This is a genomic window from Bacillus mojavensis (assembly GCF_012648005.1).
GTDB classification, from domain to species: domain Bacteria; phylum Bacillota; class Bacilli; order Bacillales; family Bacillaceae; genus Bacillus; species Bacillus mojavensis.
Map to the genome: position 1 here is coordinate 2,662,079 of NZ_CP051464.1, position 113,930 is coordinate 2,776,008.

The following is a 113,930-nucleotide window of genomic DNA, read 5'->3' on the forward strand; positions in this document are numbered from 1 at the left end:
TCTACGGTGATTGACCGTATATAACGTCCAGCCTCCGCCTTACCTCCGCATCACTCAACCCGCTGTAATATTGCGGATAATATAACTTCTCGCGCTTATTCGACGCATAGTCATACGCTGTCTTTAGTAGCCCTACCGCCTCCAACACGTTAGCCAACCGCGCTATCCTATTGCGCCCTATCCCCGTATCCTCAGCGATCTTATCCACCGAAGGGAACGCGCTCATATACCGGTCGTTATCAACCTGCCCGTTCACATGCGCAAGCAAGTACGTATACAGTTGCGCTATTGCTCCGTTACCTTTCTCGTATTCTCTCGCTATTGGCACTAACCGCCGCCATAAGTCGTGTGGTATCGGTGCATTACCGGTTAGTCCGTTTTCTTTCTGCATCGCGTAAGCTTTCCGTTGTAGCGCCTCCCGCGCCAAATGTTCGAATTGGCCTCGCATTGACTATCGACTTCCTTTCGTTAACTAATCGCGCTACTTACTGCGCCTTCGCATTCGCCTTTCTGGCGTCGTATTCGTCAAGCAAAGCGCCAAAGTCGGCGTCTCTTTCGAATACCCACATCCGGTTATTAGTTCGCGGATGCAACTTCGTAAATTTATAGCGGCGCCCATTCGCCTTTAAGAAGTGCATTAGCGTAGTTGAGTAGCAGTAAAATAATCCGTTCACTTAACATACCTCCCGTTTAATTATCTCGTTCCTCTTTGATACTGAGCCTCATTTCCGTATCTGATCGGAGAGTGCTTTCCCAAGAAGGGCTCGCAACCGTTGTTGTTTTGCGGCTTCCGTCCGGAAAGTGGATCGTTATTTTATCGCCAGGTTTAAAGATGTTACTCACTCTGCGCCCTCCTCCGGTTTAATTAAGATCCATACAAAACGAATCGCCATTGTACCGACATTCTCGTATAGGAACCGGAACTTCTCTTCGCTTTCCATTCCGTCCATATCTCGGTTAACTTTCGCGATGAAATCCGTAATACTCCGGCTGCCTTCGAAATAGGGTTGATGTAATAGCGTCTTGAGTGAAGTTGCGGCATCTACAAGACCCATTTCTTCGCCGGCCTTTTCGATACAGTGCATCGCCTCATCTTTGCTAACGCCCTTCGCTATACACGTAAGTCCAACGCATGACCACGCAAGGCCTTCGATCCAGCGATGCCTTTCTTTGCGGAGATAAGACGGCATTTCGGGCCTAATATATTCGTCAACTACACACATGTGCAACGGACGCTGTTTCTTCTCGCTCATTAGCGCGCCCCTTTTCGGAAGCTTTTCGTACGAGATTCTCTTGATAGTGCTTTACCGATTTCCTTACCGTCCAGATAAACCGTAGGCTCCGTGATAGGTACGATCTTCTCTCCTTCGTCCAACCATACGAGTCTCTTTCCGGCTACCTTTTCGCCTTTGTAAGGACCCTTCGCCTGCTCCTCCCGCAATTCAGCCAGCGCCTTAGTCGCCGCCTTTGCTTCGCGCTGAAGCGCTTTGAGGCCGGTTATGGCTTCGGATACCTCTACGTTAACTTTTACGTTGTTGTCTCCGGTCGACTTTGGTTCCGACAGTACAGTGGCGCAATAATGAGAGTTTATTAACGCGTTGATACCGGCAGTGCTTTCGCTTAATCTTCGTCTTCCGTGCAAATTCTCTAAACTAGGCTCCCGCATAATCTTAGAGTTTTTGATATACGTCTCAAACAGCGTACCGGAGTAGGATATTTTCGGCATTAATTCGCTCAATGAATAAAGCGTCGGTTCTACGTTACTTCCCGACTGAGTAATCGAGACTGTTTCGAACCCCTCTTTCTCCAACTCCCGTGCGATAAATCCGGAACTGTAAGGATCATATCCAATCGTTTTAATGTCGTAATTTTTACGGATGTCAACAAACCACTCAACGATCGGCTCCCAACTGACGAAATCTTTTTCGACCGTATCGAGCTGTCCGTCTTCCATATAAGATCTTCGCGCAGGATCTCCTAAACCTTCTAGAATCGCATTGTTTGTCGCCCAAGAACGCGATAATACCTCGATAGTTCCGTCTGACTTAAATAATTCGACTACCGCAACGGTAAAGTCGCCTTGACCGTTATACTCCAGACCTCCGACTGCTTTATCGATTTTCTCTTCGGGAAGTTTCGCAAAATGCTGCTCGGTTAGTTTGATACGCGTTTCCGCCATTCACATCGTCTCCTTTTCGTTTCTTATTCGCTCGCTTTAACGCAAGCACAAAAAGACCTCCGCCGTGATGGCGGAAGCCTCGTTCTGATTGCGTTTGGTAGCCGACTGCTTTATATCTATCCGCAGTCAAGACGGGTATAGCGTCTTTATTATTTTAGCGTCCCTAAGACGAGGGAATGCGGAGCTACCTACCGCAGATATAACATACGAGAGGAGGCGCTGACCGTTCGTCTACACCTAGCGTTTCAAGTGACACGTGTAAAACGTTCTTTACTGCATTATAATCGTGTATTTCCGCAATTCTCGCGATTCTGATACTCGCATCAATACCGGTACATCCGTGGCATGCTAACCGACCAAGCGCCTCGATCATGTCTTCGTCAGACCATGCGCAATTAGACGCTTTTAAATGTGTTAAAGAACGTTGTATCATTCCAAACGTTATAGGATATAGAGTTTCAATCCGCCACATCAGTGCGATAATATCCTCGGTCATATTACGCACCTCCTTTCGAGTTATAGCGTCTCTAGCCGTCGCCCTACCGAATACCCTCCGGCCGGCTTAAAACGGCTGTGGCGCTTTAATTTCGTGGCAGAATCGCTTTCCTAACGTCAATGACTTCGCAAATATACAAATCTAATTCGTCCCACATATCCTCGGACTTCCGTTTATTAAATTCGGCAAGAGCGTCTTCGTAAGTTTCGTAAATTTCCGGGAATGCTTCGAACATACAATCGTTGATCACTGCGTACTTCATTCGCGAACACCTCCGCTTGATATACCGCCGCAATATGTATTAAAAGGACGCCAAGTTGCGGCTAGTGCCCGTTGTTATTCCGTAGGGGTGGCGTCCTTTACCGTACATACTGAAAACCGTAAACCTCGATCGGGTTTCATAACGTAAGACAGCATATTGGACACTTTAACAAGTATTTTTTCAAATAAAAAACCAAATTATTTTCATCCAGTGAAAATCACCGGACAACGTAATTTGGCCTCTCTTTGTATTATTAAATTCTAATCGCGATAAAGGTACTAAGTAATTAATATCTGCGTCCGCTAATGAGCGTTAGCGAATAGTGGCGCTATTATTTAAGTAAGTCTTTATAAGTAAGTATATATAGTAAGTCTTTATACGCAGTGAAAATCACTGGAACGTCCAGTAAAAATCGCTGTATGATCCAGCGAAAATCACCGGACAAATTCGCCTACGACCGCATCGACAGTATTTTCCCCGCCAGGAACAACCCGAAAACCGCCTTCCGCTTTAGCATCGCCAGGTAAAGCCGCCGTGCCAAACTTTCCTCGTGCTGCAGCGCTATCTCCACCGCCTTCACTACGTTCGGATGCTCGACTATACGCTCAATCAACGCCAACTTTTCGCGTATGGTCTTCGCACAGCCCGGCTTGAATTCGTTCTGTATACAGCCGTTCACCGCGATATAACACTTCCGCCGCGCCAAGTCTACCGCTACCTTATCGTCGTACAAACCCCACCGTTTCGCGTACGTTTCTAACGTATTGCCGTTTATGTACGAATCGAATAGCTGCGGGTTGTACTTGCGCATCAAGCTGGCGTCGTTAGCCTGCCGGTAATGATACAGCGGTTTATCGATATAATAAGCCGTCTGACAGTACGTAAACGCGTCCATATTAAACAGCCAATCTTCGCCGAGGTATTTACCGTCAGGAAACGCTAGGTCATGCGTATCTATTAAATTCTTACGGAATAGCTTACATACGCTGCCGTACGAGCCGTTGTACAGAAAATCCGTTAGTATTTCCGCCTTAATCTCATCGCGACCCAGCGGCTTATTTGCTTTTGCGCTATAACTTTTCGTGTATCTTTTCGTTGTGTCTTCGTATTCCCAACGCATATCTGTAAATACAATATCGGCGTTATTTTCGCGCGCAACTTCGTACATGGTTGCGTAAGTTTCCCGATCGACCCAATCGTCGGCGTCAATAAACGCAACGAATTCTCCTCGCGCTTGTTTAAGCGCATTATTGCGTGCCGTGGCCGGTCCCTGATTCGCTTGGTAGATCGGCTTGACACGTTCGTCGATGGCTTCGTAGTATCGTAAAATATTGCGCGTTGTGTCGGTCGATCCATCATCTACGATCAAAACTTCGATATTCTTTAGCGTTTGACCAAGCACGCTATCTATACAATTGCGCAGATATTGTTCGCCATTGTATACCGGTATAATAACGCTCACTTTGACTTTCGGTTTCATTTCGCCCACCCTTTCGGTTCGGGAATTCCCGAACTCATATCGATAGGATAATTATACCAACGCGCTCCCGAATTTCAAGACAAAAAAAGACGCCGATTTATTCAGCGCCCTCTTCCGTTTCTTCTATTTCGAATAACTCGTCGACTTCTACCCCTAGCGCCTTCGCAATTGAAAAAACGTGCCAATCTTCATGACGGCCATTCTTATCGAATCGAGAAATCGATCCTTGCGTTACGCCGGATGCTTCGGCAAGTCTCGCCTGCGTCCATCCTTTTTCTTTCATAACAGCGATTAGTCGCGGCGTTACCTTTAATTTCATTTCGATCACCTCTGCGACTATTATACGATATTACATAAAAATAATCAAATGCGTTGACATGACATATTATATATCGTATATTTAGTTTGACGAAGGGCCCTCGTTAATAAAATCCGAGAGGGGTAACGAAATGATTAACGAAACACAAAAACTGAATAAGGCGATTCTAGAACGAAACGGAGGCGCAGCCCCACCGACCAAAGCAAAGCTGCACCATCCGAATCGAGCGAAGCACTTCCAGTATATCACAGCGTTTATTCTATGCGCAATGCTATCTGCATTCACCACAGTCACCGCGCAAGCCACCGATGTTTACCGCAACTTTGCCGAACTCCAAGCTAACGAACCCGAGACCAACTACAACATTTTCGCGACCGACCGCGCTACGCCCGTTTTGATACTTGCGCCCCATGGCGGCAGTATTGAAGGCGGAACTAGCGAACTTGCCCGCGAACTAAGTAACGACTATTCAACGTATCTTTTCGAATCGCTTAAGACGCCTGGCGGATTCGATCTCCACATCACGAGTACTCACTTTGACGAACCGACCGCGCTGGCTTTAGTCGCACGGCACCAACGCGTTATATCGCTTCACGGCTATAGCGACAGCGCCGAGCACATTATCGTAGGCGGCACCGATCCTATACGCGGCCAGGCGCTAGTTGACCGCTTGAATGCCGCTGGCTTTAGCGCCGAACTCGTAGGCGAAGGACATCGCTTTGCAGGCGCCAGTGCTGCGAACATAGCGAATAAGTGCGTAACCGGCGAAAGTCTGCAGCTGGAACTTAGCACCGGATTGCGGAAAAGCATGTTCGGAACGTTCTCGCTTACTGGACGCGCTGGAACCGAAACCGCGACGTTCTATAAATTTGCCGGGTTGCTGTCGGACTTTATTAACGAAAATTATAACGTTGGAGGTAACGAATAATGATGCGATATGCGTTGGAAGCTGAAAAATACGGGATACGTTGGGATGGAACAGAGGCGGCTGCGACTACGCAAGGAATTAATCGTGCAATTTTCGAAGCCGCTGAGGCCGGTTATTCTGAGGTTTATATACCGAAAGGTAAATATCTTATAGACGCAGTAAATCGTCTTGCTGTTAATCCGGAAGAAGGCGCAGGGATACGTGTTCCTTCCGATATGACCATAATCAGACACCCAAAAGCCGAATTTATCGTAGATCCTAATAACTCTTACGGATATTCTTGTTTCTATCTCGGTGAAGTGGAAAATGTAACTCTAAAAGGCGGGAGAATTAGAGGCGATCGATTCAAACATGACTTTACAGGTCACGGTGATCTCGAGAAAAAGAAAACTCATGAATGGGGTTACGGAATTAACATACACGGAGCAAAGAATATTGTTATCGAAGATATTAATATATCGGGATGTACCGGAGATTGCGTAATGGTGTGCGCTAAAGGAATGCTAAATGTTGCATGGACTGACTATAGACCCTCGAGAAACATAACTATTAGCAATTGTATTCTTGACGGCGCTAGACGTAATAACATCTCCGTCACAGGCGGAGAGGATGTGTTGATAGATAATAACGTGATTACAAACGCTGGAATTGCCGATGGTTGCGGACCATCTTTTGGAATTGATATTGAAGGTTATGGAGAAGGCGACATTGATTACGAAGAGCCACGTAATGTGAAGGTCACTAATAATACTTTCTCAGGTAACGTTAAACAGTCTGTATGCAACTTCAGCGGTTATGAGGTTGTCATTGAGAACAACCACTCTGACAACACTATCTCTTATGGTTATGGAACCGACACCATAATATCTAATAATGTTCTTATTCGCCGCGATAATAAAGAAACAGCGATTTCATCTTTAGGGGTATCATCAGGTTTTACAGGAAACAACGCAGCCATAATCGGGAACTCAATAAAAGGATTTAGTAGTGGCATAGATATTCGAGGTGCTGACGTCGTTGTTATGAGTAATGTAATATCGAATCTTTCAGCCGATGGGGTTGCGTTAGGGACCTTCGAAGCTAGAAACGTATTATTCGCAGGAAATGTCGTTAGTAATTGTCCAGGGAAACACTGTATGGCTAACAAGTCTCTCGATATCACTTTTGAAAACAATAAACTTAACGGTTCCGATATACATTCAATTGAAGCAATTGATTCTTACAATATTATCTCAAGGTCTAATAAAGTGAAAAACAGTAAAAAAGGTATAGTAGTGACTCGATCTTCTGCAGTAATATCAGACAACGATATTGATCTAACGGAGTATTCCGGATCTGTATCGTATGCCATTTCCTTTGATAAAGGAAGTGACGTGGTTATTAAGAACAACCACATACCAGCTCCAACCAACATGGCTATATACGGAGAAAGCGCTGATGGTCGCGAGGTAAGTATTAAAGACAATAATATTTCTAACGCCAAGTGCTTAACGGCTGTTTATTTAGTCGGCGGTAAAAAACCAAAGATATCTAACAATGATATAACATTTAGACGTACAGCTTCCGGCGGGTACGGCATACTAACGAAAGGAACATCCGACGCATTACTCGATGGAAATACAGTATATTCCGTCAATGAGTTTAAGCTTTATAGTCCGATCAACACCTCCGAATCTATTAATTCGCGAGTTATCGGAAATAAAATATCCGGAAACCTTGCGCTGAACAAAACCGACATTGAAACGAATAATATTCCAATTTAATCGTTGACTTACGTTATACGATATCGTATAATAGAATTATAGAAAGGAGGGAAAAACGAATTGAACGCGGAAACGGTACTAATTATAACGGCGATAGTAAACTTCGTCATTGCGCTAACGAATTTGGCAACCGCCTGCGTTAACGCAAAAAACGCTAATCGCAAAAACGACTAGCGCCAGAAACGTTGATACGGGGATAGATGTGAGAGTCCTCCCCGTGTCTCCTATAGTACCGTATCAAAAACGAAAACACAAGGAGGCGAGCGCGTCATGTTAACGGGTTTATCCATCGCAATTACGGCGGCGGCCCTGATCGTTGCAATCGCGGGCCTGGTCGTCGCACTCAAACGGAGGCGATAACGGTATGCAGCAGCTTATGATTCGCAAAATATGGTCGGATACGCCGGCACTTACACCGCAGCAGGAAGCGCAGATCCTCGATCTATACGAGCGCCTCGCCGCCAATTTCGGTCGATGTGGGCGCGCTTACCAAATTGGGATCAATTCGATGTTACAATATTTCGGCTATCGGATCGAAGTCGAAACGGAGGCTATGAACGATGATTGAATACGCTTGTAACGAATGTAATTACGCAAGACTTGACGTAAAAATAGAGCCTGATGCGTGTTGCCCTACGTGTGGAGCGCGCCTGCAGGTCGAGGAGGAAATCGTATGAAACGTTTATTTAAATCAATCGTAATCACCGCGGCTTTGATCGCGAGCACTGCCGCTTTGGCGCCACAAGCAGACGCAACATGGTCGGGCTGGCAGACGGAAAAGTTCGGGCATAAAGCGCGTGTATATACGGACGCGACTACGTACACAAGCAGCGCAAAGACGGTCGATTGGAAAGCCGAAAAGAAAGGCGCGGCCACGCTTTACTATACGGCCGGCGTTTATAAAAAGCGCTCAGGTGGCGGGCTGACCGATACGGGTTTAGTGCATCGCGGAAGCTTTAAGACCGCAACGCCGCTAAAATCGTTTAGCGTGAAGTCGATCCGCAGTAAAACCGGCGCTGGCAGCTACGTTATCCAGGTCGATTGTTATACGGATTCGGGCAAGCGCCATTATATCGGGACTTTTGAGTCAGCGCGATTTAACGTGAAATAAGCGTGTGTGAGCCGTTTTAAGCTGCGGGGTACTTAGCGTACCTGATCGGCGTTAAGGTGGCTCTTTCGCTTTGATTTCGTGGGGAATTTGAGGATAACGCACAGTTTCGTCGGTTTTTCCGCATGCTAACGTGTTATAATTTACCTATACAACGCGAATAGACACGGAGGTTTAGCGAATGGAGGAAAAAGACTACGAAACAAAGGGATACGATACGACGATAACGTACGAATATAAGGAAATGCCGGATGTTCGCGCAGGACGTTGCGATAACTGCGATTATACGCTATTTAAGAGTTCGGTAAAGCACGGGAAGTTTTTGCGTGAATGTAGACGCTGTGGGATGAAAAAGAATATATGAGGAGGCACTATTGATGGGGGATATATGTAAGGCTTGTGGATTTGAGGAGACCGAAAAGGAAAAATTCAGAAGAGTAGTTAATGGCGGAGCTGTCGAACGTCTAGCCAGCCCTGATAGCTTTTTAACCGAAATTGATATGGAATCTTACTTAGGCATGTGCCCTAAGTGCTTTACTGTACGAGTTCTAAATGTTGATTCTAATTAAGACAAAAATAAAGACGCCTTAGCGGGCGTCCTTTTTTCGTTTTATGCTCCTCTAACGATACTCTCTAACGGACTAGCTCCCCGCGGCATTCCCATTCGCCTCACCTCCGATATAGTAAAATTATACCACGCGCGCTTTCCTTTTCGCACCTATATTCGACCATATCGCGTCCTGCTTCCGTTTATTCTCGGCAGCCTCCGGAAACATACGAAAAAACTCGGCTTCATCCTCGATGGGCTTGCGGAAATAATAGACGAGGTTCTTCGCGCCGCCTCCGTTCTCTACCGTTTGGATTAACTGCGCCTGGACTAACGTTTTGACCGCGTTACGATACGTTGAATCGCTCATGGCCAGCGCCCTAGCCGCCTGTTCTTGCGTTGGAAAGGCGTAGCCATAGTCCGCGTTATAAAACTTCAGCAGAAACGCGTATACCAACACGGCGTTACCGTTTAGCTTCGGAAAGTATTGATAATGCGTAAGAATAACGTTAGGTATGCCCGTATAGCCCGCCGTTGCATCAAACGGCAGAGCCTTCGCTTTATCGCTCATATAATCGTCCTCCACTTAAATAATATTCGACTTAAGCCGGCTTACGGCTCTGCCACTCCGTCAGTAAACGATCGAGTTCGGGCGTACGCGCATATTGCCAAAACTTCCGTAAAGTGTTTTCGTTCAAGCCTACGCAGATATATCGTTGGTTATGGTCGCGCAGGAATTCGTATAGATTCGCAGAATAGCAGTAATAATAGCCGTTTTGCATCCGGTCGCACCTCCGTTAATAGATAAATAAAAAGGCGCCTATGCGCCCGTATGCTCTATCCTTTCGCCTGTTGCGATATTGATCGTAAACTGACCGTCCGTGCGTCCGTTAATGAAATCGTTATAGCGCTTGCGACGTTGTTTATTTAGCGACTTGGCGCGAGCATCAACGAAAATAGATTCGTAGGTTGATAGCGACCGGCGCTTTGGTTCGGCACGATTGCGTCCGTTCTGATCGTATTCTTCCGCCAGCTTGCCGGAACGCTCTCCGTTCTTGCGCGTCGTTTCCAGGCGTTCGCTCATGATCGGATATTCCGCCTTCATTTTGTTTTTATTCGTATCGGTGAGCTCTTCGTAAAGTACGAGATCCGCCATGCGGTCTAACGCGATAGAGTCCGGCTCTTTGTCAGTCGCGTCCATATAAGCGTCCGTAAGCGCCGTGATTCGTTCTAAGCGTGCTACCCAATCGGAGATATAAATAGACCGCAAACCAAGACCGGCGTGTTCTTCCGCCTTATACGCAACAATTTCGCCGTCAACCAATACGCGATCGCCTTCTTGCGGCTGGCCGGAAACGCAGCGCCAAGCTAACGGACCGCCCGTCCTATAATCGTGTCTGACTTCGAGCTGCAATTCCGTAATCATTTCGTGTAATAAAGCGTTATCCATTAATTCGTCCCCCTTATCGCGTAGCCTTCGCCGTGGCTCGCCCAGTAGTAATAAACGTCCGTTAAACTATCGACTGCTGCGTTTAAGTGAAATACGACCGCTTGCTGTGTAATGCCCATCCGTTCGCCTGCCTCAGCTTGCGTTAGTTCGCCGAAGTAAACGAGCTCGATTGCCTGGCGCTGGCGGTCCGTTAAATTCGCCAAATCAAGCGCCTTGTGAATATCGATAAGAATCGTAGCCGCGTCGTAATCTCCGCAGTGTTTCCGGCTGACGAACTTCTGATAATCGGCGAGCAACAACTTAACGCCATCCGCGTTATCGAGCGCATAGGCTGCGTCGAATTCGCGTTCCTTTCGGTGTAGATCGACTTTTACTGAACCCATTCGTAATTCCTCCTTCGCACTCTAGTAATCGCGCTGCCTATCGAAATAATTGCGGACGATTTCGTCCTGCCAACCGAAATCAAACGAGCTCACCATACACCCATTCCATTCGATTTCATCACCGGCGCCTAACGTTAGTTCATTCCAGCGATAAGGACCGTCCGAAAAAGAAGCTTCTGCGTCCCTCATGCCGTCACACTGGCCGTTTCCGTGTGAGAAGAAAAACGCTTCGTTTCCTTTGCCAATACCGTGCCAACTCGGTAAATGCGGATAAAGATTTTCGCGCACAAGATTATCGTCAGTTAAATCGTCAACAAGTTCGTCAAGTTGCGTCAGGCGATGGTCTGACGCAACTGTTGACTTTCCTTTCGCATCCCATCCAATATCTGTTACTTGCGCGAAATAAGCAGGCGGCTGACCTTCGAGAAATTTTGCGTTATATTCCGTTATGTCGGTGTCACCACCTCTTCTGAAATTTGAGCGCCATTTCGTAGTTACCGGAGGTATTAACTCCGTTCTAGGCGGTGCTTTCCGCAGTATTAATATCTGCGTAGGAATCGTAGTACCTACGTGTTGGAACGTTTCTCCCGGAAGTAAAATAGTCGCGACCTGCCAGCACGTTTCGTGCATGAACTTTCGAAGTTTAGAAGCATAGTTAGCGAAGGATATACCCAATGGAAGTACAAACGCAATATAACCGCCAGGCTTAACCGCTTTGATAGCGAGTTCGATAAAAGCGACCTCCGACTTGCCTCCATATTCTCCCTTCTTTTTAGTAATTGACCGCCACTCTTCGTCTTCTTGCGGCTCGAACGTAACGTTTACTCCGTATGGCGGGTTGCCGATTACCAGATCGTAGTAGTCTCTGCGAGCATGCACTAGCGCGTTACCTTCGATAATTTCAGCGTCTGGATATAACAGCGATGTTACTTTTGCGCTTGTCTTATCGAGTTCTAGCGCTGTAATTACCGCATCCCCCGGAGCGTGTTCGAGAAATACGCCGGCACCAACAGAAGGCTCTAGAACCTTCGGAGTCTCTGGCAGCCGTGGCTTTAATACGTCCCATACGAATTTTGCAACGTGGGTAGGCGTAAAGAAGGCGCCTCCGCTAAAGGCATTCGGCAAGAGACCGCCTGCTGATGTATAGTTAGCGCGTAGAAATTCGATATCTTCTTCGGTAATTTGGTCACGATCCTTCGCGATGATTTCCATAGATTTAACATTACCTTCCCATCGTTTACGATCGGCTTTTCCTATAATAACCGTCCCCTTTCGTTGACTCCTTCGTTAAATTCGTTTATGATTAACGTAAACGCTTCCGAAAGGAGTTTCGTTTATGGTTCTTACGTGGATATCTAACGACTTTGAGCGCAATCTCAAAGCGTACATAACTATCGAAAAGCAGCGCCGCCTGTTTATCTCGGCAGGAGCGCGTCGTATAATCGGTCTGCCTACGGATGGTCCGTTTTATCTTACGGTCGCATATGACGCGGAAGAAAAGCGCATCGTGGTCGGCAAGCCCGAGTTAGTAAACCAACCGGACGTTAAGCCGTTCAAGTTCGATAAGCGCGGCAACGTATCGGCCATTCCGTTCTTGCGGAAAGTCGGTATTGATTTCGATAGCCTACCGCAGCGCTATTATTTGATCGGCGATGGCGAGGCGTCCAAGCAAGCGTATCTAGCGTATCCTTCGCACACGTACGCATTTCAATTAGACGCCGACGCCAATTGATCCGCAAGCGCCCGTCCGATGTACCACGCAACGCGCGAGGCGATGCCGTTTCCAACAATCCGATATTGCGCCGATAAGGAAATATCGTCTGGCAGGACGTAAGTATCTGGCGCAGATTGGATTCGGAGGCATTCACGGACGGTGAAACGTCGCGGAGCTTCTGTCGGATGTATCGGCTGACCGCTGTTGTGATGCGCTGGAATCGTATTCGACGGTTTATCTAGCGATTGCACGCGATTGGCTTGATCGTATGTGTATTCGCTTTTTGGCGTCCAATACTTTCCGCAGTCTTGACGTTCGGGTTCCGGTAAATCGCCGATAACATCCCGCAATACTCGCGTTTGATAATCGCCTTCTAACGGCTTCGGAAACTCGAAGGTAAACCCGAGGTTTTTTCGTATTCCGACGATGAACACGCGCTCTCGCTTCTGGGCTACTCCGTAATCCCACGCGCTCATAACCCGCCAACTAATCTCGTAACCTATTTCGTTAAATTTCTCGATAAGCGCATCGAATGTAGGGCGATGACGCTTCGTTATCAACCCTTTTACGTTCTCGAATACGAAAGCTTTCGGCTGCTTGCGTTCAATGATTTCGAGGTAACGCCATACTAATTTACCGCGTTCTCCCTCAACGCCGGCGCCTTTGCCTGCGACCGAGAAATCCTGGCACGGAGGGCCGCCGAATATAACGTCTGTATTCGGTAAACTATTGATATCTACGGCGCTTATGTCCGCCTGTTCTACGTCATCACCGAAGTTATGGCGGTAAGCTTTCACGGCGTTCTTATCGAAGTCCAGAGCCTTCAAGATATCGTAGCCTGCCGCTTTGAAGCCGATTGCACCAAGTCCGCCTCCGCAGAATAATTCAAGTACCGTGAGTCCGTTTGCTGGCTGTTGCGGCGTTAAGTTAAAGTCGCCCATATATTCGCTCCTTTCGATCGGTTCAGTCGGTGGTAAAGCTTGGCAGTGTGTCGGGTTCATAGTGGCGCTTATAGTCCCGGCAGGTGTGTTCCATCTTGCCCGTGAGTAAAACGCCGGAGATTTGTACTTTTTTAAATCGTCTTTAATCCGTTTGAGTCTCGGAGGGAGCAAGTTATATTCGACATCCTTCCAGTTCCCTCCGTCAGGCACGTACTTACATACCTCTGCATCTGAATTCGCCAATTTATTAAATACGTGATTCGGAATATTCGTCAACTCAACACCTCCTCCATCAACGCGTCCAGCTTCGCGTATAATTCATCGATCGCGCCATCGTTTGTAATTTCGTAATCAACTTCGAAGTCTTGTAACGCAAGCTCGGTCGGATGCTTCAGCGCTGCCAAATCGAAGTCATCGCCGGCTTTTCTTGCGCGTTCAATCCGTAGTTCCTCCGGCGCCGTGATGCGAATGATCTTAAACCCTTCGGCGCGCAGTCGGGCGTATTCGTTTGGCTGTCGGCAGTCCTCGATCAGTACGCGGTTCTTAAGCATCGGCGCTAGGTCACCACCACAGTCGCAAGTATACCGAGCCAGGTAAGCGTCCACCTTCGTCATGGCAGCGTTAACCCAGACGTCCTCGCCGAAAGCTTCTCGCGCCCACTGGCCGAACTTTTGGTAATACGCGCGTGGCTTCGGTTTTTCGGGTACGGCGGGGAAAGCGCGATGGAAGGCGGTTTTGAGTTCGTCGCCGAATGCGAACGGATGGAAATCGTAATGGAGCGCCAAATATCCGGCGGCTTCCGACTTGCCTGCGCGTAACGGTGCGGTTAGGGCGAGTTTCATGGGCGTTCCTCTCCCGAGAAAAGAACGTATGAATTTCCGCTATCTTTATCAAGGCCGAGCACAGAAACGAAATCGCCGTCACGACCTACGAAGATTTTTAATGTTTTCCCATCGAGCTCGCTGAGTTTGAACGTCCTGAGAACGTTTGTGGACCGCGCCAGTTCCTCGCCGAGCGTCCGGTTGTCTTTGTGCAGCGTGTCGATTTCGTTTTCGAGGCGTTCAACTGTGCGCTTCAGTTTCGCAACTTCTTGCGCTACGTTTCCGATAGCGAAAACCGTATCGACTGGCTGCGGTTCGTCGGCTTCGGCGGATTCGACCGGGACGAGTACGCGGTATTCTTTATGGAAAAGTCCGTAATTAAATTCTTCGACACTTATACCGGATCCATCGAGCCATCTGTCGGTTTCTTTAGTCGTGAATATAGATCCGGTTTCATAAGTTCCGTCATCATCTACAACGATAACCTTCTCGCCCACTTCCGGCTTGCGATCGGTTAATTCGTAGCGCTCGCCGTCAATGTGCACGATGTCGGTCGGTTCGAGTACGTGATATGCTCCGTAAAGGATATACCACGACTCGTCCTCGTACTTACTTTCAAATTCGACTTCAGCATCGTCAATATCAACGCCAACAACCCTTCCGTATTCTTTTTCGGAATAGTGCGGATAGTCTCCGAAAATAGATACGAGCTTCTCCCCAACCTCCGCCTTCCGATCGACCTCTACGTATTCTCGCTTGATGCCGCCAAGTGTTTCGTCAGCCAGTACGTGGATCTTTGCGTTATTTTGCGTCATTTATTCCGCCTCCTTTTCGTCCTTTAATTCGTTTCTTACGCGCATTAAAATCTTGCCGAGTTTATTCTGTCCTCGACCTCTACAAACGCCCCATATAACGTCACCCCATGTGTTCCCTTCGATTAGTTCACACGATCCAGTATCGAGAAGCCGCCTTCTAAGAACCTCGTTTTGACTAAATTTCGCTGACACTATTTCGTACATGTATTGTTCTTTGACGGACTCCCAATCGGAGCGTAGCTTTACGTTACGCCCCTTTCTCTTCGCGTGATTCGGAGGGAGTTCTGCGAATTGTTTCCGTATATCATTAGACAATACTTTCATCGCTTGAAAGGCTGCTTCATTATTTTGATACGTGATACCTTCGTATGTCACCGGTGCTGAATAGAAGTTACTAAGAAAATAAAACTTTCCGCGAAACTCATCTATTTTGTTCATCCGAGCGCCCTCCCGTTAATTTATTACGCGAACCTGCACCGACTGCCGCCCGAACTGCATCGCGTGGGCTTCGTCCGCAACTAATACGTCAATCTTGGCGCCTTTAATGTAACCGCCCGTATCTTGCGCCACCGCTTCAAACATCGTGCCGTCCGCCTGTTTTACTTCAACCGTCGAGCCCAACGCAATCACTGACGGATCGACCGCTATGATGCGCTTGCCGGCGTGGTAGATCGTTCCGGTTACGTCGATGCCCGTTGAGGTAATGCCGCTGCAACCTTCGGGGCAGTCCGCCGTATAAGCCGAAGCCTCGAACGTTTGCCATGCGCTTTGCTTTGTGGTTTTATTTTCGTTAACAATTTCGTTAGTCACTTCCGGTTTAGTACGCTCCTCTTTAGCTTGCGCCTTCAACGCCTTCACTTCGCTCTCTAGCGCCTGGATACGCGCGTCTTTCTTTTCCGCCTCAGCTTCCGCTTTTTGCAGCGCTGCCTCTTCTTCGGTGATTCGTGGCGGGTCTGGCGGTGGCGGCTCCGGAGGCTTGGCGGTCGGGTTCGTAAGTAATTGCGTTGACATCGCTAGATTCGTTAGTATACCGATAAAATCAGTCCTTTCTTATATCGCTACTTTTCCGGTTAATTTAGGGTGCGGCTCGTATCCGATAATCTCAAAATCGTCGAACTTAAAGTCGTCGATATCCGTGACTTTTCTTTTAATACGCAACTCTGGAAGACTTCGCGGCTCTCTCGTCAGTTGCGTTTTTATTTGATCGATATGATTCGTGTATATATGCGCATCACCAATCGTGTGAACAAATTCACCGACTTCTAAATCGGTAACATGCGCGATCATGTGCGTTAGTAGCGAGTAGCTTGCGATATTGAACGGAACACCGAGGAATACGTCGCCGGAGCGTTGGTATAACTGACATGATAGGCGTCCATTTGCTACGTAGAATTGAAATGCGAAATGACAAGGCGGTAGCGCCATTTGGTCGAGTTCGCCGACATTCCATGCGTTAACAATCAAGCGACGGCTGTTGGGATTGTTGCGAATTTGCGAGATTACTTCCGCGATTTGATCGATGCCGTCTTGATGAGGAACGAGCCCTTCATCATGTTCTATCGCTTGCCAGTTCCGCCACTGCTCGCCATAGACTGGACCTAAGTCGCCATTTTCGTCAGCCCATTCGTTCCATATGCGAACGCCGTTATCCGTTAAATATTTCGTATTTGTATCCCCGCTTAGAAACCACAGCAGCTCATGCGCGATTGACGGCCAGTGCAGCTTCTTCGTTGTAAGTAACGGAAAGCCTTCGCGAAGATTAAAGCGCATCTGATAACCGAATGCTGAGAGCGTTCCCGTTCCAGTTCTATCAGACTTCTCGACGCCGTTCTCTAGTATGTGTCGCGCTAAGTCTAAGTATTGTTTATCCGCCATTTATTCTCATCCTCCGTATCCACTATGAGAACTACTTCCGAATAATCCGATTGAAACAATTAAGGCGGTTATAAGCGCCGACATTGTAAGGGGAATAAAAAATACTGCCAAGCCTGTACAGGCATCCGACTCAAGCGTAATAAGCTGTGTGATCAGATATGCGAAAAAGAAAACACATGTCCCGTATATAATCCAAAACCGCATTTATTCGTCCTCCAATCGTTGTAACAATCGTCTGTATTCTCGTTTAATTGCGTTTCTACTCGCCCCAGCAAGCGCCAGTGTATGCAATCCAACTTCACGCTCAAGCTCCGCGTACTGTTCGGCTGAGATTGCGTTCAGATTAACGAATAACCCACGTCTATTTTTCGCAATCCAGCGCAACGTAGTTTTAAACGGCTTATGGTATACGGACATGTGTAACGCGATGAATTCCGGTGTCCTATCGTCAAGTATTCGGAAGGGAAACTGCATAGCCCATCGCGTTTTACCACTTTTGCGAGGGAGTGGCGCCATTATATCCGCTCCTTCCCCATCGGTTCTCTGAAGTATTCCGGATGTGGGCTGCCGACTCCACTACTCCCAAAACCGCCCGCACCACGATCGCTATCGCCGAGCGCATCAACTTCCGTAAACACCGCCTGCTCGACCGGCTTGATTACAGCTTGCGCGATGCGATCGCCTTTGCGGATGATGTACGTATTGTAACGATGTAGTTCTCGGTCAGTACTCGCTATAAGTCTTCCGGAGATATCCTTAACCATCCGCGAAACTGACTCAGGCGCCTGTGCGATATTATCGACAACCACGCCAACCTCGCCCGTATATCCGCAATCTACAGTACCGAGCTGCACCCGCAATTTAGTCTTCAGCGTAATGCCTGATCGCGGTCGGATCTGCATTTCGTAGCCCTCCGGAATCTCGAACGCCAAGCCCGTCGGCACACACGCGGTTGCACCCGGTTCAATAATTACGTCAGCCGCCGCGACTAGATCGAAGCCAGCGTCCGTTGCGTGTGCGTAGGCCGGTATTTGTGCGTCCGGTGTTAAGCGTTTTATATTTACGTTCATTTCGTTTCCTCCTTCGTTAGGTCCTCATTTATAACTGCGTATTAACTTTCCGTTTGGCACAACGCCTTCATATATAACTGCGTATAAAGTTCGGAGAATGGACATCAAAGTTCGTCGAATCCGTTATCTTGGCCTACTTTAGTATACTGGCGGCTTTTTTGTTCGAAGAAATCAGATTTTCCTAAGTCGACTTCTTCATACGCCTTGATCCAACGCATTGGATTTCGTCTAGGGGCTTCAGGGAAAGCTTTGTGTCCGTACCCTAATTGATTGCAACGCACGTTTGCGTAAAACTTAATATAGTTTTCTAGATCATCCATGGAGATTCCATCGATCTTATCCCCAATAACTGAGCGCCCCCACTCAACCTCTAATTCAGCAGCTTTACGAAATGTCTCAACTGCGAAATCCTCCAGTTCCGGCGTGTTATATTCTGGATTCTCGTCTAGCACGGCTTTATAAATCTTAACAAACAAGTCTACGTGGATCTGTTCATCGCGATTAATATAGTTGATCATCGTAGAGGTGCCTACCATCTTTTGATTACGGGCAAGATTGTAAAAGAACGCAAAACCTGAATAGAAGAATAGACCTTCGAGAATGACATCAAAAATAATAGATTTTAGCAGGTTCTCAATAGTTGGTGATTCTGCGAAATCTTTGTACCCTCTAGTCACAAAGTCATTACGCTGCTTTAATGTTTCTTCAGTTCTCCAGTAATCAAATACTTCGTTTTGTACATGTTGAGGAACTACGGATGAGAGAACGTAACTGTAGGAATGGTTGTGGATCACTTCTTGCTGTGCGAGCATAATCATCAGTGCGTTGACTGAGGAATCTGTTAGGTAATCGGCGACTTTACCGGCATAGTCTGATTGAATTGAATCCAGGAGGGCGAGTAAGCCAATTATCTTTAGGAACGCATCCTTTTCAGTATTAGATAAATTTGGATAACTTTTTACATCAGCGCTCATATTGATCTCAAACGGCTGCCAAAAGTTCGCAAGCATTCTTTTATATTTCGGATAAGCCCACGAATATCTAACATCATCCCAATTAAGTACATTAGATGAGCTCCCATTGATAATTCCGGTTGATTTATTTGGTGCTGATGAATCCATTATGCTACGCTTAACTACTTCGCTCATTAAATTACCTCTCTTCTTGTTTTATTTATAATTGCTGATGCATGAGACTGCGATAAACCGAATTCTCTCATCACATCTGTATAGTGCATGTTTTTGTTACGAATCTGACGAACGTCATAATTACTAATTTTCATTTGGTGTTTCCTTAATCCTATTCGGTATGAGTGCAGTAGATTTTCTCTTCCGGTTACCCACTCTAAGTTATCTACACAATTATTCATCTTGTTTCCATCTTTGTGATTGACTTGCAGGGAACCGCAGTTATCTGAAGGTATAAAGTGCATCGCCACTAGGCGATGGACTTTGTATTCTTTCCCGCGCAAACTAGCTCGATCGTATCCTTTCTTATCAGGGCGATGTTTCAGAATCCGGCCGGATTTATTATTTCGAACCCGGCCTTTATTGCTAACACTGTACATAGGATCTTGCTTTATAGTTCGCCATTCTTCTGTCATGAAGCACACCACTCACATTCTTCAATTGCACTGGATGTTGAGCGAACGTAATAGGAGGTTTTCAGTCCCTCACTCCACGCCATCATGTGTAAATCAAGCAGATCCTTCGCTTTAATAGCGTTTGTGACGTACATATTGAACGAGATAGATTGATCTATGTGGCGCTGCCTTGCTGCGTTTTGTCGAATACTCCATTTTTGATCGATTAAGTACGCCGTCTTACGATATACGTTATACGTTCTGTGGCCGATATCAGGCGCTGTGACGGGGATTTTGTAATCTTTCTTCTCCTCGCTATACTCGATGTTAAATATCGGATCTATTGTCGCTGTAGATCCCGCAATAATTGACGTAGATGCGTTGGGTGCAACTGCCATTAGATATCCATTTCGAATCCCATTATCGCGAACAGAAATCGCCAATTCCGTCCATCTTGATTCGTCATAGTCAGGGTATCTTTGCTCGAAGTAAGCACCTGTATGCCAATCCGATCCCTCGAACATCGGGTATGCGCCTTTTTCAATCGCTAAGGACGCGCTCGCTTTAATCGTAAGGAACGCAATTTCTTCGTAAATCTCATCCGCTAATCGTACTGCTTCATCCGTTTCCCACTCGATTCCTTTTAGTGCAAGCAAATGATGCCACCCGAACGTTCCGAGCCCCACTGCGCGATATTTTTTATTAGTTAGCTGCGCTTGCTTTACTTCGATTGTATTTAAATCGATAACGTTATCTAACATACGAACTTGTATCGGTACTAACTTCGTTAAAACATCGTCAATTACAGCACGCGCTAAGTTAATCGACGATAAGTTACAGACTACGAAATCGCCTGGCGTTTTTACTGTTACAATCTTGCCGTCTTCTGTGTACGATTCTTCAACCATTGTTGCCGACATGTTCTGAGCAATCTCCACACATAGGTTAGACGAATAAATCATTCCGACGTGTTTATTCGGATTTTTCCTGTTTACTTCATCGCGATAAAACATATAAGGCGTCCCGGCCTCTAGCTGCGAAATCATAATTCGTTTCATAATATCGATAGCTGCAACCTTCTCTTTAGACAGATCATTATTTCTTACGCACTCGTCGTATTTTTCTCGAAAAGAACCTTCGCCTTTCTTTTCATCATAGAAATCCTCTAACGAATATCCCATTACTTTACGGACCTCATGCGGATCAAACAAATACCAATCACCACGCTTCTGTACCGTCTCCATAAATAGATCCGGAATACATACACCAGTAAACAGATCATGAGTCCGCAAACGCTCATCTCCGTTATTTAGCTTCGCATCTAAAAACGAAAAGATGTCTTTATGCCATACGTCTAAATATACTGCGATCGATCCTTTACGCGTGCCGAGCTGATCGACTGATACCGCAGTATTATTAAGTTGCTTCATCCACGGAATTACTCCGCTAGAAACCCCTTTATGTCCACGAATATCAGAACCTCGCGCTCGAATCTTCCCTAGATAAACACCAATACCTCCACCGCCTTTAGAAAGATTAGCGACATCTGTATTTGAGTCAAAAATACCCTGAAGGGAATCATCTACCGTGTCAATAAAGCAACTAGATAACTGCCCGTACGACTTACCCGCATTTGCTAATGTAGGGGTTGCAACAGTCATATATAAGTTAGACAAAGCCCAATATGATTCACGAACAAGCTCTAACCGAATACTCTTGTCTTCCTCAGACATTAGATGCATCGCGATAATAAGAAAACGTTCTTGGGGTAGCTCAAAGACCTTTCCATTAAGGTCCTTAGCTAAGTACCGATCACTTAACGTTTTAAGTCCGATATAGGTGAACAGTTTATCTTTTTCGGGGTCAATTATTTTCGCCAGGTCTCGAATTTCACCTTTCGTATACCGCTCTAACAACCAAGACGAGTACACTCCCTCGTCGGTAAGTGATGTTAATAAAGAATAGAAATCACCATATTTCCTACTGGCGTCATAAACGCGACTTTTGCTTGCCTGCTTATAGAGGCTACGCAGATGAACGTATGACGCCACGTAGGTCCATTCCGGGCTCGCCATATCAATGTTCTCTAACGCAGTCATAATTAAAAGATTCGTAATTTGATCAGCCTTGTACTCGTCTCTGGCCGTGATTGTTGCGATTACTTTATCCGTATAAGCCCCTACGCTCAGTTTTGGATAATTTCTAGTTGCGGACTGGATAAACGCTAATAATCTAGGCTCATCAAATGGCAGGCTTCTCTTTCCGTCGTTTTTAATAATATCCGTCATCTAACCGACCCCTTCCGTCTCTCAATTTCTTCTTCCAACGCCGCTATATTCGCAAGCCGCCGATCCCTTTCGATCCGTAACTCGATAAGCTGCCGTTCATGCCGATTGATTGCGTAATCATCTTCGGCAAGTCCTTCGCGATGAATCCTTAACATCTGCCGCAGCTGTGCGTCCGTCGCTGATCCCATCATTCGGCTGATCCCTCCGTTTCGCGTTTACGCTTGTGATTTCGGTAAGGTTCGACGATCAGCCAATTGATGAATTTGATGGTTAATGCGCCAAGTATCAATAACGCAACAATCGTTAAAATTACCTTCACTACCACGGCTACAATCGGAAAAATGTTAAGCAGCACCGGGATAACTGCAAGAGATATCGCTACAATACTGCCGAGTAGTAATCCGATAACTGCAAAGACGAAATAGACAACGGTTTTTATAAGTCTCTGCTTAAACATTCGCATCACTCCAAATCGATTTTATATTCGGTTGTGACCGTATTTTCCGGAAGATAAAACTCGTACGACTCTCTTGACGCCTCTTTACCATAGAAGAAACGCGCAAAGGATGATTTAAATTCCATATCGTAAGTCACAACGTAAGGTTTCATGTATTTTCCTTCCTTCATTTTCGAATCCTCAACGGCCGCTTTACTTATGGATTTAAACCCGTTCTTCTCCGTTACGAAGTAAAAGTATTGTTCTTCATCAACTGTACCGGAACCAAGTACGAAACTTCCGCTTGTTTTAGCGTTATCTTTAATTGAGTAAATTTCCGTTTTATGTGGATTAACCGCTTTGGTTTCAGCAAAAAACGAGGGAATTACAGCTATTAGAAACACAATTAAAGCCGCGATTAGCGCTAAGAATGCTCCAAATAGATAATCTATAAACTCCGGATAATACGCATTACAAACAAATATTATAAACACAGTGATTGCAGCAAGACATACTAGAATGTAAAGCCCCATCTATTCGTCCTCCTTCGGTTTATCTATTACGCCTACATGAATCAACCACGCAAGCCCAATCGCAGCCGCATCGCTTTCATCGAAATTAGCGAACTCGCCGGTGTATCCAGTCATGCGCCGCACCGCCGCCTGTAATTCGTCCTTCTCCGCTTTACCTGTCCCGGCAACCAACGACTTAACACGCGTGGCTGAAATACCTAGTTGCGGTTGTTTTGCGTTCGGTGTCTTCCAATACTTATCGAACGTAAGCCCGAATCGCGACGTTGCCCGTTCACACGCGTTCCATGCCGCCAGCACCGGATAGTTCGAGGTCGACGTTTTGCCGGCGAAGTCTTCCCGCACCACATAGTCGAAGCCATCTCGCGGACAGTTTTTATCGAGAAAGACTTTCGCCCATCCTTCGATAACTTCCGCCCGGTGCGCATGTGATCGACTGGAATTCGGCTTAACGTGCGATAACGCTTTGATCGTGGGCTTTCGGTTGCGTGCCTCGATTATCGCGACGCCAGGGCAGGTCATCGACGTATCGAACGCGAGGCACCGGATAGGCTTGGCGCTACTCATCCTCCGCCGCCTTCCACCCTGCGATTAGTCCCAGAACACAAGAAATAGGGAACGATAATGCATCGCCAGCCTCCGGATTCACTAGTGATATCGAAACGTTAATGATAATCGAAAGCAATACCGCAATTAATGTATATAGGATAAATCTTGACATTAAACCGCCTCCCCTTTGCGTACTTTTTCGATAAACTCTAGCGCCCCGGCGTACTGCCGCTTAGTAGATTCGTATACATTAGACCGCCTTACCTGCGAAACCTTATCGCGTATGGCCGCCAGTTCAGCGTCCGTCAGCGATTGTGCAATAGCCGTCTTAAAGCCGTTAAACGTCCAGCCGTTAAGATCCAGCGTCATTGGCTTGCGTTCATCCACCGACGTCTGTATTTCTACGAATCTATCGAGCAACGCGTCAATGTCCGCCTGGCTAATTTCGACGCCGAACGCTCGGATGTCCGGGCTTTTCTCGAACTCGCCTTCCGGATATTCCCACGCTTTTTTCGCCGCGTTTACGTAGAGAATTACGTACAGATCAACGCCGTACATTTCCGCATAGGCAACGCATTGCTTGACGTGTTTCTCGTCCGGCTTCTTCAGCGAATGGAACGACGTACGGGCCGCGCTCGTTTGCTTCGACTTGATTTCGAGGCCGACGCGTAGTAGCTCACCGTCTTCCGTTACATAGCGCATAATACCGTCGCATGTTCCGTATAAATGAAACGTCTTGCCTCCGCGCTCGATCTTATGGCTCCGTTTTGCAAAGTCCTCGAACATTGGCGTTCCGTCTTCGTTGCGTTCGAAACTGAACGGACAGGGCCGGCCGGTTTTCTTTTCGAAGTGTTTTTCCATAAAGAGAATATCGCGCTGGATCATATCGCCGATCGCCGTTCCGATGCGCGTCCAGCGACCTTGATACGGAGGCTTTCGCGTTTCGTCTTTCGGTGATCCGATCGCTTTGTGGTATAACTCGCGCGGACAGGCGTTTGCAGATGACGGTGAAAAATACGGCTTCTTCGGAAATACTTTCGGAGCGTCTGCGTACCATCGGTGTATCTGCGCGTCCAGTGCGTTATCCCACGTTTCCGGAAGCGAGTGCCATTCGTTTAAATATTCGATGAGTTCATCCGCAATCTGCTGCGCGTATGTGGTCGGCTCGGGCGCCGGCGCTAATTGGGCGCGGAGTGAATTTGCGGCTGATCGTGCGTTTGCGTTCGTCAATTAATCGTCCCCTTTCGTTTTAAACCATTCGTCCACCGTAAAGCCTTCGCCCCATCTTCGGCTGATCTCAATATCCGTCTTATTCGGCACATCTAGCCGCAATGTATTCAGCATCACCGCTTCGAAATCCGCTACGTCTTCACGCGTTAAAGTTTCCGGAGCATAAACGGCAACCTCGTCGTGTACCGAGAAGGCCATCGTCCATCCTTTGCGGCGGCATAATTTCTGTAGTTCGATCATCGTTAGCTTCGTCTGTATGGCCGCGCTGCCCTGGATAATCGCGTTTGTTGCCTGGCGCATTGCCCGGAACTGCGTAAATCTATCGCGCGATTTAGCTTCGGGCAGCCTGCGTTTGCGTCCGTGAAGCATTTGAACGTATCCGTAACGCTTCGCAAATTGTTCATTGCCGTCAATCCACGCTTTAACTTTCGGATATTTCTCGTAGAACTGCGCGATAAAGTCTTTCGCTTCCTGCTCCGTAATGCCTAGCTGATCGGCGAGCGTTTTCGGGCCCGTGCCGTACATAACCGCGAGTATGCCCGTTTTCATCATCTTCCGGTATTTAGAACCATCGCCGCATTCTTCGATAGGCAAGCCGAATAATTCGCTGGCAGCCGTTGAATAAAGATCGCGCCCTTCACGGTAAGCATTTACGAGGACTTCTTCGCCAGTAAAATGCGATAGAAATCTCGGTTCCTGCTGCGAGAAGTCACCGGATAAAATAACCTGACCCGGAGGAGCGACGAATAACTTACGCGCAAAGTACGGCTGGTTTTGTAGGTTCGGATTGTTCGAAGAAAAACGACCGGTCACGGTGCCAGTTTGATTGAAATTACCGTGAATGCGTCCGTCTGCCTTTACCTGTTGCGGTAAAGCTTCGATATATGTGCCGAGCAGCTTCGTTTTTTCGCGATAAGATAACAGGAGCTTAATGCCCTCGTGATGTGGCGCCAGTAACTTAAGCGTCTTTACGTCGGTCGATTTCTTGAAACCGTTCGGCAAGTAACGGTCGAGCTTCAGTTCATCGAAGAACTTTTCCGATAGCTGTGCCGGTGAATTGAAGTTGATCTCGCCGAAGTGACTACGCAAGCCCTCTTCAATATCGACCAGTTCCGCTTTCAGTTCGGCGCCCAACGTTTTAGCCTTCTCGATATCCAAGACGAAGCCGGCCGCCTCCATCTCGACCGACACACCGATCGTTGGATTCTCGACTTGTTCGTAGTATTCGAGCAGTCCAATCTTTCGCAAATGTTCGCATTGGAAGTTTCGTAATTTGAGCGTAACGTCACCGTCCTTCGCCGCATAAGCCAGCGCAACATTTAGATCGGCGACTTCGTGAAAGCCAGCCTTACCGAATAACTCATCGTATGTCTGCGAAGGAATGCCGAGATATTTAGTAACGAGATCCTTCAGTCTGTAAGATCCGCCAGTCACGCGCTCATTTTCGTTAAGAATATGCATCGCGAACTGCGTATCCCACGCTAAGCCACGCAATGTAACGCCTTCGTGCGATAACATATGAATATCGAATTTTCCGTTATGCGCGATCTTTTTAACGGAAGCATCTTCGTAAATCGGTTTTAGTTTCTCCATCACGTAATCATGCGGCAGCTGCGGCGCATCTGTAACGTGTTTGGTCGGAATGTAAGCGTGTATGTTCGCCTTGACTGCGCTTATTACATTACCTACGATTCGGTCTTCCCACGTATCAGCGCCAGTCGTCTCTACGTCAAATACGATTTCTTCTTCGTTATCCAGCAACGCCAGGAATTCGTCTAAGCGCGCTTCAGTCGTTATCAGCCAGTAATTATCCGGCGTGTTCTCGACCATCTGCCGTAAGGTTTCTTCGCGCTGGGCTTCCTGTAGCGTCTTCCATAACCGAAGCGCCTCCGCCTTGCTGAACGCTTTAGGGTTGCCGGCCTTATTAACGCAGTCAGCCGGATCGCGCGCCAGATTGCCCGCATCCATGGCCGCCTTGACTTCGGTGAGCCGTTTGCGGTCGGCATCCGATAGCTTCATCGCGAATATCTTGCGCCAGCTTTCCTCGATCGGCTCGGCGGTTTTGGCTTTCGCCTTCCGCTTAACCGTCGCCTGGACCGCGTCCGTTTTCGGCGCAGCCGGCTTCAGCGCGTTCAAGTTTAACCGTAAGCCTTCCATCCGTCGTCCTCCTTTCGCGTTTTACAGATCGACCGCCTCCGTCCATCTCCGTTTATATTCCGCTGCGTTATCCGCATACCACTCCGACCAACACGCCGGACCGCACGCATAGACCTCGAAGAGCGAATCGTAAGTGGCGGATCGCCCTTCGTAGAGGTTAGCGTTGCAATTGGCGCAGACGGCGGCGGCTTTAGCGGTCAAAGCGCGCCTCAACTGGCGTAACTAGCTCTACCTGCTCGGTACTAACATAAATCGGAACTTTACTTCCTCGGCTATCTGTCGCTAAAACACAAGGAGTTCCGTCCATAAGTTCTATAACCTCTCCAATTCCGCTGTTCTGAAACCACTCCGGATCATCGTACGCAACTACATCACCGACCTTATACTCGCCAACCCCGCGTCCAATTTCCGCCCATTTCTTGCGCTCGGCGGTTGCGCGTTTAGCTTCGGCAACTTCTTCGTCAGTGGCGCGTACCAGATGCCTATGTCCGAAGATATCACCTGTTGTTCCGTCAAGCCTTTCGGATTGGAAAGGAAATGTATCCGACCGCTCTGATCCTCTATCGCGAAGGATTATGATTTCACCGTTTTGATGGTGATATTCCTGTACCACCTTCGCATAATCACCGACCTTCAGGCGCTCAGGCTTCGGTTCGGCCTCTACGCTTGCGGCGCCGGCTTTGCGGTAGACTTCGAAATCAAATCCGTAAGTATCAAATTCGTCTTCTTCATCGTCAATAATCTGAGGATCACCGTAAAGGTCTAAGCGAATAATTTCGTAATATTCCTTATCGGTTAGATAGCTCGGAGGGTCATCGAACTTTACGTAATCGCCCGCCTGCGCTTCGCTTTTGCCGATCCGCTTATATTCCGCCTCACCCTTCAACGCAGCCACATCGGATTTTAACAATTCGATTTCGCCTTCCGCCTTTGTTACGCGTTCTTCTACGGACGGATTGGTTGCGGCGGCGATTTTACGGAAGATTTTCAGCCGACACTTATATGACGAGGCTTCGCAAGTGTTTCCGTTCATACCGACAATCTGATCACTAATGCCAGATTTCGTGTAAGTCACAACGAAAAACTCACCGACATTCTGGTCGCCCCACGCTTCCTTAACGAGTACAATGTCACCGATCTGCGCCTCGCCTTCCACGCGCTCGTAAGCCGCACCGTCATACGCAACCTTCGTAATTTCACCGTTCACCATATCGAGTGTCTTAACGCTTACTAAATTCGCCATCATACCGCCTCCGCTTCGTTAACTTTCGCAAATTCTATATCTTCGCGACTAAACGCCAAGTCCATCCGTACCCATCGCTTGCCTTCCTTCGACTGCGGCCCCCAATACTCGGTCAGCTCGCGATTCTCGAACATCCAAACGGCAGGCGCCGGACCCGTGCCGATTTCAACGCCGATAAAGTAATCGACTTCATTCAGCGTATAAGGCGTGCCGTCGTTCTTCCGCGCCTGGACGATCCGCTTGCCGCCGCGCTTTTCCCGTACGATAATCGTCTTCACCTGGAACGTTTTCCACTCCTTGCTATACGGACACTTTGCGCTAATATCGAACGCTTCTTCCGTTTCGGACGTACTGACCGCCTGCCAACCGCTAGCCAGCAGCGCAGCACGAGCGATCAGTTCCGAATACTTGCCGGTATCTTCTGTTTTATGCGCCATATGAGCGCCTCCTTTTCGTTTGGTTAGGTTTGATCGCGATTAAAAGTCGAATGAATCTTCGGCAGGCGCTTCGTTAGATTCCGATCCAGCACCGAGTGACAAACCGATCAAGCTGATATCGAAGCCAGCCGCGACTAGGTTTTCGATCTGCGTTTTTTCGTCCGCTTCGAAAAGCAAGCCGTCGAATAGCGCCGCGTTAAATTCTTTGCCGTCAAATTTGGCGAAGTTCTCGCGTTCCTTTTCGTTAAGATCTTCGTCAAAGTCGATTAGAGGCGTCAGCGCGACCTTAGTATCTTTCGCCTGTCCTGTCGCGTTCGTTTTCGTTAATTCAAACGCAAGCTTGCCGAGTTTCTTTTCATACTTCGTAATTGTTGCGTATACATCCAGCGCTTGGTTGCGCGTTAAATCTACAACGATTTCTTTTCCGGCCGCCAAGTCAACGAATCCCATAGCGAAACGTTCTTTGCCGCGATATTTGCCGGCCTCCTGGCTTTGCGCTTTCTCTTCTTTTTCGTTGCCTGCGTCTTTGGCTGCGAATTGAAGATCGCGGTGATACTTTTCGGCTAAATCCCACGGTGTGTGATCGCTAACTACGAAACCCTTTTCGTTACGCGTAGAAGGATTCTTCGCAACAAACGTATTTACTTTCTTATATACGCCGTAACCAAAATACTGCATGAGATCTTCCGTACCGAGCACGCGCACCTTATAAGAAGAACCTACGCTAAACTTTGCGAAGTCGATCGTATTTAAGTTACCGCCTTCGCTTCCGCCTGCCTGTAATGCTCCTAGTGCCGCTGCGCCTTTTTGAAATTGTGTCATTCGTTTTCCCCCTACGATTTAATATTGAGCGTTAAGCCCTCGCAAAATGCCGGTATCTGCGCCCGAAACGCCGCCAGCGCTTGGCAGTAGCGACGCGACCCGAATTACCTAACGGCCGCCCCGACATTCTCCGAGGGCCTGGCGCCCTTACTGCGGTTTCTTTTCGTCTTCGTCTATTTGCGTCCACATACCGCCGATAATGACCGCGCTGATAATTACGACAATAGGAACGATCCATACTGCGTCAGACATAAGCCGCCACTCCTTCCGCAGCTTTGTATAGGTCGCGCTTGAGATCGAGTGATTCCGTCGGCAGTTCATCCAGGCGCATCTGTAGCGCATTGATTCGCGCTTGGTAAGCCATGCGTTTAGCAACCGATCGGGTCCGTTTATATTCGGCGCGAAAGTAATCAATTTCTTCGTTTAATTCTTCGCGAAGATTTTCGTTAGACTTGAGCGCAGCCTGCACGTTTTCTTTCAAAGTAGCGAACGCCTCCTTAATAAGGTTAGCGCCGAGGTGCTTACGCGCTTTATATACCGTTATTACGTTACTGTCGTTAACTCCGATATGGATAACGATGCCTTTGCCGCCATACATGCGAGCCTCGCGTCCGTTTTCATCGACGTGAATTCCGAGGTACTCGGCGTCTTTCAGATGCTCCGCAACCCATACGTAGGCTGCTCGATGGTTTTTAATCCCAAAGCGCGACTGCAACCGTTTGTGTGCGTGTGCGGTAATGCGGAAGTTCATCCGACGCGCACCGCCTTAATGGCCGGATAGTAATCGGCCGGATCTTCGTCGTGCGGCCAGCCGCCCTGATAAATAATTTCGGTGAGTTTGCGCTCGTCTAGCGCGATTAACGTTTGAATTTCGTTAGAATTGGGTAAATTTGAAGTAGTCATAGTACGTTAGCCTCCGTTTAATTAAGGATAATAGTACTAGGTCGAGGGTTGTGTTCGCATACCGTTCGCTTGATTTCGTTGACAATATGCAATACAATGAGGGCGTAGCGAACGTCCCTCGGACCTAGTTACGTATAGCGTTTTTATACAGCTAGAAAAGCGTTAAGTTCGCCGTGCAAAGAAACGTTGTAGTTTTTCGATAACTTACGAATTTCTCTTGTTACGGTGTAGTGGTGAACACCTAGCTTACGTCCAATTTGCCGGGCGCTAGGTTGTTCTGATGAAAGATGCTCTTTAACGATTGCCGTCGTTAAGGCATCCGAATTCTTTGTCAGGGCCTCGATAAGTTGCCGCTTATCTTGGTCCGTTTTTATTTCCCCATCGATTCGGGAAATCACGTACTCCTCAATACGGATAGCCTCGCCAGATTCGAATGTTGCCGCATTCTCTTCCGCTGTGGTATCGAGTGGAATACGTTTCTTCACGTACGTTCCGTTCCTCTTACGTGTTACATCGATTGCTGCTCGTGTTAAATGGATCTTGAAATGAGCAACTACATCCTGCGTTTTACTTTTATCGAAGGTTTCGGCGGTTCGCCAGATCCTTTCGTTTAACTCGCTGGTAATTTCATCGAAAAGTATCGGACAGCCTCTTCCATATTTCTTTGCGAGGTTTCTTACCAACGACTGAAAACTTTCGAAAACCTTGTTAAAGGCTTTTGAATCCTCGTTAGTTTGAAATTGATCGATTAACACTATTAAGTTTTCGTTATTCACCAATGTTCATTTCCCCTTTCAATATTAACTGCGTATCTACATAGATGATTGGCACAGTTTTTTTATTTTTTTCATAAGTTTTTCTTCTATGTCCATATATTAGCATGATTAGTCTTTGAATTTTCTGAAAGTGAACAAGGTTCGGATTCTCTATAATTGTTCATACGTATATACATTTGTATATGAAAAAAGCCGCCGAATGGCGACTCTTAAGATTAACCTCCTATAATGTTAATTGCTAATTCCTCTGTCTTATTATCTGTTGCGCTATCTAAATACTTAAGCGCTGACCCTCCTGCCAGAATTACTCCTAATACTGAAACAACTAATAAAATTTTCTTCAAATAAAACCTCTCCTTTTGAACTGTTTTTTCGCAGATTCGCAAGAGATTTAATGAAATCCGAATTCTCTCCAGCCTCCATCAAATCCCTTACAACTATAACTGCGAAGTAAAGGTTTGAATTGGCAACGAAATCGTGAAATTTTTTGTACAAATTCTCAACTTTTTTTTCTTTCATACTGCTTAAGTAATCAAGAAGGTCTAAATCACCGATCTTTTTTGCTTTTTCTTCAGCTTCACTGTATGAAATAGTACCTTCCCTATAATCATTGACGGCCTTAATTGACTCATGGGCGTCTTCACCCAGTTTTTCAGATAACAATAACTTTCCCATGTTCAGGTTGTATCTAGCTACAGTTATTATTAAGTCCGATTTCGTTTCTAACGCTTTTTCGCAACTCTTCTCAAGGTAAGTAATACATTTATGCGGGCTATCCATCAGGTAAGACATTCCTAAAACGTAGTAAGCGTCAGACTCAGCTCTTTTATTTATTTGGGCCTCAATTATGATATTAGCATACCGCCGCGATTCTTCCAAATTGTTCAAAAACAAGTTCGTTACCGAGAGCACTTCAGACAAACGAAATAAATAACACTCCTTTAAGAACAACCTTGTTTTGCTGCTTAAGTTTTTGATTTCTACTTCAATCTCAGATGCTTTATCAATAAGATATGAAAATTGACGTTTATGCAGTAATGCTATGCATTTATAAATACCAATAAGGATTTTTAGGGAAGAATCACTAATGGTTTTTAAATCTAAGAGAGCTTGTTCCATCATATTGAATTTTGTTTGACCTGTCATGTACTTATAGATAAACGAATATACTTTTACGTATTGTCCTATTACACCTTTTTCTGATTTATGCTCGTCCAATAAACTCTTTAATAACTCTACATCTCGAGTAACAGCAGCGTATTCGAAAGCGTTTTTTATACAATCATCAGTCTGCAGCTTAAGACTCCAGATTCTCATTCTATTCCTGTAGTTTTCAGGATCAACAAGAAGCGCCAATCTTAGCACATTTCTGAAAGTAAGAAATCTTTGTCCGCTTTTCAAGTAATACAACTGTCTGGTTGATACATTCAAAAAATCAGCAACGTTTTTGTCATCCAAGTCATCTCTGTCCTCAATCTTATTGAACAAGAACTCTCTTACATCTTCCATGTAATTCACCCCGAATTTAATTAATGAATGACTTTTATTCCCCGATTAAGTATAATTGAAGTATAATAAAAATGTTCAGACGTGTAAACATTTTTCTGGGAGGATTTTTAAAAATGGTTGATTTTTCACCTTTATTCAAGACTTTAGAAGAGAAAGAAATGAAATTAAGTGAATTGAGGAAAGTCATTAGTCCTGCGACGCAGGCTAGTATAAAAGAAAACCACAGACAATCTAACCTTAAGATGTATGTAGGTACAATTGAGAAAATATGCCTATTCTTAGAAGTACCTGTTGAAAAAGTCATTAAGATTGTCAAGGAATAAATATTGGTAATTGCTTTGTCTATAAGTTAAAATGTTACGGACACCTTTACGAATGGAGGTGTTTATTACGTTTAAGGTCGGCAAAAGCCGGATACCCGAACTGTGCGAAAATCTCGGATTAGAACACGCTCAACTCGCAGCAAAGGTCGGACTCACCAAGTCGCACATTTCCGATTACATAAGTCTTCGCAATATACCGAGCATCGAGCGCGCCTATAATATTGCTCGTATACTCGGCTGTAGTCCCGAAGATCTGTACGAATGGATCGAGGTATCCGGTAACGAAACGGAGGGTTAAACCTCCGGCCGACCTAAAGTACGGGAATACCCGAACCTAAACGTAATACTGTACGTACACCCTCCGCACGATCATAAACGTTTCTCAACGCCTCTGCACCGCGCGCCACTAGAAGCTCATTAGCGTCTTTCACCTCCGTTATATAACCGTGCGCAAGCCGCACCTTTCCGTTTAAATAACGCTCAATCGCCGCACGTAATTTATCGCCAGCTTTGTCGTTATCTGTAACTACCGTTAAATATTCGATGGGTGACTGCGTAATTATGTCCGCCTTTTTCAAATTAAATGCGCTGCCCCCGGTTCCAATCGCCGGCACCCCTACCGAACGCCACGCCATAGCATCGATTTCCGCCTCGCAGATCACCGCATGCCTTAGCCGCTTGGCATAAACGAGGTCCATTCCGTAAACTAAATCGCGGATAGGCCAGCCGCCTTTTACGTACCAAAAAGCCTTGCCGCGCGTTGACCTATACTTAACGTTAGCAAGCCGCCCGTTCGGTAACCGCCACGGAATCGCTACCGCATTGTCTACGAGCCCTACGCTGGCTTCTCGTTGTACTTCATCCGCTATGCCGCGCCCGGTTAGATAAGCGTTAGGTCCGGCCTGAACGTCCGCCAAAGTAGATTCCGGCAAAGGTTCCGGTTTGGTTGCGGCCTTAAGTTTCGGAAGGCGCAGCGTTAAGCGACCGTTTTCAGACGCAGGCGCATACGAATCCAATAAGTAATCGACGGTTTCGGCTTCGGTTTCAGCGCGTAGGAAAGCGAGTAACTTAACGAACCCACCTCGCGCAAACTCGGCGTCATACGCGCCTGAGTCGCCCCAATAGCCGGCTTTTGCTGACGCTGTGTCTTCGAGATATACGTAAAAGCTCGGCATTCGATCGTAACGGAACGGACTAGCTGCGAGCAACCGATCTTCCGTCCAGGTAGGCCGCGTCCATTCGAATTGCTCGAGCTCGTAACGGATATCCACGTCGACGTGGCGGCCGTTTAGTAATAAAGTCGGCATATAAACGCCTCCTAAAGATGTATTTATGAAACATATTACACGAATGTAACATTATATACAGTCGTAATTTGTCGAAACTATTCAGAATTTTATATGAAATTCTTTCCAATTTAGAATTCGAACTGTGCTGCCGCTGCTTCTCCGGCTTCCGGCTGCTTCACGACGCCAATTTGCGGTAGGTAGATAATCTCCGCAGACTCTCCTTCGCCGCCATCACGCCCTTTATTTAGGCCGATCATGCCGCGCCCTTCCTTTGCGTTCGTATCAACCGCGATCAATAACGCAGCATCTTCGAGCAAGGCTTTCGTTTTCTTGACGCCTTTACGTTGCGGCAATTTAAGTTCGCGCGGACCATCTTCGGAGTCCTTTTCGTCTTCTTCATCCGCCTGGGTAAGCGCAAAGATCGTCGCCTTTGTATGGCCCGCTAAACGGCGTAGCTTTTGCGATGTATTAGCCGCATCTCCGCCCGCCGTCTTAGACGTATTGGCTTCGTAGTCTAAATAATAAAAGGGATCTACGAGCACCACGTCGGCTTTCGTTTCGATGATGTCCGACTTCAGATCACGCAATGTACGTGAGCCAAAGTCTTCGTCATCTACGCCGCGTACCGTTATGTTGCCCGGCAGTATATCGTTAAGCTGCCCGAGGAATTCCATAAAGCCCGCTTCGAACTCTTCATTTAGGTTTCCCTGGCGGACGTCGCGCGAATTAAAGCCGGCTTCCATATTGACGCCATTAAGAGTCGCGGTCGTAACGCCTAGGCTTCCGGAAATTGAAACGTATAGCCGCACTAACACTTCGTACCATCCCATTTCCATCGACCAAATAAGAACGTTCGCGCCCTGCATCGCACAGTTAACGACTTCCTCTAACGCGATGGCCGATTTACCGCGCCCCGACTTTCCGTAAATGACGTAGACGTTGGACGAAACGTAGCCGCCCATAGCCCGATTAATAAAGTCGAACTTGCTGCGCCATATCCGGAAAGACTCTCCAGCCTTGCGGTTTTCGTATTCGGCTTTGAATTTATCGATGTCACGCTTGATGTCCGTCCCAACCGAATTTCGAACGTTTGTTCTCATTTTAAGACTTTCGGCCTGCTTCGTCAACCACTCGAAGAAACTTCCCATATCGCCGCTTTTTTGCGCTGCTTCGAATTTTTCCGCAAGCTGCGGCGCCTTGACTTGCCGGTTAGTTTCCGGATCGATTCGTCCGTTAACAAGCTCGATAAATTCGCGTTCTGCTGCCTGTTCCTTAAGGTTTTTCGCTAAATAGTCGTAGCTGGCCTCGATATTAAAGTCCGGCTGGAAGTCCGGCACTTCATTCGTAACCATTTCGGCAGTCGGCGCCTGACCTCGGTGCTGCTCGGCGTATTGCATGACGTACCGGAAGGCTTTGCGTTCGCCTTGCGTTGGTAGATCGGCCTCGGCGATATTAAAGCGCAATAGAGCGTTCGGATCGTTCGCTTCGATGGCTTTCGATATTAGTAAAGTTCCGTAGTTCATGGGCGGTCCTTCCTTCCCCATCGTATAGTTATTTGTTTAGGTCTCGCGATAAACCAAAAACCATCATGGCTTACGTGATATCCTCGTTCTCGCAATTCTTTTATTAATGATGCCACTTCTTCTCGATATAGGTGTGATACGAAATAGTAACATATCTCGTGCCCACTGTTAGATACGCGATCGATTCTTTTATAAACAGTCTTTAGCGCTTCATCGATAATCCCTTCCCGTGCTTGCTTTGATTGATTTAGGGCTTCCTTCGCGTTCATTAGCCCGCCTCCCGTCTCAATTTCGTCATCACACCGTCAGCCTTCGTTTTATATTCCGCATCCCCAAACGCCTCGAACAGACGCATGTAATCGTTATATTCGTCCAGCAGTCCGTCGATTTGTTTCGCCTCTTCCTTCGCTTTCTTTTTCGCCATATCACTCGCCACCTTTTCGAGTCCTTTTCCTAACTCCGCGACACTTTCTACGCTTGGCAATTTCGGAAAATAGTCCGCAATATTAATCTCAGTGCTCGTCGGTTCCGGATAGTTCGTCATGTCATACGTCATCAAGAAATCTTCCGACGCTGATTTACGGCAGACCGAACGCAGATCGTCGCTATCGGCTTCCAGCCATTCGCCGTTAATCGCGTCGGTCAGGTCATACTCGACGTAATCAAAGGCGCCGTATTCTTCGTGCTGCGTTACTTCGCGCCAGCAATCAACGTAGAAAATCCGATCTTTGTATCCGTCTACTGCGACAATATCTCCGATAGCGAATTTCGGCTTCATCTACGCATCCCCCTTTTCGATTCACCTACGAATTCAATCTCGCGGCACAGGTCGCCAATACGGTCGGCCAGCCGCTTCTCTCCGAACACGGTCGCCAGCGATCCAAGCGCAACGTTACTCGTAAAGATTGTCGGTAGTTGATTTGTTACCCTTGCGTTTATTACGGCGTGTAGATAGCCACGAAATGCAGGCGTGCAGTCTCGTACCCCTATATCGTCTAGGACCGCAAATGGGGTCGTCATTGCTAGCTTCATCTTACGTTGAAATTCCGTCATGCCTTCGTCGTCATTCGCCATCGTCGCCAAGTTAAACTCCGTCTGCCATTCGTTCATATCGAGGAAATACGCCGGACGCTGCAACGGCTCTAAACCCCGTCGCAAGGAACCGCTATAATGAACGCGCAGCCATTCGTTAAGGAGCGCCGCGGCTGTCGTTGTTTTACCGGTGCCTGGCGATTCACTTACGAGGTAAAGCGACTTGATGCGGTCGGCCGGCGCTACTGAACCGGCTTGCTGATCGAATTGGCGTTCGAAGGACTTAACGTAAGCTTCCGCCATAGTCGTTACGCTTTCTTTTATAACGGACGGCTTCCGCTTCTTTATATAAATGGCATCGCGAGCCGGCGAATTCTGAAGCGTCACGAGACGGTACTCACGCGGAAGTCCTGCCGCCGCCAAACGTCCGCCGTTGCCACTGACGCCGTGCATTGCGATAAAATACGGACAGTGTTGTGTACAAGCACCCGAGCCCGCCGCTTTGCATCCGTTAGCAAGTACGCAATTATTTTCGTTAGTCATATTCGCGGACCTCCTTTCGTTAGTTCTCAATAACGTTTATTACGTGAATCTTTTCGTTACGGTCATCTACGAGAAGGTATACGGTATAGCCCGAATCTTTTACGACACGTAGCGTTCCTTCTTCGAAATCAAGGTCGGTAGTTACCTTCGCTGGATCGTAAATCATTCGCCCACCTCTTCGCGTGAGTCGTCGATGATTCTATTCGGATACGCTTCTGCGGTAGTTAGATACGTCTCAGTCGGAATATTTGCGTCTGATTCCATTGATACAACCGTCGCAACTCCTCCGCTCTCTTCGTACTTAATTACGTCCCCCACACGAACCTCAGTCGGCTGTGGCGCGTTCAAGTATTCGTCCGGCACCGCCAAGCCTAGCGCACGTCTTAGCGCGATTGCTGTACCGATATGAACGTTGAAGCAGTCGTCAGGTGCGGCTTTTGCGATTCCTCTAGCGTAGACGTTCCCGGTGCGGACGCCTTTTAATAGCGCAACAACTGTCCGTTTATCGCGATTTGCTACGAATTCCACGTTACAGGTAGCTTTGGTAAATACATCCGTTTCACATCGCACGCCATCACCGTAATTAGACAGCTTCTCAACGTCCGCCTTCGCCTGCTCAACGATTTCATCACGACGGGCTTGGGCGCTTTTCTCCGCGTTCATTTTCGCCAACTTTCGCTGTTGTTGTTTAGCCGATCGAAATCCTTCTTGGAACATGCGCTTTTTAATCGCCTCCATTACCGCCTCACCATGCGCCATTAACTCGTCGTATCCCATTGCGTTCAAATCGATTTTCATATCGTCAGCCTCCTCGTAATTTAATCGCATAAAATAGCCGCTACTTTTGCGAAGTCCTCTTTCCGCACAGAAACTTGATCGTAGCCTTCGCCAATTCGGATCACATCGTCTTCAATTTCGAACGCTATCGTTTTCTGATCCTCGTCATAATACGAATCGTTTATCGTGTTAATTACGACTCTCATATCCACTGCAATCCCTCCTCGTTATTTTCCGTCAAAACCACGTATTATCTACGCCTTCATTTCGCTCGGCTCTTTGCTGTTCGGCTTGGATTTCCGTAAGCACACGCGACAATACACTTTCGCGCATATACGAGAACATGAACGCAAAGTTACAGCCCGGATACTTCAGCGTCGGCTTTTTCTCCGCGAAACATTTATCGATGAACCTTCGTGTAACCTCGGCGCCGTGCTCGTCGATCATCAGCTTTAAGTTCTTCGCCTCCATGCCGCGATTGTTCGTTACGTATGGAATTCCGTAAGTTTCTTTGTGCTTGGCGTTTAGGTAGCCGATAAAATCGCGCGTGTTCCACTTGGCGGCCGGCTTTGATTCATACGTTGTCATTTTCGTCACCCTTTCCGTAAAGGAATCGATAAACTTCATCGTACACTTCGTATTCAGTTCCGTAACGCATCTTGCTAAGTAAATTCTCGACCCGATCGATAATTAACGTTGCCTCTCGTAGTTCTTGTTCAACCTCCGCAATGTGTTCGAGAAGCGCCGGAATGTCTTGGCGAGCGTTTGCGATGAATTCGGCGTCAGCATCTCCTTTTATGTCCGCAATAACTGTGACACCCCCGTTAAAAGCACCTAATACGTAAGTACGATCGTAAGGGTCATCGAGAGTTGCACGCCAGTGGCCTACTGTAGCCTTATCCGAACGCTTTCGGATTTCTTCGAGTTGTTTCTTATTCAACCGATACATACTTACCGCCAACCTTTCGCTTTATTTTCGTAAGCTTACCGCTCTTTACCGCAAATTTATATCGTCCGTGTCCGTGAACCTTAACGAAGTAGTATCCGCTGTTTAAGAAACGCCACGGCCTCGAATCTACACGTCCGTTTATTCTTACGCCGCCCTTTGCGATTAGCTCGGACGCTTCTTTATATGACGTTCCGATCAGCCGGACAACGGCGCGATCCAACCGGAGCATTAAACGTTCACTCCTTCGATTTTGATTCCGAGAAGGTTCAACGTCTCCTCCACCGACTGCCATCCTTGACGAAACTGTGATCCGGATTCCCCTCGTTCTTCGAGACGATCTTCAGCCCGCCGCAAATCGTAGTAATACTCCCGCACCCTTTCCTCCGGTGTCGCTTCGACTTCGTATCCGTTGACCAATGCGGCTGCTAGCGTTAGAAGGTCGAGTTTCGCAAGCTTACCGCCTAAAACGTCATCACAAGCCGCCATAAGAATATAGTTATCGCCTCCTGGAAACGAAGTTCTCATCGCTTCTAATTCCGCCGCCTGTTCCTTCGTGATTGTCGGCTTCATCATTCGTCACCACCTGCGCAATAATTACAAAACGCTACTCCGTTATAATCCGACCAGTCTCTTCCTAATTCGTCGCCACACTCAGCGCATCTGCAGCTCGATATTATTTCCCTCAACCGCTCATTCTCGCCAATCAAATCCGCCACAGCACACCGCAATCGTTTAACTTCTTCGGTCATATTTTCGCCTCCCTAATAGTAAAATCCGCCAGATTGACAGCCACAAACCTCGAAGTTCTCATCTACGATCAATTCAGTTCCTAAGAGTGGATGACCGAATGGGTTATAAACCGCGACAAGAAGATCGCTTCCGTCCTTTAATCGGATGGTATATTCGCGAGTATTCGGGTTTTTCCAGATTGCGAATTCTTCTCCTTTGCGCAACCATACGACCTGCTCCCCGTTTTCAACTCCGTAGTAATCATTCATCGCTTTTACCCAAATCCGGTCAGGACCGCCCGTTCTCTCCGTAATGACTGCGTCTGATTTAGCGCATTCAGTTACGAACTCCTTAACGTTTGCGTGCGCTCTATCCCGTTTGTCTAAGCTTAGGTATTCGATAATAAATCGATGGGATATCGCTGACATCCGCTTAATAAATTCCTCCGCGTCCTTTAAACGCTCATTCTCGCGTTTTAGTGTACGTAATTCACCCGCGATGTCTTCCGCCATTCGTACGTAATCATCAGCCATGTTTTCGCCGCCTCTCCGCCGTTTTATCGTCTACCCTACCGATTGCCCTCGACCGTCAGTAACGCCGCTAATTCGCCGCGAAATTCCCGTATTAATCGTGCTAATTCCGCCAGCGATTGCGCATCCGAAGCCCGCAGCCTCCGGTTCATTACGTCCATTAGCGCACGTTCGACCGTAGAGTGAAACGCTACCTCCCGCCACTTTTCCTGCGGCGTTGGGTCGGCGTCCGGGTTCTCGGCTAGCCGCTTCGCCCAGTTCGGCGCTTTCGTCGGGTCGCTGAAGTAGCGCTCCTTTACGATGATATTGCGTTCGTCTGACGTAATTTTGTAGTCGGGTGATACCGGAATGTTAATCGTCATGGTTATCGTTACTCCTTTCGTTAATTAGTCGCAATACCTTGGCGCGCAAATCGGATGGAGTGCCGGTATATTCCTCGTCGTGATAGTATTGCGTTTCCGGATCTAGCTTTTTTAATCCGTCAAGAATAACGAAGAGTTCATTTTCGCTAAACATATCGCACATCCTTTCGTTTATTATTAAGACCTAGCAATCGTTCGCTTTCGCTCCCTCTTGCAGATATTCTTTATCGCGATAAGATTCTATTAATTAATAAGTATCTGCGCGAAAGGTTTTTAATTGAGCGCTATTATTAGTTTAGTTAAATAAGTCTAGTTAAATGAGTTTAGTTCGTCTTCAAAATGTGAAGTACCTTACTTCAAATCTTGCAGGGGGCTATTATCGTTTTTTGAAGTGCCGCCCGCCACGAACCAATCCGGAGGCTCCCATAGCGTGTATTCATTCGAAGTTTGCCCGTTACCATTTTTGCGTTCTTTGACGTCAATAAGTTCGAGTTCCTTCAGCCTGCGCAATGCTGACCGCACCGTATTCGTTGAGCATCGGCATTTATCCGCGATAGTCTGAACGCTGGGATGCGACTTCTTACTCGTATTGTCTGCGTGGAAACAAAGTACGGCATATACGAGTTTCTGTACCGGCTTATCTAAATACGTTTCGTCTGCGATAACCGACTTCGTAACACGTACGAATCTGTGATCGTGGAAGTCGATCGGACGCTTTACGTTTGTCATGCGTTATCACCTCTCATTTATAACTGCGTATACACTTCCGGAATGGCACATCTTTTTACCGAAATTTCTTCCGTCACTATAAGTTGCGTATACACTTCGGAAAATGACCAAAAAAATAGCCGCTGAACTTAATCAGCGACGTAAAAATTTCCGTATTGGTGAGTATTTATTATGCTGCGCCTTCACGTCAGCGTTACTCATCTGAACGTATTTGCGCGTTGTTTTAATGTCGGCGTGGTCGAGGATTTTCTGTAGCGTAAATATATCGCCGCCATTTAAAAGATAGTTTCTTGCGAAGGTATGCCGGAACATGTGCGGATGCAACTCGTCTAATTTAAGGCGGACTTTCATACGATTCAACCGTTTCCTAAACGCATCCGCAGTGAACGGATCTCCATACGCATTCATAAATACTTGATCGGGCTCGCCGAAGTATTGGCGTACCTCTTCGTACAGCTCTCGGACCATTCTTCCGACTTCTCGCGAAATAGGAATCTCGCGTTCTTTTCGATTCTTTGCGATCTGTGACGGAACCAATACGGACATACTGCGGAAATCAAATTGCGATATGTGTACCGAAACGGCTTCCTCCGGTCTGAGCCCCGTATCTAACATTAAGTACATTAAAACCTTGTCGCGCCATTCCGCAAATTGCCGGTCATCTAACGCATTAAAAATCTTACCGATCTCTTCGTCCGTCAGGCCGCGAACTTCTTTTTGCTGATCATCGCGAACAGGCTTAACGGATTCCATCGCGTTTTTTCCGGTAATACCTTCCGCATACCAAAAACGGCACATCGTCTTTAGCGTTCGCAATCGCATATTAATCGTATTGACGGACAATCCTTCGCGCTCTACTACTTTTCGGTGTTCTGCGCCTTCATACGGACGCCTGTCTTTCCGCAGGTAGTTAATATATGCGCGAATAATTTGCGCTGTTAAAGCGTTAATGTCCTCGATAACTTCCGGGCATTCCTCCGATAAAAATTCGCGCAAATACGAAATGTGCTGCCGGTAATCTTTAATCGTTCGAGGCCGGAGTCCTTCCGCTTCTTTTGCTTGTACGAATATTTCCAACGCCTCTTCTAGCGAATATTTAACATCAATGGGCGTACGTCGGTCTTCCAGAGACCGTTGGACTCCTCGACTAGCCGTCGGACGTCTTTCCGTAATAAATTTTCGTGCCACGTCTATTGCGCCTCCTTAATCGTTCGGTCGGGCGCCATTTGATCCTACGTACATGACAGCGTAAGTCCTACGTACAACGAAAAAACCCGCTATGTCAGCGGATATGTCATCGTTGATTCAACGTAGACAATCCGCAATTCATAACGGGTCATGATGGGTACGTCCCAGGAGAGATTCGAACTCCCGACCGACGGCTTAGAAGGCCGTTGCTCTATCCAGCTGAGCTACTGGGACACGTTTTGTTTTTTTGTTTTCGCTTTAACTATCAGCGACAAGATTTATTATATATGGGTTGCAATGATAAGTCAACGGTTTTTTAGAATTTTTTTCATGAGGAAGAAAATTTTCTTCCTCATGTGATATTTCATAGGGTTACACGGTGTTGCAAATCAATGATTTCATCGCCTGCTTGGTTATAAAAACGCACTGTTGCTGTATCATTTTCTAAAGACAGTATAGCATAGCTTTCTGTGCTGCGCACCCTTGGAAGGCGGATGCTGCCTGGGTTAATCATCAGTTTTCCGCGCAGCATTTCGCTTCCTGCGATGTGTGAATGCCCGAAGCAAATGATTTCCGCTCCAAGCTCCTCTGCACGATAGTATACGTTTAGCAAGGTCTGTTTAATACCATGAAGGTGTCCATGCGTAACCAATATTTTTTTGGAACCGGCCGTCAGCAGGAGCTCGTCCTTAAAATCGCCGATAAAATCACAATTGCCTTTTACAACGGAATAAGGCCCTAACGCCGGATGGCCGGTTTCAAGCTCAGAGTCTCCGCAATGAATCATGAGATCAACATCCGCTTCATGACGTTTCGCGATGGTTTGGAGTTCTTCTTCAAGTCCATGGCTGTCACTGATAATCAGCACGTTCATATATACGCTCCCCCTCATGCCTCCAACAGCTTCGACAGCTTTTTAAGTGCGTCAGCCCTGTGGCTGATTTTATTTTTTTCATCACTTGTCAGCTCTGCCATTGTCTTATCTTTATCTTTGACGATAAAGATCGGGTCATAGCCAAAGCCGTATTCTCCTTTCGGCTCCTCGGCAATATACCCTTCAACATGCCCCTCAACAGTTTTTGTTTCCTCTCCCGGAATACTCACGGCAAGCGCGCAGCGAAAACGGGCCGTACGCTGCTCTTTTTCGATGCCTTTCAGCTCACTCAGCACTTTATCGATATTCGCCTGGTCATCTTTCTGTTCCCCTGCATAGCGTGCTGAATAGACGCCGGGGCGGCCTCCTAAATTATCAACGGACAAACCCGAGTCGTCTGCAATGACCATTTTGTTCACTGCTTTTGCCACCGCTTCCGCTTTTAGAATCGCATTTTCTTCAAACGTATGGCCTGTTTCTTCTATCTCTTCTGTAAATCCGATTTCAGCTAATGATTTTACCTCGTACCCTCTCGGCTCAAGGATTTCTTTAAACTCCTTCACTTTTCCCGGATTGTGAGTCGCAATAATTGCTTCTTTCATGATGATCAAGCCTTTCTGTCATTATTTCAGTTCTGGAAGAGAATCGCCCAGTACTTCTTTTTGCTTGTCAATCAGTTCCTGAATGCCTTTTTCTGCAAGACTGAGAAGGCCATTCAGATCCTCACGTGAAAAGGTTGCCTCTTCCCCTGTTCCCTGAAGCTCCACAAAGCGGCCGCTGCCTGTCATGATGACATTCATATCAACTTCAGCAGCAGAATCTTCTTCATAATTTAAATCTAACAAAATTCCCTGCTCCTTATCAATTCCGACAGAAATCGCTGCCAGGAAATCAGTGAGCGGGTTTGTTTTAATCGTTCCCGCTTTGAGCAGCTTGCCAATTGCGATCGCCATGGCAAGATATGCTCCGGTAATGGAAGCCGTTCTTGTTCCTCCGTCCGCCTGAATGACGTCACAATCAATCCAAATCGTACGTTCACCCAGTTTCTCTAAATCAACGACTGCCCGAAGCGCACGGCCGATCAAACGCTGAATTTCCATCGTTCTGCCGGAAATTTTCCCTTTGGAAGATTCTCTGATCGTTCTTTGATTTGTAGCCCGCGGCAGCATGCTGTACTCAGCTGTAATCCACCCTTTGCCTCCGCCCCGCAAAAACGGTGGTACGCGGTCCTCTACAGATGCGTTGCAGATTACTTTTGTATTTCCCGCTGTTATTAGAACAGACCCTTCCGGATGGCTGATAAAGTCCAAATCAAATGTAATTGGACGCAGCTCATCATGTTGTCTTCCGTCATGTCTCATGTTTTACCTCCGATTGTATGTACATAAACCATTTTTGTCCCGGAATTGAATAAAGAAAGAGGCAGCCGGAACGCTAACCTCTTTCTTTCTAGTATATCAAAAATCCCAATTTAAAAACTACCCGTATTCACTTGAGACGGTCTGGATACCGCTTCTGAAAGTTTTTCGCCTTTTTCGTTCACGAGTTCGGCTTTCCCGTTCACTTTAACGGATACGCTTTTTACATCCGGCTGCTCTGTTAAAGTCAGCACAATGCTGTTAAGCACTTCTGAAGAAATCATTTTCGTCTTTTCATCGGCGCTTCCAAAAATGGATTGATTAAAATCTAGCGTTACACGTCCATCTTTGATTTTCGGCTTACTGACCAGCTTCACATCTTCGCTGAAATCCGTCAACAGGCCGCTCGCCTTGCTCGGGCCCTCAGCCAGTTCATTAATAGCCGCTGTAATGTCGTCTGTTTTGGAATTGTCAATTCGTTTTGTTACCGGCACGTAATATTCACTGTCATCGTTTTCCGCTAAATAATAGACTGTCAGCGGATGTGTAGCTGTGAGATCATTGACGCCGGCAGTTTCCAAATTAATCCCGTCCTTACGGCTTAAATCGTCTGAGATCGGCGTGCCGCCTACAGGCATCTCCTTCAGTTCATGGCCGTTGATTCTCAGCTTCACTTTATCAATTGAACTGAATTGAGTCAGCGTCCACGTCACCGATTGGACGATTTTCTGTTCATCTTCCTTCTTATAGTTTTTAAATTCTTTCGAGAAGTCCGCTATAGCAGTGCCATCTTTTTTGATGTCTACGTTAACAGTTGTGTCAGCCGGCAAAACGGCTCTGAAGCCATTCGGCAGAATCTCTGACACAGGCCCGCCCTGCACAAGGTATTCAAGCGCCTGCTTAGCCGTTCCTTCACTTTTCGGAAGAGGCATCGTTTGCGCAACGACATAACCGTTTTTATCAATGAGATAAAGCTCCCTCATCACTGTAGAAGAGTCCTGATTCGCTTTTTCGGTATCACTTTTTTCATTTTTTGTTTTTTCGGCTGCTGTTGTATTTGAATCGGTCCCCGTTTCATCATTTACGTATGTAACGTCTTGAGGCGGATCGATTTCCTCGGCTGTCTTATCGGATTGAAATAAACCGCACCCGGATAAAAGCAAGGCAGAGGTGAGACAAGTGGCACCAATGACTGCAGGTCCTTTTTTCAGCATACTTTTCCCTCCTAAGGCTGTTTGTACTACTATGTATACGAGCCTCAGCGGGAAATAGACCGATGAATTCCATTAAAAACACAAAAAACCCGCAACACGCCGTTGCGGGGCAAAACTATCTTCTAATTGGTTCTCGCAAAGAGATGCATTCTACGTGACCTACTTCATGGCCAAACCAGTCATCTGCTATTTTCGCAAACTGATCCCGTTCTCCTGTAGTCAGGAATTGATGATTCGGGGTAAACGAAGATTGATTCAGCAGTCCTTTATACGATAGAATCGTACTTACTTCCCGGGCTGTTTCATCGCCTGACGAAATAATATTCACATGCTCTCCCATATATCTTTGAATCGCGTCTTTTAAAATAGGGTAATGGGTGCAGCCTAAAATCAGCGAGTCAATCGATGTATCTTTTAACGGAGATAGTGATGTTTTGACAATCTCGTCTGCTGTTTTGTCCAGAAACTTTCCGCTTTCCACAAACGGCACAAGCAGCGGACAGGCAAGATTTTCAACCTTCAGTTCGGCATTTAATGCCAGAAGGGCTTCTTCATAAGCATTGCTCTTAATGGTATTTTCTGTGCCGATCACACCGATATGCTGATTTCCCGTCACTTTTATCGCTGCCCGCGCACCAGGCTGGATCACCCCGACCACCGGAATATCGACGTCGCGCTGGATGTCTTCCAGTGCAATTGCTGTCGCGGTGTTGCAGGCGATCACCAGCATCTTAATGTGGTGGTTTTTCAACAAATAATTTGTCAGCTCCCACGTGTATTGAAGCACTTCTTCTTCAGGACGCGGCCCGTACGGACACCGTTTCGTATCCCCTACGTATATTATATTTTCTTTTGGTAGCTGTCTCATGATTTCCTTTGCAACGGTTAACCCGCCAACCCCGGAATCAATGACTCCTATTGGTTGTTCCAACAAAATCGCCTCATTTTCTCTTCATTTCTTGCTGCAGTTTCATCAATGATTTTTCGAAGATGGCTATTTCTTCATCTGTAAACGTTTCGAACATATCACGCAGGTATTCCTGCCTTTTTGTAATGACTTCTTGGATAATGCGTTCTCCTTCTGGCAGAAGGTGTATCCTGACGACACGTCTGTCCGCCGGGTCCTTTACCCGCTCGACAAGCTCATTTTTTTGCATACGGTCGATGAGATCCGTCGTCGTGCTGCATGCCAGATACATTTTCCCCGATAGTTCGCCGATTGTCATGTCTCCTAATTCATAAAGCCATTGCAGACCGACAAATTGCGGCGGCGTGATTGCGTATTGGTTTAGGATTTCTCTTCCTTTTTGTTTAATGATCGCGGCAATGTGGCGGAGCGACTTTTCAATGTCCGCAACATGCTCCAAAGGTTTTGATGTCATTTGTCCATCCCTCACTCAAGGATCTCTTACGCACAAAAGCGTTCCGTGTCTATTTTCCTTCTTTTCTATAGAAAATGCAAGACTCGCGGGACGAGAAATAGAGGGACATTAGGCAAATGAAAGCAAATTGAAATCTCGTTTTATATCGTATCATCCTGGTTTAAAATAGGAATTCGGAACTTTTCAGACAAACAGCAATAACCGGCTCCCTCCTGAAAAGAAGGAATACCGGCAAGGATTAAAGCTCTAGCTCACCCATTCTAAGAAGCTCAACAACGGCTTGCGAACGCCCTTTCACACCCAATTTCTGCATGGCATTTGAAATATGGTTTCGAACGGTTTTCTCACTGATAAATAGCTCGCTTGCAATCTCCTTTGTTGTCTTATCTTGAACGAGCAATTCGAACACTTCTCTTTCTCTTTTCGTTAGCAGCGGCTTCGATTGAAATTCTTTCTCCTTCAAGTATTGTAACCCTCCTTGCTAAGGTGAGAGCGAATCTGAAACGAATGGGTTTTGATATAGTCAAGATATCATATGTCAGGAGGGCTCAGGAGGTGACGTTTACAGAAGAATTAGTTTATGGTGTATGGAGAAGCTTTTCTTTCTCCTCATTCGTCCAGCTGACAGCCTTTCCGCTTTCCTTTGACACTTGAACCATGACAACAGCTCCGGTGAAGCAGGGCTCCCCTACGCTATTTTCTCCGAGGTAATGCAAGGTGAGGGATGAACTGCCGACAGCGCTTGTTTTCACATAAATACGCAAGTCTTCATAAGGCATGACTTGGCGCAGATAATCACATTGCTGACTGGCGACGACGGTCATGGTTAGCTTATTTTGTTTCATCATATTCAAATGTTTAAAATAAGATATCCTCGCTTCTTCAAAATAGATGAAAGGGATTACATTATTCATATGTCCAAACATATCTGTCTCAGAAAATCGTACAGAAACTTCATTAAAAAAAGAAAAGGATTCTTTCCATTTTTGAAACGGCATGTCAATGTAAGCAGGAAGCTTCATTTCACTCATCTCCTTATTGTTAAAAAAACCTCTCCCATGCGGAAGAGGTTTTTTCTTCTTATACTCTGTCGCTTCCGAAGAAATTGCGGAATGCTTGTAAGTTTGTATCCCTGTTTAAGGCAGCGATAGAAGTGGTCAGCGGAATGCCTTTCGGGCAGGATTGAACGCAGTTTTGCGAGTTGCCGCAATCTGCAAGGCCCCCTTCATCCATCAGCGCTTCCAGCCGGTCGGATTTGTTCATGGCTCCTGTCGGATGGGCGTTAAACAGACGAACCTGAGACATCGGAGCAGGCCCCATGAATTTCGATTTGCTGTTTACATTCGGGCAGGCTTCCAGGCAGACACCGCACGTCATACATTTTGATAATTCATATGCCCACTGGCGGCGTTTTTCCGGCATTCTCGGTCCCGGTCCTAAATCGTACGTGCCGTCGATCGGTATCCACGCTTTTACTTTTTTCAGCGAATTAAACATTCTGCTGCGGTCAACCTGCAAATCACGCACGACCGGGAATGTTTTCATCGGTTTTAAGCGGATCGGCTGTTCAAGCTGGTCAACAAGCGCCGTACACGACTGGCGGGGCTTTCCGTTTATGACCATTGAACATGCGCCGCATACTTCTTCAAGACAGTTCATATCCCAAGTAACAGGAGTCGTCTTTTCACCTTTTACGTTAACCGGATTCCGGCGGATTTCCATTAGAGCGGAAATAACGTTCAGATTCGGGCGGTATGGAATCTCAAATTCTTCATCGTAAGGCGTGCTGTCGGGTGTATCTTGACGTGTGATAATAAATCGTATGGTCTTTTTCTCACTCATGATTATTTCGCCACCTTCTTCTTCGAGTAATCCCGTTTCCGAGGCGTTATCAGTGATACATCGACATCCTGATACTCAAACTCCGGCGCTTCATACGGGCTTACATGTTTAGCCATTGTTGTTTTGAGCCATTCATCGTCATTACGCTCAGGGAAATCCGGTTTATAATGGGCGCCCCTGCTTTCATTACGGTTGTAAGCACCCAGTGTAATCACCCTGGCAAGCTGAAGCATGTTTGAAAGCTGGCGTGTAAACATAGCTCCCTGGTTGCTCCATTTTGTCGTGTCATTGATGTTAATCTTTTTAAACCGCTCCATTAGCTCCTGAATTTTGTCATCTGTTTTCAACAGCTTGTCGTTATGGCGGACAACCGTCACATTCGCCGTCATCCATTCCCCGAGCTCTCTATGGAGGACGTACGCATTTTCGTTTCCGTCCATATTCATAATCTCAGCCCATTTATCTTCTTCTTTTTTCACATGGGCATCGAATATCGATGAAGACAGATCCTCTGCGGAAGATTCTAAGCCGTTTACATATTTAACAGCATTCGGCCCGGCTACCATTCCTCCGTAAATCGCGGAGAGCAGGGAGTTTGCTCCCAAGCGGTTGCCGCCGTGCATGGAGTAATCACATTCTCCAGCGGCAAACAGTCCCGGAATATTTGTCATTTGATCGTAATCAACCCATAAGCCGCCCATTGAATAATGAACCGCAGGGAAGATTTTCATCGGAAGTTTGCGCGGATCGTCTCCCATAAACTTCTCATAAATTTCAATGATGCCGCCGAGCTTAATGTCAAGCTCTTTTGGATCTTTATGAGACAAATCGAGATATACCATGTTCTCGCCGTTGATGCCGAGTTTCTGATTCACACACACATCAAATATTTCGCGTGTCGCAATATCACGCGGCACCAAGTTTCCATATGCAGGATATTTCTCCTCAAGGAAATACCACGGTTTACCGTCTTTGTATGTCCATACACGTCCGCCTTCACCGCGTGCAGATTCACTCATCAGCCTTAATTTATCATCCCCCGGTATGGCTGTCGGGTGGATCTGAATGAATTCTCCATTTGCATAATACGCTCCCTGCTGATAAACGATCGATGCAGCAGACCCTGTATTAATCATGGAGTTTGTGGATTTACCGAAAATGATTCCCGGTCCGCCCGTCGCCATAATCACAGCGTCTGAACGGAAGGATTCAATTTGCATGTTTGTCAGGTTTTGCGCGACAATTCCGCGGCAGGTTCTGTCATCATCTAATACAGCGCCAAGGAATTCCCAGCCTTCGTATTTTGTGACCAGACCTGCAACCTCGTATCTGCGCACTTGCTCGTCCAGAGCATAAAGCAGCTGCTGGCCAGTCGTCGCCCCTGCATAAGCTGTTCTGTGATGCTGTGTACCCCCAAATCGGCGGAAATCAAGCAGCCCCTCAGGCGTCCGGTTAAACATGACGCCCATCCGGTCTAATAAGTGGATGATTGACGGCGCCGCTTCACACATCGCCTTAACCGGCGGCTGATTGGCAAGAAAGTCTCCCCCGTATACAGTATCGTCAAAATGTTCCCACGGAGAGTCACCTTCCCCTTTTGTGTTGACCGCTCCGTTGATGCCGCCTTGGGCACAAACCGAATGAGAACGTTTCACAGGAACGATGGAAAACAGCTTAACCGCCATTCCTGATTCCGCTGCTTTAATTGTCGCCATGAGGCCGGCAAGACCCCCGCCGACTACGATAATGCTTGATTGACTCATGATAGCCCCTCTCCCTCTAGTAATCTAGTACTCTCTTATACAAATGCAAAAATCGCTTTTAAGCCTACGTAAGACAGTGCAACAAAAATAATCAGCGTAACGTATGTCGAAATTCTTTGAGAACGAGGCGTTACCGTGATGCCCCATGTAACAGCGAAAGACCATAAACCGTTCGAGAAGTGGAAAATGGTGGATAAAACACCTACAATGTAAAAGCCAAGCATAACCGGTGAGCTCAAGATATTCGCCATCATGTCGAAATTAACCTCAGCGCCCATCTGTGCAGCAATGCGTGTTTCCCACACATGCCAGCTCACAAAAATGAGGGTGATGATACCCGTTACACGCTGCAGGATAAAGAGCCAGTTTCGCATATAGCTATATTGGCCTGCGTTATTTTTCGCAGTAAACGCTATGTACACACCATAAACTGCATGATAAATTAAAGGTAAGAAGATAATAAAGATTTCCAGAGCATACCTGAAAGGCAGACTATCCATAAAATGAGCAGCATTATTGAATGCTTCCGCGCCCCTTGCGGCAAACTGGTTGACGACCAAATGCTGAATCAAAAAGATGCCGACCGGTATGACGCCAAGCAAGGAATGCAATCTTCGAAAATAAAACTCTCTGTTCCCAGACATTACTTTACCCCCTGTTTGATAAGTGCGAAATGTGCTAAATCTCTTCCCCCACTTCTTTCAATTGTAAGCACTTTATTAAGATTTATTGACAATTTCATTTTACTCCTACCACAAAAGGGCGTCAAGAAAACGCGTACATAAATTCTAATTTTCCGAATTGATTAGTTGATTCAAAAATTTTATTTTATCAATATATAATTCTTTCTTAATTTTTCATGAGAATTACAGGATCATTCTGTAATCCTCCCCCCTGTTTGGGCTATAATATACGAAGGAGAGAGGGGAGACAGATATGAAGTCTAAATATGAAGCATCAATACATAATCTAAAAGAAATTGAAATGAACGCCTATGCCTATGAACTGATACGAGAGATTGTTCTCCCAGACATGCTTGGCCAAGATTACTCTTCCATGATGTATTGGGCAGGGAAACATCTCGCCCGAAAGTTTCCTCTTGAATCATGGGAGGACTTTCCGGCTTTCTTTGAAGAAGCAGGCTGGGGAACCCTCACAAACGTTAGCGCAAAGAAACAGGAGCTAGAATTCGAGCTTGAAGGACAGATCATTTCCAATCGGCTCAAATATCAGAAAGAACCGTGCTTTCAGCTGGAAGCTGGCTTCATCGCCGAGCAAATTCAATTGATGAATGATCAGATTGCCGAATCATACGAACAAGTAAAAAAGAGAGCCGATAAAGTGGTTCTGACTGTTAAATGGGATATGAAAGACCCTGTTTAATGAAAAAGGCGGTGACTGCATGAGTCCCGCCTTTTTGGTTGTCATGACACAGCTGAAGGGTGTTTCGAGAGTTCAAACGCATCGTGCAGTGCTTCCACCGCTTTTACCATGTCATTTTCGCTCACTACTGTTGAAACTTTGATTTCAGATGTGCTGACCATTTTGATTAATATGTTTTTTTCCGCCAGTACTGCAAACATTTCAGCCGCTACACCGGGATTTGATACCATGCCTGATCCAACAATGGATACTTTCGCCAATTTGCTTTCAGTTTCAATTTTTTCGAATTCAAGCGCGTCTTTGTACTCTTCAAGTACGGCAACAGCCTGGTCCGCGTCTTCTGATTTAACAGAGAAGGAAATACCGGTCTCATGGTCTCCCGCCTGCGTTTGGATAATGATATCCACATTAATGTTTCGTTTTGCAAGAGTTGTAAAAATGGTAGACAAAGTGGTCAGTCCGCTTGTCAGCCCGTAGATGGTTACCCTTGTGATTTGATCTTCGAACGCGATGCCTCTGACGATAAGGTTCTGCTCCATGGATGATTCCTCCTCAATTAATGTTCCCGCTTCTGTTTCTGTACTTGAACGCACTTCTAACGGCACTTGGTAATTTTTCGCGAATTCAACAGCTCTTGGATGAAGAACACCGGCGCCTAAATTGGCAAGCTCCAGCATTTCATCGTAAGAGATGCCGGCAAGCTTTCTCGCTGATTTCACGTAGCGCGGATCGGTTGTAAACACGCCGGGCACGTCGGTATAAATATCACATTTGTCCGCTTTTAACGCGGCAGCCAAAGCCACTGCTGTTGTGTCTGAACCGCCCCTGCCCAAAGTCGTGATTTCACTGTCGTCTGTCATGCCTTGAAATCCTGCCACAACAACTACTTTTCCCTTTTGAAGCTGGCTTTCTAAGGCAGACGTGTTTATATCCGTAATTCTGGCGTTGCCATGGACGTCCTCGGTGCGGATTCCCGCCTGCCATCCTGTATAGGAAACGGCGTCATAGCCTTTTTCCTGCAGCGCCATGGAAAGCAGGGAAATGGTGACCTGCTCGCCTGTTGCCAGCAGCATATCCATTTCACGTTTGCTCGGCTGATCAGTGATGTCTTTTGCAAGGCTGACCAATGCGTCAGTGGATTTCCCCATAGCTGATACGACAACGACGACTTGATGGCCTTTCTGTTTTTCCGCAATGACGCGATTTGCTGCATTTTGAATTTTTTCGACTGAGCCGACGGAAGTACCTCCGAATTTTTGTACAATGAGACCCATGTTAACCACCCTTTACATTTTGGTTCGTGCGGGTGAGGAGAAAGAGCGCTTTGTCCACAATAAAAAAAGCAATGAGAGGAATTGCTCTCATTGCTTATCAATTAATCATCAAGATGATTATGAACAACGAGATAGCCCTCCAAGAAAATGATTTCTTGACAGCCTTACATTTATTCAATGCACGGCCAGCAAATAATACCGATGGGGTTTTATTTGCTTCGGCGACGCTCCCCTTTCAGCCTTTTTCTCAGAATCCATCTTTCTCCAAAGGCTTACTCTTGAAGTTCGCACCTCTATCTTCACCATATTACACGATCTAATTATGAAATTAGTTCACATTTTATCAGAACTTTTTCAAAAGGACAACATTATTTTTGCAATTTGTCATAAAGCAGCTGTGCCGGCGCTTCGGGAACCCCTGCTTTTTTGATGTCCTCAAGGCTTGCTTCCTTCATTTTTTTGACGGAACCGAAATGCTTTAACAGCATTTTCTTTCTTTTTTCTCCGATACCCGGTATGTCGTCCAAAACAGATTGAAATGCGCTTTTCCCGCGGATCTGTCTGTGGAAGCTGATCGCAAACCGGTGCACCTCATCCTGAATGCGCTGAAGCAGGTAAAATTCCTGGCTGTTTCGTTCAAGGTAAACCGCCTCAAGCGGATCACCGATTAATAAATTGGAGGTTCTGTGTTTATCATCCTTTGCCAAGCCGGCAATCGGGATGTCCAGGCCGAGTTCGTTTTCTACGACGTCACGGGCTGCGTTGATCTGGCCTTTCCCTCCGTCTATAATGATCAGATCAGGCAGCGGCAGGTTTTCACGAAGCACTCTCGTATATCTTCGTCTGACAACCTCTCTCATTGAGCCGTAATCATCTGGCCCTGTGACAGTTTTGATTTTGTACTTGCGGTATTCCTTTTTGTATGGTTTGCCATCGATGAACACAATCATCGCCGAAACCGGGTTAGTCCCTTGTATATTCGAGTTATCGAACGCTTCGATTCTGTGCGGGGTATAAATATTTAAGGCGTCTCCGAGTTTCTGCACAGCACCGAATGAACGCTCCTCGTCACGTTCGATTAAAGAGAATTTTTCTTTAAGCGCGATTTTTGCGTTTTTATGTGCCAGCATAAGCAATTCTTTCTTCGCCCCTTTTTTCGGCTGATGGACGTTTGTTTCCAACAGCTGCTCAATCATCGATTGATCAACGCTGTCCGGCACTAAAATTTCCTTTGGCAGAAAATGGTTGTTTTTTGAATAGAACTGCCCGATGAAGGTAAGGAACTCTTCATCTGCTTCCTGATAAAGCGGAAACATGCTGACGTCACGTTCAATAAGCTTTCCTTGCCGTACGAAAAAGACCTGTACGCACATCCAGCCTTTATCATAAGCGTAAGCGAATACGTCACGGTCGACTAAGTCGTTCATGGTCATTTTTTGTTTTTCCATCGTTGAATCGATATGAGCGATTTGGTCACGAAGTTCCTTTGCCCGTTCAAACTCAAGGTTCTCAGCCGCCTCAAGCATTTTCTCTTCTAGCTCTTTTTTGACGTCGTTATAGCCGCCCCTTAAGAAACGGGTTATGCTCTCTACCAGTTCTCTGTTTGTCTCTTCTGAAATGTCCTTTACACACGGAGCGAGACATTGTCCGAGGTGATAATAAAGGCACACTCTGTCCGGGAGCTTGGAGCATTTTCTGAGAGGGTAGAGACGGTCGAGCAGCTTTTTTGTCTCCCTTGCGGCCTGCACATTCGGATACGGTCCGAAATAGCGCCCTTTGTCTTTTTTGACGTTGCGGGTGACAATCAGCCTTGGGTGGCGTTCATGGGTGAGTTTTATAAAAGGATAGGTTTTATCGTCTTTCAGCATGACGTTATATTTCGGATCATGCTTTTTAATCAAGTTCATTTCTAAAATAAGCGCTTCAAGATTGGAGGACGTCACGATATATTCAAAATCCTCAATTTCCGCCACAAGCCTCTGTGTTTTTGCGTCATGAGAGCCGGTAAAGTAGGAGCGCACTCTGTTTTTCAGCACTTTTGCTTTTCCTACGTAGATCACTGTCTGCTGACGGTCCTTCATTAAGTAACACCCTGGCTGATCGGGAAGGAGGGCGAGTTTTTCTTTCAGTTGTTTGTTCATATGTTACCCTTCCTTATATTTAGTCCTTTGCTTCCAGTTTAACACGAACAGGTGTTTTTCTCCATGATTCACGATTGGCGAATAAAAAAAGCGATCCCTCAATTGGAATCGCTCTGGCATGTAAGCAGCCGAAAATTAAAGATGTTTGTTTACAAGCTCTTGAAGCGCTTCTTTCGGTTTGAAGCCGACAGATGTTTCAACAACTTCTCCGTCTTTTAAGACAAGAAGTGTCGGGATGCTCATAACGCCGTATTTGCCGGCTGTTTCTTGGTTCTCATCTACATCGATTTTCACGATTTTTAGTTTGTCGCCCATTTCTTGATCCAATTCTTCAAGAACAGGTGCAATCATTTTACAAGGTCCGCACCAAGGGGCCCAGAAATCAGCCAGTACGACGCCTTCGCTTGTTTCAGCTGAGAAAGATTGATCAGTTGCTTTTACGATAGCCATTATTGAATTCCTCCAATTGTGAAATGATGATTTTTAGTATAGCATCTCCCATTCGTTCACGCTATTTAAATGCTTATAAATTATTTTTTCCTGATCACAATCGGTTTACTCATAGAATGGGGCATTTCGAAATTAAAACACGAATCTGATAATCGCTCCGATCACCACAATTGCGCCGATGATCATTAAAATTGTACGAAGCATAGGACAACATCCCTTCTATAACCGTCATATACTTTACCATGCCCTTTCGGAGCTGTTTCAAAACAAAAAAGAGCGCTGTCCTCTAATGGATCGGCGCTCCTTTTTTTGGTTAAGAATCAGTCCGTAATGTGAGTAAGACAACTGCCATTGGCGGCAGCTTTGCTTTCAATTTGTTTTTATTTACAGAATAACGGCTGAACGATTCAGGTTTTACGTGCTCCGGGTCATCAAACGTGTTATGGGCGTTCATCTTCTCCGCAGTCAGGATAACGCCCGAATGATCCACAGTCTTGTGAAGACCTCTCAGCTCAATCTCCACCTCTGCTTTATTTTGATGATCAATGTTACAGATGCTGACGTTTATATCGCCTTCCGCATTTCTTGATGCCGACACACTGATTTGAGGCAGCGTTTCTCCCTTCCATTCATAGTCAGCGGACGTTGTTTCAGTATCTAAAAGAGAGGCATCCTGATGTACCTTAAACATATCAAACACATGGTATGTCGGCGTTAATAGCATTCGTTCCCCCTCAGTCAGAATCATAGCTTGAAGAACATTTACCGTCTGCGCGATGTTGGTCATTTGCACCCGGCGGCAATGCTGATGGAAAATGTGAAAGTGAGAAGCTGCGACAAGCGCGTCACGAATGGTGTTCTGCTGATATAAAAAGCCTGGGTTCGTGCCTGGCTCAGGATCAAACCATGTGCCCCATTCGTCAATAATCAGTCCGACCCGCTGCTCCGGATCGTACCGGTCCATAATTGTGCCGTGTTTTTGAATCAATTCATCAATGTATTTGGCCTTTTTCATTGTGATGAACCATTCGTCCTCTGTAAATTCTGTGGCCGATCCTTTGCCCTTCCAGAAATCTCCCGGAATCGTGTAGTAGTGAAGACTTAGCCCGTCCATCAGGCCAGCGGCTTTTTTCATGAGCACGTCCGTCCAATTAAAATCATCAACGTTTGCACCGCCGGCAATTTTATAAATTTCATTGCCGCTGTAATTGCGGACATACGTTTGAAAACGGCGGTATAGATCGGCATAGTACTCTGGGTGCATGTTGCCGCCGCAGCCCCAATTTTCATTGCCCACTCCAAAATATTTCAACTTCCAAGGCTCTTCTTTTCCGTTTTGTTTTCTCCAATCTGACATTGGCGTGCCTTCTTTAAAGGTCATATATTCGATCCATTCCGCCATTTCCTGAACTGTTCCGCTCCCTACATTGCCGCAAATGTAAGGTTCGCATTCAAGCAGCTCGCACAGCATCATAAATTCATGTGTCCCGAATTCATTTGATTCAACTGTGCCGCCCCAGTGAGTGTTGAGCATCGTCTTCCGGTCACCCACACCGTTGGCCCAATGATATTCATCCGCAAAGCAGCCGCCCGGCCATCGGAGGACAGGAATACGCAGCTGTTTCAGCGCTTCTAACACATCTTTTCTTATACCGTTTATATGAGGAATGCTTGATTCCGTTCCGACCCAAATCCCTTCATAAATCCCTCTTCCTAAATGCTCAGCAAAATGACCGTATATATTTTTGTTGATCGTTCCTTTTACAATATCCGTTTGAATCACTGCTGTATGTTCAGACATGCTTGATCATTCCTTTCATACAAATATGAAAAGCACCACAGTCAAATATAGGATTTGTGTTTGGACTGAGGAGTCAGCATGAATGTAAGCGCTTTTAAAGTAACCTTATTATATATGTCCGTACATGTCAATGACTTTTTTTATTAATAACGATTTGTACGTATGTATTCAAAAGCCCCGAACTTCTGCAGTCCGGGGCTTCCCTTTATGAGTGAATATTCAGCTGTTTGAATTCTTCCGTCAGTAATGGGACGACTTCAAATAAATCGCCTACGATACCGTAATCAGCTATTTTAAAAATATCGGCTTCTGGATCTTTATTGATGGCGACAATCACCTTGCTGTTGGACATACCCGCCAAATGCTGGATAGCGCCTGAAATTCCGCAGGCGATATACAAATCGGGAGTGACAACTTTTCCGGTCTGTCCGATTTGGAGAGCATAGTCACAATAATCAGCGTCACACGCCCCGCGTGAAGCGCCGACTGCTGCGCCCAGCACCTCGGCAAGCTCCTGCAACGGCTGAAAGCCTTCCTTGCTTTTTACTCCGCGGCCGCCCGCCACAATGATTTTCGCTTCAGAGAGATCAACGCCGTCCGCTGTTTTTTTGACGATCTCTTGTATGACGGTACGGAGATCTGTAAGGGAAACTTCGATGCTTTCCATGCTGCCTACCCGTCTGGTGTCTTTTTCTAACGCTTGAATGTTGTTGGGGCGAATCGTCACAAGCGTCATCGGATCCGTTGAAATGACGCGTTCAAATGCCTTCCCTGAGTAAACCGGTCTTGTAAAAACGACGTTTTCTCCGGTAACGCTTACATCTGTAGCGTCAGAAATCAATCCTGTTTGGAGCCGGGCTGCAAGCTTCGGCGACAGATCCTTCCCCATTGCAGTGTGTCCGCATACGACCGCATCAGGTGTTTCCTTTTCAATAATGGTTCGCATCACTTGGCTGTATCCGTCTGCCGTATATGCCTTAAGCTTTGGGTCCTCAGCTGTGAGAACTTTGTCTGCACCGTAGTGGATAAGCTCCTCTGCATGCTGTGATACGTCTTCTCCTATAAGAACACCGATTACTTCTCCATCATCTGAAATGGTTCTTCCAGCGGAGATTGCTTCAAAGGTGACATTTCGCAGTTCTCCGTCACGCATTTCTCCGAGTACGATCACTTTTTTTCCCATTCTAACATCCCCCTGTTTCTTTGAATGTGCAAGCGCTAAATGACTTTCGCCTCGCTGCGGAGCAATGATACGAGCTCTTTTGCCTGTTCGGCAGGCTCACCCTGCAGAAGCTTCCCGGCTTCTTTTTTCGGCGGCAGAAAACGTTCAATTGTTTTCATTTTTGGTTCAGCATCTTCTTCATCCAAGTCCAGATCATCCAGCTCAAGCTCTTCAAGCGGTTTTTTCTTGGCTTTCATAATTCCCGGAAGCGATGGGTAGCGAGGTTCATTTAAGCCTTGCTGAGCTGTGACAAGCAAAGGGAGAGTCGTTTTGATTTTTTCAACATCCCCTTCAACGTCCCTTTCTGCTTCTACGTCACTTCCATTGATATCGAGTTTAGTAATCGTCGTGATGCACGGAATGTCTAGAAGCTCAGCCAGACGTGGCGCCACTTGTCCTGAGCCTCCATCGATCGCGACATTTCCGCCGAGAATGAGGTCAAACTCCTGATCCTTCATATAGTGGTATAAAACTTGAGAGATGGAATACTGGTCGGGTTCTTCGAGATCATCTTCTATGTTGATTAAAACGGCTTGGTCACATCCCATGGCAAGCGCTGTACGCAGCTCCTTTTCCGCTTCTTCGCCGCCGACAGTAACAACAGTGATGGTGCCGCCGTGTTTTTCCTTCAGCTGAATAGCTTCTTCAATCGCGTACTCATCGTACGGATTAATAATCCATTCAGCCCCGTCATCCTGAATCTTTCCCGCGTCAATGACGATTTTTTCTTCTGTGTCAAACGTCCGTTTCATCAGTACAAATAGATTCATGATCATATCCCCTTTTATTCGCCTTTGAACTGAGGCTTTCTTTTTTCGAGAAATGCCTGAATGCCTTCCTTGGCGTCCTCCGACTCAAACGCTTCTCCAAACCGCTTTGCTTCAAGCTTTAAGCTGCCTTCATAGGAATACACCTTGTTTGTATAGAGAAGCTCAAGCAGAGACGCCATCGTTTGCGGGCTTTTTTCTGCAAATTTGGCGGCAAGCGTTTTCGCTTTTTCAAGCACTTCTGCTTCATCTTTTGCTCCAATTGTCACAAGTCCGAGGTCAAGCGCTTCTTTTCCCGATATCGGTTCTCCTGATCCAATGAGTTCCAATGCTTTTGCTGTACCAATGTATCGCGGGAGCCGCTGTGTTCCGGCAAAACCGGGAATAATGCCGAGGTTAAGCTCCGGCAGCCCCAGCTTGGCATCTTCTGCCGCGATTCTGATATGGCAGGACATTGCAAGTTCCAGCCCGCCGCCGAGGGCAGCTCCGTGAATCGCCGCGATAATTGGTTTTGGAAAGCTCTCAATTCTCTCCATCAGCTGCTGGCCTCGTTCAGCCAGCAGTGAGGAATCCTCACTGTTTCTCAGTGATGTAAATTCTTTGATATCAGCGCCGGCGGAGAAAAACCTTCCCTCGCCGTGAATAACAATGCATCGCACGCCGGCATCTGTTTCACACTGATCTAGACAGGAGGACAGTTCTTCTAATATACGGCTGGAAAGCGCGTTTGCCGGCGGATTGTGAATGGTCATAACTGCAACAAATTGATCAACTGCGAGTGATATTGCATTCATAGGACAGAACTCCTTTACTTATTGTGAATTCCGGATACCAGTAATTCTAAAACACTGTCTGACAAAGCAGCCAGATCATACTTTTGATCATTCATCACCCAGGTCGTCACGGTTTCGTCAATCGTTCCAAAAATCATCTGCCGGGCGAGACGGATATCAAGGCCTTCTTTTAACTCGCCTGATTTTATTCCTTCCGTCAGAATGCTGTCTAAAATATTTAAGTAGCCTTTTAATATTTCATTAATTTTCTGCCGGAGCTCCAAATTGGATTGGCGGAGCTCAAGCTGAGTGACAATAGCGAGGTTATGGTCGCCCGCCAAAAGTGAGAAGTGTTTTGAAATCACGAGCGCCAATTTCTCTTTTGCTGTTGCCTTTTCTTTTATGTCCTCTTCCATCCGCTCAATGAATTGGCCCATTTTTTCTTTAAACAGAGAAATTAAAATGTCTTCTTTATTTTTAAAATAAAGATAGATGGTGCCGTCCGCTACTCCGGCTTGTTTGGCGATTTTAGATACCTGTGACTGGTGGTAGCCGTTTTCCGCAATGACTTCAACTGCTGCATCAATAATCTGCATATACTTTGGCCGTTTTTGCTTCAATTTTCATCGTTCCTTCCTATATAAATGAATGACTATTCATTCATATTTTTATGATAAGAAGGATTTTCCGCTTTGTCAAGTTTATTCATTAATGTTCTCTTTTTCATGGCTCTATTTATTACTTGATATGATGATTTTCGGTTTCTTCTTCAAGTAAACGCCTTCTTAAAATTTTCCCAACCGCTGTTTTCGGGAGCTCTTTTCTGAATTCATAGGCTTTCGGCACTTTATAGGGTGCAAGACGGGCTCTGGCGAAAGCGTCCAGCTCTGCTGCATCGGCTTGTGCGCCTTTCTTTAACACGACAAACGCTTTTACCGTTTCCCCTCTGTACGAATCAGGCACGCCTGCAACGACAATTTCCTGAATCGCTTCATGTTCGTACAGCGCTTCTTCAACTTCACGCGGGTAAATATTGTAGCCGCCTGCGATAATAATGTCCTTCTTCCGGTCGGCTATATAGAAAAATCCATCTTCATCCATATAGCCCATGTCCCCAGTGAAGAGCCATCCGTCCCTTAAGACTGCAGCCGTTTCCTCCGGCTTGTTCCAGTATCCCTTCATGACCTGCGGGCCTTTTACGATGATCTCACCATGCTCATACGGAGCGGCAAAATGGCCAGTCTCCTCAGAGTAAATGGCAGCGTCTGTATTCGGCCAGGGACAGCCGATACTGCCGGGTTTGTTTTTCCCCCAGATAAAATTAGCGTGTGTCACCGGAGAAGCCTCGGATAAACCATATCCCTCCACAAGATTTCCGCCAGTCACCTTTTCAAATTGCTGCTTCACCTCAACAGGGAGAGCGGCTGATCCGCTGAGGCAGCTTTTAATAGATGACAGATCGTATTGCTGTAATTGAGGATGATGCAAGAGGCCAATATAAATCGTCGGCGCGCCTGGGAACAGTGTCGGTTTTTGTTTATCGATAATTTTGAGCGTGTGCAGCGGATCAAACTTGGGAAGCAGGATCATTTCAAATCCTTGTTTAATCGAATAATTCATCACTGCTGTCAGCCCATAGACATGAAAAAATGGGACTATGCCAAGCACTTTTTCATCGCCTTCCTTTACGTTGTACATCCATGCCGCACACATTTCGGTATTGGCTAAAATATTTCTGTGCGTAAGCATGACTCCTTTTGGCGCTCCCGTCGTTCCTCCGGTGTATTGCAGAACAGCGATATCATGCTCGGGATCAATGTCCGGAATTGTGATCAGCTCTGTTTTTTCCCGCTTCATGCTCGAAGCAAAGGTATGAATATTGTCGTTTTCATCAAAGTCAATGTGCACTTTTTGTTTTTGCGTAAGCGGATAGAGAATATTTTTTGGAAACGGCAAATAGTCTTTTATACTCGTCACCAAAATCTGATCTACAATTGATAACGTTTTCATTTTTATTGCCTTCGGGAAGAGCAAATCTAAGGTGATGATCACGCTGGCCTCTGCGTCTCTCAGCTGATATTCGAGCTCATGCTCGGTGTAGAGCGGGTTTGTCTGCACTACGATACCGCCGGCAAACAGCACCCCATAATAGGAAATGATGGATTGCGGACAGTTGGGCAGCATGACAGCCACTCTGTCTCCTTTTTGCAGGCCATTTTGCTGCAGAAAAGCTGCAAGTTTAAGAGCATCCGTCAAAATGTCATGAAAGGTGAGTTTTTTTCCGAAAAAAGATACGGCTGTTTTGTCAGGAAATCGTGCGGCGGAGTCTGTCAGGATGGATTGCAGGGTTTGGGTCGGCAACGGAAGCTCATGCGGGATATCTTCGGGATACTCGGCTAGCCACGGCTTTTGAGACTGCATAAAACCTCCCCTTTCGGTTTTAGAGTTCACCCTATTATTATAGCAGATGGACGGCAAAAAAAAGAAAAAGAAAGGAAAATCTTTCTTTTTCTCAAAATATGAACAGATATATAAGACCAATCAACAAAAAGATTCCCGCCGCGGCGAGCAGTATTTTTGCAAGCTTTTCCATCTATTCTCCGTCCCCTTATATTCCGGCTGCCACAACAAATGAAAGCCCGACAGAAATGACAAATGAGATAAAGCCGACAGCCCGGTTATCGTTTTCAATTTCTTGATCAATTTTAAACCGCGGTGTCAAAAACTCAAAAATGAAGTAGCTGATCAAAAGCATAACAAACCCGTATACACCCCAGCCGATCATTTGCAGCAGAGAATTGTGCTGAGAGATAGAGTGCTGGAACACATTTGCTATCCCTAAAATTTTCCCGCCGGTTGCCATTGCCACAGCGAGATTACCATTTTGAATCTCTTCCCAGTTTTTATAAGCTGTCACCAGCTCAAACACAGTCAAAAAGAGGACGAGGCAGAGAACCGCGACACTGTAATACGCCGCGATTTCCACAAGCTCGTTTTCCCAAAAATCACTCATGGCCATACTCCCTTTTATTTTAGTTCAACAATTGTAACGCCTGATCCTCCCTCACCAGCTTCACCGAAACGGGAGCTTTTAACGCTGCGATGATTTTTCAGGAGATCCTGCACGCCTTTTCTTAAAGCACCGGTACCTTTGCCATGGATAATGGACACTCTTGGATATCCCGCTAACACAGCGTCATCCAAGTATTTTTCAACACGACTGAGTGCATTTTCATAGCGCTCGCCGCGAAGATCAAGTTCAAGCGATACGTGGTAATCTTTGCCCTTAACCGCTGTAATGTGTTTTTCTTTTTTTGGTTCCGGAGCCGATTTGATAAATTCCAGGTCTTTTTCTTTCACTTTCATTTTCAAAATGCCGATTTGAACATTCCATTCATTGCCGCCGGTTTTTTCAAGCAATGTACCTTTCTGCCCGAACGTAAGGACTTTTACTTCATCCCCAGGCTTCAAGACGCGTTTCTGCGTTTTCGGTTTTTCCGGTTTTTTGGACTTTTCAAAGGTCGGCATAGCGTCTTCTAATCGTTTCTTCGCGTTGATTAGTTCGTGATCCTTGAAGGATTTGTGTTCTTCTTTAATCGAGCGTAATTCGTGAATGATGTCTTCAGCTTCTTTTGTGGCCGCTTTAACTTTTTCAGCCGCGTGAAGTTCGGCCTCTTCCATCAATTTGTCTTTTTTGCTGTTGAGTTCGATGATTTGCTGCTGCAGCTCTTTATGCAGCTTTTCGGCCTCTTTTCTGATCGACTCTGTTTCAGAAAGCTCTTCTTCCGCCCGTTTTTTGCTTTGTTCAAGGGACGCAATCATCGTATCGACCTCATTATGCTCGGCCGTCATTTCTGATTTCGCCTGTCCGATAATATGGTCCGGAAGCCCGAGCCGTTTAGAAATTTCAAAGGCGTTGCTTCGTCCCGGTACACCGATTAAGAGCTTATAAGTTGGTGAAAGGGTCTCAATGTCAAATTCGACACTGGCGTTCATGACGCCTTCTCTGTTATAGCCATACGCCTTTAGCTCCGGATAATGCGTCGTCGCTAATACTCTGGCATTGGTGCGGTGGACTTCATCCAAGATGCTCATGGCGAGTGCCGCGCCTTCTTGCGGATCTGTACCCGCGCCCAGTTCGTCAAAGAGCACAAGGCTGTTTTCGTTGACTTGCTTTAAAATGCCGACAATGTTCACCATATGGGAAGAAAATGTACTTAAGCTTTGCTCGATTGACTGTTCATCGCCGATATCAGCAAACACATGCTCAAATACAGCGGCTTCCGATCCTTCATCTGCCGGAATATGAAGGCCCGATTGCGCCATTAAGGTCAACAGCCCCAGTGTTTTTAAGGTAACTGTCTTCCCCCCGGTATTCGGCCCTGTTATCACGATCGATGAAAAATCGCCGCCCAGCTCGATATCATTGGCGACCACTTGATCAGGCGGAAGCAACGGATGGCGCGCTTTTTTCAGACGGACAAAGCCGCTGTCATTCATGGTCGGTTTTGTTGCTTTGACCGCTTTTGCGTATTTCGCTTTTGCAAAAATGAAGTCAAGCGTCTGCAGGACTTGCAAATCTTGAAAAAGCTCCTCTGTGTGCTCTGCCGTATGCTCTGTCAGCACGCGTAAAATCCGTTCAATTTCTTGTTTTTCTTTCACTTTCGCCTGTTGAAGCGAGTTGTTCATATCTACAATCGCCTGCGGTTCAATGAACAGGGTTGCGCCAGAAGAAGAGGTGTCATGCACAATACCTCCGTAGCTCGATCTGTACTCTTGTTTGACCGGGATAACAAAACGGTCATTTCGGATGGTAACAATCGTATCAGACAGCATTTTCGAAGCGGAAGAGGAACGCAGAATGGATTCTAAACGGTCTCTGATTCTCGATTCGAGCGTTCTGAGCTGCGTGCGGATACCTCTTAACGTTTCTGACGCGTGGTCAAGCACTTCGCCGTGATCATCTATGCAGGAATTGATTTCCCGTTCTAAATCGGGCAGTGTAATGAGCTGTTCAGTATATTGCTGCATCAGCGGAATGTTGACTCCGTCTTCAGCCATTTGTCCGAGAAAATGTTTCATTTGTTTGACTGCGTAAAGCAGCCCTGATATTTCAGTGAATTCCGAGGGACTGAGAACGCTGCCGATTTCTGCCCGTCTTAATGCCCCTCTGATATCGGTAAGGCCGCCAAACGGCGCCTGGCCTCGCAGCCGGATGATCGCAGAGGCTTCATCTACCTCATCCAGCTGTTTTTTGATTTCGTCAATCGAAGCAGAAGGCTTTAGCTGGAGAAGCATTTCTTTTCCGAGCGAAGAAGCGGCGTGCTCGATTACCTGTTCTTTCACTTTATGGAATTCAAGAGATGATAATACTTTTTGCTGCACGGTTGTGTGAGCCTCCTTACTTAATCGTTGCGCTTCAGGAATGCCTGTACGTCTTCAAGCGACCGGGCATTCAGGACGTTTTTCGTTTCCGTCCAGCCTTTGCGCGCGGCAGTGACGCCGGTTTTCATATCGTTTAACATCTCGATGTTATGGGCATCGGTATTAATGACCAATGTAACACCTTGTTCATTTGCTTTGATTAAATGCTCTGTCCGCAGGTCAAGACGCGCAGGGTTAGAGTTGAGTTCAAGCGCCGTATTTGTTTTCTTCGCGAGCTCAATCAGTTTGTCGATATCGATTTCGTAACCGGCACGTCTGCCGATGAGGCGCCCGGTCGGATGTGCGATTATATCGACATGCTTGTTGGTCAGTGCCGTCTCAAGCCGCTTCATAATGACGTGCTCCGGCTGATTAAAGCTTGAATGGATTGATGCAATGACAAGATCCATTTCCGCCAGCACATCGTCATCATAATCAAGTGTGCCGTCAGGAAGAATATCCATCTCAACGCCTTTAAAAATACGGAAGTTCTCAAATTCAGCATTCAGCGCGTCAATTTCTTTCGCCTGCTGCTTGAGCCTTTCAGCAGTCAGCCCGTTGGCGACCTTTAAATATTGGGAGTGATCAGTGATGGCCATGTACTGATAGCCTTTTTTTATGCATGCTTCAGCCATTTCCCTGATCGAAAAGGCACCATCGCTCCATGTGGAGTGCATGTGGAGATCGCCTTTGATTTGCTCGTGCTCTATGAGTTCAATGCTGTCATTGTAGGTTTCCACCTCTTGTCCGCTTTCACGGAGTTCCGGCGGAATCAGGGGCAAGCCGAAGTGTGCGTAAAATTCCCGTTCGCTCGGGAAGGTTTTGATTTCTCCTGTTTCAACCGTCTCGACACCGTACTCACTGATCCGTTCGCCGCGTTCTTTTGCTATTTGCCGCATTTTGATATTATGGTCCTTCGATCCCGTAAAATGATGAAGAGTTGTCGGGAATTGTTCTTCCGTTACGAGACGGAAATCGACACTGGTTTCATATTCAAAGGAAAGAATGACGGATACCTTCGTGTCTCCGCTGGCAATGACGCTTTTGATGTTTGGCAGCGCAAGCAGCTGCTCTCTTACTTCAGCGGGATGATCCGTCGCAATAATATAATCCAGATCTTTGACGGTTTCGCGTGCTCTTCGGAGACTTCCGGCACGGGAATATTTGATGATGTCTGTTAATCGAGAAAGATGCTCTTCAATTTCCCGCGCGACCCGGAGCGCATAGCCAATCGGAAAACGTTCAGGCTGTTTTCCGGCTTCCCCGAGCGCCTGCAATATTTTTTCTTCTGATTTCTTGCCGAATCCCGCCAGCCCTTGGACTTTCTGCTGCTCGCAGGCTTCCTTCAATGATTCTGCATCATGTACGCCGAGCTCTTTATACAGCTTTGCGATTTTTTTGCCGCCGAGCCCCGGCAGCTTCAATAAAGGCACCAGTCCTTCCGGCACCTCCTGCTGCAGAGATTCGAGCGTACTTGACTTTCCTTCATCTATATATTCTTTTATGACGCTGTACGTGCCTTTCCCGATACCGGACAGCGACATCATGTCGTCCATTTCTGATAAACTGCGGTCGTCCTGTTCTAGGGCTGCCGCTGCTTTTCGGAATGCCGAAACTTTAAACGGGTTGTCCCCTTTCAGTTCCATGTAGACTGCAATGGTTTCCAGCAGCCGGATAATATCTTTTTTATGCATAGAATACCCCCCAGACCTTCACATATGTTTCCATCATACTTGAAAAAAACTTCTCCGGACAAGAGAAGTTTTTTATCCTCCGTATTGCGTCCAGAGCTCCTGTAAAAGCCCAGACAAATACGGTGTATGGTTAATCATGACATTTGCGAGAGACGATTGCCCCATCATTTGCTGTAAGCCGTCTATCGGAAGTACGGAAGCAACATACAGCAGCACAAATGTAAATAAATAGACTTCCAGAAAACCGAGAACAGCGCCGAGCATTTGGTTGATTTGTTTAATCACAGGAATGCTCGCTATAATACTTAGGAATGAGCCGATGATTCTCAGTAAGATTTTAGCGATCATAAACAGAACGACAAATGCAATCGCATTATAATAGGCTGCTTCCAAATTTCCCGAGAAAAAAGAAAACGCCGGCTGTCCCGCTGAAAAATCGGGCGCGGGAATCCACTTCAAATGCGGCGCGACATTCTTATAGAATAAAGACGCAAACGCAATCGAAAGAATAAAGCTCGTCAAGCGGATAAACTGGAGGATAAAACCGCGTTTTAATCCCAGTAAAGTCCCCATCAGGAGCAAGATTAAGATGATGATATCTAGCATAGTTGTTCAATCCTTTTCTTTAAGCTGACGCTCCAGTTTTTCATATTCCTCTTTTAATTTCACATAGTCATGCACCACATTTACCGCTGTCAGCACTGCAAGTTTATTTATATCAAGATATGGATTTTTTTGATTGATTTCTCTCATTTTATCATCAACAATTCCGGCCACATATCTCATATGGGCTCTGCTTTCTTCACCGATAATAGTGAAGTGCTGGCCGTAAATGTCAACGGTTGTTTTCGTTTTTTCGCCGTCAGACAACGTTTCTCCTCCATTCCGTGAGAATCCTAGTTCCTATCATAACACGTTTATTAATTGAATGGAAAGACGAGCCTCCCGCTGTTATGATACACTGGTAGATACAGCGAAACGTGTAAAAAAAGGAGATTATTACGTGTCCCATTCTGTGATAAAAGTACCAATGTCTGCTATTGACCAAATGAAAACAGCGTATAACAGTTCACTTACTGCATCTGTGCCGCAGGGTGCCATTTTTCAGGCAAAACCGGCAGGCTGTACCATTACAGCCTATAAGTCAGGTAAGGTATTGTTTCAGGGAAAAAACGCAGAGACAGAATCTGCCCGCTGGGGAACTGCTGAGCCGCAGGAAAAGAAGAAAACAGCAAAAAAGCCGGCTGATTCACGCTACGCCCCTCCCACAGACATCGCAGGCATGTCTGTCATCGGTTCTGACGAGGTCGGAACCGGAGATTACTTTGGACCAATGACAGTTGTGTGCGCATACGTTGACAAAACAAAGCTTCCTTTAATGAAGGAACTCGGTGTAAAGGATTCTAAACACTTAAAGGATCCGCAAATTATTGAGATCGCCCGAAGCCTGATCAAAACCATTCCGTACAGCCTGCTCGTTTTAAAAAACGAAAAGTACAACAGCATGCAGGAAAGAGGCATGAGTCAGGGAAAAATGAAAGCTCTCTTGCATAATCAAGCCATTACCCATCTTTTGCGAAAAATGGACGGAGTAAAACCTGAGGCGATTCTGATCGACCAATTCGCCGAGCCCGGCGTCTACTACAACCATTTAAAGGGAAGAGACATTGTACAGGAGCGCACCTATTTCAGCACAAAAGCCGAAGGCATTCACCTGTCAGTGGCTGCTGCATCGATTATTGCGAGATATTCTTTTTTAATGGAAATTGATAAGCTTTCGCGCGAGGCGGGAATGACACTGCCGAAAGGGGCTGGCCCTCATGTAGATGAAGCGGCCGCCAAACTGATTCTCAAAAAAGGGGTATCCGCTCTCCGAACCTTTACAAAACTCCATTTTGCCAATACGCAGAAAGCGCAGCGCCTGGCGGATAAAAAACGTTCATAGAAAAAAGCTTGCAGATGTTCTCTGCAAGCTTTTTTATTAGCCTCTCAATACGGCCTGATAAGTGTTTTCCAACGCTTTCAGCACTTTGTCGTGCGCTTTTGTCACTTCTTCTTCAGTCAGCGTTTGCTCTGGATTTACATATTGGAGTGAGAAAGCGACTGACTTTTTGCCTTCCTCCATATGCTCGCCTTCGTAGACGTCAAAGACGGTTACTTCTTTCAGAAGCTTCCCGCCCGCCTCTTTGATGACGCTCTCGAGCTGGCCGCTTGTCACTGATTGATCTGTCACAAGCGCGATATCACGTGTCACAGACGGATATTTCGGAATCGCCGTGTACACGAGCGGCGCCGTGTCTGCTGTAAGCAGCGTGTGAAGATCAAGTTCGAACACGTACGTTTCTTTAATATCCAGTTCTTTTTCCAGTGAAGGATGGACTTGGCCAATAAAGCCGATAAGAGAACCGTTTAAAAGAATATTCGCAGTTCTGCCCGGGTGCAGCTGTTTTCTTTCTGATTGCACAAATTCAATGCTGTCCAGGACGTTCAGTTTATCTAACAGCCCTTCTACAATTCCTTTTGCGACAAAGAAATCGACTGGTTTTTTCTCGCCCTGCCACAGATGCTTGCGCCATAAACCGGTTACCGCACCTGCCACGCGCTCCGTTTCAACAGGTTTCGTATCCTCTTCCTTCGTCAGGAAAACGGAACCGACTTCGTACAATGCAACCGAATCAGTTTGTCTTGCCAGGTTGTAAGAAACGGATTCAAGCAGATTCGGAACAAGGCTGTGTCTGAGAATGCTTCTTTCTTCACTCATTGGAAGCGCAAGGACAGTGTTAAACGATTTTTCAATCGCAAATGCCGCCGCTTTTTTCTCGTTTGTTAATGAGTAGGTAATCGCTTGTGATAAGCCGGCCCCTTCTAGGAAACGTCTGACTTTACGGCGTTTTGCCTGGTAAGGCGTCAATCCGCCTGTAGTTCCCGCTGTTTCAGGAAGTGTGGACGGAATGTTGTCGTAGCCGTACAATCTTGCCGCTTCTTCAACCAAATCCTCTTCGATTCGAATGTCACCTCGGCGTGACGGAACAGTCACAACGAGCAAGTCATTTGCTTCTCCGACAGTAAAGCCAAGACGCTTATAAATGCTGATCAGTTCTTCTTTGCTGATCGTCATGCCGAGAACGCTGTTCACCTTGTCAGCCGATACATGAATGTTGTTTGCTTCGATTGTGAGATGGTCTTCTTCAACGGTTCCGGCAAGCACTTCACCGCCGGCATACAGGTGGATCAGCTGTGCCGCGCGTTCTGCCGCAAGACGCACACGCGCAGGATCAATGCCTTTTTCGAATCTTGCACTCGATTCACTTCTCAAACCAAGATCTTTTGAAGCCTTGCGAACCGTCTGCCCGTTGAAAAACGCAGCTTCAAGCAAAATCGTTGTTGTGTCTTCCCGAACTTCTGATTCTGCTCCTCCCATGACACCAGCAACAGCTTGTGCTTTAGACCCGTTTGTAATGACAAGGTGATCGGCAGACAGTTTTCGTTCTTGATCGTCAAGTGTTAAAATCGTTTCATTTTCAACAGCTTTTCTGACGACGACTTCCTTAGAGCCGAATCTGTCATAATCAAACGCGTGAAGCGGCTGTCCATACTCCAATAAAACAAAATTTGTGATATCAACGACGTTGTTATGCGGGCGAATGCCTGCATTCATCAGCTTTGTCTGCATCCAAAGCGGTGACGGAGCAATTTTTACGTTTTTAATGATTTTTGCTGCATACAGCGGATTTGCTTCCCGGTCTTCAACTTTGACAGAAATGTAGTCTGACGCTTGTTCTGAAGCGACTGGGTAATCCGTTTGCGGAAGCTTTACCTCTGTGTCTAAAATCGCCGCAACCTCATAAGCAACTCCAAGCATGTTCATCGCATCGGCGCGGTTCGGTGTTAAACCGAGCTCTAAGACAGCATCATCAAGCTGTAAAGCCGCTAACGCATCACTTCCTGTTTCAACATCATTTGGGAAAACGAAAATGCCTTCCGCATATTCCTTCGCCACAAGCTTGCTTTCAATACCGAGCTCTTGTAAGGAACAGATCATGCCGTTTGATTCTTCGCCGCGAAGCTTGGCTTTTTTGATTTTGAAATTGCCCGGAAGCACCGCTCCGACTGTAGCGACTGCAACTTTTTGCCCTTTATCCACGTTTGGCGCGCCGCAAATGATCTGTACAGGTGCCTCCGCTCCGATATCTACAAGGCACTTATTCAGCTTATCGGCGTTTGGATGCTGCTCGCGCTCCAGCACATGGCCGATAACAACGCCTTTAATGCCTTCCCCTTTATACTCAATTCCTTCAACTTCAATACCGGCTCTTGTTATTTTCTCAGCAAGAACAGCCGGATCCATGCCTTTTAAATCAACATAATTCTCTAACCATTTATAAGAAACAAACATTTTAGCATCCTCCTCTTACGCCTGTTTAAACTGCGAAATAAATCTGACATCGTTTGTGTAGAAGTGGCGGATATCATCGATGCCGTATTTCAGCATCGCGATGCGCTCAACACCCATTCCGAACGCAAAGCCCTGATATTCCTTCGGATCAAAGCCGGCCATTTCCAGCACATTCGGGTGAACCATGCCGGCGCCGAGGATTTCAATCCAGCCTGTTCCTTTACATACAGAGCAGCCGTTTCCTCCGCACTTAAAGCACGTTACGTCTACTTCTACTGAAGGCTCGGTAAATGGGAAGAAGCTTGGGCGCAGTCTGATTTCACGGTCTTGCCCGAACATTTTTTTCGCAACGAGTTCAAGGGTTCCTTTTAAATCACTCATGCTGATGTTTTTATCAACAACAAGCCCTTCAATCTGCATAAATTGGTGAGAGTGCGTCGCGTCATCATTATCGCGGCGGTATACTTTTCCAGGGCAAATGATTTTAACAGGCCCCTTGCCTTTGTGCTTTTCCATCGTCCGTGTCTGAACAGGAGAGGTTTGCGTTCTCATCAGCATTTCCTCTGTGATGTAAAAGCTGTCCTGCATATCGCGGGCAGGGTGTTCTTTCGGCAGGTTAAGCGCTTCGAAGTTGTAGTAATCCGTCTCGACCTCAGGGCCTTCTTCAATGGTATAGCCCATGCCGATAAATAGATCTTCAATTTCTTCAATGACAACAGTGAGCGGATGGCGTCCGCCGATTGCGACAGGATTACCTGGGAGTGTGACGTCAATTGTCTGTCCCGCTAGCTTCTGTTTCATTTCTTCTTCCTCAAGCTTTTCGTTTTTAGCTGCAATCGCATTGGCGATTCGTTCTCTTACCTCATTGGCAAGAGCGCCCATTTTCGGACGCTCCTCCGCAGAAAGCTTGCCCATTCCGCGCAGCACTTCTGTGATCGGCCCTTTTTTTCCGAGATATTGAACCCGAATATCATTGACAACCTTCAATGAGCTTGCCGCTTCTACTTGATCTAAAGCTTCTTGTTCCAGCTGTTTTAGCTTTTCTTCCATTTTGCATCCTCCTTTTATGTAAACAAACCGTTATATGTCTTTGGAAAACAAAAAAACCCGCCCCTTGTAGGACAAGGGACGAGTTGTGGCCGCGGTACCACCCTTATTTCAGACAGACTGATGCTGTCGTCAGCTTCATTGACATAACGGAATCAGATTCCGGTTCACCTTTACGCGCAAGCTGCGCGGTCCCGGTGACAACTCGAGAGGCGAAACCAATTTCCGGCTGCATTAAAAATGCTCTCAGTCTGCGGCATTTTCTCCCTGGAAGGCAGTTAATCAGAAATCGAGATCCTCTGTCACGGTTTTTCAAATATTATGTTCTATTATAGTGAAATACTCCGCTCGGCGCAACACTATCCTCGCAAGTGGTACACCAGGATAGCCGCCGCAATTGCAACGTTCAGTGATTCAGCCTGCCCGTACAGCGGGACGTACAGGTTCAAATCTGTTTTTTCCAGCAATCCTGCATCCACCCCCGCCCCTTCATTGCCGACGATTAAAGCAAATGAACCGGATGGTGAAATGTCCTGGTAAGGCGCCCCGTTTTGTAGTGCTGTGCCGTACACTTTTACGCCCTCTGCTTTTAATTCATCCACGTATGATTGTAAATTTCTTCTCACAACAGGAATGTGAAAATGGGAGCCTTGCGCGGACCGCAGCGTTTTTCCGTTAAACGCATCCGCCGTGCCGTCACCGAGCACAACCGCATCCAAACCGGCTGCGTCCGCCGTGCGAATCATCGTGCCGAGATTCCCCGGATCTTGAACAGCGTCAATCAGCAGCACCCGTTTAGGCGACGCGAGCTTTTCTTCTGGCATATGGCAAACAGCGGCGATCCGCTGCGGTGTTTCCGTTTCTGTTACAGCTGAAAACGCGTCTTCGCTCAGCACGTAGCACTGGATGCCTATATCAAGGTTCGGCGGGATGTCCGCTTCATCCTTGACAAGAATTTCTTTCACCGCACCCGGGCTCTTTAAGGCTTCTTCAACAAGATGTTCTCCTTCAATCAAATAGGTATTCGTTTTTGTTCGTTCTTTTTTTGTATGAAGTTTTTTCCAATCCTTCACTTTTTGGTTTTTTGCCGATTCTATTTGTTTCACTGTCTGTGTGGCTCTCCTTTTTTTAACATGATGTTATTATATCGCAAGAACAGCACATAATAAACCGGGTGCGGGGTTAGAATATACGTATTACATTTTAGAAAAAAAGGAGCGCTTCATATGGATCTTAATTTACGTCATGCCGTCATTGCCAATGTAACGGGCAATGATCAGGAGCAGCTTGAGCACACAATAGTGGACGCAATTCAAAGTGGTGAAGAAAAAATGCTTCCGGGACTCGGCGTTTTGTTTGAAGTCATTTGGCAGCACGCATCAGAGAGTGAGAAACAAGAAATGTTAAAGACGTTGGAAGGCGGATTAAAACCTGCCCAATAGCCATCAAAACCGGGTGACAGCGCCCGGTTTTTTTCTTATATAATAAAAACATGAGGGGGATCGCCGCCATGTTTTTACAACCGCTGTTAGCGAAAAAAATCATTGCCGAAGTGAAAAAAATGTACGAACGTGAAGTCATTATTGTCAGCACAGACGGCCTCATTATGGCAAGCACTAATGATGAGCGAGTCGGGCTATTTCATGAAGGAGCGCTCATCTGCGCGAAAGAGAAACGCAATGTGATCATTACAAAAGAAGATGAAAAGAGACTCAAAGGGGTAAAGGCGGGGTTGAACCTCCCCGTATTTTCTGAGCGTGATGTCATCGCCGTGTTTGGACTGACGGGAGAGCCTGCTGAGATTCAGCCGTATGGAGAGCTGCTCAGGAAAATGACAGAGCTGTTCATTAAAGAATCGTGGCATTTGGAGCAGACCCAGTGGCGCGAGAGAATGCTGGAATCCTTTATGATCGACTGGCTGCAATTAAAAGAATGGTCTCCGGGTTTTCTCGAAAAGGCGCAGATTCTTGGCGTTGACCTTACCTCCCTCCGCCAGATGATCCTCATTCAAGGGCACGAATGGTCTCCCGGCGATATTGATCAAATGGCACGCGCCTGGAAATCAGTGTTTCCATCCGATCTATTCATCAGATGGGGAAATGAACGTATTCTGATTAATCACGAAGTGCCGAACCATGAACAAAAGGAGCAGCTTTTGCGGCAAATTCAGCTTATTTGTTCATTGGCTGAACGCCTCGGAAACAGCCGAGCAGCTGCCGGCGTTGGGAGGGCTGTCAGCGGCTCCGGCCTGCCGCAGTCATATGAACAGGCTGAAAAAGCGCTGGCCGTCAGCCTTAAACGCAAAACCGCAGTATGTGAGGAAGATCTTAAGCTTGACATGTGCCTGACTGAGATCAGCCCGGGCACACGACACGAATTTCCGCAAAGAGTGCTCCAGGAAGCGCTCCGAAACGAAGAGCTTATGAATACGATACGAACTCTCTTCCATCACGATTTGTCCCTGAAAAAAACGGCTGAAGAGATGCATATACATATCAACACGCTCCGCTATCGCCTGTCAAAGGCTGAACAGCTGACGGGTTTAAGTTTTCAGCGTACAGAGGACATCGTCACGATGTACGTCGCGCTTTATTTTTTAGATCAAGATACAAAATAGAGAGAGTTTCAGTTTCATATTTTGTATATTTCTCCATAGAAGGCTTCTCTTTTTTTCTTTTACAATAGATTGAAAGCGTTTTTTGACAGGGGGATGGGTGAACATGATCACCAAAGACGTAAAAGAGCAGCTGATCCAAATCGTCGGACCGGAAAACTACGATGACTCGAAAGCCGGCCGTCTCGTGTATTCATATGATGCGACACCGCAATTTCAGTCTATGCCGGATGCTGTGATTGCGCCGAGAGATACACATGAAGTATCACGTATTTTGAACATTTGCAGTGAGCATCGTGTGCCGATTGTTCCAAGAGGATCGGGGACAAACCTGTGCGGGGGCACGTGCCCCACTGAAGGCGGGCTTGTTCTTCTTTTTAAACATATGAATCAAATTCTTGAGATTGACGAAGAAAATTTGACGGCCACAGTCCAGCCTGGCGTGATTACCTTGGATATGATCCGTGCGGTTGAAAGCAAGGGATTGTTCTATCCGCCTGATCCGAGCTCTATGAAAATATCAACCATCGGAGGAAACATCAATGAAAATTCCGGCGGTCTTCGCGGCTTAAAATACGGCGTCACCCGTGACTACGTCATGGGGCTGGAGGTTGTTTTGGCAAACGGAGATATGATCCGCACCGGCGGAAAGCTTGCAAAGGATGTAGCCGGGTATGATCTCACGCGCCTTTTTGTCGGCTCAGAAGGGACACTCGGCATTGTGACAGAAGCGATTCTCAAACTCGTGCCAAAGCCAGAAACAAAGAAGACGCTGCTCGCCCTCTATGAAAATATTGATGCTGCTGCTCAAACGGTGTCAGCCATTATTGCCGAAAAAATCATACCGGCTACGCTTGAATTTCTCGATCAGCCTACCCTTTTGGTGATTGAGGATTATGCCAAGATTGGCCTGCCGACAAATGCGAAGGCGGTTCTTTTGATCGAACAAGACGGGACAGCTGAAACCGTGGCTCGTGACATGGAAAACATCGAGGCAATTTGCAAAAAAGGCGCTGCCGTCTCCGTTCAAACTGCACAGACAGATGAGGAAGCATTCGCCCTCACTGAAGCCCGGCGTTCAGCGCTTTCTGCACTTGCCCGCTTAAAGCCGACCACCATTTTGGAGGATGCCACTGTACCGCGTTCAGAAATCGCGAATATGGTAAAAGCCATTAATGACATTGCCGCGAAATACGATATTTCGATTTGCACCTTTGGCCATGCCGGGGATGGAAACCTTCATCCGACATGCACGACAGACATAAGAAATAAGGATGAAATGGAGCGAGTCGAACAGGCTTTTGCCGAGATTTTTGAAAAAGCGATTGAGCTTGGCGGCACGATTACCGGGGAGCACGGGGTCGGGGCCATGAAAGCGCCTTACTTGGAAATGAAGCTGAAAAAAGAAGGCATCGCCGCGATGAAAGCAATAAAAGCGGCTTTTGATCCAAAAAACATCTTAAATCCGGGCAAAGTGTTTGCGAAAGATGCCAGAAAACGGGTGGTGACGGAAAGATGACAACAGAAAAAGAAATGAAACAGATCCAACGTGAGTTTAAAGAGCGTATGGATGAGAGCGAACTTTTGAATTGTATGCGCTGCGGATTCTGCCTGCCTTCTTGCCCGACCTATATCGAATCCGGTTTTCAGGAATCTCACTCGCCGCGCGGGCGAATCGCCTTAATGAAAGCAGTCGCCGACGGAGTGATTGAACCCGATGAAGATGTCGAGCGTTCACTGTCTCTTTGCCTCGGCTGCCGCGCATGTGAACCGGTATGCCCATCAGGTGTTAAATACGGACAGCTGCTGGAGGAAGCAAGAGATATTATCCACCAAAATAAAAAACACTCGCTCAGCACACGTTTTATGAGAAAAGCGGCTTTTCAGGAGCTCTTTCCGCATCAAAACCGGATGCGTTCGGCTGTGAGTCTCATCGGTTTATACCAGCGGTCAGGGCTGCAGACAGCCGTGCGAAAAACCGGCATGCTCCGCATTCTGCCTGAGCATTTGCGCACGATGGAAGCCGTTCTTCCGGATGTGCCTAAACGTGAAGAAATGAAGCAACGGCCGCGTTTATTGCCGGCGGCCGGCCCAGCTAAAAAAAGGGTCGCTTTTTTTTCAGGCTGTTTAATGGATACGATGTTTTTGCCGACAAACAATGCCACGCTGAAACTGCTGCAGCTGGCAGGCTGTGAAATTGTCATCCCGCCTGAGCAGGCATGCTGCGGCGCACTGCATGGACACAGCGGTGAAAAAAATGCAGGACAGGAGCTTGCGAAACAAAACATAGCCGCGTTTGAAGCGCTAGACGTAGATGCTGTCATTACAAACGCGGGCGGTTGCGGAGCCTTTCTCACTGAATACGGCCATTTGCTGAAGGATGACCCCGAATGGGCGGAGCGGGCTGTTTCATTTGTGCAGAAGCTAAAAGATTTTTCATCCGTTTTGATTGAGCTTGATTTTCACCAAAAAGACTTGCGGCTTGATACACCGAAGCTGATTACCTATCAAGATTCGTGCCACTTGAGAAATGTAATGCATACATCTTTGGAGCCCCGAAAGCTTCTTCAAAGCATCAAGGGAGCTGAATTCAGAGAAATGGATAAAGCGGACAGCTGCTGCGGATCAGCGGGAATTTACAATATTGTCGAAGCAGACATGTCAATGAAAATACTGGATAGTAAAATGGCTGCTGTCAAAGCAACTGAAGCAGCGGTCATTGTAACCGCCAATCCAGGCTGTCTTTTACAGATGAAGCTCGGCATTGAACGAGAGGGATTAAGCGGCAGGGTTCGAGCTGTTCACCTTGCTGATTTGCTATTGGAAGCCGCCGGGCCGCTAACATCATAAGAAAGCCCAAAACAGTGTCTGTTTTGGGCTTTGTGCTTTATTCCATCGGACTGCAAATTTCAATATAATGCCCGTCGGGATCGGCGATATAAGCGACCGTCTGTCCCCATGGCTTCACTTTAGGCTCCCCGATAATGGTTACACCGTGTTCTCTTACTTTTTTGATGACCGCTTCGACATTTTCAGTGACAAACCCGATTTCAAATGTTTGTGAAGAAACGGGTGTTTCCGGTATCTCTAACGGCGTCATTTCCTTGACACTTTCTCGTGTATTGAGCGCCAAAATGGTCGAGCCGGTATCAAACTCTACATATGTGCCGTGTTCTGCGCGGATCGGCAGCCCCAAAATATGCTGATAAAAATGAATCGAGCGCTGGCTGTCCGATACATACAGGATGATATACTTCATTGATAAATTCATATCTTTTCCCCCTTAAGGTTTCCATTTTTCCTTTTATCCCGGTATAGAGGCTTCCATTCTTAAGCTAGGATCTCTCCACATCTGCGCCCATTTTTTCACTGCCGCCACGATAATGATGAAGCCTAACAGCAGCATGATGATAGATAAAACGCCATTCAGGACACTGTACCCCGCAGCGTCTGGATTAAGATACACATAACGCACCATCCAATAGCCCGCGTAATTCACAGTCACATATAAATAGGCGAGCGGAATGAGGCAGGTTAGGATATAACGGCGTTTGTCGGCGATTTTCAGCACAATGGTTGCACCGATAATCAGACCTACTGAAGCCATCAGCTGATTGGATACGCCAAACAGCGCCCATATGGATCCGATATCACCTGAGTAAAGCAAATAGCCCCACATAAAGCAGGCAAGCGCACTGGCAAATACAGCTCCGGGAATCCAGTCCGTTTTCTTCAGCGGCTTATACACCTCTCCGAAGAAGTCCTGAATCAAATAGCGTGCCACACGCGTGCCGGCGTCGATCGCCGTTAAAATAAACACTGCTTCAAACATAATGACAAATTGGAAAAAGTATGAGGCTAGATGGCTGAAAAACGGAATTCCGGTAAAAATATAAGTCATTCCCACAGCAAGCGTGACGGCGCCTCCTGTTCTGCCTTCTAAGTCCAAACCGATGTCCCTGCTCAGTTCAGGCAAATGCACAACATCCATGCCGAGCGTACGGAAAACCTCAGGCGTGCTATTGATCGCAAAGTAATCTGCAGGCTGCAATGCAGTCGCCGCAATCAGCGCCATAATGCCGACAAGGCACTCAACAAGCATTGCACCGAAAGCAACCGGCTTCATATCACTCCATTTATTAAGCATTTTCGGTGTGGTGCCGGAACCGACAAAGGCATGAAACCCCGAGATCGCGCCGCAGGCTATCGTAATCGAGATGAATGGCCAGACAGGACCCGCAAGCACCGGCCCGCCTCCTTTTACAAATTCCGTAAAAGCCGGAAAAGGAATGGACGGATTTACGACAAATACACCCGCAATTAAAGCGATAAACACACCGATTTTCATAAAACTGCTTAAATAATCGCGCGGTGCGAGCAGCAGCCAGACCGGCAGCGCCGCTGCAAAAAATGCGTAAATCGGCAACGCAATTGCAAGCGTTTTCGTATCAAGGGTTAACAGATCACCAAATGCGGTAGTCTGCACCCAAGGGCCGATAAACACTCCAGCCATTAAAAATACAAAACCAATAGAAGACGCCAGCTTTAAATTCCCTGTTTTCTTATACAACAAGCCGACGCCCATCGCAATCGGTATCGTAATCCCTACAGCAAAAGTCCCCCACGGATTCCGTTCAAGCGCATGCAGCACAACCATCGACAGGCCGGCCATCGTAATGGTAATAATAAACAGCATAGACAGGCCCGTACAAAAGCCGGCAACAGGACCAAGCTCATCCTTCGCCACTTCTGACAGTGACTTTCCGTTTTTACGCATTGACGCGAACAGCACAACAATATCATGAACGGCTCCCCCTATCACCGCCCCGATTAACAACCATAATAATCCCGGCAAATAACCGAACTGCGCCGCGAGAATCGGTCCGACCAACGGCCCGGCCGCCGCAATGGCAGCGAAATGATGACCGAATGAAACCCATTTATTCGTAGGCACATAGTCTTTTCCATCCTCAAGCGCATGTGCAGGCGTTGGCTTTTCATCATTCACTTTGAGAACCTTCACCATCATAAATGTTCCGTATAAACGATAGGCGATAGCCAATATACACATTGACGCTATCACAATTGTAACCGCATTCATTTCTCCCCAACCCCTTTGCTGTTTTTCATAAATATATCATAATTTCATGGTGAAAAGCGGTCATTTTTTCCTATTCAAAAAAGCCGGCTGATCATATGCCGGCTTACAAATCAATTCAGTTCAAAATTACTGGATGTGGTGCGAACTTTTAGTTGGTTAGAGGTTCTGCTATCGCCTTTATATCCGGTTACCGATGGTTTGATTTTTCTTGATACATCACTTGATCTAAATGGACTGACGCATCACCTGGGAAGGTACTGAATCATATTTACTAACAAAAATAAAAGACCGGAGACAGACCTCCGGCTAATGTTGCCCATTAAGATTGTTTTTTCAGACGGATCACATTCCATGAAAGCGGCGTGAAATGTGCAGTTAAGCCGTTCTCGCTGACGGAAGACGTTCCGTTGGAATGCGGGGTGACATTTTTTCTGTTATGCAGGTTTGTCGCTTTGATATCCTGATGCTCGAGTACGATGTGCTCTGCGATTTGATACGATTCAAAGCCTCTGAGGGAAATCTCAGTTTCCATCTGATCTTCAGCTTTGTTTACCGCAAAAATGGTGAGTGTTTCTTCCTCTTCGGAGTACACAACAGCGGCATCAACATACGGCACATCAGTAAAATCAGCGCAGTCATACTTCGGTGAAGAAATAAGCGGTTTCAGTGACTCTCCTCGGCCGTAGACAGAAGCGTGCATGTACGGATAAAAAATCGGCTGTCTCCATGCTTCTCCGCCTTTTTCCGTCATGATCGGCGCGATGACATTCACAAGCTGTGCAAGACACGCGATTTTCACACGATCTGCGTGCTGCAGCATCGTAATGAGCAATGAGCCCACCAATAAGGCATCTTCAAAATTATAAATGTCCTCTAAAATCGGACGCGCAGTAATCCACGGCTCGACTTTTTTATCAGCTTCATTTGAGTGATACCATACGTTCCATTCGTCCAGAGAGAGATTGATTGTTTTCTTGCTGCGTGTTTTTGCTTTTACATAGTCACAGGTTGCAGCGACAGATTTAATAAAATGATCAAGATCCATAGAACGGGCCAGATAGTTTGGCAGATTGTTATCCCGGTTTCCGTAATACGTATGGAGAGAGATATAGTCTACATGCTCATAAGTATGCTCCAGCACCTTCGCTTCCCAATCTATAAACGTTGGCATGCCGCTGTTTGAGCTGCCGCAGGCAACGAGTTCAATTGATGGGTCAACCCATTTCATGACCTTGGCAGTCTCCGCCGCTAGCCGTCCGTATTCGTCAGCAGTTTTATGCCCGATCTGCCACGGGCCGTCCATTTCGTTACCCAAGCACCACGTTTTGATGCCGTACGGCTGTTCATAGCCATGCGATCTTCTCAAATCACTCCAGTAAGAGCCTTTCGGATGGTTGCAGTATTCTACGAGATTGCGGGCAGCATCTATCCCTCGCGTGCCGAGGTTAACAGCCATATTGACTTCTGTGTTCACCTTTTTTGCCCAAGTTAAAAATTCATTCGTTCCCACTTCATTGGTTTCTGTCGTTTGCCATGCCAAGTCAAGGCGTCTCGGGCGGTTCTCAACAGGTCCGACGCCATCCTCCCAATTATACCCTGATAAAAAGTTTCCGCCCGGATAGCGGATGATCGGAACCTGCAATTCCTTGATCAACGCCTGAACATCCTTACGAAACCCGTTTTCATCAGCCTGAGGATGATCAGGTTCATATATACCTTCGTATACAGCACGCCCCATGTGCTCGATGAAAGACCCGTAAATCCGTTTGTCGACTTCACCAATTTTATATTCTTTGTCCACAATCACTTTCGCTTTTTTCATTGCACGTTTCCTCCTTCATTATCCTTTGACTCCGCCTACTGTCAGGCCGGAGATAAAGTACTTTTGGAAAAACAAGAAAATGATAATCACCGGCAAAATGGCAAATACTGAGCCGGATATGAGCATGTCGTAGTTGTTTCCGTAAGGGCTAAGCAAGCTGGAAAGCCCGATTGGAAGCGTAAACATTTCTTTCGACCGAAGCACAATCAAAGGCCATAAGAAGTTGTTCCAGCTGTTTAAAGACTGGAGAATGATCATCGCTCCGAATGCCGGTTTCATCAGAGGCGCCATAATCCTGAAAAAGATGCCAAATTCCGTGCATCCGTCCATCCTTGCTGAATCCAACAGGTCTTTTGGAAGGCCGAGTGCATATTGCCGGAAAAAGAAAACAGCTACCGGCGAAACGATAAACGGCAAAATGACACCCGTATACGAATCGATCAAATGCAGCCCGACTGTAAGCTTAAACAACGGGAGCATCATCACCTCAAGCGGGACCATCATAATAATCAGCACAAGAACAAAAATAATATTTCTTCCTTTAAATTCATAAACCGCCAGTCCGTACCCGATCATCGAAGAGAAAAACAAGGTTAGCACTGTCGTTAATAGACCAAGCACAAGGCTGTTAAAAAACCATTTAAAATAAATGCTGCCGCCGTTAAACAAAAATGTATAGTTATCAAGACTCATCACTTTTGGATCAATGTCAACATTCAGCCCCACCCGTAAAAGCTCAGATGATGGCTTTAATGATCCTAAAAGCAGACAGAAAATCGGGAAAATATACAACAGGCTCAGCATGATAAAAAATAGAGTAAGCGCGATTCTGTACACCCGAAACTGAGGACTGTGCCGCAACATTTACCCCTCCCCCTTAAACGAGCCTGACAGTTTTAATGAAATCAGGCTGACAACAAGTATGACAATCAAAAGCACAATGCCAATGGCCGCCCCGTATCCCATTTCATTGTAAGCAAGGCCCTGCTGATACAAATATCCGACAAGCGTCAGGCCGATATTACCCGGGGAATTATTTTGCCAAAGGACGTAGCTTTCCTCAAACATCCTGAACCCGCCAATGATGCTGATGGTTAAAACATAGACGGATACAGGCTTCAGAAACGGCAGCGTAATGTGCATAAATTTTTTCATCGTATTTGCTCCGTCAATATCAGCGGCTTCGTACAGCTCTTTCGGCACATTTTGCAGTCCGGCCAAAAAGTAAAGGATGTTGATCCCCATCCATCTCCACGAAGCAAGCAGCACCATCAAAAACATGCCGGTATGTTCATTGTTCATCCAGTTCTGCGGTGAAAAGCCGAGTTTGAGTAAGATGGAATTGGCCAGAGACGTTTCCATTTCTCCAAAGATTAGACGAAAAATAATCCCTGCCACAATGGTGGAAGTCAATGCCGGAATGAATAGTGCTGATTTGAATATATTTCTAAACTTGACTAGCTTTGAATTCAGGAATATGGCCAGAAGCAATGGGACTGGAATCAGCACAATCAGCGTCCAAAATGTATACTCCAGCGTATTAAAAAGGGCGGTATAAAACGTCGGGTTGTTAAGCGCGGTGTAATTGGATAACCCGACAAACGTCACCTCTCCAGGCAATATTCTTTGAAAGCTCATGATGAAGACACTAATGATGGGGTATAGAAAAAAAACAAGAAAGGATAATACAAATGGCGCTGTAAACAGATAAGGCGCCGCTTTTTTCGAATAAAAAATACCTCGCCAGCCTGATTCTTTCGCAGCCGAAGGAACGGGATGAGCCGTTCCCGTTTTCACAGGTTTCATGAGAACCTCCCCGCTTTCACTTTTTGAATGGGATTCTATTTCTGTTTCAGTTCACCTGCCGCTCTGTCCAAGGCTTGTTTTGGCGTCTTTTGCTGAGATTTGAGCGCGTCGAATAATACGCTTCTGTTGACAAGGTCTGAAGCCTTGGCAAAATCCTCATGTAAATAAATCGGATTGATTTCATCCTTGATATCGAGCAGCACAGAAAAAATGCCTGTTCCGTTTTGGAAGTAATCCGTGTATTTGTTTTTCTCTTTTAATTCCTTGGAGCTCCAGACATCCCAGCGCAGCGGATCAAACCCGAGCACACTCCAAAGCTTTTTGTTTCCTTCTTCAGAACCCTTCGCAAAGGCGAGAAACTCTTTCGCTAATTCGACATGTTTGGCCTGCTTTGGCACAACGGTGGCTGTGCCGCCCAAACCTGCTGAACGATCGCCTCCTTCTTCCCATGCCGGAAGCGGCCGAATGGCAATCTTCCCTTTCAGATCAGGCATATAATCTATGAATCTTCCCATATACCAAATCGGCATCAGAACAGAAGCCGCTCCGCCTTGGTTCATAAAACCGTAATATTCTTCACTGTGATGCCCGCCGCCCGGTGCGGCGATCATTGTTTTATCATTAATCATGTCTTTTAAATACTGAAGCGTTTTTACATTGGTGTCATTATTCAGGATCAGCTTTCCGTTTTTATCAAAATACCCTGAGTTTTGCTGTGAAATCATTGATAAAAACGTTGCTGAATCATTTGTTTCCACCGTTCCCATCGGCTTTCCGGTCGCTTTGCGCACTTTCTGTCCGGCTTTGCGGTAATCATCCCATGTTTTAATATCATCCGGGTTGATGCCGGCCTTTTTCATAATATCCATGTTATAGAACATCACCGTCGTCCCTACATGAGTATCCAGCCCATATAGCTTGCCGTTTTTGCTGTACAGCGTAAGACGCGCCTCTACGAATTTATCCCTGTCCTTTTCAATAAGCGGGGACAAATCGGCAAGCGGGACATCGGAGCCCTTCAGAAAGTTTGAAAACCGGGCCAATTCGACATCTGCAATGTCAGGCACGCCTTCCCCGGCGATTAAGGAAATCGACAGATTATCGTGCATTTGGCCATACGGATAAACGACCGTATTCAGTTTGATTTGACGGTCAGGATATTTCTTATTCCACTCTTTCACCATTTCCACATAAAACTGCTCATGAAGTCCGTTAAATGTCCAAAAAGTCAGCTCCGTTTCACCCGGTTTACCGGATGACCGTTCCGCTGAACACCCAGCGATGAATAATGTCAAAACCATCATGAGCGCAAGAAAACAGGCAGTCATCTTTTTCATCTACGTTACCCCTTCCATTCGAGGTGCGGGCTATTAATAAAGACCATGATTGACAAGCGTTTTGTTTTCATTGATGAGTCTTAATCCGGTGCAGCGGTCTCTTAAGGTGTGCGCGTGTCTGAAGGCATTCTTGACGGAATCCTGCCCGACACCGATTTCGTCAAAATACGCAGGGCCTCCGGCAGATTTCAGCCAGCCGGCCAGCTTTTTTCCTTCCGGCAGCGTTTCATAAGCCGATTGAATGACTTCCCTTTGACGTGGAGAAAATTCATTCAGCCCTTCAGCCTGGATCAGCTTTCTGTACGTGTCAGTCAATAAAACGGCCGCACAACCTACTTTTGCCCCATGGAGAATCTGAGGCCGTTTTTTCTCCATTAATTCCATCTCAATCCAATGGGAAATATGATGCTCCCCTCCTGATGCAGGACGGGAATGGTCCAAAGCCAGCATGACAAGTCCTGATACGATTAAGGACTCCATCAGAACCCGGATGCCCGTTTCCGTTTTCATTGCAATGTCTTCAGCGTGTTCGATACAGGCATCAAGTGCTTCTTGTACGAGCTTTGCGCCTATTGGTGAATAAGGCTCACCAGCGAGCTGATGAGAAATGTTCCAATCAGCCAAAGACGTCATTTTGCCTAGCATATCCCCAAACCCGGCCGCCACCATAGGCTGCGGCGCCGCTTTTAAGATATCAAGATCAGCGAACAGCGCGGACGGGGCCTTCGTTTGGATGGTTGTTTTCGTACCGTATAAAATAATGGGCGCACCAGCTGATGTAAATCCGTCAACGGATGGGGCAGTCGGATATGAAATAAACGGCAGCCTCCTCTGGAAGGCGGCAAAACGCACGATATCATGGATAGTCCCTGAACCGACTGCGATCATGATATCTGTTGATTTTTTCGTGTGGACCAGCACATGAATGAGTGATCGTTCATCTGCCACCACATCTCCTGCTTCATTTTCCGGAATAATCAGGCACTCCGCCTGAAGCTCTCCCTTTATCAAGCGGTCTTCTAACTCGATCCCCGCTATACGGTGCGTATTCCGATCACAGACAAGGACGATACGCTGATCATTCCTTCTTTTTACATAATCCAACAACCGATCGGCTGCTTGTTTTTCAAGAACAATTTCGTCTACTCCTAGAGGACATGTCATCTCCCCCGCGTGTTCAAAAGCACGCTGAACGTCAGCTGCGATATGATTCATAGCAGAATCCCCTCCTCAGCCAGTTTGGTTACATCCTTAATGGACTCCAGTACATAATCCGGCGTATATAAACGCTGTTCTCCCGGTTTCGCAGAACCAGTCAGCACTAAAGCGCTCTTCATGCCATACAGCTTTCCCATTGCGATATCAGATTCAATGCTGTCTCCTATAATCATACATTCATGCGCGGAAAGCCCCAGCGCAGTACAGGCAGCCTCCGCCATCAGCCATGAAGGCTTTCCGACGACAAGCTCCGTCTTCGCCTGAGCAGAAGCTTCTATCGCCCCGATCATTCCCGCAACGTCGATGGCATTTCCGTCCTCATTTGGAAAATAGCGATCTTTGTTCGTGGCAATTATACGAGCGCCTGCGGCGGCCGCTTTAAAGGCTTGATTCAAGTCTTCGTAGGTGAGTGTTTCATGAAGTGAGATGACAAGCCAATCTGCCTCCTTCGGTTCATCCGCTGTCTGGACACCCGCCAGCCTCAGTTCGTCTATCAAACCTTGTTCTCCAAGCACCCATACCTTTGAAAAACGATAGTTTCTTTTTAAAAAGGCTGCTGTCACACTTGATGACAAGACAATTTCGCTTACATCTGCATCTATACCGGCACCAAGCAGTTTTTTTCTGCACATGGCACGGGAGATATTTCCCCGGTTGCTCAAAAAGACGATTTTCTTTCCCATATTTCGAAGTGTACTGATGGCTTCTCTTGCTCCATCGATCAGTTCGTTTCCTCTGAATACGGTACCGTCCAAGTCAATCAGAAAACCGGCCGGTGACACTGCGGGATTATGACTGGCCATAATACGCATTTGCTCCGTGTTTTCGATAGAAGTGCTTTTCGTGGAGAACAGTATTGATCGGGCTGAGATTCTTGTTCAGCATCATAGAGTGATACGCCATTTCCGCAACCGTTTCTAACACCACCGCGTTGTGAATGGCGTTTAAGGCGTCTGTGCCCCAGCAGAACGGGCCGTGGTTATTAACGAGCACGCCCGGCACCTGCTCGTATTTATGATGCTGAAAGGTCTCCGCGATCACTTTGCCTGTATTCAGTTCATAGTCATGGATAATTTCTTCATCGTACATTTCTCTTGTACACGGAATCGCACTGTCGAAATAATCGGCATGTGTCGTGCCTAAAGGGGGTATGTCCCTTCCGGCTTGCGCCCAGCTTGTCGCCCATTGAGAATGGGTATGAACAATCCCGCCGATATTCGGAAACGCGTGATACAAATAAACATGAGTGGGTGTATCAGAAGAAGGTTTGAGCGAGCCTTCTACGACCTCACCTTCCAAATTCAAAACAACCAAGTCATCGGCTGTCAGCTCGCTGTATTCGACTCCGCTCGGTTTAATGACGATTAACTCTTTTTCACGGTCAATACCGCTCACATTTCCCCACGTAAAGGTCACCAGCTGATGCTCTTGAAGCTTCAGATTGGCAGCCAGCACCTCTTTTTTTAACGTTTCAAGCATGCTCATCACCCTTTATGAATTCTTTTGTGCGGCAGATGAAAATTGAAGATTTTTTATCGTTTTCAGACGCTTCATGACATGATTCTCTTTTCCGAAATATTGAACCAGCTCTTTATATTCAGCGTATAGCTTTTCATATACGGCGGCATGTTCAGCGTTTGGCGTATAGGATATATCTTTCAGTTTCCCCATGTGCGCCGCTGCCTCTGTGACATCATCATAGCCGCCGTTTTCTTTACCGGCCGCAAGCGCGCCGAAAATGGCAGAGCCTAAGGCTGGGGCTTGCGGTGAACCTGAGATTTTAATATCCATGTTTGTGACATCCGCATAAATCTGCATGACAAACGGGTTTTTCTCAGCAATACCGCCAGCTGCGTACAGCTCTTCAATTGGCACACCGCTTTCTCTAAATGTTTCAATAATCATCCTTGTGCCGTATGCTGTTCCTTCAACTAACGCTCGGTAAAGCTCTTCAGGTTTCGTCAGCAGCGTCATGCCAAGCAGCATCCCTGTTAGATCAGCATCAACTAGAGTTGAACGGTTTCCATTCCACCAATCCAGGGCAAGCAGGCCGCTTTCACCCGGCGCTTGCAGATTTGCTTTCTCGCTCAGCAGCTCGTGAATACTGATGTTTTTTTTCTCAGCTTCGTCTTTATATGCTTGCGGGACACACGTTTTTACAAACCAGTCAAAATGATCGCCCACACAGGACTGACCGGCTTCATACCCCGCAAATCCCGGCAGAATGCCGTTGTCCACGACCCCGCACATGCCGGGCACAATGTTTACCTCGTCTCCTAAGAGAACGTGGCATGTTGAGGTTCCCATAATCATCAGCATTTTTCCTGGTTCTGTGATACCGACAGCAGGAACAGACACATGAGCGTCAACATTCGCAACAGCAACCGCTGTTCCCGGAAGAAGACCAGTCAGCTGTGCCATTTTTTCCGTCAGCCCGCCTGCTTTTTCCCCTACTGAGTGAATCGATCCCGCTAACTTGTCTTTTGTAATCGTTTTCATTGCAGGGTGAAGTTTTTCAAAGAAATCCTCTGAAGGATATCCCGCTTCTTCACTCCAAATCGCTTTATAACCGGCTGTGCAGTTGCTTCGCTTCAGCGAGCCGCACAGCTGATACACGATCCAGTCAGCTGCTTCGATCATCCGATCAGCTGCTTCATAAATGTGCGGCGCTTCTTCGGCAATCTGCATCACCTTCGGAATCATCCATTCTGATGAAATCTTTCCTCCGTAGCGCTGTAAAAAAGCTTCTCCTTCTTCTTCGGCGATTTGATTGAGCCGATCAGCATGCTTTTGGGCGGCATGATGCTTCCAAAGCTTCACATAGCTGTGCGGCTCCTCTTCAAATTCCGGCAGCATACATAATGGCTGCCCTTCACTGTCGACAGGCAAGATCGTACATGCCGTAAAATCAATTCCGATCCCGATGATCTCTTGTGGATCAACACCAGTCTGTTCAAGTAATGACGGAATCGTTGTTTCCAAGACTTCCAGGTAATCTGCCGGATGCTGAAGCGCCCAGTCCCGCGGCAGCTTTTGACCCGTTTTGGGAAGAACGGTATCAATGACAGCATGTGGATATTCTTTGACAGCAGCGGCCAGCTCTTCTCCAGTTTTGACGTGAACGAGAACCGCTCTTCCTGATAATGTTCCGAAATCAACACCTATTGTGTAAGCCAAGTGACATCCCCCTCTCTACTTTTGAAGCCTGTAAAGCGCCTCATTCCATTTCAATTCATGTTTCAGCTTGTGAATCGATGTATCACGAGAAATCAAGATACTTTCGACCCCCGCCATTTCCGCCCAATCCATCAATTGCTCCGCTGTCAATTCGTAAGACAAGCAGGTATGGTGTGCGCCGCCGGCTAAAATCCATGCCTCCGCCGCTGTTTTTAATGAAGGCTCAGGCTTCCAGAGAACGCGGGCGACAGGCAGATTCGGCATATCTTTCTCAATTTCCTGTCCGTTTACCTCATTGAGCACGAGACGGAAACGCCCTCCGATATCAACCAGACTCGCTTGAATGGCTGATCCGCTAATGCCATTGAATACAAACCGCGCCGGGTCATCCTTGCCTCCGATAGACAGCGGATGAACTTCAATTTTCGGCTGATCCAAAGCAACTGTCGGGCACACCTCCAGCATGTGTGAGCCAAGAATCATTTCATTTCCAGGTTCAAAATGGTACGTATAGTCCTCCATGAAGGACGTTCTTTTACCTTCAGCCATGATTTTCATCATCCGGACGAGTGCAGCCGTCTTCCAATCACCTTCTCCGGCGAACCCGTAGCCTTTTTCCATAAGCCTCTGAACAGCCAGCCCAGGCAGCTGTTTCATTCCGTGCAGCACTTCAAATGAAGTCGTAAAAGCCGTGTATCCGCCTTGTTCAAGAAAAGCGGTTAGGCCAAGTTCAATTTTCGCCTGTTCTTTAATGGACGCTACCTTTGCTTCGTCTCGTTTCGTTTCCTCGCTGATGACATAAAGCTTGTCATACTCTGCATAGAGTGTTTCGACCTCATCGTCCGTAATTCCATTCATCACTTCGACAAGATCCCCGATGCCATAGCCGTCAACCTGCCAGCCGAATTGAATATGCGCTCCCACCTTGTCGCCGTCCGTTACTGCAACGTGACGCATGTTATCTCCGAATCTGGCAACCTTGATATGTCTGCTTTCATTTAGCGCAGCCGCCGTATTCATCCACTGAGAAATTTCTTTCTTCACCTCTTCATCATCCCAATAGCCTGCGACAACTTTTCGGCTCAGTCCCATACGAGAATTGATGTACCCGTACTCGCGATCGCCATGTGCGGATTGGTTGCTGTTCATAAAATCCATGTCAATCGTATTCCACGGAATATCCCGATTGTATTGAGTGTGCAGATGCATAAGCGGTTTTTGGTAAGAGGAAAGGCCTTCTATCCACATTTTTGCGGGAGAAAATGTGTGCATCCATGTAATGATTCCGGCGCATGTTTCACTGTACTCCGCTTCTCTTAACAGCTGTCTGATGGTTTCCGAGGAAGTGACAACAGGTTTATGCTTAATTTTATATCTGGAAGAAATGCCGCTAAGCCCCTCACAAATGCTTTTTGCATGCTGGTCGACCAGCTGCAGCGTTTCTTCTCCATATAGATGCTGGCTTCCTGTTACAAACCAGAATTCATAATCTCTTGTCTGAAGCATGTTAACTGCCCCTTTCTTATAAAATAAAACGCTTCCAATTCCAAAATGATAGATACGTACTAATAAACGAAAACTAGTGAATTATTATTAATTTGTACGAACAACTTCATTATAGTAATTCAGTAGGATACTGTCAATCTTTTCTTTTAAAAAAAGCCAGGTGTTCACCTGGCTTTTCAGTTTAATAGGACGGCCAGCCTGAACTCCAATTCAAATCACTGATTAATAGCTTTGGAATGCCGTTATCTTTCGCGTCATAGGCATGGCGCACGAGTATGTTTCCATTTACAATATCCTGACCTCCAGGCCCTTTCCATTGTTCATTGCCGGAATCTAAGATGGTGCCCCCTCCTTCCAGCATACTTTTTCCGCTTTTATCAAGATAAGGCCCTGTTATGCTTTTAGATCTTCCATAAGCAATTTTGTACGTACTATTTACTCCATCACAGCATTTATCAAATGAAACCATTAAATAATAATAACCATTTTGATATGTGAGGGTAGGAGCTTCCAGCGCTCCGCCATTACTCGGCCTCGACGCAATGGAATAAAGCGACCCGGTAGGCTTCATCGTGTTCTTATCCAGCTTGGTCAGCTTGATTCCGCTCCAAAACGAGCCGAACGCAAGCCATGGGTTGCCATCCTTGTCAAAGGTGAGTTCCGGATCGATGGCGTTATAATTATTGGAGCTCGTTGACCGGATCACCAAGCCTTCGTCTTTCCAGCTTCCCGAGCTGATGCTTGTTGAAGAAGCAAGGCCTATGGCAGAGATATTTTTTCCGAAAGAAGAAACTGAATAATACAGCCAGTACTTTCCGTTATAATATTGAATATCCGGCGCCCACTGGTTTTGGCCGTAATTCGGCACATAAGCGGACCACCATGATAAAGGTGTGCTGAAAATCGATTTTTGCACGGTCCAGTTTTTAGCATCCGAAGATTTGAGTACCCGCAGCCCTCTTTCTTCCGTAAGACCTGTTCCAAACGCGTACCACGAGCTTCCCTCTTTGATCATCGTTGGATCATGAAGCAGTTCATTAGACGCTCCCCAGAATGCAGCGGATGCCGGTGAAGCGGAACTCAATAACAAACCCGCTGTCAGAGCAGCACTCGAAAAGTGAAAGAACCGTTTCCATGCTTTTTTCTTTTTCAATTTTGTCAAACCTCCTTTATTTTAGAAAGCGCTTACAAAACCTGAAATTGAATCCTCCTTTCCTTACAAATGAGCGGCATATCGTACGGGATCAGATTCAGGAAATTTTCGGTATCTTCTTTCATTTTAGTCACTCCGTCATAATTTGTACAGACAAAAAAATAGAATCCGCCTCACAAGGCGGATTCTTCCGTATCTTTATTGGTACGTAATATCGTCAACCGTTTGGCGATCTAACTTCTTAATGACTTCGGTGATTAATTTTACCGCGTTTTCATAATCGTCACGATGCAGCATGGCAGCGTGCGTATGAATGTATCGTGTTGCAATGGTAATGGACAGCGCAGGAACACCGTTTGCCGTCAAATGAATGGACCCGGAATCAGTTCCTCCACCGGCGATCGCGTCAAATTGATATGGAATGCCTGCTTCTTCTGCTGTATTGACAACTAAGTCACGAAGTCCTTTGTGGGAGACCATAGATGCATCGTACAGAATAATCTGTGGTCCTTCTCCCATTTTGCTTTGCGCTTCCTTCTCAGAAATCCCTGGCGTATCTCCGGCTATCCCTACATCAACACCGAAAGCAATATCAGGCTGTATCGTGTGCGCAGAGGTCTTCGCTCCTCTTAGGCCAACTTCTTCCTGTACAGTTCCAACGCCATACACAACATTTGGATGATCTGTGTTTTTTAAATTTCTCAAAACATCAATGGCAATCGCACAGCCGATACGGTTGTCCCACGCCTTTGCTAAAAGAAATTTTTCATTGTTCATTACCGTAAATTCAAAATGCGGAACGATCATATCGCCTGGGAGTACGCCCCATTCCAATGCTTCCTCACGGCTTGAAGCCCCGATATCAACGAACATCTCTTTGATGTCTACCGGTTTTTTTCTCGCTTCAGCAGATAAAATGTGCGGAGGCTTAGATCCGATAACACCTGTGACCTCTCCCTTTTTCGTCACGATGGTGACACGCTGAGCCAGCATGACTTGAGACCACCAGCCGCCGACAGTTTGAAAACGGATAAAGCCTTTATCGGTGATTTGTGTCACCATAAAACCGACTTCATCCAAATGCCCGGCAATCATAATTTTCGGACCGTTTTCCGCGCCTGTTTTTTTCGCAATTAAACTGCCAAGCCGGTCAGTTGTCACTTCATCAGCAAATGGTTCTATGTATGATTTCATCACTTGCCTTACTTCTCTTTCATTTCCCGGAATACCTTTTGCATCAGTTAATTCCTTCAGCATGGTTAATGTTTCATCCAATTTAGCCATGATTCCAAAAACCTCCCTCATATGTCCTGCATTATTATTATACAAAACCTGACGGTAACCATACGACTATTTCACTTAAAAAGCGGGTATATCTTTTTTAACAAACTTCTTTTAGAAAAAGTGAAACCTTTTTCTATGCACTTCGTATTACATCAGATCATCACAATGAGGGAGGTGCCTTCACACAATGTTTATCATGGTTCTCCGGATACTATTGCTTGCTTTATTTGCTTACTGTATTTATGCCTTGGTCAAATATGTCGCCAATCCAAAGAGAAGACTGAAGCTGGCCCAATCAAAAGAACTTTTTTATATTATCGATGAACAGAACAATACCCGAAAGAACTTTCAATTGACGTATAAAGGCGTGCTTTTTGAAGGAGAAAAGCATATTCCTTCCAAGGATCATCCGCTGTTCATCCACACCATCTTCGTATGGACAGAGTCTCCTGAAAAGCTGAAAAACTTCTCTGCAAAAGATTTTAAGAACATTGAAGAAAAAGTACTGGAACGATATCCGGATTGCAAAATTGACTGGGATCAGCCCATAAAACTTGCAAAAAAAGCAGAAGAGCGCTAAACGCTTTTCTGCTTTTTTATAAATCAAACGGACTGTAATAAATACCGATCAACACCGCTTCAATTACCAAAAGAAACGGCACACCGTATTGAAATGATGTGTGCTTCGTTTTATGTCTGAAGGTCTGCATGCCGAGCCAGACACCAAGCGCTCCAAACACAATGGCAATCAGCCACAGCCGATCTTCAGAAATTCTCCATTTGTGGTGCTGCGCTCTTCGTTTATCTGCGCCCATCACCCAAAAACCGCACAGATTGATCAGAACTAGATATACAGCAATCATCATGTTCCCTCATCCTTTATATAAAAAAGCCGCTCTTAGAGAGCGGCTCTATATCATTATTTGTTTAATTGAGCTTTAGCAGCATCAGCAAGCTGATTGAATGCAGTAAGATCGTTTACAGCAAGATCAGCAAGCATTTTACGGTTTACTTCGATACCAGAAAGCTTAAGACCGTGCATTAAACGGCTGTAAGAAAGACCGTTCATGCGAGCAGCTGCGTTGATACGAGTGATCCAAAGCTTACGGAAATCACGTTTTTTCTGACGACGGTCACGGAAAGCATAGTTTCCAGATTTCATGACCTGCTGGTTAGCTACTTTGTATAATGTATGTTTTGAACCGAAATAACCTTTTGCTAATTTAAGAACCTTTTTACGACGCTTACGTGTAACAGTTCCGCCTTTTACTCTTGGCATTAAATTTCCCTCCTAATTGTTCCTTGTCCGATTACTTGATGTTAGCAAGCATTTGTTTGATACGTTTGAAGTCTCCTGCGCTTACAACAGCACTCTTGCGAAGCTTACGCTTTTGCTTTTGAGATTTGTTGGCGAATAAGTGACTTGTGTATGCATGAGAACGTTTTAACTTCCCAGAACCTGTCTTTTTAAAACGTTTAGCAGATCCGCGGTGAGTTTTCATTTTTGGCATGGGATTTCCTCCTTATTGCTTTTCGTTTTTCGGCGCGAGCATGAGGAACATGCTGCGGCCGTCCATTTTTGGTTTTGTTTCGACTGTCGCAACCTCAGCACATGCTTCAGAAAAACGGTCTAGTACACGCTGGCCGATTTCTTTATGAGTAATTGCGCGTCCTTTAAAGCGGATAGAAGCTTTCACTTTATCGCCTTTTTCAAGGAATTTAATCGCATTGCGCAACTTCGTGTTAAAGTCATGCTCATCGATTGTCGGACTTAATCTAACTTCTTTTAAGTTAATGATTTTTTGATTTTTGCGTGCTTCTTTGTCCTTTTTCTGCTGCTCGAATCTGAACTTTCCGTAGTCCATGATACGGCAGACAGGCGGTTTTGCATTTGCTGCAACTAACACAAGGTCAAGATTTGCGCGGCCGGCTATTTCAAGTGCTTCCTGACGGGACTTGATTCCAAGCTGGTCGCCATTTTGTCCGATTAAGCGGACCTCACGTGCACGGATACCCTCATTAACCAATTGATCTTTGCTAATAATGAGCCACCTCCATAGTTTCTTCGAATTGATTCACACTCTTTTGACTGCATTCTGCAGGCAAACAAAAAGTGCGGGCATTATAAAACACCCACACTACGAACATCTGTATCAATAAAAATGTACGGTCAACCTGCCAACTACATGAATGTGTCAATCAGGTGAGAAGCGGGTGCTTCTGCTTGTGATTTATATTCAATTCAATAACTATTCTACACAATGCCGGATGTTTAGTCAAGGATGACTTACCCGGAACAACTTCCTCATTGTAACACGGGTTATTTATGAGTGCAAGAGAGAAAAAGAAAATCTTTTATTCTTATCCAGCATGCAAGTGTTCTAAACCCTCCAGACAATCATGAAGGATTTGGTTAAACAGCATTGGCTGAGCCAGCGGCGATCCATGGCAATGAACACGCTGAAAATAGCTGATTTGCTCTTCCCACATCCAGACGCTGACACCCCCGCCATGAATAAAGTCCGGAAGCTGCGGATGCTCCGCACCAGATTCTGTTATACGAAGATCCAATATACCTCCCCATCCTTCTCCTTATTTCGCAATTTACCAAAAACCACATATAGGAAAAAATGCTAAACAAAGTGAACCTCATACTAAAAAAGCCGATATAAGAACCAGAAGGGAGTCCGACACATGAACAAACCGATACAGCTTACTCTATTTTTGACATTGATAATAACCGGCTGCTCCAATAGCAACAGCATATCTTCAGAGCCAAAAGAAGAGACTGTTATCACAGCCGCAGCGTTTCATGAAAACAAGCTGGAGAAAGAGCTGAAAAACCTAAAACCCGTTTCATTGAAAATGGTGAATCCGCTCGCAACTGAATTAGGAAAGCTGAAGGCGAAGCAAGAAGCGGAGAAACAAAGACAAATCACTGCAGCGAAAAAACGCGAAAAAGAGCAGCGAGCGAAACGAAAGAAACAACAGGAGGAAGAAGCGGAAAGGCAACGATTGGCACAGGCAGCAGCAGAAAGACAAGCTGAGCTTGAAAGGCAGCGTCAGGCAGCAATCCAAAAACAGCAGGAAGCAAATGCCGAAAAAGAACGGCAAGCGCAGGAACAGCGTCAGCAGGATGAGGCATCCTCATCTAACAGCCAAAATGCGCCATCTTCCCCGAGCCAGACAGATGATGCCATTCAACAGCCGGCTTCTGAGCTCCCTGATGACGACGGTTATGGTTATGAAGAACGAAAAAAGTGGCATGACGATCAAGTGGAATGGGGCATTAAACAAGGATATATCGATCCGGAAGACGCACCATAAAATAGAAAAAGCCAAGGCTGTCAGCCTTGGCTTAACCTCCGATCAGCTGTATAAACACAGGAATGACCAGAACCGTTACGACCCCGACAACGACAACAGCAATACTTGCCATCGCGGCTTCGACTTCACCCATCTCGATCCCAACGGCTACACCGAGTGCGTGTCCGGACGTTCCGAGAGCCAACCCTTTTGAAATGGGATTCTTCACTTTAAATACCTTTAAAAACAAAGCGCCGAGCGCATACACAATGACGGCGTTAAAGATGACCGCAAAAGCTGTGATATCGCTGATGCCGCCAATATCTTTTGATAAAGGAAGCGCAATCGCCGTTGTTGCCGCCTGCGGAAGCATACTTTTCATAACAGCCTCATCAAGGTGAATCCCTTTTGCAAGCAAATAGACAATCGTGACAGAGCAGATAGAGCCTGCGATAATGGAGGACATAATTTGCCACCAGTATTTTTTCAGTTTATCTCTTTGTTTGTACAATGGAATGGCAAAGGCGATCGTCGCAGGTTCCAGGAAAAACTTAATGATTTCTCCCCCGTTATTATAGTCAGCGTAAGAGAAACCGCCGATTTTCAAGAATGCAATTCCAAGCACCATCGCAACAAACAATGGAGTGAAAAGGAAGAACCCTTTTGTTTTTTTAAATAAAAAGGTGCCGATGCCGAAAGCGGCCAGTGATACGACAATTCCGAAATAAGGACTCATTGTGCTTTCCATTTCATGAACCTCCTGTTTCTTTTAATGGTGAACAAGTTCGTTTTTCTTCTGCGGCGGCTGCACTGTTTTTGCTTTTATGTCATCGGCAGTCTTGCGTTTTCCGCTCAGTGTAAGAATAAGCTGAGAAAACAATCCTGTTGCCCCCAATAAAATAATCGTTGCGAGAAGAATGACAAGGACGATTTGCAGGCCGTATTGCTGCATCACACCAAGAGAATTCATAACAGATATACCTGATGGAACAAATAAAAATCCGATCAATGAGGTTAAAGACGTTCCGAGCGTTTCTACTTGTTCCAGTTTAATCACTTTCAAGCATAATAGGAGAAATAATAAGACCAATCCTACAACTGACGCCGGTATAGGAATTGGGACAAAAGCGGCAATCATATTGGAAACCATCATAATGACGGCAAAAATAAATGCTTGTGTTAAAAATCCGTACACTTTTTTAGCACTCATTTTCTTCACCTCTTTCTCTTTTGTACCCTCATTATAAATAAGAATTTCTCTCTATTAAGCGCTTACATGATAACTTGCCGAATATTTAAGGTGAGTTGCAGCATAAAAAGGATGAAATACAAAAAGCCGCCCCGTCAAATATGGAGCAGCTTTTTTAATTCCTTGGCATATGTCCGGCTGACCGGTATTTTCGATCCGTCTTTCATGATCAGGTTATAGGTGGAATTAAACCAAGGCTGTATCTCTTTGATGTACTCAGTATTAACGACAAAGCTTCGATGGACGCGGAGAAAATCAGGTTCCGGAAGCTTTTTTTCAATGACCACGAGCGTATCATTGACTGAATAAGAAGCATCAAAGGTTTTTACATTGACATGGCCATCTTCGGTTCCCGCAAAGATTATATCTTTCGTATCCACAATCACAATCGATTCACCGACAGATAAGGCTAATTTATGCTGGCTGGCATGGCTGATCTGTTCTGGTTCAGCAATCTCCCGCTTTACCTTTTTATACTTTTTCATTGTTTGCCGAACCCTTTCTTCATCGAAAGGTTTGGTTAAGTAATCGAGAGCGTCCACTTCAAAAGCTTTAAGTGCATACTGGTCATAGGCCGTCGCGAACACAACCGCCGGAGGATGCTTCATATTCTTCAATCGTTTTGCGATATCAAAGCCATTCTCACCGGATAAATCAACGTCTAAAAACAGCAAATCAGGCTTTTCATCCATCATTTGGTCAAACGCTGATTCAATATTTTCTGCTTCATTGATTTCTAATTCCTCATTTGTCCTTTTGAGTAAATAAGCCAGTTCATCTCTTGCCAGAATCTCATCATCAACTATTAACACCCTGAGCATGTTCTTCTCCCTCTTTCATTTGTTGCATAGGCACTTGAAAGGAAACCTCTGTCCCTTTATGTACCTCACTCTTGATATGTAATGCAGCCTGCTGGCCGAATAAACCAATCAGCCGCTGATTCAGATTATAAAGCGCAGTCCCTGTTCCTTCCTTAGAAGGCAGCGGTTTATTCCCCAGTTCCGGCAAGACGTCCGGCGGAATTCCACGGCCATTGTCCGTGACCTTCATATAGACGGATGACTCATCAGATAAGACACAAACCGTTACCTTGCACATGTCTTGTTTTTTGGGAAATGCATGCCGCAATGCGTTTTCAACAAGTACCTGTAAGACAAACGGAGGAATCTCAATTGGCTCCAGCCTGCTGTCAATATCAAGCTCAATCTCATATTTCCCGGGAAAACGCGCCTGTTCTAATGACAGATAGGCTTGAAGATGATTCAGCTCCTTTGAAAGCGGGATCAGCAGCTGTCTTGCTCCCTGGAGATTAGAACGAAAGTACACACTAAGCTGCAGCAAAAGCTTACGGGTTTTTTCAACATCTGTCCGGCATAAAGCAGAAATCGTATTGATGGCATTAAATAAAAAATGCGGGTTAACCTGTGCTTGAAGCGCTTTGATTTCCGCATCCTTCAGAAGCTTGCTTTGCAGCTCAGCCTCACCGAGCTCAAGCTGTGTCGAAAACAGCATGGCAAGCCCCTCGGCAAGCTCCTCCTCTACCTGACTGAGACCGGCCGGGCTTTTAAAATACATTTTTAACGTTCCGATTGTGTTCCCGTTTGATGTCAAAGGCAGTACAATCGCCGCGTGCAAAGGGCATTCCGGATGGGTGCATTCAATCTCTTCCTCTGAAGTAGCCTTCATGATGCGCCCTGTTTTAATTACCTTTTTAGACAGACCTGTGATCAAGCTTTTAGATGGGATATGATGGTCCATTCCCGCTCCGACATGCGCAAGTATTTTCTCATTATCCGTCAGAGATACCGCATCTGTTCCAGTCATCTTATGAATGATGGACGCTACACTTTTACAAGAGCTTTCATTTAACCCTTGACGGAAAAAAGGAAGCGTCTGATCGGCAATGGTCAGCACCCTGTGCGTTTCAAGCGCTCTTGCCTGTTCTTCCTTGCGAATAATGGCTTGAATAATCGACAGGAAAATAAAGCTGCCTGTTCCGTTAATGAGGATCATCGGGATCCCGATCATGCTGACTAGCTCCCAAGCGTCAGTGAACGGCTTTGCCATCAGCAAAATAATGACCATTTGCAAGGACTCCATACCGATTCCGACGAGAGCTGCGATACGCGGTGTCGGCATTCGGTAGCGCTTCGTAAAATACCGGCCGATCCACCCCGCTAGAATTCCGGCTAAAACAGACGAGACCGCACAGCTTAAAGCCGTGCTGCCGCCGAGCGAAAACCGATGAAGGCCTGCTAATAAACCGATTCCCGCTCCAACAAACGGCCCGCCCAAAAGCCCTCCTATTTCAACGCCTAAAATACGGGTATTCGCAATAGAGCCAGACGGATCTATTGTAAACACCCAATCATTGTTCACAATCATATGTTTTTGAATTTCGATGCCGGTGTAATTGCTGATGATGCTGAAAAGAGAAAAAATAGAAATCAGTGCAGCCTTTCCTTTGTAGCCCTCCGGATTTTGAAGAGCCTGTCTGAAAAGTTTAGTGTGAGCCAGAATAAATCCCAATATAACAATAATTCCTACCCTTTCCAGCATCATAATCATTAATTGAATCATTTATGTCACCTGTTCTTTCCCATTTCATTTTATCATTTTTCGGCAAATCGTTTCATGGCTGACTGTTTTTTTAAAATCGTCTGAAAACATATTTCACAAGGCTTTTATCTATTGTAGAATAAACATGAGCATTTTGGCAGAAAGAATTGAATCTGAAGCAGAGGAGAAGATCATGAAAGCCGTATTTTTTGATTTAGATGATACACTACTTTGGGATGAGAAAAGCGTCAGAACAACATTTGCAGAAACATGTTTACAGGCCGAGAAAAAATATGGTCTTGACCCGCAGGAATTTGAAGAAGCTGTTCGGGAAGCGGCGAGAGAATTGTACATGTCTTACGAGACATATCCTTATACGGTGATGATCGGCATTAACCCATTTGAAGGGCTCTGGTCGAATTTCTCTGAGCCGATCAGTGAAGGGTTTCAGAAGCTGAATAAGATTGTGCCGGAGTACAGACGAAACGCATGGACAAACGGCCTGAAAGCGCTGGGTGTCGACGATCCGGCATATGGTGAATATTTGGGAGAGTTTTTTGCAGCGGAGCGCCGAAAACGCCCGTTTGTATACGATGAAACATTCGATGTGCTTGATCAATTAAAAGGAAAATATGAGTTGCTGCTTTTGACTAACGGCGATCCGAGTCTGCAAAAGGAGAAGCTCGCCGGCGTGCCTGAGCTCGCCCCTTATTTCAATGAAATTGTCATCTCAGGCGCTTTTGGCAAAGGGAAACCCGACGCTTCTATTTTCGAGCATTGCCTTCAGCTGATGAATATCCAAAAGGAGGATGCCGTCATGGTCGGCGATAACCTGAATACAGACATTTTAGGCGCTTCCAGAGCCGGTATCAAAACCGTATGGATCAATCGGACGGATAAGAAAAATGAAACAGAAGTGACGCCTGATTACATCATCAGCAGCCTTCATGATTTGTTTCCTATTTTAGAACATAAATAAAAAAGCATGATCTCTTTCATGAGATCATGCTTTTTTTATCATTTCTTCGCTTCAGCTACAGCCTTTTTCACAAAATCATCAAGTGAAATGGTTTCAGACTTCTGCTCTCCGTATTTACGGACGTTTACCGCTCCGTTTTCTGCTTCTTGGTCACCGACCACAAGCATGTACGGAATTTTTTGCATTTGCGCTTCGCGGATTTTGTAGCCGATTTTTTCATCACGGCTGTCGACTTCTACACGCAGGCCTTCACGCTGCAGGCGCTCTTGTACTTGCTTCGCATAATCCAAATGCACAGCCGGAGAAACCGGGATGACCTGGAACTGAACCGGTGCAAGCCATGTTGGAAGTGCGCCTTTATGCTCTTCGATAAGGAATGCAACAAATCGTTCCATTGTTGACACTACACCTCTGTGAATAACAACCGGTCGATGCTGCTTGCCGTCTTCTCCGATATATGTCAGATCGAAGCGTTCAGGCAGCAAGAAGTCCAACTGAACAGTAGACAATGTTTCTTCCTTGCCGATCGCTGTTTTCACCTGAACATCAAGTTTAGGGCCGTAGAATGCAGCTTCGCCTTCTGCTTCGTAATAATCATGGCCAATTTCGTCCATTGCCGCTTTCAGCATAGATTGCGCTTTGTTCCACATTTCATCGTCATCAAAATATTTTTCTGTGTCTTCCGGATCACGATAAGACAGACGGAAAGTGTAATCGTGCAAGCCGAAATCTTCATATACGTCCTGAATCAAACGAACAGTTCGGATAAACTCATCCTTAATCTGATCCGGACGGACAAAGATGTGAGCATCATTCAGTGTCATGCCGCGCACCCGCTGAAGACCTGACAGCGCACCTGACATTTCGTAGCGGTGCATTGTGCCAAGTTCAGCGATACGAATCGGAAGCTCACGGTAGCTGTGAATATCATTTTTATAAATCATCATATGGTGCGGGCAGTTCATCGGACGGAGCACAAGTGTTTCATTGTCCATTTCCATCGGAGGGAACATGCCTTCTTGATAATGATCCCAGTGTCCTGATGTTTCATACAGCTCTTTGCTTCCAAGCACTGGGGTATAAACGTGTTCATAGCCGAGGCTGATTTCTTTATCGACAATATAGCGCTCGATCGTGCGGCGGATTGTCGCGCCTTTTGGCAGCCAAAGCGGCAGACCTTGTCCGACTTTTTGAGAATTCGCAAACAGCTTTAATTCTTTGCCGAGCTTTCTGTGGTCTCGCTCTTTTGCTTCTTCAAGCATGCGAAGATGCTCGTCAAGATCAGCTTTTTTGAAGAAAGCTGTTCCGTATACACGCTGAAGCATTTGATTATTGCTGTCACCGCGCCAATATGCACCTGCAAGGCTTAACAGCTTAAATTCTTTGATTTTTCCTGTTGACGGAACGTGTACGCCGCGGCACAGGTCAAAGAATTCGCCCTGCTCATAAATCGATACGGTTTCCCCCTCAGGAATCGCATCCAGCAGTTCAAGCTTCAGATCATCGCCGATTTCCGCAAAGCGGGCTTTCGCTTCTTCACGGCTGACTTCTTTTCGAACGATCGGAAGGTTCGCATTGACGATTTTTTTCATTTCTTTCTCGATTTTCGGCAGATCCTCCGGTGTAATCGCTTCTTCCATTTCTACATCATAGTAAAAACCGTTTTCGATAACAGGGCCCACACCGAATTTCACATCTTTGTAAATGCGTTTAATCGCTTGCGCCAGTAAGTGAGCCGTACTGTGGCGCATAATCTCAAGACCCTCTTCTGATCCTTCAGTAATGATTTCCACAGTGCCGTCTTCGTTGATCGGCGTTTTCAAATCGATTTCTTTTCCGTTCAGTTTTCCGGCTAATGATTTCTTTTTTAATCCCGGACTGATGGATGCCGCGATATCTTCTGTTGTTGTTCCTTTCGCAAACTCCTTGACTGCTCCATCAGGAAATGTGATTTTTACCATATCTGACATCTTTGTCACTCCTTTTTTTGCATATAAAAACCCCGCCCCCTATGAAAGGGACGAGGTTGAATAAACGGAATCGTGGTTCCACCCTTTTTTCCGCAAGCCCATACACCGGCATTTGCGGCTCTAAACTCTGTAACGGGAGTTCCCGTCAGCCATTACTGTCCCTGCTAAAGGTGTTCACAGCTGAGGTTCAAAGGCGGTAAAGCGAATGGTCCTTAGCTGGGAAGCTTGCAGCCGTGACTTCCCTCTCTTCAAGCCGGTATCATTCCTTCATGTCCTTATCAGTACGTGTGTCAATCTTAATCTCCTATGTATTATAAATTGTTCGTTCTAAAAAATCAACACGATTGTATTTCCTTTTTTTAAGCGGCAGCCTTATGTTTACAGGCTGCCGGCACTTATCCCTCCGAGTGCTTGACCGGTGTTTCAGCGTTTGAAAACGCCTGAAGCGGAAGCATTTGCACACGTTCTTGAAATACGTTTTGAATCGTCCTTACCATCATATGCTCAGGCTGGTCTGTATAGAGAACCACCTCATCAGGTGCGATGGAGATCAGCGGCGCAAGCAAATGGGAGTCAATGTACATGGGGTGATCCCGGACAAATCGCCTGTCTATGTATTTCATTTTTTCCCGTTCCGGCACATAGCGCATCTCCCACAGTGTAAACGAACCGTCATGGACAATGTGCACCTTTTTGATTCGCGGAGGCTTAGCCATTACGTAGTCTCTGAGTGTCTGAATAAAGTTTTGGTACTCCTGCTCCATCTTATATTCGTCTATTGCCGCTTCCACAGTTTCTCTAAGCTGTTCGTAGTACTTTCCGAGGCGAAAGATTTGAAAGGAACGAATTGAAAATACTTCGTCCTCTAAACAAATCGTTCGGAGCTCATCTAAAATATACTGCTTGCGCGGCGGCTTCATCGGTTCAAACGGAAGAACATCAGCTTCCCCCTCTATAATACTGTGTGCGAGCTGAAGGATTTGCTGCTGCTCATCCTGGTCCGTGAAACAATACGTCTCTTCAATCAACGACAGCATATGCTCGTCTTCTTTGCATTCTAAAAAAAACTTGACCAGAATCGGCTCCATAAAACGCTGAATAGAGAAAGCCGGCTCAGCTTTTTCAATCTCGATTTTTCGTATACTTTCACGGACAATGATGTTTTCCCGATCGTCCGAATGCTGAATGAGATGTAAAAAAGCGGCTGTATCTTGGTCATCTTCAAAGATTATTTCAAGCATGTTTGTCCCCCCTTACGGCATCTGTTACAAGTATATGGGGGATGTTTTTAAAATAGACGTAAAGGTCACAGGCAAATCTTAATTTGATTCTTGAAACAAGTTTTGCATTTTCTTTCTGAAGATAAGTGGCAGCGCCATAAAAATGATATAAAATCCGAGGACGAGAAAGAAGGCGGGCAAATTGCCCGTGAAAAAGCTTGCTCCCAGCACGTTCAGCGCAACGGTCCCAGGGATGATTCCCGCAGCCGTCGCCGCAAAATAGGGCAGCGCCTTGACATTAGAAAGCCCTGCCGCATAGCTGACGAAGTCAAAATTAATCGGAAGGATCCGCAGAAGAAAGATATAGAAAAAACCGTTTTCCTCCATCTGTTTCTGGATGTTTTCCAGCCTTTCATGATGGCTGTTCGTTTTTGCAGCAAACAGACTGGCTGCAAAAAATGAGACAGCCGAAGCGCACATCGACCCGAATAGTGTGTAAAGCGTGCCGAGAATCGGGCCAAAGGCGAGACCGCCCGCAATAGAAATAACTGATACCGGAAATAATACAAGCGGCCTGACGATCGATATCCCGATAAAGATAAGCGGTGCAAAGATGCCAAACGATAAAACCCATATTCGGATTTCCTTCGGAGATAGATTTAAATACCTTTTATTGGCCCAAAAAATCAAGCCTGCTCCCGCAAGCACTGCCAGCCATTTAACAGCCGTTTTAAGTTTCATACCCTCTCAGTTCCTTCCCCTTTGAACCGCAGCGGTTATTAATGGCGGCGGTTTTCTCCGTCAAGACGGATCGGAGCAGCCAGATATAAAATCCGCTCCATTAATCTAGCCGCTTTTACTTCTTCCTTTTCTCCCCTTTGCGAATACGTAAAATGATGTTTCAGCTCATCAGGCGAGAAATTAGAAGAGAAGAAAGTCGGCAGTTGCTGAGACATTCTGTGCTGAAGCACTGTCCCGATGACTTCATCCCTGACCCAGCTCGTCATCGATTCCGCTCCGATGTCGTCGAGCATCAGTACAGGCGTTGTTTTTACCATGTTCAGCTTTTCTTCCAATGAATGATCTTGAAGCGAGTTTTTCAGCTCTCTGACAAATTCGGGCACATAGACGATCATGGAGGAATACTCTTTTTCCGCCAGCTCATTGGCAATAGCGGCGAGCATAAAGGTTTTCCCTACGCCGAACTTGCCGTACAAATACAATCCTTTCCCTTTTCCCGTCTCATTATAGCTTTTCAGAAAATCCGTGACATGCTGGAACATTGCAAGTCTGCTCGGGTCATTAATATCGACCTGCTGGAACGTCGCTCCGAGAAGATCCTGTTGAATATACATGCTTTTCATGAGAGACTTCTGTTTTTTCTGCTGATCGAGCTTTCGTTTGACCGGACATTCGTAATACTCGATATCAATAGAGCGGCCGGTCATCACAAGCTTCGGATGGTAGCCCTCCAACAGATTATTGCTGTTTTCGTCTTCTGAACAATAAGAGCAGTGCTTGCTCTGTCCAATATATTCATAAAGCTTATTTAAGCTTCTTTCAATCATTTTTTGATCGATGACGTCTTCATTTTCCTTCAAAAATGCCTGAACGTCCTGATCCTTCATCACTTTTTCCTTCATTTGTTCAAGACGCTTTTGGAAATCCGGTCTGCCGGTTACGCCCTGCAGGGAACGGCTGATTGGTTCCATGTATTACTTCACCCCGCATCTCTGCTCTTAATAGGCAGAGTATTTTTTCAGTTTTTTCATTTCTTCCATCATCTTTTTCTTCTGTTCTTCCAAGTCCTGTTCATGTAGCATCTGCTGTCCGGTTTCAGAATCGGACGCCGATTTCTTTTCTTTCATCCAGTCAGGAAGTTTTTCTTCGCGAATCACTTTTTGATTTCGTTTAGAAGCTTGGCTCGTTTTACCTTCAGCCCATTCAAGATACTGGCGGTTTTCTTCTATGGCAAGCTTCATCGCTTCTCTGACCGTTTTGACTTTTTTGCGCGCCCAATGGGAGGCAATTTTTTGTATATAGTTTTTCGACAGCTTCATGTCGGTTTTCAGCATGACATAATAAATTAACACATTTATGACGCCTGGTTCCAGCTTCTGTTCAAACATAATCTCTTCTATAATTTTCAAATCTGCTTTTGACGGTTCGGTTCCGTCCGCGATATCCTGAAGAAGCTTTTTCGGTGAGATGACCTCCAGCAATGCGATCAGCTCACTATCCAGCGAATCCTCTTCTGCCGGTTTTGCGCCTTCACGCAGATGTACCGGCTGTGTTTTCTCCACTAAGTCCGGGAGCTGTCCGTTCCTCTCGATTTGGTACCAGTCGCTTGCCGCTTTTCTTAAAGCTTCGGTGGTAATCACTTCATGCTCATCGATCGCGCTCATGACGACGTTTTGCATCTGCAAAGGATCAATGCCGTACAAATAAGAAAGCTTTTTAATCGTTTCCCGCACCTGCTGTGTCATTGCTTTTCTCGGAATCATCGTCTCCGAAAGCCCCGCTAAAAACAAATCAAAATCGAACACATCCTCTGTAACGGTATAGGACGGAGCCTGTCCGACAGTTGTATACTCTCTTCCCGTCGCCAGTCTCACCGTTTCCTCCATGTCGGATGTAAGCTTCCATTCACTCGGCTGCAGCGATTCAAACGCATGGTTAAACGGCCTTGTAATTTCTTTGGCATCTTCTGAAATCGCCGGATGCGTAAAAAATTGTTTTAACTGCTGATATTTTGTTTTTCCGACTCTGTTATATAAAAAAACGTTCAGCATGCCGTCTTCGAAAAATTCATTCGGCCGCAGCGGCGGCAGCAGTTCATATATAAAGAGGCGCTCCTGCCGCTCGGATTCTTTCATATATACTTTCAGCAATCCGATGCCCTCGAGCTTTCCCTGTTCCTGATGGATCGTTTTCAAATTGGACTGAGTCATTCCCATCAGCTGTCTATGTGTGGATTCTCCGCCCCACAGTCGGTTTTGTTCAAGTTCTCCCCACAATGTCATATAAAGAGAGAATGCAACAGGGCCGATTAAGGGCTGGTACAGTTGTGTAATAATTTGTCTGTCAATATCCTGCAGCATTGATTTGCTTTTCACCACATAAGGGTCTACAGGCAGTACATCTTTCCAATAGTCAGCCATACATTCTCAAACCTTCCGATTATGTTTCTACCCTCATTTTACACCGTTTCGAATATCTATCAAATGCCAATTTTGCACATGAGAAAAGAGCTAGAAGAATCCTTTTAGCTCTTTAACGCTCTTTCTTTATTAAATCTTTTAATTCATCGATAAAGACATTAATATCTTTAAACTGCCGATAGACGGACGCGAACCGCACGTATGCGACTTCATCAACCTTAGCCAGGCGGTCCATGACCATCTCTCCGACGAACTCGCTTTTCACTTCGGAACAGCCTTGGTTGCGCAGTTCTTTTTCAATGTCAAAACACATATCTTCCAGCGTCTTGAGTGAAACAGGTCTTTTTTCACATGCTTTAATAAGGCCGCGCAGCATTTTTTCCCTGCTGAATTCCTCTCGCACGCCTTCTTTTTTTACAACGATGAGCGGGGTTTCCTCCACTTTCTCAAAGGTAGTAAAGCGGTAATGGCAGGCTTCGCATTCACGTCTTCTGCGAATGGATTTTCCGTCATCCACAGGCCGTGAATCGAGGACTCGTGTTCCGTTATGCTGGCATGAAGGACATTTCAATAAAATCAGCTCCCAACTATTTCGTTCCCTGCAATGTATATTCGGCAGCCTCCGGCTATAAAAGTGATGTGACAGGCATCTGTCGGGAGAGCCGTTGTTTAGGCTGTATCTAACAGCATCAGGCGGTTTATGACATATCTCTTTCTTATTTTACAAAAAAAACGAAAAAAGAAAAAGCTGGCCGCCCCTGTTTGTTCATAAAAATAAAAGGAGCATAAGCTAAAAAGCGCGTAACGGCTTTCTAGCTCCAGCTCCCTTTGTGTTCGTGTTTACTTTATAGTACTTTCGCTTGCGCCTGTTTAATCTGCACAGGCCCCATTCCTCTTGGTATTTCAATGTTTTCTCTTGTATCAGCATGTAATGCCTCTGCAATGTAGTCAGCAGCGACATTAGGATCTAAGTCTCCACAAGTATAAACATCAATGCTTGCATATCCGTGCTCAGGAAAACTGTGAATCGTTAAATGTGATTCAGAAATGATAACGACTCCGCTTACGCCTTGCGGTGCAAATTTGTGAAATGCAACCTCGCGCACCTCAGCTCCTGATTTTAAAGCAGCATTTACAAACGTTTTCTCAATAAAATCCATGTCATTCAGCTTATCAAAATCGCATCCCCATAGCTCGGAGATAACGTGACGCCCCATTGTTTCCATAGTCATGGACCCCCCTTAACAAGAATTAAAAAGTGAAGTTCCAACAACTGGGTCGGCTATTTACCACGGGGGAAAGTTAGTCCGGAGAGGTCCTAACCCTTTAAGTAATCCCGAAACAGTCTCAAGCAAGAAGTTCACGAAAAATAGTATACTGTGTTTAAGTCTAATTTGCAAGAAGCGTTTTTTCAGAAATTTGCTGTTAAGGGTTTTTTCTTAAATTGTGTCCATGACCTTATTCTATACAACAGATGGATGTTTCATTCGTGCCGCCACATGGCGGATGAGATCAACTACTCTGCATGAGTAGCCCCATTCATTGTCATACCATGCGAGAACCTTTACTTTCCTGTCTTCCATCACCATTGTCGTAAGCCCGTCAATAACCGCCGAATGCGGATTCGTATTATAATCTGTCGACACGAGCGGTTCATCCGAATAATCAAGCACTCCGTACATTGACGTTTTGGCAGCCTGCCTGAATGCTTCGTTTACCTTTTCTGCCGTTACATCCGTTTTCAAGTCGACAACAAGATCAACTAATGAGACGTTCGGAACAGGCACACGCAAAGCGAGACCATGAAGCTTTCCTTTCAGGTGAGGCAGAACAAGCGAAAGTGCCTTTGCCGCGCCTGTTGTCGTCGGGATGATGGATTCACCGCATGCCCGGGCGCGGCGCAAATCTTTGTGCGGATTATCAATATTTTTTTGATCGTTCGTATAAGCGTGTACTGTCGTCATTAGACCGCTCTCAATGCCAAATTCATCATCAAGCACTTTCACAACCGGTGCAAGGCAATTTGTCGTGCATGACGCGTTTGAAATAATCACGTGGCGTTCAGCATCAAATTGGTCTTCATTAACACCCATCACAATGGTAACGTCTTCATTTTTCCCCGGAGCGGTCAGAATGACTTTTTTCGCGCCCGCATCAATATGTCCCATCGCTTTTTCTTTTGAATTAAACTTCCCTGTTGCTTCAACGACAATGTCAATATCATATTCCCGCCAAGGCAGCTGTTTCGGATCACGGCTGTTTAACAAGAGTACTTTTTTTCCATTCACAATCAGACTGTCTTCTCCAGCCTCAACTTCTTTTTCGTACCGTCCGTGATTTGTGTCATACTTTATTAAATGAGCCAGCGTTTCAGCCGAATAGCTGGCGTTAATAGCCACTACTTGAATTTGATCGTCTAACATTGCTTTTCTAAAGACCATTCTTCCGATTCTTCCAAACCCATTTATCGCTACTTTCACCTTCATGTTGGTCACCCCTCATCAATTATGTCACTCTAATTTGTTGTCATCTAAAATTAGTATAACACATTAAAAAGAATTCGCCAGTACATATTGATAAAAATCAACGATTATAACGCTAATTTATGATGTATCGTACGTTTTCTTGCACAAAATATGAGGATGAAGAATAAAAAAAGCAGCCAGCGCTGCGCACTGCCTGCTTTATTTTCTTATGATTCCTGTTTCAATTTATCATTGAGCACACTTTCTTCTAAAACAGAGAAAGTATCGCCGTATACCTTGTTTATATGGTTCGCTCCCCAAGCACAGAGCATATCTAATATGCCTTCTAAGCTGCGGCCGTATTCGCTCAGTTCGTATTCCACTTTAGGAGGAACCTGATTGTACACGATCCGGTTAATGACACCGTCCGCTTCCAGCTCACGCAGCTGCTGGGTCAGCATTTTTTGAGTAATATTCGGCATTAACCGTTTTAACTCACTTGTTCGTTTTTTTCCGTGCGTCAGGTGGCATAAAATCACGCATTTCCATTTCCCGCCGATTACTTCAAGAGTCGCTTCAACTGAAATGTTATATTTTTTCCTCTCCATGCGGTTCACTCTCCTTACAGGCACCAAAAAGTGACTATAGCACTTAAAAGTACGTACTTTTCTTTTTTGATGATATCTTTCATAATCACATTTGCCGGCTGATTTGAATCTGCTCTTTATATTTATATAGCTTGCTCGGCAGAATTTCAATCATACAACACATAACAGCAAGGAGGAACATGAATGACTTCAGCCAATAAAAGCAGCATTCCTGCACTTCTGGCTCTCGCCATTAGTGCATTCGCGATAGGGACAACCGAATTTATCAGCGTCGGCCTTTTGCCGTTAATTTCTGATGATTTACACATTCCTGTAACAACAGCAGGATTGACCGTCTCCCTATACGCACTTGGCGTTACGTTCGGCGCGCCTATTTTAACTTCATTGACCTCAAGCATGTCACGAAAGACGCTATTGCTTTGGATCATGATCATATTTATCGCCGGAAATACGATGGCCGCGTCAGCCTCTAGCATCGGAGTTCTATTAGCAGCACGTGTGATATCCGCTTTTTCACACGGTGTGTTTATGTCGATCGGCTCGACAATCGCAGCCGATCTTGTCCCTGAAAATAAAAGGGCGAGTGCGATTTCCATTATGTTTACAGGACTTACCGTCGCAACCGTTACCGGCGTTCCTTTCGGCACGTTTATCGGCCAGCAGCTCGGCTGGCGGTTCGCCTTTATGGTTATTATTGCCGTCGGCATTATCGCTGTCATTGCAAATGGCATTCTTGTCCCTTCCAATTTACGAAAAGGGACGAAAACAACGATGCGGGATCAATTCAAGCTTGTGACAAATGGCCGTTTACTGCTTTTATTTGTCATAACAGCATTAGGATACGGAGGGACATTTGTTGTGTTCACTTATCTGTCTCCCCTGCTTCAGGAAGTGACAGGCTTTAAGGCCGGCACGGTAGCCATTATCCTGCTCGTATACGGAATTGCCATTGCCATCGGCAATATGATCGGCGGAAAGCTGTCCAATCGAAATCCGATCGGCGCGCTGTTTTATATGTTTATCATTCAGGCGCTCGTCCTGTCTATGTTAACATTTACGGCTCCTTATAAAATTGCTGGCCTCATTACGATTCTCTTTATGGGCTTATTGGCCTTTATGAATGTGCCCGGCCTTCAAGTATATGTCGTCATGCTGGCTGAACGTTTTGTACCGAGCGCAGTAGACGTAGCATCCGCGATTAATATTGCAGCATTTAACGCAGGAATTGCCCTAGGATCATTTTTGGGAGGCGTGATTACCGATTCCATCGGACTGATTCATACCGCATGGATTGGAGCTTTAATGGTAGCAGGAGCCGTTATCTTAACAGGCTGGAGCCGCCTTCTGGAAAAACAGGATCGGCAGGCAGCCTAACATTTCAATAAGGAGGAAACAAACATGACAACACATTTACAAGCAACAGCAACACTTCATAACGGGGTGAAAATGCCGTGGTTCGGCCTCGGTGTATTCCAAGTGGAAGAAGGGTCAGAACTCGTCAATGCCGTGAAAACCGCCATTGTTCACGGTTACCGCAGTATTGATACTGCCGCTATCTATGGAAATGAAGCGGGAGTCGGGGAAGGTCTCCGTCAAGGAATTGAAGCAGCCGGCATCACCAGAGAGGATTTATTTGTCACATCAAAAGTGTGGAATGCAGATTTAGGGTATGAGGAAACATTGGCTGCATTTGAAACAAGCCTGTCAAAACTCGGTTTGGACTATTTAGATCTATACCTCATTCACTGGCCTGTGGAAGGCAAATACAAAGAAGCTTGGAGAGCGCTTGAAACCTTGTATAAAGAAGGCCGTGTCAAAGCGATCGGTGTGAGCAATTTCCAAATCCATCACCTGGAGGATCTGCTGAAGGATGCTGAAATGAAGCCTATGATCAACCAAGTGGAATTCCACCCGCGTCTCACGCAAAAAGAGCTGATGGCTTATTGCAAAAAGCAAGGCATACAAATGGAAGCATGGTCACCTTTAATGCAGGGGCAATTGCT

At 46.1% G+C, this 113,930-nt stretch carries 130 protein-coding genes, 1 tRNA gene, 1 pseudogene, 1 riboswitch and 1 other annotated feature (1 of these 134 cut by a window edge); of the genes and pseudogenes, 21 read left to right on the forward strand and 111 right to left on the reverse strand.

The window, feature by feature from the left end:
* Position 1: 1 nt before the first annotated feature.
* The 8 genes from HC660_RS21290 to HC660_RS13975 form a co-directional block, all read right to left on the reverse strand.
* A complete protein-coding gene (locus HC660_RS21290) occupies positions 2-448 on the reverse strand; it encodes a helix-turn-helix domain-containing protein (RefSeq protein ID WP_129092596.1) in 447 nt (148 codons plus the stop codon).
* Positions 449-485: 37 nt separating this feature from the next.
* Complete coding sequence (locus tag HC660_RS13945; RefSeq protein ID WP_011197902.1) at positions 486-674, reverse strand: hypothetical protein; 189 nt, start codon at positions 672-674, stop codon at positions 486-488.
* Positions 675-690: 16 nt separating this feature from the next.
* The gene (locus HC660_RS13950) at positions 691-843 is read right to left on the reverse strand and encodes a hypothetical protein (RefSeq protein ID WP_168748411.1); all 153 of its coding nucleotides are present in this window, start codon (positions 841-843) and stop codon (positions 691-693) included.
* The gene (locus tag HC660_RS13955; protein ID WP_168748412.1) at positions 840-1,253 is read right to left on the reverse strand and encodes a hypothetical protein; all 414 of its coding nucleotides are present in this window, start codon (positions 1,251-1,253) and stop codon (positions 840-842) included. Before HC660_RS13955 ends, HC660_RS13950 begins: the two co-directional genes overlap by 4 nt.
* A complete protein-coding gene (locus HC660_RS21125; protein ID WP_244956465.1) occupies positions 1,253-2,179 on the reverse strand; it encodes a hypothetical protein in 927 nt (308 codons plus the stop codon). Before HC660_RS21125 ends, HC660_RS13955 begins: the two co-directional genes overlap by 1 nt.
* A 581-nt stretch (positions 2,180-2,760) precedes the next feature.
* The gene (locus HC660_RS13965; RefSeq protein WP_168748413.1) at positions 2,761-2,937 is read right to left on the reverse strand and encodes a hypothetical protein; all 177 of its coding nucleotides are present in this window, start codon (positions 2,935-2,937) and stop codon (positions 2,761-2,763) included.
* Between the two features lie 451 nt (positions 2,938-3,388).
* Positions 3,389-4,417 (reverse strand): glycosyltransferase family 2 protein, encoded by a 1,029-nt coding sequence (locus HC660_RS13970; protein ID WP_168748414.1) that lies wholly within the window; start codon positions 4,415-4,417, stop codon positions 3,389-3,391.
* Positions 4,418-4,514: 97 nt separating this feature from the next.
* The gene (locus tag HC660_RS13975) at positions 4,515-4,736 is read right to left on the reverse strand and encodes a helix-turn-helix domain-containing protein (RefSeq protein ID WP_168748415.1); all 222 of its coding nucleotides are present in this window, start codon (positions 4,734-4,736) and stop codon (positions 4,515-4,517) included.
* Between the two features lie 130 nt (positions 4,737-4,866).
* On the opposite strand from HC660_RS13975, the gene HC660_RS13980 reads away from it, so the two are divergent.
* The 6 genes from HC660_RS13980 (at position 4,867) to HC660_RS14005 (ending at position 9,104) form a co-directional block, all read left to right on the forward strand.
* Positions 4,867-5,664: a poly-gamma-glutamate hydrolase family protein gene (locus tag HC660_RS13980; protein ID WP_168748416.1), complete on the forward strand. Its 798-nt coding sequence runs from the start codon at positions 4,867-4,869 to the stop codon at positions 5,662-5,664.
* Positions 5,664-7,427 carry a right-handed parallel beta-helix repeat-containing protein gene (locus HC660_RS13985; RefSeq protein ID WP_168748417.1) on the forward strand — a complete coding sequence of 588 codons (1,764 nt, stop codon included), beginning with the start codon at positions 5,664-5,666 and terminating at the stop codon, positions 7,425-7,427. Before HC660_RS13980 ends, HC660_RS13985 begins: the two co-directional genes overlap by 1 nt.
* Before the next feature lie 364 nt (positions 7,428-7,791).
* Positions 7,792-7,995, forward strand: coding sequence for a hypothetical protein (locus HC660_RS13990; protein ID WP_168748418.1), 204 nt, complete (start codon positions 7,792-7,794; stop codon positions 7,993-7,995).
* A gap of 105 nt (positions 7,996-8,100) precedes the next feature.
* Positions 8,101-8,538, forward strand: coding sequence for a cell wall-binding protein YqgA (locus HC660_RS13995; protein ID WP_168748419.1), 438 nt, complete (start codon positions 8,101-8,103; stop codon positions 8,536-8,538).
* Between the two features lie 178 nt (positions 8,539-8,716).
* The gene (locus tag HC660_RS14000; RefSeq protein WP_129093151.1) at positions 8,717-8,899 is read left to right on the forward strand and encodes a DUF8096 family protein; all 183 of its coding nucleotides are present in this window, start codon (positions 8,717-8,719) and stop codon (positions 8,897-8,899) included.
* 13 nt (positions 8,900-8,912) lie between these two features.
* The gene (locus tag HC660_RS14005) at positions 8,913-9,104 is read left to right on the forward strand and encodes a hypothetical protein (protein WP_168748420.1); all 192 of its coding nucleotides are present in this window, start codon (positions 8,913-8,915) and stop codon (positions 9,102-9,104) included.
* A gap of 120 nt (positions 9,105-9,224) precedes the next feature.
* Here the strand turns inward: HC660_RS14005 and HC660_RS14010 are convergent, their stop codons facing one another.
* From HC660_RS14010 to HC660_RS14025, 4 genes are all read right to left on the reverse strand, one after another.
* A complete protein-coding gene (locus HC660_RS14010; protein WP_168748421.1) occupies positions 9,225-9,653 on the reverse strand; it encodes a helix-turn-helix domain-containing protein in 429 nt (142 codons plus the stop codon).
* Between the two features lie 249 nt (positions 9,654-9,902).
* A complete protein-coding gene (locus tag HC660_RS14015) occupies positions 9,903-10,532 on the reverse strand; it encodes a hypothetical protein (RefSeq protein WP_168748422.1) in 630 nt (209 codons plus the stop codon).
* Positions 10,532-10,831, reverse strand: coding sequence for a sigma factor-like helix-turn-helix DNA-binding protein (locus tag HC660_RS14020; RefSeq protein WP_244956466.1), 300 nt, complete (start codon positions 10,829-10,831; stop codon positions 10,532-10,534). Before HC660_RS14020 ends, HC660_RS14015 begins: the two co-directional genes overlap by 1 nt.
* A gap of 105 nt (positions 10,832-10,936) precedes the next feature.
* Entirely contained in the window at positions 10,937-12,127 is a 1,191-nt protein-coding gene (locus tag HC660_RS14025) for an HsdM family class I SAM-dependent methyltransferase (protein WP_168748424.1), read from the reverse strand.
* Between the two features lie 124 nt (positions 12,128-12,251).
* Here HC660_RS14025 and HC660_RS14030 point away from each other — a divergent pair, with 124 nt between their 5' ends.
* Positions 12,252-12,647 carry a hypothetical protein gene (locus tag HC660_RS14030; RefSeq protein WP_168748425.1) on the forward strand — a complete coding sequence of 132 codons (396 nt, stop codon included), beginning with the start codon at positions 12,252-12,254 and terminating at the stop codon, positions 12,645-12,647.
* On the opposite strand, the gene HC660_RS14035 is transcribed toward HC660_RS14030, so the two are convergent.
* From HC660_RS14035 to HC660_RS14150, 24 genes and pseudogenes are all read right to left on the reverse strand, one after another.
* Complete coding sequence (locus HC660_RS14035) at positions 12,623-13,846, reverse strand: DNA cytosine methyltransferase (protein ID WP_168748426.1); 1,224 nt, start codon at positions 13,844-13,846, stop codon at positions 12,623-12,625. The genes HC660_RS14030 and HC660_RS14035 overlap by 25 nt on opposite strands.
* Complete coding sequence (locus HC660_RS14040) at positions 13,843-14,412, reverse strand: nucleoside/nucleotide kinase family protein (RefSeq protein ID WP_168748427.1); 570 nt, start codon at positions 14,410-14,412, stop codon at positions 13,843-13,845. Before HC660_RS14040 ends, HC660_RS14035 begins: the two co-directional genes overlap by 4 nt.
* 677 nt (positions 14,413-15,089) lie before the next feature.
* Positions 15,090-15,206, reverse strand: a pseudogene (locus tag HC660_RS21130) (hypothetical protein); the annotation flags it as partial.
* Positions 15,207-15,644, reverse strand: a complete 438-nt coding sequence (locus tag HC660_RS14050) for a riboflavin biosynthesis intermediates N-glycosidase (RefSeq protein WP_168748428.1) — start codon at positions 15,642-15,644, stop codon at positions 15,207-15,209. It lies immediately after the preceding pseudogene.
* Positions 15,645-15,659: 15 nt separating this feature from the next.
* A complete protein-coding gene (locus tag HC660_RS14055; RefSeq protein WP_168748429.1) occupies positions 15,660-16,217 on the reverse strand; it encodes a 3D domain-containing protein in 558 nt (185 codons plus the stop codon).
* Positions 16,218-16,256: 39 nt separating this feature from the next.
* On the reverse strand, positions 16,257-17,081 hold the full coding sequence (locus HC660_RS14060) for a thymidylate synthase (RefSeq protein ID WP_168748430.1): 825 nt from the start codon (positions 17,079-17,081) through the stop codon (positions 16,257-16,259).
* Positions 17,082-17,596: 515 nt separating this feature from the next.
* Complete coding sequence (locus HC660_RS14065) at positions 17,597-18,151, reverse strand: dUTP diphosphatase (protein WP_168748431.1); 555 nt, start codon at positions 18,149-18,151, stop codon at positions 17,597-17,599.
* A 104-nt stretch (positions 18,152-18,255) separates the two neighbouring features.
* Positions 18,256-19,299: a ribonucleotide-diphosphate reductase subunit beta gene (locus tag HC660_RS14070; protein WP_168748432.1), complete on the reverse strand. Its 1,044-nt coding sequence runs from the start codon at positions 19,297-19,299 to the stop codon at positions 18,256-18,258.
* Positions 19,299-19,754, reverse strand: a complete 456-nt coding sequence (locus HC660_RS14075) for an NUMOD4 domain-containing protein (RefSeq protein ID WP_168748433.1) — start codon at positions 19,752-19,754, stop codon at positions 19,299-19,301. The genes HC660_RS14070 and HC660_RS14075 overlap by 1 nt, the downstream gene beginning before the upstream one ends.
* Positions 19,751-22,021 (reverse strand): ribonucleoside-diphosphate reductase subunit alpha, encoded by a 2,271-nt coding sequence (locus HC660_RS14080; RefSeq protein ID WP_168748434.1) that lies wholly within the window; start codon positions 22,019-22,021, stop codon positions 19,751-19,753. The genes HC660_RS14075 and HC660_RS14080 overlap by 4 nt, the downstream gene beginning before the upstream one ends.
* Positions 22,018-22,212 (reverse strand): hypothetical protein, encoded by a 195-nt coding sequence (locus HC660_RS14085; protein WP_168748435.1) that lies wholly within the window; start codon positions 22,210-22,212, stop codon positions 22,018-22,020. Before HC660_RS14085 ends, HC660_RS14080 begins: the two co-directional genes overlap by 4 nt.
* A complete protein-coding gene (locus HC660_RS14090) occupies positions 22,209-22,478 on the reverse strand; it encodes a hypothetical protein (RefSeq protein ID WP_168748436.1) in 270 nt (89 codons plus the stop codon). Before HC660_RS14090 ends, HC660_RS14085 begins: the two co-directional genes overlap by 4 nt.
* A gap of 5 nt (positions 22,479-22,483) precedes the next feature.
* A complete protein-coding gene (locus HC660_RS14095) occupies positions 22,484-22,990 on the reverse strand; it encodes a hypothetical protein (RefSeq protein ID WP_168748437.1) in 507 nt (168 codons plus the stop codon).
* The gene (locus HC660_RS14100; protein ID WP_168748438.1) at positions 22,991-23,554 is read right to left on the reverse strand and encodes a RuvC family protein; all 564 of its coding nucleotides are present in this window, start codon (positions 23,552-23,554) and stop codon (positions 22,991-22,993) included.
* On the reverse strand, positions 23,547-23,708 hold the full coding sequence (locus HC660_RS14105; RefSeq protein WP_168748439.1) for a hypothetical protein: 162 nt from the start codon (positions 23,706-23,708) through the stop codon (positions 23,547-23,549). The genes HC660_RS14100 and HC660_RS14105 overlap by 8 nt, the downstream gene beginning before the upstream one ends.
* Positions 23,708-24,766 (reverse strand): hypothetical protein, encoded by a 1,059-nt coding sequence (locus HC660_RS14110; protein WP_168748440.1) that lies wholly within the window; start codon positions 24,764-24,766, stop codon positions 23,708-23,710. The genes HC660_RS14105 and HC660_RS14110 overlap by 1 nt, the downstream gene beginning before the upstream one ends.
* Positions 24,767-26,923: a DNA polymerase gene (locus HC660_RS14115; protein ID WP_168748441.1), complete on the reverse strand. Its 2,157-nt coding sequence runs from the start codon at positions 26,921-26,923 to the stop codon at positions 24,767-24,769.
* A gap of 190 nt (positions 26,924-27,113) precedes the next feature.
* Entirely contained in the window at positions 27,114-28,166 is a 1,053-nt protein-coding gene (locus HC660_RS14120; protein ID WP_168748442.1) for a hypothetical protein, read from the reverse strand.
* Complete coding sequence (locus HC660_RS14125) at positions 28,166-28,603, reverse strand: hypothetical protein (protein WP_168748443.1); 438 nt, start codon at positions 28,601-28,603, stop codon at positions 28,166-28,168. The genes HC660_RS14120 and HC660_RS14125 overlap by 1 nt, the downstream gene beginning before the upstream one ends.
* A 39-nt stretch (positions 28,604-28,642) precedes the next feature.
* Complete coding sequence (locus HC660_RS14130) at positions 28,643-29,425, reverse strand: hypothetical protein (RefSeq protein ID WP_168748444.1); 783 nt, start codon at positions 29,423-29,425, stop codon at positions 28,643-28,645.
* A gap of 244 nt (positions 29,426-29,669) precedes the next feature.
* Positions 29,670-30,176, reverse strand: a complete 507-nt coding sequence (locus HC660_RS14135; RefSeq protein WP_168748445.1) for a hypothetical protein — start codon at positions 30,174-30,176, stop codon at positions 29,670-29,672.
* Complete coding sequence (locus tag HC660_RS14140) at positions 30,173-30,328, reverse strand: hypothetical protein (RefSeq protein ID WP_168748446.1); 156 nt, start codon at positions 30,326-30,328, stop codon at positions 30,173-30,175. Before HC660_RS14140 ends, HC660_RS14135 begins: the two co-directional genes overlap by 4 nt.
* 143 nt (positions 30,329-30,471) lie before the next feature.
* The gene (locus HC660_RS14145) at positions 30,472-31,104 is read right to left on the reverse strand and encodes a sigma factor (protein WP_244956506.1); all 633 of its coding nucleotides are present in this window, start codon (positions 31,102-31,104) and stop codon (positions 30,472-30,474) included.
* A 279-nt stretch (positions 31,105-31,383) separates the two neighbouring features.
* Positions 31,384-32,613 (reverse strand): AimR family lysis-lysogeny pheromone receptor, encoded by a 1,230-nt coding sequence (locus HC660_RS14150; protein WP_168748448.1) that lies wholly within the window; start codon positions 32,611-32,613, stop codon positions 31,384-31,386.
* Positions 32,614-32,726: 113 nt separating this feature from the next.
* On the opposite strand from HC660_RS14150, the gene HC660_RS14155 reads away from it, so the two are divergent.
* Together HC660_RS14155 and HC660_RS21380 are read left to right on the forward strand one after the other, a co-directional pair.
* Positions 32,727-32,936 carry a helix-turn-helix domain-containing protein gene (locus HC660_RS14155; protein WP_168748449.1) on the forward strand — a complete coding sequence of 70 codons (210 nt, stop codon included), beginning with the start codon at positions 32,727-32,729 and terminating at the stop codon, positions 32,934-32,936.
* A 52-nt stretch (positions 32,937-32,988) separates the two neighbouring features.
* Positions 32,989-33,234, forward strand: coding sequence for a helix-turn-helix transcriptional regulator (locus HC660_RS21380; protein ID WP_168748450.1), 246 nt, complete (start codon positions 32,989-32,991; stop codon positions 33,232-33,234).
* A gap of 13 nt (positions 33,235-33,247) precedes the next feature.
* On the opposite strand, the gene HC660_RS14165 is transcribed toward HC660_RS21380, so the two are convergent.
* From HC660_RS14165 to sdhC, 27 genes are all read right to left on the reverse strand, one after another.
* A complete protein-coding gene (locus HC660_RS14165; protein ID WP_168748451.1) occupies positions 33,248-34,243 on the reverse strand; it encodes a toprim domain-containing protein in 996 nt (331 codons plus the stop codon).
* Between the two features lie 110 nt (positions 34,244-34,353).
* The gene (locus HC660_RS14170; protein ID WP_168748452.1) at positions 34,354-35,748 is read right to left on the reverse strand and encodes a DnaB-like helicase C-terminal domain-containing protein; all 1,395 of its coding nucleotides are present in this window, start codon (positions 35,746-35,748) and stop codon (positions 34,354-34,356) included.
* A 268-nt stretch (positions 35,749-36,016) separates the two neighbouring features.
* Positions 36,017-36,526 carry a YodN-related protein gene (locus HC660_RS14175; RefSeq protein ID WP_168748453.1) on the reverse strand — a complete coding sequence of 170 codons (510 nt, stop codon included), beginning with the start codon at positions 36,524-36,526 and terminating at the stop codon, positions 36,017-36,019.
* Positions 36,523-37,323 carry an ATP-binding protein gene (locus HC660_RS14180; protein ID WP_168748454.1) on the reverse strand — a complete coding sequence of 267 codons (801 nt, stop codon included), beginning with the start codon at positions 37,321-37,323 and terminating at the stop codon, positions 36,523-36,525. Before HC660_RS14180 ends, HC660_RS14175 begins: the two co-directional genes overlap by 4 nt.
* 19 nt (positions 37,324-37,342) lie before the next feature.
* The gene (locus HC660_RS14185) at positions 37,343-37,489 is read right to left on the reverse strand and encodes a hypothetical protein (protein WP_168748455.1); all 147 of its coding nucleotides are present in this window, start codon (positions 37,487-37,489) and stop codon (positions 37,343-37,345) included.
* Complete coding sequence (locus HC660_RS14190; RefSeq protein ID WP_168748456.1) at positions 37,486-37,995, reverse strand: hypothetical protein; 510 nt, start codon at positions 37,993-37,995, stop codon at positions 37,486-37,488. The genes HC660_RS14185 and HC660_RS14190 overlap by 4 nt, the downstream gene beginning before the upstream one ends.
* A gap of 146 nt (positions 37,996-38,141) precedes the next feature.
* Entirely contained in the window at positions 38,142-38,312 is a 171-nt protein-coding gene (locus tag HC660_RS14195; RefSeq protein ID WP_168748457.1) for a hypothetical protein, read from the reverse strand.
* A gap of 25 nt (positions 38,313-38,337) precedes the next feature.
* Entirely contained in the window at positions 38,338-38,688 is a 351-nt protein-coding gene (locus tag HC660_RS14200; RefSeq protein WP_244956467.1) for a hypothetical protein, read from the reverse strand.
* The gene (locus tag HC660_RS20935; RefSeq protein WP_211090765.1) at positions 38,675-39,049 is read right to left on the reverse strand and encodes a hypothetical protein; all 375 of its coding nucleotides are present in this window, start codon (positions 39,047-39,049) and stop codon (positions 38,675-38,677) included. The genes HC660_RS14200 and HC660_RS20935 overlap by 14 nt, the downstream gene beginning before the upstream one ends.
* The gene (locus HC660_RS14210; protein ID WP_168748459.1) at positions 39,033-39,278 is read right to left on the reverse strand and encodes a hypothetical protein; all 246 of its coding nucleotides are present in this window, start codon (positions 39,276-39,278) and stop codon (positions 39,033-39,035) included. The genes HC660_RS20935 and HC660_RS14210 overlap by 17 nt, the downstream gene beginning before the upstream one ends.
* Positions 39,278-39,619: a hypothetical protein gene (locus HC660_RS14215; RefSeq protein ID WP_168748460.1), complete on the reverse strand. Its 342-nt coding sequence runs from the start codon at positions 39,617-39,619 to the stop codon at positions 39,278-39,280. The genes HC660_RS14210 and HC660_RS14215 overlap by 1 nt, the downstream gene beginning before the upstream one ends.
* A 191-nt stretch (positions 39,620-39,810) precedes the next feature.
* Positions 39,811-40,311, reverse strand: a complete 501-nt coding sequence (locus HC660_RS14220; RefSeq protein ID WP_168748461.1) for a hypothetical protein — start codon at positions 40,309-40,311, stop codon at positions 39,811-39,813.
* A 35-nt stretch (positions 40,312-40,346) separates the two neighbouring features.
* Positions 40,347-40,670, reverse strand: a complete 324-nt coding sequence (locus HC660_RS14225; RefSeq protein WP_168748462.1) for a hypothetical protein — start codon at positions 40,668-40,670, stop codon at positions 40,347-40,349.
* 351 nt (positions 40,671-41,021) lie between these two features.
* On the reverse strand, positions 41,022-41,399 hold the full coding sequence (locus HC660_RS14230) for a helix-turn-helix domain-containing protein (protein ID WP_168748463.1): 378 nt from the start codon (positions 41,397-41,399) through the stop codon (positions 41,022-41,024).
* 132 nt (positions 41,400-41,531) lie between these two features.
* Positions 41,532-42,476, reverse strand: coding sequence for a tyrosine-type recombinase/integrase (locus tag HC660_RS14235; RefSeq protein ID WP_168748464.1), 945 nt, complete (start codon positions 42,474-42,476; stop codon positions 41,532-41,534).
* A 271-nt stretch (positions 42,477-42,747) separates the two neighbouring features.
* Positions 42,748-42,821, reverse strand: a tRNA-Arg gene (locus HC660_RS14240).
* Positions 42,822-42,951: 130 nt separating this feature from the next.
* Entirely contained in the window at positions 42,952-43,461 is a 510-nt protein-coding gene (locus tag HC660_RS14245) for a YfcE family phosphodiesterase (protein WP_168748465.1), read from the reverse strand.
* A 14-nt stretch (positions 43,462-43,475) separates the two neighbouring features.
* The gene (locus HC660_RS14250; RefSeq protein WP_168748466.1) at positions 43,476-44,072 is read right to left on the reverse strand and encodes an XTP/dITP diphosphatase; all 597 of its coding nucleotides are present in this window, start codon (positions 44,070-44,072) and stop codon (positions 43,476-43,478) included.
* A gap of 12 nt (positions 44,073-44,084) precedes the next feature.
* Positions 44,085-44,822 (reverse strand): ribonuclease PH, encoded by a 738-nt coding sequence (gene rph / locus HC660_RS14255; protein WP_010335199.1) that lies wholly within the window; start codon positions 44,820-44,822, stop codon positions 44,085-44,087.
* Positions 44,823-44,932: 110 nt separating this feature from the next.
* A complete protein-coding gene (locus HC660_RS14260) occupies positions 44,933-46,033 on the reverse strand; it encodes a GerMN domain-containing protein (RefSeq protein ID WP_168748467.1) in 1,101 nt (366 codons plus the stop codon).
* A 115-nt stretch (positions 46,034-46,148) separates the two neighbouring features.
* Positions 46,149-46,967, reverse strand: coding sequence for a glutamate racemase (gene racE / locus HC660_RS14265; RefSeq protein ID WP_168748468.1), 819 nt, complete (start codon positions 46,965-46,967; stop codon positions 46,149-46,151).
* Between the two features lie 7 nt (positions 46,968-46,974).
* On the reverse strand, positions 46,975-47,415 hold the full coding sequence (locus tag HC660_RS14270; RefSeq protein ID WP_010335201.1) for a MarR family winged helix-turn-helix transcriptional regulator: 441 nt from the start codon (positions 47,413-47,415) through the stop codon (positions 46,975-46,977).
* 238 nt (positions 47,416-47,653) lie between these two features.
* Positions 47,654-47,878, reverse strand: coding sequence for a spore germination transcription factor GerE (gene gerE, locus HC660_RS14275; protein ID WP_003184172.1), 225 nt, complete (start codon positions 47,876-47,878; stop codon positions 47,654-47,656).
* 115 nt (positions 47,879-47,993) lie between these two features.
* Positions 47,994-48,437 (reverse strand): acyl-CoA thioesterase, encoded by a 444-nt coding sequence (locus HC660_RS14280; protein ID WP_168748469.1) that lies wholly within the window; start codon positions 48,435-48,437, stop codon positions 47,994-47,996.
* A 58-nt stretch (positions 48,438-48,495) separates the two neighbouring features.
* The gene (sdhB, locus tag HC660_RS14285) at positions 48,496-49,257 is read right to left on the reverse strand and encodes a succinate dehydrogenase iron-sulfur subunit (protein WP_024122397.1); all 762 of its coding nucleotides are present in this window, start codon (positions 49,255-49,257) and stop codon (positions 48,496-48,498) included.
* A 2-nt stretch (positions 49,258-49,259) separates the two neighbouring features.
* A complete protein-coding gene (gene sdhA, locus HC660_RS14290; RefSeq protein WP_168748470.1) occupies positions 49,260-51,020 on the reverse strand; it encodes a succinate dehydrogenase flavoprotein subunit in 1,761 nt (586 codons plus the stop codon).
* A gap of 35 nt (positions 51,021-51,055) precedes the next feature.
* Positions 51,056-51,664: a succinate dehydrogenase cytochrome B558 gene (sdhC, locus tag HC660_RS14295; RefSeq protein WP_168748471.1), complete on the reverse strand. Its 609-nt coding sequence runs from the start codon at positions 51,662-51,664 to the stop codon at positions 51,056-51,058.
* A gap of 292 nt (positions 51,665-51,956) precedes the next feature.
* On the opposite strand from sdhC, the gene HC660_RS14300 reads away from it, so the two are divergent.
* Positions 51,957-52,403, forward strand: a complete 447-nt coding sequence (locus tag HC660_RS14300; RefSeq protein ID WP_168748472.1) for a YslB family protein — start codon at positions 51,957-51,959, stop codon at positions 52,401-52,403.
* Positions 52,404-52,444: 41 nt separating this feature from the next.
* On the opposite strand, the gene HC660_RS14305 is transcribed toward HC660_RS14300, so the two are convergent.
* From HC660_RS14305 to zapA, 14 genes are all read right to left on the reverse strand, one after another.
* Positions 52,445-53,677: an aspartate kinase gene (locus tag HC660_RS14305; protein ID WP_095714268.1), complete on the reverse strand. Its 1,233-nt coding sequence runs from the start codon at positions 53,675-53,677 to the stop codon at positions 52,445-52,447.
* A 124-nt stretch (positions 53,678-53,801) separates the two neighbouring features.
* A riboswitch (Lysine riboswitch) is annotated at positions 53,802-53,981 on the reverse strand.
* Positions 53,982-54,045: 64 nt separating this feature from the next.
* Positions 54,046-55,818 (reverse strand): excinuclease ABC subunit UvrC, encoded by a 1,773-nt coding sequence (uvrC, locus tag HC660_RS14315; protein WP_168748473.1) that lies wholly within the window; start codon positions 55,816-55,818, stop codon positions 54,046-54,048.
* Between the two features lie 135 nt (positions 55,819-55,953).
* Positions 55,954-56,268 carry a thioredoxin gene (trxA, locus tag HC660_RS14320; protein ID WP_003222500.1) on the reverse strand — a complete coding sequence of 105 codons (315 nt, stop codon included), beginning with the start codon at positions 56,266-56,268 and terminating at the stop codon, positions 55,954-55,956.
* 313 nt (positions 56,269-56,581) lie between these two features.
* Entirely contained in the window at positions 56,582-58,069 is a 1,488-nt protein-coding gene (locus HC660_RS14325; protein ID WP_168748474.1) for an alpha-N-arabinofuranosidase, read from the reverse strand.
* A 205-nt stretch (positions 58,070-58,274) separates the two neighbouring features.
* Positions 58,275-59,252 (reverse strand): electron transfer flavoprotein subunit alpha/FixB family protein, encoded by a 978-nt coding sequence (locus tag HC660_RS14330; RefSeq protein WP_168748475.1) that lies wholly within the window; start codon positions 59,250-59,252, stop codon positions 58,275-58,277.
* A gap of 35 nt (positions 59,253-59,287) precedes the next feature.
* Positions 59,288-60,061, reverse strand: a complete 774-nt coding sequence (gene etfB / locus HC660_RS14335; protein ID WP_168748476.1) for an electron transfer flavoprotein subunit beta — start codon at positions 60,059-60,061, stop codon at positions 59,288-59,290.
* A 14-nt stretch (positions 60,062-60,075) separates the two neighbouring features.
* Positions 60,076-60,852 (reverse strand): enoyl-CoA hydratase, encoded by a 777-nt coding sequence (locus HC660_RS14340; RefSeq protein ID WP_010335214.1) that lies wholly within the window; start codon positions 60,850-60,852, stop codon positions 60,076-60,078.
* A gap of 14 nt (positions 60,853-60,866) precedes the next feature.
* On the reverse strand, positions 60,867-61,451 hold the full coding sequence (fadR, locus tag HC660_RS14345; protein ID WP_168748477.1) for a fatty acid metabolism transcriptional regulator FadR: 585 nt from the start codon (positions 61,449-61,451) through the stop codon (positions 60,867-60,869).
* Between the two features lie 118 nt (positions 61,452-61,569).
* Positions 61,570-63,252, reverse strand: a complete 1,683-nt coding sequence (locus HC660_RS14350; RefSeq protein ID WP_010335216.1) for a long-chain-fatty-acid--CoA ligase LcfA — start codon at positions 63,250-63,252, stop codon at positions 61,570-61,572.
* Between the two features lie 187 nt (positions 63,253-63,439).
* The gene (locus tag HC660_RS14355) at positions 63,440-63,844 is read right to left on the reverse strand and encodes a DUF350 domain-containing protein (RefSeq protein WP_010335217.1); all 405 of its coding nucleotides are present in this window, start codon (positions 63,842-63,844) and stop codon (positions 63,440-63,442) included.
* A gap of 14 nt (positions 63,845-63,858) precedes the next feature.
* Positions 63,859-66,216, reverse strand: coding sequence for an endonuclease MutS2 (locus tag HC660_RS14360; RefSeq protein ID WP_168748478.1), 2,358 nt, complete (start codon positions 66,214-66,216; stop codon positions 63,859-63,861).
* A 20-nt stretch (positions 66,217-66,236) separates the two neighbouring features.
* Positions 66,237-67,949, reverse strand: a complete 1,713-nt coding sequence (gene polX, locus HC660_RS14365; RefSeq protein ID WP_168748479.1) for a DNA polymerase/3'-5' exonuclease PolX — start codon at positions 67,947-67,949, stop codon at positions 66,237-66,239.
* 72 nt (positions 67,950-68,021) lie between these two features.
* The gene (locus HC660_RS14370) at positions 68,022-68,555 is read right to left on the reverse strand and encodes a CvpA family protein (protein WP_010335220.1); all 534 of its coding nucleotides are present in this window, start codon (positions 68,553-68,555) and stop codon (positions 68,022-68,024) included.
* A 6-nt stretch (positions 68,556-68,561) separates the two neighbouring features.
* The gene (zapA, locus tag HC660_RS14375) at positions 68,562-68,819 is read right to left on the reverse strand and encodes a cell division protein ZapA (protein ID WP_010335221.1); all 258 of its coding nucleotides are present in this window, start codon (positions 68,817-68,819) and stop codon (positions 68,562-68,564) included.
* Between the two features lie 133 nt (positions 68,820-68,952).
* Here zapA and rnhC point away from each other — a divergent pair, with 133 nt between their 5' ends.
* Positions 68,953-69,894 (forward strand): ribonuclease HIII, encoded by a 942-nt coding sequence (gene rnhC / locus HC660_RS14380; protein WP_168748480.1) that lies wholly within the window; start codon positions 68,953-68,955, stop codon positions 69,892-69,894.
* Positions 69,895-69,930: 36 nt separating this feature from the next.
* On the opposite strand, the gene pheT is transcribed toward rnhC, so the two are convergent.
* On the reverse strand, positions 69,931-72,345 hold the full coding sequence (gene pheT / locus HC660_RS14385; protein ID WP_168748481.1) for a phenylalanine--tRNA ligase subunit beta: 2,415 nt from the start codon (positions 72,343-72,345) through the stop codon (positions 69,931-69,933).
* A gap of 15 nt (positions 72,346-72,360) precedes the next feature.
* Positions 72,361-73,395, reverse strand: a complete 1,035-nt coding sequence (gene pheS, locus HC660_RS14390; protein ID WP_168748482.1) for a phenylalanine--tRNA ligase subunit alpha — start codon at positions 73,393-73,395, stop codon at positions 72,361-72,363.
* Between the two features lie 83 nt (positions 73,396-73,478).
* On the opposite strand from pheS, the gene HC660_RS14395 reads away from it, so the two are divergent.
* On the forward strand, positions 73,479-73,727 hold the full coding sequence (locus HC660_RS14395; RefSeq protein WP_081720845.1) for a hypothetical protein: 249 nt from the start codon (positions 73,479-73,481) through the stop codon (positions 73,725-73,727).
* Between the two features lie 24 nt (positions 73,728-73,751).
* Here the strand turns inward: HC660_RS14395 and HC660_RS14400 are convergent, their stop codons facing one another.
* Positions 73,752-74,498: a TrmH family RNA methyltransferase gene (locus tag HC660_RS14400; protein WP_168748483.1), complete on the reverse strand. Its 747-nt coding sequence runs from the start codon at positions 74,496-74,498 to the stop codon at positions 73,752-73,754.
* Between the two features lie 120 nt (positions 74,499-74,618).
* Here HC660_RS14400 and sspI point away from each other — a divergent pair, with 120 nt between their 5' ends.
* The 4 genes from sspI (at position 74,619) to HC660_RS14420 (ending at position 78,856) form a co-directional block, all read left to right on the forward strand.
* A complete protein-coding gene (gene sspI / locus HC660_RS14405; RefSeq protein WP_010335228.1) occupies positions 74,619-74,834 on the forward strand; it encodes a small acid-soluble spore protein SspI in 216 nt (71 codons plus the stop codon).
* Positions 74,835-74,902: 68 nt separating this feature from the next.
* Entirely contained in the window at positions 74,903-76,009 is a 1,107-nt protein-coding gene (locus HC660_RS14410; protein WP_168748484.1) for a CdaR family transcriptional regulator, read from the forward strand.
* Between the two features lie 103 nt (positions 76,010-76,112).
* On the forward strand, positions 76,113-77,525 hold the full coding sequence (glcD, locus tag HC660_RS14415) for a glycolate oxidase subunit GlcD (protein WP_168748485.1): 1,413 nt from the start codon (positions 76,113-76,115) through the stop codon (positions 77,523-77,525).
* On the forward strand, positions 77,522-78,856 hold the full coding sequence (locus HC660_RS14420; RefSeq protein ID WP_168748486.1) for a (Fe-S)-binding protein: 1,335 nt from the start codon (positions 77,522-77,524) through the stop codon (positions 78,854-78,856). The genes glcD and HC660_RS14420 overlap by 4 nt, the downstream gene beginning before the upstream one ends.
* Positions 78,857-78,893: 37 nt before the next feature.
* Here the strand turns inward: HC660_RS14420 and HC660_RS14425 are convergent, their stop codons facing one another.
* From HC660_RS14425 to HC660_RS14485, 13 genes are all read right to left on the reverse strand, one after another.
* Positions 78,894-79,277, reverse strand: a complete 384-nt coding sequence (locus HC660_RS14425) for a VOC family protein (protein WP_010335233.1) — start codon at positions 79,275-79,277, stop codon at positions 78,894-78,896.
* A gap of 33 nt (positions 79,278-79,310) precedes the next feature.
* Entirely contained in the window at positions 79,311-81,107 is a 1,797-nt protein-coding gene (gene cstA / locus HC660_RS14430; protein WP_168748487.1) for a carbon starvation protein CstA, read from the reverse strand.
* 319 nt (positions 81,108-81,426) lie between these two features.
* Positions 81,427-82,929 carry an alpha-L-arabinofuranosidase AbfA gene (gene abfA / locus HC660_RS14435; protein WP_168748488.1) on the reverse strand — a complete coding sequence of 501 codons (1,503 nt, stop codon included), beginning with the start codon at positions 82,927-82,929 and terminating at the stop codon, positions 81,427-81,429.
* An 18-nt stretch (positions 82,930-82,947) separates the two neighbouring features.
* On the reverse strand, positions 82,948-83,793 hold the full coding sequence (gene araQ, locus HC660_RS14440; protein WP_026014752.1) for an arabinooligosaccharides ABC transporter permease AraQ: 846 nt from the start codon (positions 83,791-83,793) through the stop codon (positions 82,948-82,950).
* The gene (araP, locus tag HC660_RS14445) at positions 83,794-84,735 is read right to left on the reverse strand and encodes an arabinooligosaccharides ABC transporter permease AraP (RefSeq protein WP_010335239.1); all 942 of its coding nucleotides are present in this window, start codon (positions 84,733-84,735) and stop codon (positions 83,794-83,796) included.
* A 35-nt stretch (positions 84,736-84,770) separates the two neighbouring features.
* Positions 84,771-86,072 carry an arabinooligosaccharides ABC transporter substrate-binding protein AraN gene (gene araN, locus HC660_RS14450; protein WP_168748489.1) on the reverse strand — a complete coding sequence of 434 codons (1,302 nt, stop codon included), beginning with the start codon at positions 86,070-86,072 and terminating at the stop codon, positions 84,771-84,773.
* Positions 86,073-86,105: 33 nt separating this feature from the next.
* A complete protein-coding gene (egsA, locus tag HC660_RS14455; protein ID WP_168748490.1) occupies positions 86,106-87,287 on the reverse strand; it encodes a sn-glycerol-1-phosphate dehydrogenase in 1,182 nt (393 codons plus the stop codon).
* Positions 87,284-88,102 (reverse strand): sugar-phosphatase AraL, encoded by an 819-nt coding sequence (locus HC660_RS14460; protein ID WP_168748491.1) that lies wholly within the window; start codon positions 88,100-88,102, stop codon positions 87,284-87,286. Before HC660_RS14460 ends, egsA begins: the two co-directional genes overlap by 4 nt.
* The gene (gene araD, locus HC660_RS14465) at positions 88,080-88,769 is read right to left on the reverse strand and encodes an L-ribulose-5-phosphate 4-epimerase (protein WP_010335243.1); all 690 of its coding nucleotides are present in this window, start codon (positions 88,767-88,769) and stop codon (positions 88,080-88,082) included. Before araD ends, HC660_RS14460 begins: the two co-directional genes overlap by 23 nt.
* A gap of 12 nt (positions 88,770-88,781) precedes the next feature.
* On the reverse strand, positions 88,782-90,467 hold the full coding sequence (gene araB / locus HC660_RS14470; RefSeq protein ID WP_168748492.1) for a ribulokinase: 1,686 nt from the start codon (positions 90,465-90,467) through the stop codon (positions 88,782-88,784).
* A gap of 15 nt (positions 90,468-90,482) precedes the next feature.
* Complete coding sequence (gene araA, locus HC660_RS14475) at positions 90,483-91,973, reverse strand: L-arabinose isomerase (protein ID WP_010335245.1); 1,491 nt, start codon at positions 91,971-91,973, stop codon at positions 90,483-90,485.
* Positions 91,974-92,154: 181 nt separating this feature from the next.
* Positions 92,155-93,126 carry an arabinan endo-1,5-alpha-L-arabinosidase AbnA gene (gene abnA / locus HC660_RS14480; protein ID WP_168748493.1) on the reverse strand — a complete coding sequence of 324 codons (972 nt, stop codon included), beginning with the start codon at positions 93,124-93,126 and terminating at the stop codon, positions 92,155-92,157.
* Between the two features lie 198 nt (positions 93,127-93,324).
* Entirely contained in the window at positions 93,325-94,410 is a 1,086-nt protein-coding gene (locus HC660_RS14485) for a M42 family metallopeptidase (RefSeq protein WP_029441383.1), read from the reverse strand.
* A 187-nt stretch (positions 94,411-94,597) separates the two neighbouring features.
* Here HC660_RS14485 and ysdB point away from each other — a divergent pair, with 187 nt between their 5' ends.
* On the forward strand, positions 94,598-94,990 hold the full coding sequence (gene ysdB / locus HC660_RS14490; RefSeq protein WP_168748494.1) for a sigma W pathway protein YsdB: 393 nt from the start codon (positions 94,598-94,600) through the stop codon (positions 94,988-94,990).
* A 16-nt stretch (positions 94,991-95,006) separates the two neighbouring features.
* On the opposite strand, the gene HC660_RS14495 is transcribed toward ysdB, so the two are convergent.
* From HC660_RS14495 to HC660_RS14515, 5 genes are all read right to left on the reverse strand, one after another.
* Positions 95,007-95,276, reverse strand: coding sequence for a DUF1294 domain-containing protein (locus HC660_RS14495; protein ID WP_168748495.1), 270 nt, complete (start codon positions 95,274-95,276; stop codon positions 95,007-95,009).
* Positions 95,277-95,329: 53 nt separating this feature from the next.
* Positions 95,330-95,689: a 50S ribosomal protein L20 gene (gene rplT / locus HC660_RS14500; protein ID WP_003222420.1), complete on the reverse strand. Its 360-nt coding sequence runs from the start codon at positions 95,687-95,689 to the stop codon at positions 95,330-95,332.
* Between the two features lie 31 nt (positions 95,690-95,720).
* Positions 95,721-95,921, reverse strand: coding sequence for a 50S ribosomal protein L35 (gene rpmI, locus HC660_RS14505; RefSeq protein WP_003222418.1), 201 nt, complete (start codon positions 95,919-95,921; stop codon positions 95,721-95,723).
* Between the two features lie 12 nt (positions 95,922-95,933).
* The gene (gene infC, locus HC660_RS14510; RefSeq protein WP_071543361.1) at positions 95,934-96,455 is read right to left on the reverse strand and encodes a translation initiation factor IF-3; all 522 of its coding nucleotides are present in this window, start codon (positions 96,453-96,455) and stop codon (positions 95,934-95,936) included.
* A gap of 56 nt (positions 96,456-96,511) precedes the next feature.
* Positions 96,512-96,642, reverse strand: a sequence feature (ribosomal protein L20 leader region).
* A 129-nt stretch (positions 96,643-96,771) separates the two neighbouring features.
* On the reverse strand, positions 96,772-96,981 hold the full coding sequence (locus tag HC660_RS14515; protein ID WP_168748496.1) for a hypothetical protein: 210 nt from the start codon (positions 96,979-96,981) through the stop codon (positions 96,772-96,774).
* 123 nt (positions 96,982-97,104) lie between these two features.
* Between HC660_RS14515 and HC660_RS14520 the strand changes: the two genes are divergently transcribed.
* Positions 97,105-97,737 (forward strand): hypothetical protein, encoded by a 633-nt coding sequence (locus tag HC660_RS14520; RefSeq protein ID WP_168748497.1) that lies wholly within the window; start codon positions 97,105-97,107, stop codon positions 97,735-97,737.
* 31 nt (positions 97,738-97,768) lie between these two features.
* On the opposite strand, the gene lrgB is transcribed toward HC660_RS14520, so the two are convergent.
* The 4 genes from lrgB to lytS form a co-directional block, all read right to left on the reverse strand.
* Positions 97,769-98,464, reverse strand: a complete 696-nt coding sequence (lrgB, locus tag HC660_RS14525) for an antiholin-like protein LrgB (protein ID WP_010335252.1) — start codon at positions 98,462-98,464, stop codon at positions 97,769-97,771.
* A gap of 21 nt (positions 98,465-98,485) precedes the next feature.
* On the reverse strand, positions 98,486-98,926 hold the full coding sequence (gene lrgA / locus HC660_RS14530) for an antiholin-like murein hydrolase modulator LrgA (RefSeq protein ID WP_010335253.1): 441 nt from the start codon (positions 98,924-98,926) through the stop codon (positions 98,486-98,488).
* Between the two features lie 134 nt (positions 98,927-99,060).
* Positions 99,061-99,786: a LytR/AlgR family response regulator transcription factor gene (locus tag HC660_RS14535; RefSeq protein ID WP_168748498.1), complete on the reverse strand. Its 726-nt coding sequence runs from the start codon at positions 99,784-99,786 to the stop codon at positions 99,061-99,063.
* On the reverse strand, positions 99,764-101,545 hold the full coding sequence (gene lytS, locus HC660_RS14540) for a two-component system sensor histidine kinase LytS (protein ID WP_168748499.1): 1,782 nt from the start codon (positions 101,543-101,545) through the stop codon (positions 99,764-99,766). Before lytS ends, HC660_RS14535 begins: the two co-directional genes overlap by 23 nt.
* 172 nt (positions 101,546-101,717) lie before the next feature.
* On the opposite strand from lytS, the gene HC660_RS14545 reads away from it, so the two are divergent.
* On the forward strand, positions 101,718-102,503 hold the full coding sequence (locus HC660_RS14545; protein WP_010335256.1) for an HAD family hydrolase: 786 nt from the start codon (positions 101,718-101,720) through the stop codon (positions 102,501-102,503).
* A gap of 38 nt (positions 102,504-102,541) precedes the next feature.
* Here HC660_RS14545 and thrS read toward each other — a convergent pair whose 3' ends face one another.
* The 9 genes from thrS to HC660_RS14590 all read right to left on the reverse strand — a co-directional run bounded on the left by thrS (position 102,542) and on the right by HC660_RS14590 (position 111,927).
* Positions 102,542-104,473 carry a threonine--tRNA ligase gene (gene thrS / locus HC660_RS14550; RefSeq protein ID WP_010335257.1) on the reverse strand — a complete coding sequence of 644 codons (1,932 nt, stop codon included), beginning with the start codon at positions 104,471-104,473 and terminating at the stop codon, positions 102,542-102,544.
* A gap of 395 nt (positions 104,474-104,868) precedes the next feature.
* A complete protein-coding gene (ytxC, locus tag HC660_RS14555; RefSeq protein ID WP_168748500.1) occupies positions 104,869-105,714 on the reverse strand; it encodes a putative sporulation protein YtxC in 846 nt (281 codons plus the stop codon).
* 78 nt (positions 105,715-105,792) lie between these two features.
* A complete protein-coding gene (locus HC660_RS14560; RefSeq protein ID WP_168748501.1) occupies positions 105,793-106,434 on the reverse strand; it encodes a TVP38/TMEM64 family protein in 642 nt (213 codons plus the stop codon).
* A gap of 38 nt (positions 106,435-106,472) precedes the next feature.
* Positions 106,473-107,405, reverse strand: coding sequence for a primosomal protein DnaI (gene dnaI / locus HC660_RS14565; protein ID WP_024122442.1), 933 nt, complete (start codon positions 107,403-107,405; stop codon positions 106,473-106,475).
* 27 nt (positions 107,406-107,432) lie between these two features.
* Positions 107,433-108,854 carry a replicative helicase loading/DNA remodeling protein DnaB gene (gene dnaB, locus HC660_RS14570; protein ID WP_168748502.1) on the reverse strand — a complete coding sequence of 474 codons (1,422 nt, stop codon included), beginning with the start codon at positions 108,852-108,854 and terminating at the stop codon, positions 107,433-107,435.
* A gap of 112 nt (positions 108,855-108,966) precedes the next feature.
* Positions 108,967-109,425, reverse strand: a complete 459-nt coding sequence (nrdR, locus tag HC660_RS14575; protein WP_010335260.1) for a transcriptional regulator NrdR — start codon at positions 109,423-109,425, stop codon at positions 108,967-108,969.
* Positions 109,426-109,699: 274 nt separating this feature from the next.
* The gene (speD, locus tag HC660_RS14580; protein WP_003223584.1) at positions 109,700-110,080 is read right to left on the reverse strand and encodes an adenosylmethionine decarboxylase; all 381 of its coding nucleotides are present in this window, start codon (positions 110,078-110,080) and stop codon (positions 109,700-109,702) included.
* A 237-nt stretch (positions 110,081-110,317) separates the two neighbouring features.
* Entirely contained in the window at positions 110,318-111,340 is a 1,023-nt protein-coding gene (locus tag HC660_RS14585; protein ID WP_010335261.1) for a glyceraldehyde-3-phosphate dehydrogenase, read from the reverse strand.
* 206 nt (positions 111,341-111,546) lie between these two features.
* Entirely contained in the window at positions 111,547-111,927 is a 381-nt protein-coding gene (locus tag HC660_RS14590) for a winged helix-turn-helix transcriptional regulator (RefSeq protein ID WP_029441386.1), read from the reverse strand.
* A gap of 183 nt (positions 111,928-112,110) precedes the next feature.
* On the opposite strand from HC660_RS14590, the gene HC660_RS14595 reads away from it, so the two are divergent.
* Both HC660_RS14595 and HC660_RS14600 read left to right on the forward strand, forming a co-directional pair.
* Entirely contained in the window at positions 112,111-113,301 is a 1,191-nt protein-coding gene (locus tag HC660_RS14595; RefSeq protein WP_168748503.1) for an MFS transporter, read from the forward strand.
* Between the two features lie 24 nt (positions 113,302-113,325).
* Positions 113,326-113,930, forward strand: the 5' portion of a protein-coding gene (locus HC660_RS14600) for a glyoxal/methylglyoxal reductase (protein ID WP_168748504.1). 238 nt of this gene lie beyond the right edge of the window; 605 of the gene's 843 nt are visible here — the first part of the coding sequence; it begins with the start codon at positions 113,326-113,328; its stop codon lies off the right edge, out of view.

Bases quoted from the DNA above. Each gene is read 5' to 3' on its own strand.
- HC660_RS21290 (WP_129092596.1), bottom strand. From the start codon at position 448: ATGCGAGGCCAATTCGAACATTTGGCGCGGGAGGCGCTACAACGGAAA.
- HC660_RS13955 (WP_168748412.1), bottom strand. From the start codon at position 1,253: ATGAGCGAGAAGAAACAGCGTCCGTTGCACATGTGTGTAGTTGACGAA.
- HC660_RS21125 (WP_244956465.1), bottom strand. From the start codon at position 2,179: ATGGCGGAAACGCGTATCAAACTAACCGAGCAGCATTTTGCGAAACTT.
- HC660_RS13965 (WP_168748413.1), bottom strand. From the start codon at position 2,937: ATGAAGTACGCAGTGATCAACGATTGTATGTTCGAAGCATTCCCGGAA.
- HC660_RS13970 (WP_168748414.1), bottom strand. From the start codon at position 4,417: ATGAAACCGAAAGTCAAAGTGAGCGTTATTATACCGGTATACAATGGC.
- HC660_RS13975 (WP_168748415.1), bottom strand. From the start codon at position 4,736: ATGAAATTAAAGGTAACGCCGCGACTAATCGCTGTTATGAAAGAAAAA.
- HC660_RS13980 (WP_168748416.1), top strand. From the start codon at position 4,867: ATGATTAACGAAACACAAAAACTGAATAAGGCGATTCTAGAACGAAAC.
- HC660_RS13985 (WP_168748417.1), top strand. From the start codon at position 5,664: ATGATGCGATATGCGTTGGAAGCTGAAAAATACGGGATACGTTGGGAT.
- HC660_RS13990 (WP_168748418.1), top strand. From the start codon at position 7,792: ATGCAGCAGCTTATGATTCGCAAAATATGGTCGGATACGCCGGCACTT.
- HC660_RS13995 (WP_168748419.1), top strand. From the start codon at position 8,101: ATGAAACGTTTATTTAAATCAATCGTAATCACCGCGGCTTTGATCGCG.
- HC660_RS14000 (WP_129093151.1), top strand. From the start codon at position 8,717: ATGGAGGAAAAAGACTACGAAACAAAGGGATACGATACGACGATAACG.
- HC660_RS14005 (WP_168748420.1), top strand. From the start codon at position 8,913: ATGGGGGATATATGTAAGGCTTGTGGATTTGAGGAGACCGAAAAGGAA.
- HC660_RS14010 (WP_168748421.1), bottom strand. From the start codon at position 9,653: ATGAGCGATAAAGCGAAGGCTCTGCCGTTTGATGCAACGGCGGGCTAT.
- HC660_RS14015 (WP_168748422.1), bottom strand. From the start codon at position 10,532: ATGGATAACGCTTTATTACACGAAATGATTACGGAATTGCAGCTCGAA.
- HC660_RS14025 (WP_168748424.1), bottom strand. From the start codon at position 12,127: ATGGAAATCATCGCGAAGGATCGTGACCAAATTACCGAAGAAGATATC.
- HC660_RS14030 (WP_168748425.1), top strand. From the start codon at position 12,252: ATGGTTCTTACGTGGATATCTAACGACTTTGAGCGCAATCTCAAAGCG.
- HC660_RS14040 (WP_168748427.1), bottom strand. From the start codon at position 14,412: ATGAAACTCGCCCTAACCGCACCGTTACGCGCAGGCAAGTCGGAAGCC.
- HC660_RS14050 (WP_168748428.1), bottom strand. From the start codon at position 15,644: ATGAACAAAATAGATGAGTTTCGCGGAAAGTTTTATTTTCTTAGTAAC.
- HC660_RS14055 (WP_168748429.1), bottom strand. From the start codon at position 16,217: ATGTCAACGCAATTACTTACGAACCCGACCGCCAAGCCTCCGGAGCCG.
- HC660_RS14060 (WP_168748430.1), bottom strand. From the start codon at position 17,081: ATGGCGGATAAACAATACTTAGACTTAGCGCGACACATACTAGAGAAC.
- HC660_RS14065 (WP_168748431.1), bottom strand. From the start codon at position 18,151: ATGAACGTAAATATAAAACGCTTAACACCGGACGCACAAATACCGGCC.
- HC660_RS14070 (WP_168748432.1), bottom strand. From the start codon at position 19,299: ATGAGCGAAGTAGTTAAGCGTAGCATAATGGATTCATCAGCACCAAAT.
- HC660_RS14075 (WP_168748433.1), bottom strand. From the start codon at position 19,754: ATGACAGAAGAATGGCGAACTATAAAGCAAGATCCTATGTACAGTGTT.
- HC660_RS14080 (WP_168748434.1), bottom strand. From the start codon at position 22,021: ATGACGGATATTATTAAAAACGACGGAAAGAGAAGCCTGCCATTTGAT.
- HC660_RS14085 (WP_168748435.1), bottom strand. From the start codon at position 22,212: ATGATGGGATCAGCGACGGACGCACAGCTGCGGCAGATGTTAAGGATT.
- HC660_RS14090 (WP_168748436.1), bottom strand. From the start codon at position 22,478: ATGTTTAAGCAGAGACTTATAAAAACCGTTGTCTATTTCGTCTTTGCA.
- HC660_RS14095 (WP_168748437.1), bottom strand. From the start codon at position 22,990: ATGGGGCTTTACATTCTAGTATGTCTTGCTGCAATCACTGTGTTTATA.
- HC660_RS14100 (WP_168748438.1), bottom strand. From the start codon at position 23,554: ATGAGTAGCGCCAAGCCTATCCGGTGCCTCGCGTTCGATACGTCGATG.
- HC660_RS14105 (WP_168748439.1), bottom strand. From the start codon at position 23,708: ATGTCAAGATTTATCCTATATACATTAATTGCGGTATTGCTTTCGATT.
- HC660_RS14115 (WP_168748441.1), bottom strand. From the start codon at position 26,923: ATGGAAGGCTTACGGTTAAACTTGAACGCGCTGAAGCCGGCTGCGCCG.
- HC660_RS14120 (WP_168748442.1), bottom strand. From the start codon at position 28,166: ATGGCGAATTTAGTAAGCGTTAAGACACTCGATATGGTGAACGGTGAA.
- HC660_RS14125 (WP_168748443.1), bottom strand. From the start codon at position 28,603: ATGGCGCATAAAACAGAAGATACCGGCAAGTATTCGGAACTGATCGCT.
- HC660_RS14130 (WP_168748444.1), bottom strand. From the start codon at position 29,425: ATGACACAATTTCAAAAAGGCGCAGCGGCACTAGGAGCATTACAGGCA.
- HC660_RS14135 (WP_168748445.1), bottom strand. From the start codon at position 30,176: ATGAACTTCCGCATTACCGCACACGCACACAAACGGTTGCAGTCGCGC.
- HC660_RS14140 (WP_168748446.1), bottom strand. From the start codon at position 30,328: ATGACTACTTCAAATTTACCCAATTCTAACGAAATTCAAACGTTAATC.
- HC660_RS14150 (WP_168748448.1), bottom strand. From the start codon at position 32,613: ATGGAAGATGTAAGAGAGTTCTTGTTCAATAAGATTGAGGACAGAGAT.
- HC660_RS14155 (WP_168748449.1), top strand. From the start codon at position 32,727: ATGGTTGATTTTTCACCTTTATTCAAGACTTTAGAAGAGAAAGAAATG.
- HC660_RS21380 (WP_168748450.1), top strand. From the start codon at position 32,989: ATGGAGGTGTTTATTACGTTTAAGGTCGGCAAAAGCCGGATACCCGAA.
- HC660_RS14165 (WP_168748451.1), bottom strand. From the start codon at position 34,243: ATGCCGACTTTATTACTAAACGGCCGCCACGTCGACGTGGATATCCGT.
- HC660_RS14170 (WP_168748452.1), bottom strand. From the start codon at position 35,748: ATGAACTACGGAACTTTACTAATATCGAAAGCCATCGAAGCGAACGAT.
- HC660_RS14175 (WP_168748453.1), bottom strand. From the start codon at position 36,526: ATGAAGCCGAAATTCGCTATCGGAGATATTGTCGCAGTAGACGGATAC.
- HC660_RS14180 (WP_168748454.1), bottom strand. From the start codon at position 37,323: ATGACTAACGAAAATAATTGCGTACTTGCTAACGGATGCAAAGCGGCG.
- HC660_RS14185 (WP_168748455.1), bottom strand. From the start codon at position 37,489: ATGATTTACGATCCAGCGAAGGTAACTACCGACCTTGATTTCGAAGAA.
- HC660_RS14200 (WP_244956467.1), bottom strand. From the start codon at position 38,688: ATGACAACGTATGAATCAAAGCCGGCCGCCAAGTGGAACACGCGCGAT.
- HC660_RS20935 (WP_211090765.1), bottom strand. From the start codon at position 39,049: ATGTATCGGTTGAATAAGAAACAACTCGAAGAAATCCGAAAGCGTTCG.
- HC660_RS14210 (WP_168748459.1), bottom strand. From the start codon at position 39,278: ATGCTCCGGTTGGATCGCGCCGTTGTCCGGCTGATCGGAACGTCATAT.
- HC660_RS14215 (WP_168748460.1), bottom strand. From the start codon at position 39,619: ATGAAGCCGACAATCACGAAGGAACAGGCGGCGGAATTAGAAGCGATG.
- HC660_RS14220 (WP_168748461.1), bottom strand. From the start codon at position 40,311: ATGGCTGATGATTACGTACGAATGGCGGAAGACATCGCGGGTGAATTA.
- HC660_RS14225 (WP_168748462.1), bottom strand. From the start codon at position 40,670: ATGACGATTAACATTCCGGTATCACCCGACTACAAAATTACGTCAGAC.
- HC660_RS14230 (WP_168748463.1), bottom strand. From the start codon at position 41,399: ATGACAAACGTAAAGCGTCCGATCGACTTCCACGATCACAGATTCGTA.
- HC660_RS14245 (WP_168748465.1), bottom strand. From the start codon at position 43,461: ATGAACGTGCTGATTATCAGTGACAGCCATGGACTTGAAGAAGAACTC.
- rph (WP_010335199.1), bottom strand. From the start codon at position 44,822: ATGAGACATGACGGAAGACAACATGATGAGCTGCGTCCAATTACATTT.
- HC660_RS14260 (WP_168748467.1), bottom strand. From the start codon at position 46,033: ATGCTGAAAAAAGGACCTGCAGTCATTGGTGCCACTTGTCTCACCTCT.
- HC660_RS14270 (WP_010335201.1), bottom strand. From the start codon at position 47,415: ATGACATCAAAACCTTTGGAGCATGTTGCGGACATTGAAAAGTCGCTC.
- HC660_RS14280 (WP_168748469.1), bottom strand. From the start codon at position 48,437: ATGAAGCTTCCTGCTTACATTGACATGCCGTTTCAAAAATGGAAAGAA.
- sdhB (WP_024122397.1), bottom strand. From the start codon at position 49,257: ATGAGTGAGAAAAAGACCATACGATTTATTATCACACGTCAAGATACA.
- sdhA (WP_168748470.1), bottom strand. From the start codon at position 51,020: ATGAGTCAATCAAGCATTATCGTAGTCGGCGGGGGTCTTGCCGGCCTC.
- sdhC (WP_168748471.1), bottom strand. From the start codon at position 51,664: ATGTCTGGGAACAGAGAGTTTTATTTTCGAAGATTGCATTCCTTGCTT.
- HC660_RS14300 (WP_168748472.1), top strand. From the start codon at position 51,957: ATGAAGTCTAAATATGAAGCATCAATACATAATCTAAAAGAAATTGAA.
- HC660_RS14305 (WP_095714268.1), bottom strand. From the start codon at position 53,677: ATGGGTCTCATTGTACAAAAATTCGGAGGTACTTCCGTCGGCTCAGTC.
- uvrC (WP_168748473.1), bottom strand. From the start codon at position 55,818: ATGAACAAACAACTGAAAGAAAAACTCGCCCTCCTTCCCGATCAGCCA.
- trxA (WP_003222500.1), bottom strand. From the start codon at position 56,268: ATGGCTATCGTAAAAGCAACTGATCAATCTTTCTCAGCTGAAACAAGC.
- HC660_RS14325 (WP_168748474.1), bottom strand. From the start codon at position 58,069: ATGTCTGAACATACAGCAGTGATTCAAACGGATATTGTAAAAGGAACG.
- HC660_RS14330 (WP_168748475.1), bottom strand. From the start codon at position 59,252: ATGGGAAAAAAAGTGATCGTACTCGGAGAAATGCGTGACGGAGAACTG.
- etfB (WP_168748476.1), bottom strand. From the start codon at position 60,061: ATGAATCTATTTGTACTGATGAAACGGACGTTTGACACAGAAGAAAAA.
- HC660_RS14340 (WP_010335214.1), bottom strand. From the start codon at position 60,852: ATGAATGCAATATCACTCGCAGTTGATCAATTTGTTGCAGTTATGACC.
- HC660_RS14350 (WP_010335216.1), bottom strand. From the start codon at position 63,252: ATGCAGTCTCAAAAGCCGTGGCTAGCCGAGTATCCCGAAGATATCCCG.
- HC660_RS14355 (WP_010335217.1), bottom strand. From the start codon at position 63,844: ATGAGTGATTTTTGGGAAAACGAGCTTGTGGAAATCGCGGCGTATTAC.
- polX (WP_168748479.1), bottom strand. From the start codon at position 67,949: ATGCATAAAAAAGATATTATCCGGCTGCTGGAAACCATTGCAGTCTAC.
- HC660_RS14370 (WP_010335220.1), bottom strand. From the start codon at position 68,555: ATGCTAGATATCATCATCTTAATCTTGCTCCTGATGGGGACTTTACTG.
- pheT (WP_168748481.1), bottom strand. From the start codon at position 72,345: ATGTTTGTTTCTTATAAATGGTTAGAGAATTATGTTGATTTAAAAGGC.
- pheS (WP_168748482.1), bottom strand. From the start codon at position 73,395: ATGGAAGAAAAGCTAAAACAGCTGGAACAAGAAGCTTTAGATCAAGTA.
- sspI (WP_010335228.1), top strand. From the start codon at position 74,619: ATGGATCTTAATTTACGTCATGCCGTCATTGCCAATGTAACGGGCAAT.
- HC660_RS14410 (WP_168748484.1), top strand. From the start codon at position 74,903: ATGTTTTTACAACCGCTGTTAGCGAAAAAAATCATTGCCGAAGTGAAA.
- glcD (WP_168748485.1), top strand. From the start codon at position 76,113: ATGATCACCAAAGACGTAAAAGAGCAGCTGATCCAAATCGTCGGACCG.
- HC660_RS14420 (WP_168748486.1), top strand. From the start codon at position 77,522: ATGACAACAGAAAAAGAAATGAAACAGATCCAACGTGAGTTTAAAGAG.
- HC660_RS14425 (WP_010335233.1), bottom strand. From the start codon at position 79,277: ATGAATTTATCAATGAAGTATATCATCCTGTATGTATCGGACAGCCAG.
- cstA (WP_168748487.1), bottom strand. From the start codon at position 81,107: ATGAATGCGGTTACAATTGTGATAGCGTCAATGTGTATATTGGCTATC.
- abfA (WP_168748488.1), bottom strand. From the start codon at position 82,929: ATGAAAAAAGCGAAAGTGATTGTGGACAAAGAATATAAAATTGGTGAA.
- araQ (WP_026014752.1), bottom strand. From the start codon at position 83,793: ATGTTGCGGCACAGTCCTCAGTTTCGGGTGTACAGAATCGCGCTTACT.
- araP (WP_010335239.1), bottom strand. From the start codon at position 84,735: ATGAAACCTGTGAAAACGGGAACGGCTCATCCCGTTCCTTCGGCTGCG.
- araN (WP_168748489.1), bottom strand. From the start codon at position 86,072: ATGAAAAAGATGACTGCCTGTTTTCTTGCGCTCATGATGGTTTTGACA.
- egsA (WP_168748490.1), bottom strand. From the start codon at position 87,287: ATGAATCATATCGCAGCTGACGTTCAGCGTGCTTTTGAACACGCGGGG.
- HC660_RS14460 (WP_168748491.1), bottom strand. From the start codon at position 88,102: ATGCGTATTATGGCCAGTCATAATCCCGCAGTGTCACCGGCCGGTTTT.
- araD (WP_010335243.1), bottom strand. From the start codon at position 88,769: ATGCTTGAAACGTTAAAAAAAGAGGTGCTGGCTGCCAATCTGAAGCTT.
- araA (WP_010335245.1), bottom strand. From the start codon at position 91,973: ATGCTTCAGACAAGAGATTATGAATTCTGGTTTGTAACAGGAAGCCAG.
- HC660_RS14485 (WP_029441383.1), bottom strand. From the start codon at position 94,410: ATGGCTAAATTGGATGAAACATTAACCATGCTGAAGGAATTAACTGAT.
- ysdB (WP_168748494.1), top strand. From the start codon at position 94,598: ATGTTTATCATGGTTCTCCGGATACTATTGCTTGCTTTATTTGCTTAC.
- HC660_RS14495 (WP_168748495.1), bottom strand. From the start codon at position 95,276: ATGATGATTGCTGTATATCTAGTTCTGATCAATCTGTGCGGTTTTTGG.
- rplT (WP_003222420.1), bottom strand. From the start codon at position 95,689: ATGCCAAGAGTAAAAGGCGGAACTGTTACACGTAAGCGTCGTAAAAAG.
- rpmI (WP_003222418.1), bottom strand. From the start codon at position 95,921: ATGCCAAAAATGAAAACTCACCGCGGATCTGCTAAACGTTTTAAAAAG.
- HC660_RS14520 (WP_168748497.1), top strand. From the start codon at position 97,105: ATGAACAAACCGATACAGCTTACTCTATTTTTGACATTGATAATAACC.
- lrgB (WP_010335252.1), bottom strand. From the start codon at position 98,464: ATGGAAAGCACAATGAGTCCTTATTTCGGAATTGTCGTATCACTGGCC.
- lrgA (WP_010335253.1), bottom strand. From the start codon at position 98,926: ATGAGTGCTAAAAAAGTGTACGGATTTTTAACACAAGCATTTATTTTT.
- HC660_RS14535 (WP_168748498.1), bottom strand. From the start codon at position 99,786: ATGCTCAGGGTGTTAATAGTTGATGATGAGATTCTGGCAAGAGATGAA.
- lytS (WP_168748499.1), bottom strand. From the start codon at position 101,545: ATGATTCAATTAATGATTATGATGCTGGAAAGGGTAGGAATTATTGTT.
- HC660_RS14545 (WP_010335256.1), top strand. From the start codon at position 101,718: ATGAAAGCCGTATTTTTTGATTTAGATGATACACTACTTTGGGATGAG.
- thrS (WP_010335257.1), bottom strand. From the start codon at position 104,473: ATGTCAGATATGGTAAAAATCACATTTCCTGATGGAGCAGTCAAGGAG.
- ytxC (WP_168748500.1), bottom strand. From the start codon at position 105,714: ATGCTTGAAATAATCTTTGAAGATGACCAAGATACAGCCGCTTTTTTA.
- HC660_RS14560 (WP_168748501.1), bottom strand. From the start codon at position 106,434: ATGAAACTTAAAACGGCTGTTAAATGGCTGGCAGTGCTTGCGGGAGCA.
- dnaI (WP_024122442.1), bottom strand. From the start codon at position 107,405: ATGGAACCAATCAGCCGTTCCCTGCAGGGCGTAACCGGCAGACCGGAT.
- dnaB (WP_168748502.1), bottom strand. From the start codon at position 108,854: ATGGCTGACTATTGGAAAGATGTACTGCCTGTAGACCCTTATGTGGTG.
- speD (WP_003223584.1), bottom strand. From the start codon at position 110,080: ATGGAAACAATGGGGCGTCACGTTATCTCCGAGCTATGGGGATGCGAT.
- HC660_RS14585 (WP_010335261.1), bottom strand. From the start codon at position 111,340: ATGAAGGTGAAAGTAGCGATAAATGGGTTTGGAAGAATCGGAAGAATG.
- HC660_RS14590 (WP_029441386.1), bottom strand. From the start codon at position 111,927: ATGGAGAGGAAAAAATATAACATTTCAGTTGAAGCGACTCTTGAAGTA.
- HC660_RS14595 (WP_168748503.1), top strand. From the start codon at position 112,111: ATGACTTCAGCCAATAAAAGCAGCATTCCTGCACTTCTGGCTCTCGCC.